Source organism: Shewanella sp. LC6 (assembly GCF_006385735.2).
In the GTDB taxonomy this organism is placed as follows: Bacteria; Pseudomonadota; Gammaproteobacteria; order Enterobacterales; family Shewanellaceae; genus Shewanella; species Shewanella xiamenensis.
This window is the reverse complement of the sequence record NZ_CP043902.1, coordinates 2,493,160-2,608,502: the sequence shown is the minus strand read 5'-3', so window position 1 is coordinate 2,608,502 and position 115,343 is coordinate 2,493,160. Positions and strand designations below refer to the sequence as shown.

General features: G+C 43.2%; 95 protein-coding genes, 5 tRNA genes and 6 pseudogenes (1 of these 106 running past the window's edge). 43 read left to right on the top strand and 63 right to left on the bottom strand.

The annotated features are described in order from the left end of the window. Window positions 1-141: 141 nt before the first annotated feature. Window positions 142-1,437: a site-specific integrase gene (locus FJD32_RS11890; protein WP_055647958.1), complete on the bottom strand. Its 1,296-nt coding sequence runs from the start codon at window positions 1,435-1,437 to the stop codon at window positions 142-144. Window positions 1,438-1,498: 61 nt separating this feature from the next. Beyond that, the gene (locus tag FJD32_RS25075) at window positions 1,499-1,717 is read right to left on the bottom strand and encodes a hypothetical protein (RefSeq protein ID WP_037430492.1); all 219 of its coding nucleotides are present in this window, start codon (window positions 1,715-1,717) and stop codon (window positions 1,499-1,501) included. Window positions 1,718-1,893: 176 nt separating this feature from the next. On the opposite strand from FJD32_RS25075, the gene FJD32_RS11885 reads away from it, so the two are divergent. Further along, the gene (locus tag FJD32_RS11885) at window positions 1,894-3,471 is read left to right on the top strand and encodes a DUF3369 domain-containing protein (protein WP_140907332.1); all 1,578 of its coding nucleotides are present in this window, start codon (window positions 1,894-1,896) and stop codon (window positions 3,469-3,471) included. Between the two features lie 109 nt (window positions 3,472-3,580). On the opposite strand, the gene FJD32_RS11880 is transcribed toward FJD32_RS11885, so the two are convergent. Then, window positions 3,581-4,066, bottom strand: a complete 486-nt coding sequence (locus FJD32_RS11880; RefSeq protein WP_086904581.1) for a hypothetical protein — start codon at window positions 4,064-4,066, stop codon at window positions 3,581-3,583. A gap of 223 nt (window positions 4,067-4,289) precedes the next feature. On the opposite strand from FJD32_RS11880, the gene ccoN reads away from it, so the two are divergent. The 11 genes from ccoN to ttcA all read left to right on the top strand — a co-directional run bounded on the left by ccoN (window position 4,290) and on the right by ttcA (window position 14,371). After that, complete coding sequence (ccoN, locus tag FJD32_RS11875) at window positions 4,290-5,726, top strand: cytochrome-c oxidase, cbb3-type subunit I (protein ID WP_011072351.1); 1,437 nt, start codon at window positions 4,290-4,292, stop codon at window positions 5,724-5,726. A 12-nt stretch (window positions 5,727-5,738) separates the two neighbouring features. Then, window positions 5,739-6,365, top strand: coding sequence for a cytochrome-c oxidase, cbb3-type subunit II (ccoO, locus tag FJD32_RS11870; RefSeq protein WP_037430478.1), 627 nt, complete (start codon window positions 5,739-5,741; stop codon window positions 6,363-6,365). A gap of 11 nt (window positions 6,366-6,376) precedes the next feature. Further along, a complete protein-coding gene (locus FJD32_RS11865; protein WP_011072349.1) occupies window positions 6,377-6,553 on the top strand; it encodes a CcoQ/FixQ family Cbb3-type cytochrome c oxidase assembly chaperone in 177 nt (58 codons plus the stop codon). After that, window positions 6,553-7,521: a cytochrome-c oxidase, cbb3-type subunit III gene (gene ccoP, locus FJD32_RS11860; RefSeq protein WP_037430481.1), complete on the top strand. Its 969-nt coding sequence runs from the start codon at window positions 6,553-6,555 to the stop codon at window positions 7,519-7,521. The genes FJD32_RS11865 and ccoP overlap by 1 nt, the downstream gene beginning before the upstream one ends. A 110-nt stretch (window positions 7,522-7,631) precedes the next feature. Beyond that, the gene (locus FJD32_RS11855) at window positions 7,632-8,111 is read left to right on the top strand and encodes a FixH family protein (protein ID WP_069454939.1); all 480 of its coding nucleotides are present in this window, start codon (window positions 7,632-7,634) and stop codon (window positions 8,109-8,111) included. Window positions 8,112-8,133: 22 nt separating this feature from the next. Then, window positions 8,134-10,533: a heavy metal translocating P-type ATPase metal-binding domain-containing protein gene (locus tag FJD32_RS11850; protein ID WP_140907333.1), complete on the top strand. Its 2,400-nt coding sequence runs from the start codon at window positions 8,134-8,136 to the stop codon at window positions 10,531-10,533. A 20-nt stretch (window positions 10,534-10,553) separates the two neighbouring features. Further along, the gene (gene ccoS / locus FJD32_RS11845) at window positions 10,554-10,757 is read left to right on the top strand and encodes a cbb3-type cytochrome oxidase assembly protein CcoS (RefSeq protein ID WP_037418545.1); all 204 of its coding nucleotides are present in this window, start codon (window positions 10,554-10,556) and stop codon (window positions 10,755-10,757) included. Window positions 10,758-10,765: 8 nt separating this feature from the next. Then, window positions 10,766-11,458: a sulfite exporter TauE/SafE family protein gene (locus tag FJD32_RS11840; protein ID WP_047540430.1), complete on the top strand. Its 693-nt coding sequence runs from the start codon at window positions 10,766-10,768 to the stop codon at window positions 11,456-11,458. Between the two features lie 55 nt (window positions 11,459-11,513). Further along, window positions 11,514-12,266 carry an electron transport transcriptional regulator EtrA gene (etrA, locus tag FJD32_RS11835; protein ID WP_037418542.1) on the top strand — a complete coding sequence of 251 codons (753 nt, stop codon included), beginning with the start codon at window positions 11,514-11,516 and terminating at the stop codon, window positions 12,264-12,266. Window positions 12,267-12,392: 126 nt separating this feature from the next. Further along, window positions 12,393-13,325, top strand: coding sequence for a universal stress protein UspE (gene uspE, locus FJD32_RS11830; RefSeq protein WP_037418539.1), 933 nt, complete (start codon window positions 12,393-12,395; stop codon window positions 13,323-13,325). Window positions 13,326-13,402: 77 nt separating this feature from the next. Continuing rightward, the gene (gene ttcA, locus FJD32_RS11825) at window positions 13,403-14,371 is read left to right on the top strand and encodes a tRNA 2-thiocytidine(32) synthetase TtcA (protein ID WP_047536988.1); all 969 of its coding nucleotides are present in this window, start codon (window positions 13,403-13,405) and stop codon (window positions 14,369-14,371) included. A 46-nt stretch (window positions 14,372-14,417) separates the two neighbouring features. On the opposite strand, the gene FJD32_RS11820 is transcribed toward ttcA, so the two are convergent. The 3 genes from FJD32_RS11820 to FJD32_RS11810 form a co-directional block, all read right to left on the bottom strand. Then, window positions 14,418-15,740 (bottom strand): IS4-like element ISSba6 family transposase, encoded by a 1,323-nt coding sequence (locus tag FJD32_RS11820; protein ID WP_088585763.1) that lies wholly within the window; start codon window positions 15,738-15,740, stop codon window positions 14,418-14,420. 117 nt (window positions 15,741-15,857) lie between these two features. Continuing rightward, window positions 15,858-16,481, bottom strand: coding sequence for a DUF2987 domain-containing protein (locus FJD32_RS11815; protein WP_140906893.1), 624 nt, complete (start codon window positions 16,479-16,481; stop codon window positions 15,858-15,860). Further along, window positions 16,474-17,286: a glucosaminidase domain-containing protein gene (locus FJD32_RS11810; protein ID WP_037418530.1), complete on the bottom strand. Its 813-nt coding sequence runs from the start codon at window positions 17,284-17,286 to the stop codon at window positions 16,474-16,476. Before FJD32_RS11810 ends, FJD32_RS11815 begins: the two co-directional genes overlap by 8 nt. Before the next feature lie 290 nt (window positions 17,287-17,576). Between FJD32_RS11810 and FJD32_RS11805 the strand changes: the two genes are divergently transcribed. Beyond that, window positions 17,577-18,497 (top strand): YvcK family protein, encoded by a 921-nt coding sequence (locus tag FJD32_RS11805; protein ID WP_037418527.1) that lies wholly within the window; start codon window positions 17,577-17,579, stop codon window positions 18,495-18,497. 98 nt (window positions 18,498-18,595) lie between these two features. On the opposite strand, the gene FJD32_RS11800 is transcribed toward FJD32_RS11805, so the two are convergent. The 5 genes from FJD32_RS11800 to FJD32_RS11780 all read right to left on the bottom strand — a co-directional run bounded on the left by FJD32_RS11800 (window position 18,596) and on the right by FJD32_RS11780 (window position 22,102). Then, a complete protein-coding gene (locus FJD32_RS11800; RefSeq protein ID WP_140906892.1) occupies window positions 18,596-19,789 on the bottom strand; it encodes an amino acid aminotransferase in 1,194 nt (397 codons plus the stop codon). A gap of 294 nt (window positions 19,790-20,083) precedes the next feature. Continuing rightward, a tRNA-Leu gene (locus FJD32_RS11795) sits at window positions 20,084-20,170 on the bottom strand. A 49-nt stretch (window positions 20,171-20,219) separates the two neighbouring features. Beyond that, window positions 20,220-20,293 (bottom strand) — tRNA-Cys (locus FJD32_RS11790). 23 nt (window positions 20,294-20,316) lie between these two features. After that, window positions 20,317-20,392: transfer RNA gene (locus FJD32_RS11785), tRNA-Gly, on the bottom strand. A gap of 276 nt (window positions 20,393-20,668) precedes the next feature. Further along, a complete protein-coding gene (locus FJD32_RS11780; protein ID WP_023267065.1) occupies window positions 20,669-22,102 on the bottom strand; it encodes a glyceraldehyde-3-phosphate dehydrogenase in 1,434 nt (477 codons plus the stop codon). A 206-nt stretch (window positions 22,103-22,308) separates the two neighbouring features. Between FJD32_RS11780 and FJD32_RS11775 the strand changes: the two genes are divergently transcribed. Continuing rightward, window positions 22,309-23,196, top strand: coding sequence for a DUF2989 domain-containing protein (locus FJD32_RS11775; RefSeq protein WP_140906891.1), 888 nt, complete (start codon window positions 22,309-22,311; stop codon window positions 23,194-23,196). Between the two features lie 214 nt (window positions 23,197-23,410). Continuing rightward, window positions 23,411-24,421 (top strand): type I glyceraldehyde-3-phosphate dehydrogenase, encoded by a 1,011-nt coding sequence (gene gap / locus FJD32_RS11770; RefSeq protein WP_037418518.1) that lies wholly within the window; start codon window positions 23,411-23,413, stop codon window positions 24,419-24,421. A gap of 135 nt (window positions 24,422-24,556) precedes the next feature. Here gap and nadA read toward each other — a convergent pair whose 3' ends face one another. From nadA to astE, 5 genes are all read right to left on the bottom strand, one after another. Further along, the gene (nadA, locus tag FJD32_RS11765) at window positions 24,557-25,630 is read right to left on the bottom strand and encodes a quinolinate synthase NadA (RefSeq protein WP_037418516.1); all 1,074 of its coding nucleotides are present in this window, start codon (window positions 25,628-25,630) and stop codon (window positions 24,557-24,559) included. 144 nt (window positions 25,631-25,774) lie between these two features. Further along, entirely contained in the window at window positions 25,775-27,376 is a 1,602-nt protein-coding gene (locus FJD32_RS11760) for a dihydrolipoyllysine-residue acetyltransferase (RefSeq protein ID WP_140906890.1), read from the bottom strand. Between the two features lie 9 nt (window positions 27,377-27,385). Beyond that, window positions 27,386-28,363 carry an alpha-ketoacid dehydrogenase subunit beta gene (locus tag FJD32_RS11755; protein WP_037418512.1) on the bottom strand — a complete coding sequence of 326 codons (978 nt, stop codon included), beginning with the start codon at window positions 28,361-28,363 and terminating at the stop codon, window positions 27,386-27,388. A gap of 3 nt (window positions 28,364-28,366) precedes the next feature. After that, complete coding sequence (locus tag FJD32_RS11750; protein ID WP_037418510.1) at window positions 28,367-29,545, bottom strand: thiamine pyrophosphate-dependent dehydrogenase E1 component subunit alpha; 1,179 nt, start codon at window positions 29,543-29,545, stop codon at window positions 28,367-28,369. A 162-nt stretch (window positions 29,546-29,707) separates the two neighbouring features. After that, a complete protein-coding gene (gene astE, locus FJD32_RS11745) occupies window positions 29,708-30,742 on the bottom strand; it encodes a succinylglutamate desuccinylase (RefSeq protein WP_037429768.1) in 1,035 nt (344 codons plus the stop codon). A 278-nt stretch (window positions 30,743-31,020) separates the two neighbouring features. On the opposite strand from astE, the gene msrA reads away from it, so the two are divergent. Then, window positions 31,021-31,500, top strand: coding sequence for a peptide-methionine (S)-S-oxide reductase MsrA (gene msrA, locus FJD32_RS11740; RefSeq protein WP_037418505.1), 480 nt, complete (start codon window positions 31,021-31,023; stop codon window positions 31,498-31,500). 121 nt (window positions 31,501-31,621) lie between these two features. Here msrA and pgm read toward each other — a convergent pair whose 3' ends face one another. Both pgm and seqA read right to left on the bottom strand, forming a co-directional pair. After that, window positions 31,622-33,274, bottom strand: a complete 1,653-nt coding sequence (pgm, locus tag FJD32_RS11735) for a phosphoglucomutase (alpha-D-glucose-1,6-bisphosphate-dependent) (protein WP_037429770.1) — start codon at window positions 33,272-33,274, stop codon at window positions 31,622-31,624. Window positions 33,275-33,343: 69 nt separating this feature from the next. Next, a complete protein-coding gene (gene seqA / locus FJD32_RS11730; RefSeq protein ID WP_037418499.1) occupies window positions 33,344-33,895 on the bottom strand; it encodes a replication initiation negative regulator SeqA in 552 nt (183 codons plus the stop codon). A gap of 294 nt (window positions 33,896-34,189) precedes the next feature. Here seqA and FJD32_RS11725 point away from each other — a divergent pair, with 294 nt between their 5' ends. From FJD32_RS11725 to efp, 6 genes are all read left to right on the top strand, one after another. Next, on the top strand, window positions 34,190-34,966 hold the full coding sequence (locus tag FJD32_RS11725; protein WP_037429771.1) for an alpha/beta fold hydrolase: 777 nt from the start codon (window positions 34,190-34,192) through the stop codon (window positions 34,964-34,966). A gap of 101 nt (window positions 34,967-35,067) precedes the next feature. After that, a complete protein-coding gene (locus FJD32_RS11720; RefSeq protein ID WP_007648263.1) occupies window positions 35,068-35,289 on the top strand; it encodes a DUF2788 domain-containing protein in 222 nt (73 codons plus the stop codon). 11 nt (window positions 35,290-35,300) lie between these two features. Then, the gene (gene ybfE, locus FJD32_RS11715) at window positions 35,301-35,573 is read left to right on the top strand and encodes a LexA regulated protein (RefSeq protein WP_011072323.1); all 273 of its coding nucleotides are present in this window, start codon (window positions 35,301-35,303) and stop codon (window positions 35,571-35,573) included. Between the two features lie 55 nt (window positions 35,574-35,628). Next, window positions 35,629-36,156: a flavodoxin FldA gene (gene fldA, locus FJD32_RS11710; RefSeq protein ID WP_023265275.1), complete on the top strand. Its 528-nt coding sequence runs from the start codon at window positions 35,629-35,631 to the stop codon at window positions 36,154-36,156. Window positions 36,157-36,248: 92 nt separating this feature from the next. After that, window positions 36,249-37,433, top strand: coding sequence for an elongation factor P maturation arginine rhamnosyltransferase EarP (earP, locus tag FJD32_RS11705; protein WP_055647945.1), 1,185 nt, complete (start codon window positions 36,249-36,251; stop codon window positions 37,431-37,433). Between the two features lie 44 nt (window positions 37,434-37,477). Further along, the gene (gene efp / locus FJD32_RS11700; protein ID WP_037418480.1) at window positions 37,478-38,038 is read left to right on the top strand and encodes an elongation factor P; all 561 of its coding nucleotides are present in this window, start codon (window positions 37,478-37,480) and stop codon (window positions 38,036-38,038) included. Between the two features lie 44 nt (window positions 38,039-38,082). On the opposite strand, the gene FJD32_RS11695 is transcribed toward efp, so the two are convergent. The 9 genes from FJD32_RS11695 to FJD32_RS25245 are packed head-to-tail and all read right to left on the bottom strand — an operon-like array spanning window position 38,083 to window position 47,196. After that, window positions 38,083-39,150, bottom strand: coding sequence for a chemotaxis response regulator protein-glutamate methylesterase (locus tag FJD32_RS11695; protein WP_140906889.1), 1,068 nt, complete (start codon window positions 39,148-39,150; stop codon window positions 38,083-38,085). A 19-nt stretch (window positions 39,151-39,169) separates the two neighbouring features. After that, on the bottom strand, window positions 39,170-39,778 hold the full coding sequence (locus FJD32_RS11690) for a chemotaxis protein CheD (RefSeq protein ID WP_055647943.1): 609 nt from the start codon (window positions 39,776-39,778) through the stop codon (window positions 39,170-39,172). A 1-nt stretch (window position 39,779) separates the two neighbouring features. After that, entirely contained in the window at window positions 39,780-40,607 is an 828-nt protein-coding gene (locus FJD32_RS11685; RefSeq protein ID WP_037429776.1) for a protein-glutamate O-methyltransferase CheR, read from the bottom strand. Beyond that, window positions 40,604-41,140 (bottom strand): chemotaxis protein CheW, encoded by a 537-nt coding sequence (locus FJD32_RS11680; RefSeq protein ID WP_037429777.1) that lies wholly within the window; start codon window positions 41,138-41,140, stop codon window positions 40,604-40,606. Before FJD32_RS11680 ends, FJD32_RS11685 begins: the two co-directional genes overlap by 4 nt. Window positions 41,141-41,152: 12 nt before the next feature. After that, window positions 41,153-43,093, bottom strand: coding sequence for a methyl-accepting chemotaxis protein (locus FJD32_RS11675; protein WP_140906888.1), 1,941 nt, complete (start codon window positions 43,091-43,093; stop codon window positions 41,153-41,155). Window positions 43,094-43,118: 25 nt separating this feature from the next. After that, entirely contained in the window at window positions 43,119-45,293 is a 2,175-nt protein-coding gene (locus FJD32_RS11670) for a chemotaxis protein CheA (RefSeq protein ID WP_037429779.1), read from the bottom strand. Then, the gene (locus FJD32_RS11665) at window positions 45,290-45,610 is read right to left on the bottom strand and encodes an STAS domain-containing protein (protein ID WP_140906887.1); all 321 of its coding nucleotides are present in this window, start codon (window positions 45,608-45,610) and stop codon (window positions 45,290-45,292) included. Before FJD32_RS11665 ends, FJD32_RS11670 begins: the two co-directional genes overlap by 4 nt. Before the next feature lie 12 nt (window positions 45,611-45,622). Further along, window positions 45,623-45,988 (bottom strand): response regulator, encoded by a 366-nt coding sequence (locus tag FJD32_RS11660; RefSeq protein ID WP_037429781.1) that lies wholly within the window; start codon window positions 45,986-45,988, stop codon window positions 45,623-45,625. Window positions 45,989-46,020: 32 nt separating this feature from the next. Further along, entirely contained in the window at window positions 46,021-47,196 is a 1,176-nt protein-coding gene (locus FJD32_RS25245; protein WP_140906886.1) for a methyl-accepting chemotaxis protein, read from the bottom strand. Window positions 47,197-47,717: 521 nt separating this feature from the next. On the opposite strand from FJD32_RS25245, the gene eco reads away from it, so the two are divergent. After that, on the top strand, window positions 47,718-48,269 hold the full coding sequence (gene eco, locus FJD32_RS11650; protein ID WP_140906885.1) for a serine protease inhibitor ecotin: 552 nt from the start codon (window positions 47,718-47,720) through the stop codon (window positions 48,267-48,269). A 218-nt stretch (window positions 48,270-48,487) separates the two neighbouring features. Here eco and serS read toward each other — a convergent pair whose 3' ends face one another. From serS to lrp, 6 genes are all read right to left on the bottom strand, one after another. Beyond that, window positions 48,488-49,774, bottom strand: a complete 1,287-nt coding sequence (serS, locus tag FJD32_RS11645; protein WP_037418445.1) for a serine--tRNA ligase — start codon at window positions 49,772-49,774, stop codon at window positions 48,488-48,490. A gap of 18 nt (window positions 49,775-49,792) precedes the next feature. Then, window positions 49,793-50,167 carry a fluoride efflux transporter CrcB gene (gene crcB / locus FJD32_RS11640; protein ID WP_037418443.1) on the bottom strand — a complete coding sequence of 125 codons (375 nt, stop codon included), beginning with the start codon at window positions 50,165-50,167 and terminating at the stop codon, window positions 49,793-49,795. After that, window positions 50,160-51,491: a replication-associated recombination protein A gene (locus FJD32_RS11635; RefSeq protein ID WP_140906884.1), complete on the bottom strand. Its 1,332-nt coding sequence runs from the start codon at window positions 51,489-51,491 to the stop codon at window positions 50,160-50,162. Before FJD32_RS11635 ends, crcB begins: the two co-directional genes overlap by 8 nt. 8 nt (window positions 51,492-51,499) lie before the next feature. Further along, window positions 51,500-52,120: an outer membrane lipoprotein chaperone LolA gene (gene lolA, locus FJD32_RS11630; RefSeq protein WP_055647644.1), complete on the bottom strand. Its 621-nt coding sequence runs from the start codon at window positions 52,118-52,120 to the stop codon at window positions 51,500-51,502. A gap of 69 nt (window positions 52,121-52,189) precedes the next feature. Continuing rightward, window positions 52,190-54,928, bottom strand: a complete 2,739-nt coding sequence (locus tag FJD32_RS11625; protein WP_037427635.1) for a DNA translocase FtsK 4TM domain-containing protein — start codon at window positions 54,926-54,928, stop codon at window positions 52,190-52,192. A 324-nt stretch (window positions 54,929-55,252) separates the two neighbouring features. Further along, entirely contained in the window at window positions 55,253-55,759 is a 507-nt protein-coding gene (gene lrp / locus FJD32_RS11620) for a leucine-responsive transcriptional regulator Lrp (protein WP_037418431.1), read from the bottom strand. Window positions 55,760-55,939: 180 nt separating this feature from the next. Here lrp and ald point away from each other — a divergent pair, with 180 nt between their 5' ends. Together ald and trxB are read left to right on the top strand one after the other, a co-directional pair. Further along, window positions 55,940-57,055 (top strand): alanine dehydrogenase, encoded by a 1,116-nt coding sequence (gene ald, locus FJD32_RS11615; protein WP_037418428.1) that lies wholly within the window; start codon window positions 55,940-55,942, stop codon window positions 57,053-57,055. Between the two features lie 251 nt (window positions 57,056-57,306). After that, the gene (gene trxB / locus FJD32_RS11610; protein ID WP_011622726.1) at window positions 57,307-58,260 is read left to right on the top strand and encodes a thioredoxin-disulfide reductase; all 954 of its coding nucleotides are present in this window, start codon (window positions 57,307-57,309) and stop codon (window positions 58,258-58,260) included. 148 nt (window positions 58,261-58,408) lie between these two features. On the opposite strand, the gene rplT is transcribed toward trxB, so the two are convergent. The 4 genes from rplT to thrS form a co-directional block, all read right to left on the bottom strand. Continuing rightward, entirely contained in the window at window positions 58,409-58,765 is a 357-nt protein-coding gene (gene rplT, locus FJD32_RS11605; protein ID WP_006081652.1) for a 50S ribosomal protein L20, read from the bottom strand. 16 nt (window positions 58,766-58,781) lie between these two features. Further along, window positions 58,782-58,976, bottom strand: coding sequence for a 50S ribosomal protein L35 (rpmI, locus tag FJD32_RS11600; RefSeq protein ID WP_011072303.1), 195 nt, complete (start codon window positions 58,974-58,976; stop codon window positions 58,782-58,784). An 85-nt stretch (window positions 58,977-59,061) separates the two neighbouring features. Then, the gene (gene infC, locus FJD32_RS11595; protein WP_011072302.1) at window positions 59,062-59,604 is read right to left on the bottom strand and encodes a translation initiation factor IF-3; all 543 of its coding nucleotides are present in this window, start codon (window positions 59,602-59,604) and stop codon (window positions 59,062-59,064) included. Window positions 59,605-59,607: 3 nt separating this feature from the next. Further along, on the bottom strand, window positions 59,608-61,536 hold the full coding sequence (thrS, locus tag FJD32_RS11590) for a threonine--tRNA ligase (protein WP_037418422.1): 1,929 nt from the start codon (window positions 61,534-61,536) through the stop codon (window positions 59,608-59,610). Window positions 61,537-61,912: 376 nt separating this feature from the next. Here thrS and FJD32_RS11585 point away from each other — a divergent pair, with 376 nt between their 5' ends. Next, window positions 61,913-62,173: a hypothetical protein gene (locus FJD32_RS11585; protein ID WP_240199950.1), complete on the top strand. Its 261-nt coding sequence runs from the start codon at window positions 61,913-61,915 to the stop codon at window positions 62,171-62,173. Window positions 62,174-62,387: 214 nt separating this feature from the next. Further along, the gene (locus FJD32_RS11580; protein ID WP_011622722.1) at window positions 62,388-62,588 is read left to right on the top strand and encodes a CPXCG motif-containing cysteine-rich protein; all 201 of its coding nucleotides are present in this window, start codon (window positions 62,388-62,390) and stop codon (window positions 62,586-62,588) included. A 9-nt stretch (window positions 62,589-62,597) separates the two neighbouring features. Here FJD32_RS11580 and FJD32_RS11575 read toward each other — a convergent pair whose 3' ends face one another. Then, window positions 62,598-63,218 (bottom strand): riboflavin synthase subunit alpha, encoded by a 621-nt coding sequence (locus tag FJD32_RS11575; protein ID WP_140906883.1) that lies wholly within the window; start codon window positions 63,216-63,218, stop codon window positions 62,598-62,600. A 33-nt stretch (window positions 63,219-63,251) separates the two neighbouring features. Here FJD32_RS11575 and FJD32_RS11570 point away from each other — a divergent pair, with 33 nt between their 5' ends. The 4 genes from FJD32_RS11570 to FJD32_RS11555 all read left to right on the top strand — a co-directional run bounded on the left by FJD32_RS11570 (window position 63,252) and on the right by FJD32_RS11555 (window position 67,023). Continuing rightward, window positions 63,252-64,631, top strand: coding sequence for an MATE family efflux transporter (locus tag FJD32_RS11570; protein WP_037427637.1), 1,380 nt, complete (start codon window positions 63,252-63,254; stop codon window positions 64,629-64,631). A 255-nt stretch (window positions 64,632-64,886) separates the two neighbouring features. After that, window positions 64,887-64,963: transfer RNA gene (locus FJD32_RS11565), tRNA-Val, on the top strand. 37 nt (window positions 64,964-65,000) lie between these two features. Next, a tRNA-Val gene (locus FJD32_RS11560) sits at window positions 65,001-65,077 on the top strand. A 390-nt stretch (window positions 65,078-65,467) separates the two neighbouring features. Next, a protein-coding gene (locus FJD32_RS11555) for an IS3-like element ISSpu6 family transposase (protein ID WP_086022278.1) occupies window positions 65,468-67,023 on the top strand; the annotation gives its coding sequence in 2 pieces (ribosomal slippage) (window positions 65,468-65,930 and window positions 65,930-67,023; 1,557 coding nt in all). A gap of 216 nt (window positions 67,024-67,239) precedes the next feature. On the opposite strand, the gene FJD32_RS11550 is transcribed toward FJD32_RS11555, so the two are convergent. From FJD32_RS11550 to FJD32_RS11475, 16 genes are all read right to left on the bottom strand, one after another. Further along, window positions 67,240-73,602 (bottom strand): DEAD/DEAH box helicase, encoded by a 6,363-nt coding sequence (locus FJD32_RS11550; protein ID WP_140907621.1) that lies wholly within the window; start codon window positions 73,600-73,602, stop codon window positions 67,240-67,242. A 21-nt stretch (window positions 73,603-73,623) separates the two neighbouring features. Beyond that, complete coding sequence (locus tag FJD32_RS11545) at window positions 73,624-77,166, bottom strand: STY4851/ECs_5259 family protein (RefSeq protein WP_140907620.1); 3,543 nt, start codon at window positions 77,164-77,166, stop codon at window positions 73,624-73,626. Window positions 77,167-77,179: 13 nt separating this feature from the next. Further along, entirely contained in the window at window positions 77,180-77,596 is a 417-nt protein-coding gene (locus tag FJD32_RS11540) for a hypothetical protein (RefSeq protein ID WP_140907619.1), read from the bottom strand. A gap of 17 nt (window positions 77,597-77,613) precedes the next feature. Then, window positions 77,614-78,261: a hypothetical protein gene (locus FJD32_RS11535; protein WP_140907618.1), complete on the bottom strand. Its 648-nt coding sequence runs from the start codon at window positions 78,259-78,261 to the stop codon at window positions 77,614-77,616. A gap of 2 nt (window positions 78,262-78,263) precedes the next feature. Continuing rightward, the gene (locus FJD32_RS11530) at window positions 78,264-79,355 is read right to left on the bottom strand and encodes an MBL fold metallo-hydrolase (protein ID WP_140907617.1); all 1,092 of its coding nucleotides are present in this window, start codon (window positions 79,353-79,355) and stop codon (window positions 78,264-78,266) included. A gap of 451 nt (window positions 79,356-79,806) precedes the next feature. Continuing rightward, complete coding sequence (locus tag FJD32_RS11525; RefSeq protein ID WP_140907616.1) at window positions 79,807-80,127, bottom strand: hypothetical protein; 321 nt, start codon at window positions 80,125-80,127, stop codon at window positions 79,807-79,809. Window positions 80,128-80,143: 16 nt separating this feature from the next. After that, a complete protein-coding gene (locus tag FJD32_RS11520; protein WP_140907615.1) occupies window positions 80,144-80,338 on the bottom strand; it encodes a hypothetical protein in 195 nt (64 codons plus the stop codon). Between the two features lie 86 nt (window positions 80,339-80,424). Further along, the gene (locus FJD32_RS11515) at window positions 80,425-81,495 is read right to left on the bottom strand and encodes a patatin-like phospholipase family protein (RefSeq protein WP_181159878.1); all 1,071 of its coding nucleotides are present in this window, start codon (window positions 81,493-81,495) and stop codon (window positions 80,425-80,427) included. Then, entirely contained in the window at window positions 81,492-82,382 is an 891-nt protein-coding gene (locus FJD32_RS11510) for a diguanylate cyclase regulator RdcB family protein (RefSeq protein ID WP_140907613.1), read from the bottom strand. The genes FJD32_RS11515 and FJD32_RS11510 overlap by 4 nt, the downstream gene beginning before the upstream one ends. After that, on the bottom strand, window positions 82,372-84,780 hold the full coding sequence (locus FJD32_RS11505) for a dynamin family protein (RefSeq protein ID WP_140907612.1): 2,409 nt from the start codon (window positions 84,778-84,780) through the stop codon (window positions 82,372-82,374). Before FJD32_RS11505 ends, FJD32_RS11510 begins: the two co-directional genes overlap by 11 nt. A gap of 169 nt (window positions 84,781-84,949) precedes the next feature. Next, on the bottom strand, window positions 84,950-85,195 hold the full coding sequence (locus FJD32_RS11500) for a hypothetical protein (protein WP_140907611.1): 246 nt from the start codon (window positions 85,193-85,195) through the stop codon (window positions 84,950-84,952). Between the two features lie 21 nt (window positions 85,196-85,216). Continuing rightward, on the bottom strand, window positions 85,217-86,404 hold the full coding sequence (locus tag FJD32_RS11495) for a restriction endonuclease subunit S (protein ID WP_205403049.1): 1,188 nt from the start codon (window positions 86,402-86,404) through the stop codon (window positions 85,217-85,219). Next, complete coding sequence (locus FJD32_RS11490) at window positions 86,401-87,942, bottom strand: class I SAM-dependent DNA methyltransferase (RefSeq protein ID WP_140907610.1); 1,542 nt, start codon at window positions 87,940-87,942, stop codon at window positions 86,401-86,403. Before FJD32_RS11490 ends, FJD32_RS11495 begins: the two co-directional genes overlap by 4 nt. Before the next feature lie 21 nt (window positions 87,943-87,963). Then, a complete protein-coding gene (locus tag FJD32_RS11485) occupies window positions 87,964-91,380 on the bottom strand; it encodes a DEAD/DEAH box helicase family protein (RefSeq protein ID WP_140907609.1) in 3,417 nt (1,138 codons plus the stop codon). A 58-nt stretch (window positions 91,381-91,438) separates the two neighbouring features. Further along, window positions 91,439-92,941, bottom strand: a complete 1,503-nt coding sequence (locus tag FJD32_RS11480) for a sigma-54 dependent transcriptional regulator (RefSeq protein WP_140907608.1) — start codon at window positions 92,939-92,941, stop codon at window positions 91,439-91,441. A 449-nt stretch (window positions 92,942-93,390) separates the two neighbouring features. Further along, on the bottom strand, window positions 93,391-93,615 hold the full coding sequence (locus FJD32_RS11475; RefSeq protein ID WP_140907607.1) for a helix-turn-helix transcriptional regulator: 225 nt from the start codon (window positions 93,613-93,615) through the stop codon (window positions 93,391-93,393). Between the two features lie 121 nt (window positions 93,616-93,736). Here FJD32_RS11475 and FJD32_RS11470 point away from each other — a divergent pair, with 121 nt between their 5' ends. The 3 genes from FJD32_RS11470 to FJD32_RS11460 are packed head-to-tail and all read left to right on the top strand — an operon-like array spanning window position 93,737 to window position 96,045. Then, window positions 93,737-93,973 carry a hypothetical protein gene (locus tag FJD32_RS11470; RefSeq protein WP_011717013.1) on the top strand — a complete coding sequence of 79 codons (237 nt, stop codon included), beginning with the start codon at window positions 93,737-93,739 and terminating at the stop codon, window positions 93,971-93,973. Next, window positions 93,966-95,189, top strand: a complete 1,224-nt coding sequence (locus FJD32_RS11465; protein ID WP_011717012.1) for a DUF3596 domain-containing protein — start codon at window positions 93,966-93,968, stop codon at window positions 95,187-95,189. The genes FJD32_RS11470 and FJD32_RS11465 overlap by 8 nt, the downstream gene beginning before the upstream one ends. Next, window positions 95,182-96,045 carry an HD domain-containing protein gene (locus FJD32_RS11460; protein ID WP_181159877.1) on the top strand — a complete coding sequence of 288 codons (864 nt, stop codon included), beginning with the start codon at window positions 95,182-95,184 and terminating at the stop codon, window positions 96,043-96,045. The genes FJD32_RS11465 and FJD32_RS11460 overlap by 8 nt, the downstream gene beginning before the upstream one ends. Window positions 96,046-96,176: 131 nt before the next feature. Here the strand turns inward: FJD32_RS11460 and FJD32_RS11455 are convergent, their stop codons facing one another. The 7 genes and pseudogenes from FJD32_RS11455 to FJD32_RS11425 form a co-directional block, all read right to left on the bottom strand. Further along, window positions 96,177-98,438: a tyrosine-type recombinase/integrase gene (locus tag FJD32_RS11455; protein WP_240200009.1), complete on the bottom strand. Its 2,262-nt coding sequence runs from the start codon at window positions 98,436-98,438 to the stop codon at window positions 96,177-96,179. Then, a complete protein-coding gene (locus tag FJD32_RS11450; RefSeq protein WP_001206290.1) occupies window positions 98,435-99,643 on the bottom strand; it encodes an IS4-like element IS10A family transposase in 1,209 nt (402 codons plus the stop codon). Before FJD32_RS11450 ends, FJD32_RS11455 begins: the two co-directional genes overlap by 4 nt. 102 nt (window positions 99,644-99,745) lie before the next feature. After that, entirely contained in the window at window positions 99,746-100,627 is an 882-nt protein-coding gene (locus FJD32_RS11445; protein ID WP_240200008.1) for a hypothetical protein, read from the bottom strand. Beyond that, entirely contained in the window at window positions 100,597-103,137 is a 2,541-nt protein-coding gene (locus FJD32_RS11440) for a hypothetical protein (protein ID WP_140907648.1), read from the bottom strand. The genes FJD32_RS11445 and FJD32_RS11440 overlap by 31 nt, the downstream gene beginning before the upstream one ends. Next, a complete protein-coding gene (locus FJD32_RS11435) occupies window positions 103,134-103,712 on the bottom strand; it encodes a hypothetical protein (RefSeq protein WP_069454884.1) in 579 nt (192 codons plus the stop codon). The genes FJD32_RS11440 and FJD32_RS11435 overlap by 4 nt, the downstream gene beginning before the upstream one ends. A 512-nt stretch (window positions 103,713-104,224) precedes the next feature. Further along, window positions 104,225-104,512, bottom strand: a pseudogene (locus tag FJD32_RS11430) (phosphohydrolase); the annotation flags it as partial. A gap of 453 nt (window positions 104,513-104,965) precedes the next feature. After that, window positions 104,966-106,149 (bottom strand): IS3 family transposase gene (locus tag FJD32_RS11425; RefSeq protein ID WP_107947817.1). Its coding sequence is split into 2 segments (ribosomal slippage): window positions 104,966-105,894 and window positions 105,894-106,149, totalling 1,185 coding nucleotides; the frame shifts between segments, so codons are not numbered across the junction. A 1,172-nt stretch (window positions 106,150-107,321) separates the two neighbouring features. Between FJD32_RS11425 and FJD32_RS25065 the strand changes: the two are divergent. The 4 genes and pseudogenes from FJD32_RS25065 to FJD32_RS11410 form a co-directional block, all read left to right on the top strand. Continuing rightward, a pseudogene (locus tag FJD32_RS25065) lies at window positions 107,322-107,793 on the top strand (ISAs1 family transposase); the annotation flags it as partial. 661 nt (window positions 107,794-108,454) lie between these two features. After that, the gene (locus FJD32_RS11420) at window positions 108,455-108,889 is read left to right on the top strand and encodes a DUF2057 family protein (RefSeq protein WP_140907650.1); all 435 of its coding nucleotides are present in this window, start codon (window positions 108,455-108,457) and stop codon (window positions 108,887-108,889) included. Window positions 108,890-109,009: 120 nt separating this feature from the next. After that, window positions 109,010-109,480 carry a MerR family transcriptional regulator gene (locus FJD32_RS11415; RefSeq protein ID WP_011918420.1) on the top strand — a complete coding sequence of 157 codons (471 nt, stop codon included), beginning with the start codon at window positions 109,010-109,012 and terminating at the stop codon, window positions 109,478-109,480. Continuing rightward, window positions 109,480-110,001 (top strand): annotated as a pseudogene (locus FJD32_RS11410) (cation transporter); the annotation flags it as partial. The gene FJD32_RS11415 and the pseudogene FJD32_RS11410, both read left to right, overlap by 1 nt. Window positions 110,002-110,052: 51 nt before the next feature. On the opposite strand, the gene FJD32_RS11405 reads toward FJD32_RS11410, so the two are convergent. Beyond that, the gene (locus FJD32_RS11405; RefSeq protein ID WP_069455281.1) at window positions 110,053-110,976 is read right to left on the bottom strand and encodes an IS5-like element ISSpu11 family transposase; all 924 of its coding nucleotides are present in this window, start codon (window positions 110,974-110,976) and stop codon (window positions 110,053-110,055) included. 81 nt (window positions 110,977-111,057) lie between these two features. Between FJD32_RS11405 and FJD32_RS11400 the strand changes: the two are divergent. The 3 genes and pseudogenes from FJD32_RS11400 to FJD32_RS11390 all read left to right on the top strand — a co-directional run. Continuing rightward, window positions 111,058-112,794: pseudogene (locus FJD32_RS11400) on the top strand (copper-translocating P-type ATPase); the annotation flags it as partial. Between the two features lie 10 nt (window positions 112,795-112,804). After that, window positions 112,805-113,155, top strand: coding sequence for a cupredoxin domain-containing protein (locus FJD32_RS11395; RefSeq protein ID WP_011918418.1), 351 nt, complete (start codon window positions 112,805-112,807; stop codon window positions 113,153-113,155). A gap of 372 nt (window positions 113,156-113,527) precedes the next feature. Next, a pseudogene (locus FJD32_RS11390) lies at window positions 113,528-113,635 on the top strand (IS5/IS1182 family transposase); the annotation flags it as partial. Between the two features lie 92 nt (window positions 113,636-113,727). On the opposite strand, the pseudogene FJD32_RS25060 reads toward FJD32_RS11390, so the two are convergent. Next, window positions 113,728-113,808: pseudogene (locus FJD32_RS25060) on the bottom strand (twin-arginine translocation signal domain-containing protein); the annotation flags it as partial. A 234-nt stretch (window positions 113,809-114,042) separates the two neighbouring features. On the opposite strand from FJD32_RS25060, the gene FJD32_RS11385 reads away from it, so the two are divergent. Both FJD32_RS11385 and FJD32_RS11380 read left to right on the top strand, forming a co-directional pair. After that, on the top strand, window positions 114,043-114,492 hold the full coding sequence (locus FJD32_RS11385; protein ID WP_011918417.1) for a hypothetical protein: 450 nt from the start codon (window positions 114,043-114,045) through the stop codon (window positions 114,490-114,492). Between the two features lie 288 nt (window positions 114,493-114,780). Continuing rightward, a protein-coding gene (locus FJD32_RS11380; protein ID WP_011918416.1) for a peptidoglycan DD-metalloendopeptidase family protein crosses the window boundary here: on the top strand, window positions 114,781-115,343 show its 5' portion. The gene runs 175 nt beyond the window's last position; the window shows 563 of its 738 coding nt (coding positions 1-563); the start codon lies at window positions 114,781-114,783; its stop codon lies off the right edge, out of view.

Here is a 115,343-nt window from a genome sequence, read left to right as displayed (position 1 = left end):
CTCAATCAAGCAGAACCAGCAGAAGTGAAAGTACTTTAACGTAAATCCATAGAGAACTGTTTCTTTCCCCAAAACACAATTTAACATAATATACATTGTGCGCAGTTTTGTGTGCGAGGGATTTGGGGTGCCGATAACATCCTAGTTAATACCTTGCAAATGGTCTAACGGCTTATTAAAGGCACTTTCATGTCTTTCTATTTGTGTAGTGTGTAAATACTTCGATGTGGTGTCGATACTCTCGTGGCCTGCATCGGCTTGGACATGTGACAACGGTCTACGGTTAATATTAATGTCATGGGTAATCCCGGTATGTCTGATATTGTGTGCTGTGAGTTTTCTCATTTGTGCCGCGTCTTGGTGAAAGCCATCAGCTTGAGCATTATCCGCAGCAAGATTAATAATCGCTTGAATTTCTTCACGGATTTGACGGATCCCAAGATTGGCATTCACTACACCCGCATCTCGGCCGCGACCAGCTGCTCTATGTCGAACAAATAACGGATGTGGTTCACTTTGATTTGGATAGTCAGTAAGACCTAAAAACTGTCGATATTTAACTAAGCCGTCCAGTAACGCCTTTGACATCGCCACGCTACGCTTTTTACCACCTTTACTGAGTGGAATATGAAAACTCCAAATGCCTGTCTGTGAATTTTGCCTAAATTGGCCCATTACTGGTGAATAGCCAACCCGTGCAGATACATCAGAGATGCGTAAATAGCAGGAATAAATCAATGAAATCAAGAATAAACTACGTTGATGCAATTCGGGTGATGTTTCAGCCAATCGAGTAACTGTGCTCATCACATAGGACCACTGTAGTTCTGTGAAAGCCAAGTTGTTTTCATCTTCCTCGCTTTGTCTTTGATACTGCTTGTTTTGGCCAAAGCGGCTGTGATTCAACCAAATTTGTGCGGGGTTGCGCTCACAAAACTCCTCACTCATTAAGTAGCTATAAAACGAGGATAAAATAGCAATCTTGGTTTTTAATGCATTGTCGCTAAGCACATAAGGTTGAACTTGCCCTAACAGTTTCTTGCCGACAAATGGCCGCCAAAGACTATTAGGAACCCGCTCATCACGCAGTTTATCGAGTTTAAACTGTGGCACGTTAAAGTAACCAATCAGCGCTAAGGGTGGCGCCAAACAATAATCCACATACCGACTCATATCCTTACGTAGCACCTGTGTGGGTGACATTTTGGCGACATCAAAACACCAATGCAGGAATGTAGTGAGTTCACTCCGATAGGCTTTATAGTTGTTTTCACTGTGTTTTTGTTCAAACAACCAATCTGTTGCATGTTCCATTACTAAACCTGCATCAGGCACATCCGTTAGACTGACTTGGGTAATGTATTGATTCACCACACCGTTCCCATCTTGTATGAATTCAATTGAATCAAATAAAGGTAATACTGGAGGAAGCTGCATAATAACTTTTAAATTTAAGTGTTTAATGCATGATAATACTTAAATGCAAATGCCGATAACGTTATTTATCGGCATTAATGAGTCTTTCAATTTGCGGACAACTTGTTTGTGAACATTGCTGGCAGCCTATGCGTTTTTGGCAACAGATAAGGCAAAGTTGCCAGACTTTCCGTTTTGATTGATTATCTAGACATGAAAAATCCGCTGCACATAGACTTCCTTCACGAATGAGTTGCGCAAGTTTCTCCTCTGATATAGATAAATTGATCCTTTCTGCCATATATGCCATATAAATTCCTGCTGAGTTATCTATTTTGATAATACACAAATGATAATAGTTATCAATAACGAGCTATTAAATTTGCGACCTTCCCCGCTGCAGAATTATTTTTACTGATTTGACAAGCTTCTACTACACTCTAACTGTGCGACATAAATTAAGTGATGAGGTCTCGGATGGTGATTGATCTTACAAAGAAAAAGCCGCTCTTTTCAGGGAAAAAAACCATAGAAACTTCTGCATTTTCTGCGCCCTGGAAAATTCTTGTTGTTGATGATGAGCCTGATGTACACACGGTCACTAAACTTGCACTTTCTCGTTTTAAACTCGATGGTCGTGCCCTCTCCTTTATTAACGCTTATAGTGCTGAGCAAGCTAAAGAATTTCTTTTAAATGAACAAGATCTGGCAATTGCCTTTATTGATGTTGTTATGGAAACCGATCATGCTGGCTTGGAGTTAGTAAAGTGGATCCGTGAGGAACATAAAAACAAAACAATCCGCCTAATTTTGCGCACAGGACAACCAGGCCAAGCTCCTGAAGAAGATGTTATCGTCAACTACGATATCAATGACTATAAGGCAAAATCTGAACTCGATTCACGCAAGTTAATGACAAGTGTCTACTCGGCACTGCGTTCTTACCGCGACATTATGGAAATCGAACAAGCAAGGCGTGCACAGCTGAATCATCGAAAAGGATTAGAGCGAGTGCTCGAGGCAACCTCAGGATTATTTGAACTCAGAACGCTCTATCGATTCGCTGATGGCTTGCTGACCCAAGTTGCAACCCTATTGAATCTCGATTCCGAAACACTGCTGCTAACCTGCAATGCCATGGATGCGATAAGCGGCCATATGGAATCTGCTGAGATTAAGATTTTGGCGGGGACGGGACAATTTGCCGAGAGTCCTGCGAACAAAGTGTTACCAATGCATATTGATAAGTTATTACGCACAGCTCTCGCACAAAAGCGTTGTTTATATGAAGATAACTGTTTCGTTGGCTATTTCCCTACGAAGAGCGGGTTTATCAACCTGCTTTATATGGATGGGATTGATAAAATCGACGATTTAGATAAAAAACTTATTGATATTTTTGCAATAAATGTGGGTATCGCCTTTGAGAACCTACTTCTAAACCAAGAGGTCGAAGATACCCAGTCTGAACTTATTCTACGTTTAGGGGATGTCGTTGAAAGCCGCTCAAAAGAGGCGGCAAACCACGTAAAACGCATGGCCGAATATTGTGCCAAACTGGCGCTACTTGCTGGATTATCAGAGACCGAAGCTGAACTTTTACGCAGAGCATCGCCTATGCATGATATTGGTAAGATAGCGATCCCCGATGCTGTGTTGCTTAAGCCTGGCAAGTTAGACGATAAAGAATGGTTGGTTATGCGTCAGCACCCTACTATTGGCTACCAGATCCTCGCGAATTCCGAGCGGCCTATCCTTAAAGCCGCTGCGATTATAGCCTTGCAACATCATGAAAAGTATGATGGTTCAGGCTATCCAGCCAATTTAAGACAAGAACAAATTCACATTTTTGCCCGTATTGTTGCAATTGCAGATGTGTTCGATGCTCTTTCCCATGCACGTTGCTATAAAGCAGCTTGGCCACTGGAAGAGGTTATCGATGAAATGCGTAAAGGTGCAGGTAAACATTTTGATCCTGATTTACTCGAACTGTTTATCAATAACATCGATATTTTTGTACAGGTTAAAGAAAACTGGAAGGATCATGATGAATAGCCAAAATAGCATTCATAATCAATCATCCGCCTATGATAATCGGTCATTATGAATAAGGAGTGGGAGTTAATATTGTTACCAAGCTCTTTATCCGGCGAACGCCATAAACTTAATATGGATTATCGGCAAGAAAGTCAAAAATAACGGCTTGCTCGATACCATTTCGACTAAAACTGATAAAACCACGCCACACCATATATCCACTGCTACAGGAACCGTAAATCAACTGCCCCTCATAGGTTGTTTTATCGAGTTGACGAATATTGACAGGGATAATGCCCATAAACATATCTCTACCTTCTAAACGGACCTGTAAATTATCAAGTACATCAGAAGATAATAGCTTCAATGTTAATGGTTTTTCACTTGGCGCACGATCTGGCGAAAGGCTGATGCTCAGCACTATATCCCCGACCTTTTTAATGCAATCTCCCTGAGTAAACACACAAAGAGTGGGATCTGTAGGCGGTATTTTTACCTGTTGCTCGGTTTTTTTATCACAAGCGCTAAGATTCAACGCAATTAACATGATGTAAAGCGGGAGACGTTTGCGATTAAGCACAAAAATTAACCTTGTGATGCAAGATGTTAACATTCTATGGCGTAGGTTGATCTAGATCAACTTTCCGTCCCCCTTCTTTGGTATCTTTTTTGACATGGCTCAAGTATCATTGCGAAACCTCATATTTGAGCACAAATGTGTAGGGTAACGCATTGACATGGCTTCATAACCCTTATAGGGGCATGAGCTTTGTGTCATATATAACAGGTAAAGCTAGTCTTTACTAAAAGTAAAAGTAATAAGCAGTGGAAGCATTATGATGAACCATTCCCAGCCAACAGGCGCTGATTACAATTACACCATTGTCCGCCAATTCGCCTTAACCACAGTTTTGTGGGGTATTGTTGGTATGTCAGTCGGTGTTTTAATTGCGGCTCAGTTAATCTGGCCACATCTGAACTTCGATACGCCTTGGTTTACGTATAGTCGCTTGCGACCATTACACACCAATGCGGTAATTTTCGCGTTCGGAACATCAGCCCTCTTTGCAACATCCTATTATGTCGTACAACGCACCTGTCAAACCCGACTATTTGCACCTAAATTAGCTGCATTTACGTTTTGGGGATGGCAAGCCATCATTCTGTCAGCAGCCATCACTCTGCCAATGGGTTATACCAGCGGTAAAGAATATGCTGAATTAGAATGGCCAATCGATATCGCTATTACGATCGTTTGGGTATCCTATGCAATAGTGTTCTTCGGCACTATTATCAAACGAACAACATCGCATATTTACGTAGCGAACTGGTTCTTTGGTGCATTTATCATTACGGTTGCCGTGCTTCACATCGTGAACTCAATGGCCGTTCCTGTTAGCTTGTTTAAGTCATACTCTATGTACAGTGGCGCGGTCGATGCCATGGTGCAATGGTGGTATGGTCACAACGCGGTAGGCTTCCTGTTAACCGCTGGCTTCTTAGGTATGATGTACTACTTCGTTCCTAAGCAAGCGGGTCGTCCTGTTTACTCATATCGTCTGTCGATTGTGCACTTTTGGGCACTGATCGCACTGTACATTTGGGCAGGTCCTCACCACTTACACTACACTGCCCTGCCTGACTGGACTCAGTCTTTAGGTATGGTGATGTCACTGATCCTGTTCGCACCATCTTGGGGCGGTATGATCAACGGTATCATGACCTTATCTGGCGCATGGCACAAACTGCGTACTGACCCAGTATTGCGTTTCTTAGTGGTTTCTCTGTCTTTCTATGGTATGTCGACCTTCGAAGGTCCGATGATGGCCATCAAGACAGTTAACGCTTTATCTCACTACACAGACTGGACAGTAGGTCACGTTCACTCCGGCGCGCTAGGCTGGGTTGCAATGGTATCTATCGGTTCTCTGTATCACTTGATCCCAGTACTGTTCGGCCATGGCCGTATGTACAGCATCAAGTTAGTTAACGTGCATTTCTGGTTAGCGACAATCGGTACTGTTCTTTACATCGTGTCTATGTGGATTTCGGGTGTAATGCAGGGTCTGATGTGGCGTGCAGTTAACGCTGACGGTACTTTGACTTATAGCTTTGTTGAAAGTCTGGAAGCTTCTTATCCTTTCTACTTCGTACGTTTCCTCGGCGGTTGTTTCTTCTTAACCGGTATGCTGATCATGGCATACAACGTGATCCGTACTGTGAAAGCCTCTAAAGATTCATTGCCAGCACTGGCTGAAGCAAAAGCGGCTTAAGGAGCAAACTCGATGAAATTTAATCATGAGATAGTTGAAAAAAACATCGGTTTGTTAGCGATATTCACTGTTATCGCTATCAGCTTCGGTAGCTTGGTTGAAATCACGCCGCTGATTTTCCAAAAAGATACCACTGAGCCTGTTGAAGGTTTGAAACCCTACACTGCCCTGCAACTTGAAGGTCGTGACATTTATGTACGTGAAGGTTGCTACAACTGTCACAGTCAGATGATCCGTCCTTTACGTGCAGAGACTGAACGTTACGGTCACTACTCTGTTGCCGGTGAGTCTGTTTGGGATCACCCATTCCAATGGGGTTCTAAGCGTACTGGTCCAGACTTGGCCCGTGTTGGCGGTCGCTACAGCGATAAATGGCATGAAGTTCACTTAATCGATCCTCGTGCTGTGGTCCCTCAATCGAATATGCCAGCCTTCCCATGGCTTGCCGAAAACAAGTTAGACGGCAAGTTAACCGGCGACAAGATGACTATTCTGCGTAACATGCACAAAGGCGGTTACAAAGGTAATGATCTTTACACCGATGAAGAAATTGCAGGCGCGCAGAAAGCTGTTGAAGGTAAGACAGAGCTGGAAGCCTTGATTGCATATCTTCAGTCTTTGGGTCACGCACTCAAATAAGGAGGCAGTATATGGATTACGGCACATTACAAGGTATTTTAACCATCATTGTGATGCTGACCTTCGTCGGTATATTTGCTTGGGCATATAGCTCGCGTCGTCAAAAATCCTTTGATGAAGCAGCGAATCTTGTGTTTTCCGATGAGGAAATCAGCAAGGAATCGAAGGACTCAGGAGAGAATAAGTGATGAGTAGCTTCTGGAGTATTTGGATTAGCGTACTCTCGTTAATTGTGATCGCAGGATGTTTTCTGTTGCTACGTGTGTGTTCAAAGAACACCACCGATGTCAAAGAAGGCGAATCCATGGGTCACAGTTTCGATGGTATCGAAGAACTCAATAACCCACTGCCAAAATGGTGGAGTTATATGTTCTATATCACTATCGTGTTTGGCCTAGTGTACTTAGCCCTGTTCCCAGGTTTAGGTAACTACAAAGGTCTACTGAACTGGACCAGCTCTAACCAAAGCATTGGTACAGAGAAAGGTATTAAAGCCGATTCTGTAGCCGCGATTGAGCTGGCGGCAAAAGAAGGCATGTACGTTCAGTACGACCAAGAAGTTAAACACGCTAACGAAAAATATGGCCCAATCTTCGCGGCTTACTTGGCAACACCACTCGAAGAGTTAGTGAAAAACCAAGAAGCGTTGAAAGTGGGAGGCCGTTTGTTCCTACAAAACTGCGCGCAGTGCCACGGCTCTGACGCACGTGGTAGCAAAGGCTTCCCTAACCTGACCGACAGTGATTGGTTATACGGTGGCGATTTAGCCACGATTAAAACCACCATCATGAGCGGTCGTCATGGCATGATGCCACCAAAAGGTGGTTTGCCAATCGACGATAGCGAAATTGCAGGTCTAGCCGAGTATGTGGTTAAGTTATCTGGTCGTGAACACGACGAGAAACTCGCAGCTCTTGGTCAAGGTTCATTCATGAAAGGTTGTTTTGCGTGTCACGGTATGGACGCAAAAGGCAACAAGCTCATGGGCGCACCTAACTTAACTGACGATGTTTGGTTATATGGCGGTAGCCGTGGTGTGATCGAAGAAACGATCAAACACGGCCGTGCAGGCGTGATGCCAGCATGGAAAGACGTTCTCGGTGAAGAGAAAGTCCACGTGATCGCAGCTTATGTTTATAGCTTGTCAAACAAGTAATTAGATATGAGTAACACTAAGGCCTCGATAACGTCGAGGCCTTTTTTTTAAAGTGCTAAAGCCACCTTTTAACGGTAAAATGGCGCAAATTTTTATTATGGGTATTTAACATGAGCGAACAACAACCCTGGTATAAGCAGTTTTGGCCTTGGTTTTTAATTATTCTTCCTTTGTGTGCCGTCGTCGCAAGTTTTACCACGCTAAAAATTGCCCTCTCAAACTCTGACTCTCTGGTTGCCGAGGATTATTACAAAGAAGGCAAAGCCATCAACATGGACTTGAGTAAAGTCAAATATGCCAAGCAGCTTGGCATGCAATGGCAACTTGAACAGAATAACCATGAACTCCTATTCACTCAGCACGGCGGCCCAGCCTATCAAGCTGCGTTGAAAGTCGAATTTTACCACCCAACGATTGCCGAAAGAGATATTAAGACCACTGTCACCGCCGATGCCAATCATGTGTATCGCATTACTCTGCCCGATGTGTTAACGGGTGCTTGGGAAGTCCGCCTCGAAGGTTTTGATGCTAAATGGCGTATTCATCAACGTGTCGAATTAAAAGACAACGTCCAATTGTGGTTGAACTAATTGTGGTTGAATGAATATTGCTATGACACATCCAAGTTGTTTTCACTGTAATGAACCTGTACTCACCGGCACGCAGTTTGTCACTCGCATTAATGATCGCGATGAACTCATGTGTTGCCCAGGCTGCCAAGCGGTATCCCAAGCCATTGTTGATGCAGGCTTATTAAGCTATTACAAGTTTAGAACTGAGCCAGGTAATAAACAGACGGCCCTTGTACCTGATGAATTAAATCAGTTTAGTGCCTATGACTTGCCCGAGGTACAGCAGGACTTTGTCCACTCAGTGGAGAATAGCGACTCAGTGTCGCTGTCCATTGATGGCATTACCTGCGCGGCCTGCGCTTGGTTAATTGAACATAAAGTGAAGCAACTGCCTGGCGTAAGCCAAGTGATGGTCAACTCCACCACCCAAAGGGCGCTGATCAGCTGGGATAAACAACAAGTTAAACTCAGTGATATTTTGGGGCAAATTAGCCGTATCGGTTATCAAGCTGCGCCCTATCAAGTGGATGAGCAAGAACTGACCGCCAAGCAAAATAGCCGTAAATTCTTACTGCGTTTAGGTTTGGCGGGCTTTGCCACCATGCAAGTGATGATGTTCGCCCTCGCCCTCTATACTGGTTACTTTACCGATTTGGATGTGCAATATCGGGATTATTTCCGCTGGGTGAGCATGATTTTCGCCACGCCCGTGGTGCTCTATTCGGCGCAGCCCTTCTATTTTAGCGCGATTCGCACTCTGCTCAGTGGCAAACTCAATATGGACGTATCGGTCTCTATCGCCATTGGCGGCGCCTATATCGCCAGTTGCTTTGCGACCGTTAACGGCACGGGTGAAGTCTATTTTGAATCCGTTTCCATGTTTACCTTCTTCCTGCTGCTGGGACGTTATTTCGAGCAGAAGGCAAGACAAAAAGCTTCCGTTAGCTCCAGTAATCTCCACAAGTTAGTGCCGTTAACGGCACATCTGGTCACGGCGCAGGGGCAAGAAGAAATCCCCGCTAAAAAATTATGTCTTGGGGATATTATCCTCATTAAACCCGGTGAAATGGTCGCCGCCGATGGAATCGTGGTTGACGGCCACACCAGCATCAATGAAGCCATGCTCACCGGTGAGCAAATGCCGATTGAAAAGCCCGTCGATAGCCAAGTATTTGCAGGCACCATAAACCTAGAGCAACCCATTAAGGTAAAAGTCACCGCTCTTGGGCAAGAGCAATTAGTTGCTGAAATTATTCGCTTGCAGGAATTAGCCTCAAACACTAAACCTGCCGTCGCTATGCTTGCCGATAAACTGTCGCGTTATTTCTCAGGCACTATCTTAACCATAGCGACAATCACCTATCTGGTGTGGCTACAAATCTCCCCCGAAGACGCCTTTTGGGTGACCTTGTCAGTATTAGTGGCCACCTGTCCTTGCGCCCTTGCGCTGGCGACGCCTACCGCAGTGACCTGCGCGACCGCGATTTTTACCCGTCTTGGGATCATTACCCGTAAGGCGGGTGTATTTGAAAAACTGCCTCAAATCAAGCATGTAGTATTTGATAAAACCGGCACCCTCACCTGCGGCACGCTATCGATAGCCAAGGTGCAATGTCATGGTGATGTGGCTAAAGAACAAGTGTTGGCAATTGCTGCTGCGCTAGAGTCAGGTTCTCGCCACCCCATCGCCGCGGCCTTTGCCAGCTTTGCCCAAGTCGATGTTGTTGCCGAGCAAGTTCACCATGAAGTGGGCTTTGGGGTGAAAGGTCTCATAAATGGCATAGAATATCGCATTGGGAATGCTCACTTTACTGGCGCAATAGTCAATCCTGAGTTTATCAATCAACAGATTTGGCTTGCTCGTGCCAGTGATGACCAACTAAAGGTTATCGCCACTATTGAGATCAAAGACAATATTCGTATCGATAGCAAAGAAACTGTCGACATACTGAAGCAACAGGGTTGCAAGGTCAGTATCGCCAGCGGGGATAGCTCTGGGCATGTGCATCAATTGGCAAAAGAGCTCGGCATTACGGATGTACACAGTGGACTCACACCGGCCGATAAACTCTCGCTAGTGAATAAGTTACAGCAATCCAATCCTGTGGTGATGTTCGGTGATGGCATAAATGACGCACCAGTACTCGCTGGCGCCGATTTATCCGTGGCCATGGGCAGCGGTAGTGCAATTGCCAAAAACAGTGCCGATCTTATTTTGCTTGGCGATCACCTCTCCCGCTTCACCCAAGCGGTGAGGGTTGCTAAACTGACCACACTAATTATTCGCCAAAATCTCGCTTGGGCATTAGGTTACAACGCGCTCATTTTACCTTTAGCGGTAACCGGCCATGTTGCACCTTATATTGCCGCTATCGGCATGTCGACAAGCTCACTGATTGTTGTGGGTAACAGTTTGAGATTATTACGAATTAAAATATAACAATAAAATAGGCTTAGCTAATGAGCATCATTTATGTACTTATCCCTATTGCGATGATCTTTGTGTTGATCGCTGTAGCCGTGTTCTTTTGGGCGGTAAAATCCGAACAATTCGATGATTTAGACCGCCAAAGTGTCTCAATTCTATTCGATGAAGATGCCGACAAACCTAATCCTGCGAGCATCAAGCAACAGGAATCTCAAGACAAAGGCATGCCTCAGTGACTGGCACTGTGATTGAATACAATGTAATGGGTGCGTTTCTCGTTGGTCTAATGGGAGCCGCTCACTGCTTTGGCATGTGTGGTGGCCTTGTTGGCGCCTTTTCCTCTCAGCTTGCTAATCCTAAGCAAGGAAACCACTTAGCCCATCAACTCACTTACTTATTAAGTTATAACCTTGGCCGGATTGTCAGTTATACCTTCGCGGGCGCTTTAGTCGGCGGTTCATCTGCCATGCTTGGGCACTTATTTGAGCTAGATAGCTACCTATTAATTCTCCGGATCATCGCCGGCGTCATGATGATTGCAACCGGGCTTTACATTGCAAAAATTTGGATCGGAATAGTACAAATTGAACGCCTTGGTCAGATATTGTGGCGTTATTTGAAACCCATAGCACAACGTCTGGTGCCAATCACTACGCCAATGCAAGCCATCACCGCGGGATTGATATGGGGATGGCTGCCCTGCGGACTGGTATATAGCACCTTAACTTGGTCTGTAGCGGCAGGTTCTGCCAGTCAAGGCGCCTTGATTATGCTGGCATTTGGTTTGGGTACACTCCCTGCACTACTCAGTGCAGGATTGGCGGCCAAACGCTTAGCCAATTGGGTGCAGCAAAAAACCGTTAGATTATTGAGTGGCTTACTTTTAATTGCCTTTGGTGCACAAACTTTATATATCGCCCTGTCGCAGCTAAACTAGCCCAAGCGAATGAATTGGTTTAACATGGCTGCAGTGGATTAACTTGAGAACCGACATGACAATAGAGCAGAATAAAAACCGTCGTCCCGCCGCCAGTGGGTGCGCAATTCATTGTCACGATTGCAGTATGGGAACCCTTTGTATCCCATTCACCCTCAATGCAAATGAACTCGATCAACTCGATGACATTATTGAGCGTAAGAAACCTATTCAAAAAGGCGAACAGATTTTTAAATCAGGTGATCCTTTAAAATCACTCTTTGCGATCCGCTCAGGCACCATAAAAAGTTACACTATCACCGAACAAGGCGATGAACAGATCACTGGCTTTCATTTAGCGGGAGATGTCATTGGTTTTGATGGTATTCATGCACAATCTCATCAAAGTTTTGCACAAGCCTTAGAAACTTCCATGGTGTGTGAAATACCCTTCAATATTCTCGATGAACTTTCAGGCACAATGCCTAAATTACGCCAACAAATCATGCGCTTAATGAGTAATGAAATCATGAGCGATCAAGAAATGATTTTGCTGCTCAGTAAGAAAAATGCAGAAGAACGCCTCGCTGCATTTATCAGTAATCTCGCTAACCGCTTTGGTAATCGAGGTTTTTCTGCCAAAGAATTTCGCTTGACCATGACACGTGGGGATATTGGTAATTACTTAGGCCTTACCGTTGAAACCATCAGTCGCTTGTTAGGCCGCTTCCAAAAATCTGGGTTAATCGAAGTAAAAGGTAAGTACATCATTATCGTTGATTATAATGAACTTAATCTTCTAGCGGGTAATGCCAGAATTGCCAGATAAGCTTCATCATTAATCATGCGTTTTTGGCGCTAGGCACTGGTTTTCAAAAGAGTTTTGATCTAGAACAATACAGATAATTGCCAAAGGCTCATGATGAATATGAGCCTATGACTAAAGGAACAAGTTATGAAGGATTATCAAAAAATACTGGTCGTTGTCGATCCTACGACAGAACATCAAGTGGCACTCGCTCGAGCGGTTACCTTAGCCAGTAAAAGTAACGCCCATGTGACCGTGTTTCTTTCGATTTTTGACTTCTCCTATGAAATGACATCGATTCTATCGAGCCAAGAGCGCGAAGCCATGCGCCAAGGCGTGATTGATCAACGTTTAGCTTGGATACAAGATCTGCTGTCAGCCTATAACCACCTACAACTTAATATTGATACGCAAGTTATTTGGCACAACCGCCCCTTTGAAAGCATTATTAACCATGCTATTGCAGGGCAATATGATCTGATTGTTAAAGGCACCCATGCTCATGATAAATTAAAAGCGGTGATCTTTACTCCGACGGATTGGCATTTAATGCGCAAAGCCCCAGTTCCTGTATTAATGGTCAAAGATCATGATTGGCCTGAAACCGGTAAAATCCTCTGCGCGGTAAACGTGGCAACTGAAGATACCGATCATCAAATGCTTAACGGCAAAATTATTGAACATGCGAAGGATTTAGCCGCAAAATTTGCTGCCGAAGTTCATTTAGTCAATGGCTATCCTGGTACACCGGTAAATCTTGCCATTGAACTCCCCGATTTTGATGCACAAACCTACAACGACACCATTCGCCTACAACACGAACAAAGAGTGCAATACCTGGCTAATGCCTATGGTATCGATACACTCCATTGCCATGTGAGGGAAGGATTGCCAGAGGATGTGATCCCTGAGCTTGCTGAGCAGCTCGATGCTGAATTAGTTATTTTAGGTACAGTCGGTCGTACGGGCTTTTCAGCAGCACTCATTGGCAACACAGCAGAACATGTTATTGATAGCATCAATTGTGATTTATTAGCGATCAAACCTGATGGTTATAAATCGCCGCTTGAAGAGGCGTAACGCACGCTGCTCTTTACCCCGCCGTCGATAGCTGGAATAATACGCGCCCTGAAACTGAGTTACTGGGCGCTTTTTTTATGTTGGAAGCTATGTCTGAAGTTACGGCGAGTCAAATGCCTGAAGAATTATCAAAAAAACAAATTACCCGTCTGAATAAATTACAGAAGCGTCTGCGTCGTGAAGTGGGTAGCGCTATCGCCGACTACAACATGATTGAAGATGGTGACCGAGTCATGTGCTGCCTAAGTGGCGGTAAAGACAGCTATGCTATGCTGGATATTCTGCTCAATCTACAACAGCGCGCGCCTGTACAGTTCGAAATTATTGCCGTTAATTTAGATCAAAAGCAGCCAGGTTTCCCTGAAGATATACTGCCTGCCTATCTAGATAGCCTTAATATTCCCTATCACATTCTTGAAAAAGACACTTACTCGATTGTGAAGGAGAAAATTCCTGAAGGCAAAACCACTTGCTCACTGTGCTCTCGCCTGCGTCGTGGCACTCTCTATGGTTTTGCGCAACGAATTGGCGCAACCAAGATAGCTCTCGGTCATCACAGAGACGATATTATTGAAACGCTATTCCTCAATATGTTTTATGGCGGTAAGATGAAAGCCATGCCACCTAAGTTGCTCTCGGACGATGGCGCAAACGTGGTTATTCGCCCACTTGCGTACTGTCGTGAAAAGGATTTGGAAGAATACGCACAGCTTAAAAAATTCCCCATTATTCCTTGTAATCTCTGTGGCTCTCAGGAAAACCTCAAGCGTCAAGCGGTGAAAGACATGCTCAATCAGTGGGATAGACTATATCCTGGCCGTATTGAAACCATTTTCACTGCTATGCAAAATACTGCACCTTCACAGGGTGTTGACCGTGACCAATTTGACTTTGTATCGTTGAAACGCGATCCCAATGCGCCAATGAAGGGTGATGTGGCCGAAGCCGAACTGCCCGCCTTTGATTTTCTCGATATTGCTAACAACGGCCATATCGATTTAGATGCGGCAAAACGCATCAATATCGTCAACGTGTACGAAGCGTAAATGCGACAAGCATAAAAAAGCCCACTTACGTGGTAATGCCGTTCACTTAAGAGTGAACGGCATTTTTCTTTGGTCTAACCGGAAACTTGTTTTTGCTCATTTTAAGGACTCGTGGATATGCCCTTTCCCGTTTACCATCCAGCTTAAATTGCCGTGCATTTCGTTCTATATCCAATACGTCTCTCGGGACATTCCCCGGTGTTTGTGATGACAGTTGTGTCAACTTGAAGATGATATAACTCGCCGCATCCCGAAAACTCAGTTGATTGGGATGGACCGATGGCAAGCTTTTAGCCATCAGCAACATCTTATATCTAATGAGATTGTAGGCCAGTAGCACGCCCCATAACTCTTGAGTCACCAGCTCCGGTAGTTGACTGCGGAGCGTAAAACGGCTCTCCAGTAGATGTTGTTTCATCTCTCTATAGCCCAGTTCGATTTCCCATCGATGGGCATATAAGTCGACGATGTCTTCGCTGGGGTAACGCATCGGGTCTGTCAACGAGGTCAAAATGGCGACTGACTTACCTTTCACTGTCTTAGTCAATAAACGCGCTTCAAGGGTATCTGGGAGCTGCGGCCATTTCTTTCTGGCTTGAGGTGTCGTGGTGAGTTTCACCCACTGGTCATGTTTCCCCAGCGTTCGCACTACTTCATATTGAGTGCCTTTCTTCAATGGCAACAACCAGTGGCTATCAGGTTGCGCTTGCTGCCAAGCGTGCAGCAGGCCGAGCGAGTAAAATCCTCGGTCAAATAGGGTTAGGCTGTGATTGGGAATGCTAGGAATGAGCTGGGACGCTAAGTTCATTTCATTTTCGGCAACCGAATCAAAGGCGCTGTTGACCAATAAATGGCTGCTTAACTCCATCAAGCAAACCATGCGAATTTGCGGATAAGCCGCTTCGCCTAAAGCGTTGGCGGTTCGTCCAAAGGCGGCTTGATTTTGAACACTATCGGGTGTCCGCCACACGACACCGTCAACACCATACAAGTTAAGACCGCACCAATGAGGATGTTCAGCTCTCGCGTGCCAGGTATTGGCGCTGCGGCTAAATACTTCTCTAATAACCTCACTGCCCAATCGTTTACGCGCCTGAGTCACGGCGCTGCGTGCAACATAATCAATCTCTTGCGGCAAAACAATGTCGAGTTTGTTGATGAGTGACCGAACAGACTCCCCTCGGAACAAAGCCATTCCGATAACGGCCCAAATCATCGCGTCCATCGGCAATTTACGCCGTCTTAACGTCGCAACGCCCTGGGAGTCTAGGCAAGATTGAATTAACTCAGGTTCTAACACATCAGCTAAGCAGGTGAATTCGGTTAGGCGGGTAATATGGGTACGGGCGAGTGCTTCCGAGAGTTGCATAAAAAATCCGATGACATGAGGTCATCGGATTTTGATCTTTTCAGCGAGATCGTCAAGCGATCTGTCTTAACTGATCGGCATTACACTTACGTGGGCTTTTTTATAGCTAATCTATTGTTACTTAACCCAAGGACTTAATACGGTCGGCACATGGCTAAATTGCAATGATGTCAGACTGTTGATCTGCTCGACGCTCAACTTAAAGCTGGTATTCACCTGTTGTTCACGCCCATCGAGCGTCACGGTAACAGTTTGATCTTGAGCAAATTCAAAATTTAATCCTGCAATAGGATCCTTAAAGTAACGCATCGGGAAGCCCTGCATAACCCCTAGTAAGTCATCCATTTCATTAGCAATTTGCTGTAAGCGTTCTTGATCATATTGAACTTGTGTTTGCTTCGAGCGCACTTGCATCGCAATTCCACAGCCTTCAGTCTTACCCTCAAACTCTAGATTTACTAATGCGCGTTGGTCTTTCAGTGCATCATCAAAGGGAATAAACAAACGTTGCGCAGATGTATAAGTGAGTGGCGTTGAATTTAATTCACTCGAAATGGTACCACTCTGAATATGGCAGTTAGGCAGCATTGGTACACTAAAGGCCACTTCAACTAACTGATAACCACCCTTATTGACTTGCTTTAATCTGTCATAAAACCCTTTATATTCAAGGGAAATTGTTTCTGCCTGCACATTTGATGCACACAAGCAAACTCCCACTAACAACCATTTTTTATACATCCGCCTTCACCAAATATTTTTCATTATGACGTAACATATCGAGTAGTTCATCGATATAAGCTTCTTGCCTTTCAGAATAATTCACTAATCCATAGATAAGTTGGTCGGCACTCAATTCAGCCTCCTGAGCACGTAAATCGGCTCGAATTGAGCGAAACAAGGCATATGCTGTGTTCGAGTTTAAATTACGCATATAGGAGGAAACTGAAGCGTCTACCGATGGAAATATTTCTACTTCGTGTATTTTACCTGAGCCTCGCGAAGAAGGCACAATGCCGCAGCCATTACTAAAACACCATTCACCAAAGAAATTAAAACCTTCACGAGCAAAACGAGAACTGCCCCACCCAGATTCATTAGCCGCTTGGATCAGCACCATCGATTCTGGAATAATATCAACCCGTTTGAGTAGGCTGTTAAGGGATTTAGTATCGACACTGCGGGCAGCATATTGATATTTATCAAATAATTGATTGAGCTGCGCTAACTGTGATTCGGACAACGTATTGCCATTATCTATTACTGCCAACATATCAATGATAAATTCACGTTCAGTGGCAATAATGGCGTTTTGTTGTTGAACAATCGGCCTCAAAAAGTTAAAAAAGGCACGTTTTTTTTCTGCTACATCACTGATAGCAGAAAAGTCAGGAACTTGCGTAACAGGCTCAACGGCGTTTTCCAATTGGTTAACAATAGATTCAGGCTCATTCGTTGTAGGAATGAGCCACAATCTCAACGAAAAAATCGCCGAGATCACTAGGGCTAACGCGAGTGTAAACGAACCAATTCTACCAGTTTTCAATAAGTCACCTTCGATGTTGAGTTACTAGTGGCAAAATAAGCGCCAGATTATATGTCATATCTTGAAATTCACGAAATTTGGATGCAAAAACAACAATTCTTCCCAATCCTGCATTCACACATATCTAAAATGCGATCCGGCGCTTAAGTATTAGAATGCGTGAGAATTTTTAGTGCATGCTTTTGACTGAGCTTTTATACTAAGGTTCCGTTAGCCTCGGCAGTAACAAACTGAGTTTATCCGAGTTGATAACAGGATAGGATTTTACGGGTATTCAGGAAGGAAGCCTCATGCAGCAAATCTTAAACCAATTCAATCATGTAGTGGCAATCGGTGGCGGTCACGGTCTTGGACGTGTACTTTCATCACTCGATTTTCTAGGCAATCGTCTCACAGGTATTGTTGCTACGACGGATAATGGTGGTTCTACAGGTCGATTAAGAGCCGAGCAGGACTGCATTGCTTGGGGTGATTTGCGCAATTGTTTGTCCCAACTTGCTCATCGTCCTTCTGTCGGCTCACAATTATTTGAGTATCGCTTTCAAGGCGAAACTGAACTCAGTGGTCATAATCTAGGTAATTTGATGTTGCTCGCCTTAGATAAGTTGTGCGTTAGGCCCCTCGAAGCCGTCAATCTTATTCGGCATATGCTTAAAATTGAGACCAATATCATTCCGATGTCGGAGCAACCAACCCATTTGGTGGCATTACGAGCGTCCGGATCAAAAGTGTTTGGTGAAGTGAATGTCGACAAGATGAATGAAGCTCCCATTGCACTATGCCTTGAGCCACAAGTTGATGCGACAGCCGAAGCCTGTGAAGCCATTTGCCGCGCGGATCTGATTATCTTGGGACCTGGCAGTTTTCTTACGAGTGTGATGCCACCTCTCTTATTACCCTGCTTTGCTAAAGCATTAGCAATGACAACCGCGCCCGTAGTCTTTATCGATAATCTTAATGAAGAAACTTCGCCAGCAGGCCAGTTTAGTATTGAGCAGCGCATAGCCTGGTGCCATCAAGTAATTGGTAAACCCGTGATCACTAAAGTGCTGCGACATTCGGAACAAGTGCGTTTAGGCACCCTAGTTAATTATTTTCCCTTAAAAAATCGTCATAATCCGCAATTGCATGATCAGGCTAGTCTGCGTGATGCGCTTAACGCCATACTGCGGATAAAGTCAGAATTACCTTTAGAAACATTAGCTTCGTAATTGTTCTCTATACTGATAAACCATAATACTTAAGTTTATCGACCGCATAAAAGTAAAAGGACAGCCTAAGCTGTCCTTTTTCGTGAGCCTCTTTTAAGTTAGAGGATTTGAGCAATCGCCTTACAGATCACAGGCATATTAGTTTTGGTCATACCCGCCACACTAATGCGACCCGAGCCGACGATATAAATGCCGAACTCGTCTTTCAAACGGGCAACCTGTGCTTTATTTAAGCCGGAGAAGCTAAACATACCGTTTTGGCGGGAAATAAAGCTAAAGTCCTGGGTCACACCTTCATCTTTTAAGCTTTGTACAAATAGCGTACGCATCTCGGCAATACGTTCACGCATTTCAGTCAGCTCTTGTACCCAAAGGGCTTTCAATGATGCATCACTCAGAATCGTACTCACAATTAACGCGCCATGGGCTGGTGGATTTGAGTAATTTGCACGAATAGTACGTTTCACTTGGCTAAATGCACGCACCACTTCATCGGCATTTTGTGCAACCACAGTCACGGCGCCGATACGTTCATTATACAAACCAAAGTTTTTAGAGAATGAATTTGCGACCAATAGTTCTGGTACTTTTGACGCAACTAAGCGTAAACCAGCAGCATCTTCTTCAATACCAGCACCAAAACCTTGGTATGCAAAGTCGAATAATGGAACTAATTGCTTGTCCGCACAGAGATTAGCGACTAATTCCCATTGGGTTAACGTTAAATCAATACCCGTTGGGTTATGACAGCAACCGTGCAGTAGAATAATGTCACCCGCCTGTGCATTGGCGAGATCTGTCATCATGCCATCAAAATCAATATCGTGGGCACTGGCGTTGTAGTAACCGTATTCTTTAACCGTCAAACCCGCAGTTTCAAAAATATTTTGATGGTTTGCCCAAGTTGGATTACTTACCCACACAGTGCGCGATGGCGTATTACGCAATAAGAACTCGGCAGCAATACGCAGTGCACCTGTACCACCAGGCGCTTGAGCCGTTGCTGCTCGGCCAGAAGTCACGAGATCACTACCTTCACCAAATAGCAGCTCTTGTACTACGCGATTATAGGTTTGAACCCCTTCTATCCCTAAATAGTTTTTAGTTTTCTCTTGCTCAAGCAATAGGGCTTCAGCTTTCTTCACTGATTGCAATACTGGAGTCTGCCCTGCTTCATCCTTATAAATGCCAACACCAAGGTTGACTTTATCTTGGCGCGGATCGGCCTTAAATGTATCGGTTAAACCAAGGATGGGATCGGCGGGTGCGAGTACTACCTGAGAGAAAATCATGACTACTTATCCTAAATGTTCACGTGTAGGGGGAAAATTCAGCTTATTTATACCACTGTCTTAAGAGAGGGAATAGCGCCTATTACCGCTTCTTAAGGAAATAGTTTGGCTATTATGGATTGATTAAAATAAATAACAACTAAATGAGAGATCATTTATGTGAAAGCTGAATTTTTTGAAAAATATGATTTTTTAGAGGCAGATCACTATCGCTTCAAGAGTGGCTTTAAAGTTATAAACTTGAAATTATTGCCAATAAAAAAGGCCTAACAAATGTTAGGCCTTTTTATGTTATGGTACCCGAGGCCAGACTTGAACTGGCACGCTGTTACCAGCGAGGGATTTTAAATCCCTTGTGTCTACCGATTCCACCACTCGGGCAAACTCTTTATAGTAACGACAGTAATCTTATCATTAATACTTTAATCTATGGAGGCGCGACCCGGAGTCGAACCGAGATCGACGGATTTGCAATCCGCAGCATAGCCATTCTGCCATCGCGCCAAATTTCCAAACTCGTAAAGAGTTGGAGCGACATATCGGGTTCGAACCGATGACCTATACCTTGGCAAGGTATCGCTCTACCAACTGAGCTAATGTCGCATCGATGTCATAGAGTAACGTTACTACGCTTTCCCCTGACTGCGGATTGGCATTCTACCGATTTAACCTTCAGAGTCAATCAACAAATTTGAAATATTGCGCTTAACCACACTGTTTGCCCAATATTCAGCCATAGCGATATAAACTTGCCGATAGAATCAACAATTCACGGATTTGCTCAATAACAATGTCCAGATAAATTGTTATTCAACATAATTGAAGTATAAAAAAAGCGCCCTCTCAGGCGCTTTCTCGTTGTACTTCTGTCTGTCGCAATTAAGCAGGCAGAGACAGCGTTGTTAAGCCTAACATCGTTTGCATCACACCGACTACTTGGCAGCTGTAACCAAATTCGTTGTCATACCATACGTACAGAATGGCGCGTTTACCTTCGGCGATGGTCGCTTGAGAATCAACCACGCCCGCATAGCGAGAACCCACTAAGTCGCTTGATACGATTTCAGTTGAGTCTGTGTAGTCAATTTGGTTCTGCAAGGGTGATTGCAGCGCCGTGTCTTTTAGGTATTCGTTCAATTCGTCTTTGTTGGTCTCAGCATTTAAGTTCATGCTGATGATCGCCATAGATACGTTTGGTGTTGGCACGCGAATCGCGTTGCCTGTCAGTTTGCCCGCTAATACTGGCAGAGCTTTAGCGACGGCTTTCGCTGCGCCCGTTTCAGTGATCACCATGTTTAATGGTGCACTGCGACCGCGACGGTCAGCACTGTGGTAGTTGTCGATCAGGTTTTGATCGTTTGTATATGAGTGAATCGTCTCAACGTGACCATTCTCGATACCGTACTTATCATTTACCGCTTTCAGTACTGGTGTAATGGCGTTAGTGGTGCAGCTCGCTGCAGACACAATGATGTCTTCTGGCGTAATATCGCCTTCGTTCACACCGTAAACGATGTTCTTGATGGCGCCTTTTGCAGGTGCTGTCAGTAACACTTTGCTTGCACCAGGGCTCTTCAAGTGTAAGCCTAGGCCTGCTTCGTCTTTCCAAATACCCGTGTTGTCTACCACTAAGGCATCTGTAATACCGTATTTAGTGTAATCCACTTCATCTGGTGAGTTTGCGTAAATCACTTGGATATAAGTACCGTTAGCGATGATGGCGTTGTTCTCTTCATCCACTTCAACAGAACCGTTAAATGGACCATGAACAGAGTCACGACGCAGTAAGCTTGCGCGTTTTTCTAAATCGCCCTTCTTACCACCACGTAATACGATAGCACGCAGTCTTAACTTGTTGCTGCGGCCAGTACGTTCGATCAGTAAGCGCGCTAATAAGCGACCAATACGACCAAAACCATACAACACCACATCACGCGGAGCGATATCATCAGCATGATCAATCGCAGCCGCTAATTCGCGTGCCATATAGCTTTCAATTTCGTTGGTATCGGTATGTTCAGCCCAGTATTTGACAGCAAGCTTACCAATATCCACTTTACATTGTTTAACAGCGAGTCTGCTTAAGGCTTGAACAAACGGGAAACTCTCGCGTAAACGTAATTTCTCGCCGACATGACGACGAACTAAACGGTGCGCTTTAATAATCTCAATAGTAGAAGCATTGAGTAATGGCTTACCATAAACCACAACTTCGACGCCTTGGTTACGGTATAACTTGCCCAGCAAAGGTTGCATTGCCTCTGCCATTTCAAAACGTTCTTGCCAACTTTGTAGGTGTTTATCAGCGCTCATTTACAGATCCTTTATCTCACTTTTCAATAAAATATATTGAAAGGTTTGAGTAACATGACGAAAAGACCAATAATCTTATGTAGGTTTTAGGGAAAACCCTCTGTTTTGGTCGGCGCCATTGTAATGAAAACTGACCCAGCTTGCTAGTAAGATATTTTCTGTAAATCTGTAATTTTATTAGAGAAAATTGCATTTTGGAGCGTATTTTGAGACAAAATCTAGTAATAATTACATCATTTACCCTCGCGATAAGCCTTTTCGGTTGTGATAATGGCCGAAAAATCGAAACGATTTGTAAAAATAATCCTGAAATTTGTGCCGATTTGCATAAGGATGGCTGGTGTTTAGCCGAAAAAACAAAGTTGATCCAAAGTCGATACGACCTAAAGGACAATAAAAATCCAACAGGCAAGCAACTCTATCAACAGTTAACTTACCTCGAGGACTATAGTCGATGTATTGAATTGGCCTCGGGTGTTCAGCACATTATCCACACAAGCCGCACAGCTGATAGAGCCAGAGCCTTTCGACTAAGTACACAAAATTTGAGTCGGTTGCAGGATGAAACCCGCGAGCGCCAAGACCCGTTTATGTCTTATTATCAATGGACACGTTTTGGTGACACGGATGCATTAAACCGACTCTTGGCACAAGAAAATGCTGGCGAAGTCACTGAGCCATTTCTTTTAGCGCAAATAGCCACCTACTACAGCAACCGTAATGCCATCAAAGCGCAACAACTCTACCTTACTGTGTTTGCAGAGATCCAATACGCTGACTTTGATCCAAATTGGTTGCTTGGGCTCGCTGCAGCCTATCGCCAAACCCAAGCGCTAGAAAAAACTTACATGCTGACAAAAGCCAATTTACTACTTACGCAGCAGAAGTATTCTGAAGATAAGATGCTAGCCTTAATTGGTGGCAACAAAACGCTGGCGACAAGATTAGATGAATACGCCCAGAATTTGATCAATGCGTTAGAAGATGGCCTCTATTCGACTAGTCCGGTTGCGCTCTGGCTTGCTCCACCTCAGACAGAGGTAACACCGCCAGCGGCAACTCCCGTCGAACCAGAGAAGCCAAACTCGCCTTAAGGCTTGGGCCTTGAGTAACGTCGGCAAAATGTTTGCCATCTTGTAATTTTTTATCCAAATGCAGTGCTAAAAAAGGTGTTTTCGCGAGCAATGTAAAAAAAACACCTAATTTGTTAACCGAATCCCGGCAAAATAGCCGAATTAACTTGACGATAGCTGTCAGTTTGGTAATTTTACTACCAGTTGAATTTTATAATCACCAGAGGGATATGAGATGACTATCCGTGTTGCAATAAATGGTTACGGCCGTATCGGTAGAAACGTATTACGCGCCCTGTACGAAAGCGAAAAAGCTTACCCAATCAAAATTGTTGCCATCAACGATTTAGGCGACGCTTCAATCAACGCTCACCTGACAAAATACGATTCTGTACATGGTCGTTTCAATGCCAAAGTTGAGCATGATGCTGAAGCAATTTATGTTAACGGTGACAAGATCCTCACTTTCCAAGAGCGCGATCCAGGCAAATTACCTTGGGGCGACCTACAAGTAGACGTGGTATTTGAATGTACCGGTATCTTCACTTCTAAAGATTCTGTTCAACCGCATTTAGCCGCTGGCGCAAAGAAAGTGATTATCTCTGCACCAGGCAAAAACGTTGATGCAACCGTCGTTTACGGTGTGAACAACAATGTGTTGACCGCGGATATGACCGTTATCTCTAACGCGTCATGTACCACTAACTGCTTAGCGCCTTTCGCTAAGCCGTTAAATGACGAAATTGGTATCGAATCAGGTCTGATGACCACCATCCACGCGTATACCAACGACCAACGTTTATCTGACGTATACCACACAGATTTACGCCGTGCCCGCGCTGCGGCACTGTCGATGATCCCTACTAAAACGGGCGCTGCGGCTGCTGTAGGTTTAGTTGTGCCTGAATTACAAGGTAAATTCGATGGTTTAGCGGTACGTGTACCGACTGTTAACGTGTCTTTAGTGGATTTATCTTTCATTGCATCACGTGACACAACCGTTGAAGAAGTTAACGCCATCATCGAGCGTGCAGCAAGCGTAGCACCACTGAGCGAAGTGTTGGCCGTCAACAAAGAGCCATTGGTATCTATCGACTTTAACCACAATGCGTTTTCATCTAACTTCGATGCGACGCAAACCCGTGTTAACGGCCGTTTAGTCAAAGTAATGGCTTGGTACGATAACGAATGGGGCTTCAGTAACCGTATGTTAGACAACGCGGTTGCGTTAATGAACGCTAAATAATCTCGATTAGCGATTTAGCTAAAGCCCTGCAAATGCAGGGCTTTTTGTTATTTGCCGTGTGGCAACTGTAATTAAAAAAATATCCCCGCAAAGCGGGGATATTAATGTTGAAACTCGATGTGCGACTAAAAGCGCTTAGGCATTACCTTTCACTTTCATATTGAGCGTTTTAGCGAAATCGAGCATACGGGTCAGCGGGATTAACGCTTTCACTCGCAAGTCTTCATCGACAAAGATCTCATGGGTGGTTTTGTCGCTATCACTTAATGACGCTTCAATGGCTTTTAAGCCATTCATTGCCATCCAAGGACAGTGGGCGCAGCTCTTACAGGTGGCACCGTTACCACCAGTAGGCGCTTCTATCAATGTTTTACCCGGCGCCGCTTGTTGCATTTTGTAAAAAATACCGCGATCGGTCGCGACAATAAAACGCTCGTTAGGCATGGTTTGCGCAGCTTTGATCAACTGACTGGTGGAGCCGACAGCATCCGCCATCGCCACCACACTCGCGGGTGATTCTGGGTGTACCAAAATTGCTGCGTCGGGATAAACGCTTTTCAGATCACGCAGGGCATTCGCTTTAAACTCATCGTGAACGATACAGTCGCCCTGCCACATCAGCATCTCGGCGCCCGTTTGTTTGGCAATATAGCTGCCTAAGTGACGGTCTGGGCCCCAAATAATTTTTTTGCCTTCGCTGTCTAAATGCTCAACAATTTCAAGGGCAATACTCGAGGTCACCACCCAATCGGCACGGGCTTTTACCGCCGCAGACGTGTTGGCGTAAACCACCACGGTATGGTCTGGGTGCGCATCACAGAAGGCGCTGAATTTATCGATGGGGCAACCTAAGTCTAATGAACAGGTCGCCTCCAAGGTTGGCATCAGAATGGTTTTTTCTGGGCTTAAGATTTTGGCAGTTTCCCCCATAAACTTCACCCCAGCGACGATTAACGTCTTTGCGGGATGATCGCGGCCAAAGCGCGCCATTTCAAGTGAGTCAGAAACACACCCACCAGTTTCTTCAGCCAACGCTTGAATTTCAGGGTCGGTATAATAATGGGCAACCAATACCGCATCCTTTTCAATCAGCAGCTGCTTGATACGTGCCTTGTAGTCCGCCTTTTCGGCATCGGACAGAGGAATTGGCTTAGGCGGAAACGGATAATCAATAGTTTCGATTGTTGGGGCAAATGGGCTGGGGCTCATAACAAATCCATCAGGATAACAACGTTCGCGAATTATACGTAATTGGGATCAAAAGATTAACCCATTTATGGCCTGCGAATAAAAAAGGACGCTAAATTGCGTCCTTTTTTGCTGGATTGGCTGTAAGTATTGGCTGACAGCCGACTAACGCATGGCTAATAGCATATCCTGCGGTTGCTCAAGGTATTGTTTCCAAAGGTTACAGAAACGAGCAATGGTGCCGCCATCGATAACGCGGTGATCGCCAGACCAACTCACTTGCATGATCTGGCGCGCTTCGACTTCACCTTTCGCATTAAAGCGCGGCAAGGTTTGCAACTTACCAAGCGCAACAATCGCCACCTCTGGCTTATTGATAATTGGTGTTGCGACTGTGCCACCCAATGCACCAATATTCGAAATCGAAATCGTGCCTTCTTTAAGATCCGCTGGTGCCACACGGCCGTTACGCGCAGCAGTGGTTAAGCGGGTGATCTCGGCAGCCACCTCAAGAATACTCTTATCTTGCACATCCTTCACATTTGGCACTAACAATCCCACTTTCGAATCTACTGCCATACCAATGTTATGACGCGCCTTGTAGGTGATTTCCGTACAATCAGCATTCACTTGGCTGTTAAGCACAGGGAACTGCGTTAAGGCTAATGACATGGCCTTCATAAAGAATGGCATCATGGTCAACTTAACTTCGTCGGAGGAATACTTGGCCTTCATGCTTTCACGCAGAGCGACTAAGTCTGTCAGATCAAACTCTTCGCAATAGGTGAAGTGTGGAATGGTTGATACCGATTCGACCATCATTTTCGCCATCACGGCTTTCACGCCACGGATAGGCTCAACAATGTCACCCCGTGCAGAATTTGCCACGACGTTAGAGACGGTTGATTGAGTCACACCTGATTGAGTCGGTGCTACAGCCACTGGCGCAACGGCAGACACAGCGCCGCCCTGCGCTTGGAAGCGAGTAATGTCTTCCTTATATACTCGGCCATGTTTGCCACTACCAGGTACGCGACTTAAATCGATATCTAAGGCACGTGCCATACGGCGAACGGCTGGGCTGGCTAAGGCTTTACCTTGGCGTGCAGGCTCCGAGGACACCGCCGCGCAAGCGGCTGGTGCAGCGGTATTCACAGCGGCGCTTGCTTCCTGAGCATGGCTGATCGGCGCACTAACGCTACCTTCGACCTCAATCGCAAATAGTGGCGCATGTACTTTAGCTAACTGGCCCTTACGGTAGTGTAATTTGACAATTTTGCCCGCTTTGATGGCGGGGATTTGCACTAAGGCTTTATCAGTCATCACATCGGCGATGGGTTGGTCTTCAACCACTGTATCGCCTTCTTGGACTAGCCATTCGACCAGTTCACACTCAACAATGCCTTCGCCAATATCGGGCAGCAGGAACTCTTCGACGCTGGTACCCGCCACGCAGGCTTGGCTTACGGATGTTTGAGTCGCTGTGTGTGCTTCAGGTTGAGACGCAGCAACAGGCGCAGCTTCGTCAGACTCAACCTGCACGGCATACAGCGGTGCATGCACCTTAGCAATATCGCCTTTGGCGTAATACAACTTAGTCACGACTCCTGCAAAAGGCGCCGGAATTTGCACTAAGGCTTTGTCGGTCATCACATCGGCGATGGGTTGATCTTCCACAATCGTGTCGCCCTCTTGCACCAACCACTCGACGAGTTCGCATTCGACAACGCCTTCACCAATGTCCGGCAAAATAAAATCTTTAATCATACCGGACTCCTAGAAGTTCACTGATGCCTTAATGGCTTCAAAGGTTTTGAGCGCATCGGGCATATATTCTTTTTCGTGGACCAGTGGATATGGGGTATCTAGACCACATACACGGCTGATAGGTGATTCTAAATACAAGAAACACTCCTGCTGAATCGTGGCGGCGATTTCCCCCGCAAAACCACCCGTTAATGGTGCTTCATGGTTGATCAGTAAGCGGCCTGTCTTCTTCACAGAATCGGCAACGGTATCAACATCCCAAGGCGCGAGTGTACGCAGGTCGATAATTTCGCAGGAAATCCCCTCTTTTGCCGCCATGTCGGCCGCTTTTTCGATGATTTCCATCTGTGCGCCCCAGGCCACTAACGTGATGTCTTTCCCTTCACGCACCACTTCGGCTTTACCCAGCTCGATTTCATAATCGCCCGCTGGGACTTCCCCCACAGAAGCACGGTATAAACGCTTAGGCTCGAAGAACACCACAGGGTTTTTATCGCGAATAGAGGCTAATAATAAACCTTTGGCTTGAGCAGGATTACGCGGCACAACCACTTTTAAGCCTGGAGTTTGGGTAAAATAGGCTTCTGGCGATTGTGAGTGATAGTGACCACCTGCAATACCACCACCATAGGGTGTACGGAACACCAGGCTTCCCACATTAAACTCATTACCGCTGCGGTAACGGAATTTAGCCGACTCGTTCACAATCTGGTCAAACGCCGGAAAGATGTAATCAGCAAACTGGATTTCCGCTACGGCGGTCATGCCATTAGAGGCTAACCCGTTAGCAAAACCCGCAATACCTTGCTCAGTCAGTGGCGTGTTAAAGCAGCGGCTGCGACCAAACTTTTCCTGCAAACCAGAAGTTGCGCGAAACACGCCGCCAAAGTGGCCAACGTCTTCACCAAACACTACCATGCGCTCATCAGCTTGCATGGCGATTGACAAGGCCTCATTGACGGCCTGTAACATATTCATTTCTGCCACGGCTTATAGCCTCCCTGCACTTTTGGGATAGGATTGCGGATATTTTTTGATGTGTTCTTTAAGATCGCTCAGTTGCTTTTTAAGCGCTGGCGTTGGCTTGTCGTACACGTCTTCAATAATCTCATCCAGCATAGGGATAGGTAATTTTTCCGCGACTTTAACGGCGGCTAACACTTCTTCACGGTACTTTTCGTAACGCTGGGCATCATCGGCCTCGGCCAACCAGCCTTTATTAATCAGCCACAACTTAAAGCGTTTGACCGGATCGTGTTGTTGCCATTTCGCCTCTTCTTCTTTTGAGCGATAACCAGATGGATCGTCTGAAGATGAGTGGGCGCCAAGACGATAAGTCATAGCTTCAATCAACACGGGGGCATTGTGTTCAATCGCATAGGCGCGTGCTTGTTGAGTTGCAGCTAACACTGCAAGCATATCGTTACCGTCGACACGAATAGTGTGCATGCCGTAACCCACGCCACGACTGGCAATACCGTTACCGGCAAATTGCTCTTCGGTTGGGGTAGAAATGGCATAACCATTGTTACGGCAGAAGAAAATCACGGGGCATTTTAACACCGCCGCCATATTCAATCCGGCATGGAAATCGCCTTCCGATGCAGCGCCTTCACCGAAATAACAGACAGCAACATTACGTTTGCCCTGCATTTTCAGGCTATAACCGACACCTGTCGCTTGCGGAATTTGAGTGGCCAATGGCGATGAAATGGTTTGGTAGTTTAACGCCGCGCAGCCGTAGTGGATTGGCATTTGGCGACCTTTACCTAAGTCCTTCTCATTGCTGAACATTTGGTTCATAAACTGTTCAGTGGTAAAGCCGCGATAACGTAGCGCTGCATGTTCACGGTATTGCGCGAGGATCACATCTTCTTGATCAAGTGCGGCCACGCTACCGACGATCGCGGCTTCTTCACCGGTGCAGGTCATATAGAAGCTGATCCGTCCCTGACGCTGTGCGCCAAGCATACGTTCATCGAGTACTCGCGTGAACACGCAAGTATCATAAATTTTGGTGGCTAAGGCTTCATCTATTACAGGCAAAACCGCGGTTTCATAGGTAGTGCCGTCTGCTTGTAGAATTCGAAGGATAGGAATGTGAAGCGATGCCTTATCCAAGAAGCCGACACGGTGCACTGTATCAGTGTTGAGTGTTGCTTTGCTCATATTGTGCTCTTGTTATCTCGTTACGCAGCAGAAGAACCACTGCGCCTAATTTATACGAATATGCCGGATGAACATTACGTTAACGTAAACTACCTATCAACCGTTGGCACAGTTCAAACGACAACTAATCCCCTGTGGGCATGTATATAATGCTTTACAAAACTAGCGAACATCTGGCGCGACTGAAGGGATCAGGCAAATCACAGTGCGATTGCCGATGGGCACCTTGGCATTGGGGAAGACAATCGCTTCAAATTCCTGTTCGACTTTAATTTCCTGTCCACCCTCTCGGGCCAATACAAAGCCTTTAGGGAAAGCTCGGAAGTTTTCGACATCGGTCGCGAAGGTAAATTCAAAATCATCAAAATGTTTGTTAATCACCCGACACACTTGATACAGATTCACCTTATCCGCTGAGAATGGCTCAAGCGCTAAGGGTTTGTCTGTGATAAGGCGCATAAACATCTCTTGGGCGGCAATAAAACGCGTCATATCGTTTTGGCCCATGGGATACACCTTACCTAATTCAATGGTAAAGGCATCGGCGCCATACTGCTCGGAGGAAAAATAGCTAAAGGTGGTTGTCGGCTCATGGTGAAATAACACAGTATCGACGCCACTGGCCGCTAAAAACATGATTTGCTCGGCGCTGTAAGCACGGCCGGGACGATAGGGATAAATCGCAAACTTTTCGTGTTTTGACGCCCGCATCGCCGTGTGTAAATCGTAGTGAATTCGCTGGCGCCCTGAGGCTGCGCCCTTAAAGAAGCGGTCAACATAGGCTTCTAATTTTTTCGCCCGCACCCGCTCAGGATTCACTAATCCCGGTGGATTTGAATGCTCGCCACTAAACAGACGATTCATGTTCTCGTCGATAATGCGAGTGCCGTTATTAATCGCTAAAGGGTTACCAATAAGAAAGAGCGTGCGTTGTTTGGCGATGATTTTTTGTTGGAGAAGCTGTTTGATTAAGGTATTGCAGAGTTCGATGGGGGCGGTTTCATTGCCGTGGACACCGCAGGAGAGAATGACATCCTTACCTTGGGCTTGTGCAGGCTCAAAAACGATGACGCCCGTGTCCCACACCTCGACTCGAGTATGTTCCCCTAAGGCGAAACTAAACTCCTCTCCGAGGGTTTCAGGATTAGCGAGGGTCAGCGCGAGAAAATCCTTCGAATCTAACAGAGCTTGTAACACAGAATTCTCCTTATAATAGCGTGTTAAAGACGGGAGTGATGGCAATAACTGCCTGTTTCATGGCACTTATCGCTACCCGCCTTAAAAAGCGCATCCATACTAACACAAGTTTTTGGGCCGTTACTCCGTCATTCTGGTCAAACAAGCGCATTTCGCGGCAAAACAACAGCATCTTAGCCGCATTTGGTCGACATAGGATTAATTTTGTCGACACACTTGCTTTTAGGCATGAGTTTTATCACAATCCTTAGCCATCTAGACTTCTATCAGGATTTATCATGGCGTTAGCAACTTTCGGTGCCGGCTGTTTTTGGGGCGTGGAGTATTTCTTTAGACAAGTCAACGGCGTGACCAACGCGACCTGCGGCTATATGGGTGGCAATAACGAAGCGACCACCTATGAGGAAGTCAAAAAAGGTAAGACAGGCCATGCTGAAGTCGTGCAAGTAGAATTTGACCCTGCGATTGTCAGCTACGACGAGTTACTGGATGTGTTTTGGAAAAACCACAACCCGACCACGCTCAATATGCAGGGCGGCGATATTGGTACTCAATACCGCAGTACCATTTTCTTCCATGATCGTGAGCAAAAAGCGGCGGCAGAAGCCTCAAAACTGGCCTTTGCCCGTTCAGGTCGTTGGGGATTGCGTCATATCGTCACTGAGATTGTGCCGTTACAGCAATTCCATGTGGCAGAGGAATATCATCAAAACTATATCGATAAGAATAACTTACCGAGTTGCCATATCGAGTACTAGGCTTAGCGATTCAGCTCAAACCTGAATAATTTGATCTTACAATCGCTGCAAATAAAAACGCACTCATAGGATTTCAATGAGTGCGTTTTTTTATCGGTAAAAAGAATGCGTAAACGCTAAATCAGGCGCTGAGGGCCTTATCGATCAGGGCTTGTGCGTCCTTAATGATATCGGCAAGATGTTGCTCACTGATAAAGCTCTCACCGTAAATCTTGAATAACGCCTCAGTGCCCGATGGCCGCGCAGCAAACCAACCATTGGCCGTGGTCACTTTAATGCCACCAATTGAAGCATTATTGCCAGGTGCATGGGTCAATACAGCCTCAATGTTCTCACCCGCCAGCGTAGTGGCGTTTAAGGTCTCGGCATTAAGCTTGGCAAATTTGGCTTTGTTCTCAAGGCTAATTGGGCTGTCGATACGCTTGTAGAAGCTTTGACCAAATTGCGCCACTAATTCTTGATGGCGTTGCCCCGGCGTTTTACCTGTGACCGCAAGCATTTCGGCTGCGAGCAGCACTAAAATAAAACCGTCCTTGTCAGTACACCAAGTCGTGCCATCACGGCGCAGGAACGCGGCGCCCGCACTCTCCTCACCGCCAAAGGCAATGGTTGCCTCAGCTAATCCATCGACAAACCACTTAAAGCCAACGGGGACTTCGAGTAATTTTTTGCCATGGAAGGCACAGATTTTATCGATAAGCGCGCTCGATACCAATGTCTTACCAATGGCTAAGCTATCGCTCCACTCTGGTCTGTGGGTTAGCAGATAATCAATCGCTACTGCTAAATAGTGGTTGGGGTCCATCAGCCCGGTGCCCGGACACACGATGCCGTGTCTATCGTAGTCAGGATCGTTACCCACACATAAATCGAAGGATTCTTTATGGGCCAGTAAACCTGCCATCGCATAGGGAGAAGAGCAATCCATGCGGATCTTGCCGTCCTTATCCAATGACATAAAGCTGAAGCTTGGATCGACCTTATCGTTAACTAAAGTGATATCAATGCCATAGTGCTTGGCAATCGGTGCCCAATAATGAATACCGGAGCCGCCTAATGGATCGACACCCAGCTTAAGTTTAGCCTTAGCGATAGCATGCATATCGACCACATTGACTAAATCCGCGACATATGGGGAGATCAAATCGATGGCATGCACATAACCCGAAGCCAATGCATCTGCATAAGCGAGCTTATTAACGCCCTTGAGCGCTGCGCGCAGGTAATCATTTGCGCGGGACTCAATCCACGCAGTGATATTACCTTCAGCAGGGCCACCATGGGGTGGATTGTATTTAATCCCACCATCCTGCGGTGGATTGTGGGATGGCGTAATAATCAAACCATCGCTTAACGCGGCACCACTTAGTGCCGCCTCGCGATTTGCACAAATAATCGCATGTGACACCACAGGCGTTGGCGTAAAACCATCATGTTGCTGGATATGCACAGTCACCTTATTGGCCGCTAACACTTCAATCGCCGACACGTAAGCCGCATAAGATAAAGCGTGGGTATCGATACCTAAAAACAGCGGGCCTTCGATATTCACCGATTGGCGATAATCGACAACGGCTTGGGTAATCGCCCAAATATGGTCTTGGTTAAAGCTCCCTTGAAATGCAGTTCCGCGATGGCCTGAGGTCCCGAATGTCACACGCTGCTCGGCAGCATCCACATTGGGTTTGATGCTGTAATAATGGCTCATCAGCTTTGGAATATTCACCAGATCCGTCTGACTCGCGGTTTGTCCTGCCCGTTGATGTATTGCCACCTGATCCTCTCCTACTGGAAAATCGGTTATTAAATGGAAACGCCGCATCATTGCGGCGTCGATAAGTCGTTATACGCGTTCGGCAATGCCGTTGGCGATTTGGGCATCACAGCCCAATTGCACCAAGGCCTCGGCTAAAATTGTCCGTTTTTTTGCAGTATTGTTGTTGGTCGTTACCCAAAATCCGGTATTACCGATTTCCTTCGGATTTGCGGTGGCGCTAGCCTTGAGTAACTCCTCACGAGAGCGCGCAAAGTAGAGACGATCGCGCCCTTGGATCTGTAAAATTTGCGAAAACTGGGCTTTGTTAAGTTGATACAAGCTCTCGAGCAAAAATAAGAAGCGGCCCACCGCGCCTTTTTGTTGTTCTAACTTATGTTCATCAACCAATTGATTAAAATCGATGACAGACTCGAAGCTTTCTACTTGCGGAACGCTCTGTGGCTCAGGCGTTACCACCTCTAAACTCGGTTGGCTGATAGACTGTGGCTGTGACTGTTCAACCGCATCGACGGACAGGCCGAGTAATCGACGGAGAATATCAGAGGCACTCTCACCAATACGTTCCGTTTTGCTGGCAATATGACGATAGAGCTCTTCATCCACTTCGATGTATTTCATAACCTTATTATCCTTTGTTATTTGATAGGCTTACCGAAAAAGTGCACCACAGGCGATCCTAGCAAAGGATCTGTGCGATCGTTGCCTCAGTGTATCTATCTCTATCAATCTGATAAAGCATCATTAATCTAAAAATGCGTGAAATCGCACATCAAATTAGCACAACGATGTTAATCGCTGAAAAAGCCAGCAAGTTGAAGGTTCTTAATTTCAAAACCGCCACAAGACTTGTCAAACTTAACGCATTGAAGGCACAATTCGCGCAACGTTAGGTACCATAGCACAGGCTATTCCATGAATTTTGTATCTTCTGGTCAAGGAGAAGCTGTCCTCCTTATCCATGGTCTCTTTGGCAATTTAGATAATCTTAAAGGCTTAGGTCAAGTTATCGAAACCCATCATCAAGTCATCCGCGTTGATGTACCTAATCACGGCTTAAGTGAACATTGGCAACAGATGGATTACCCAAGCTTAGCGAAAGCGATGGTGGATTTACTCGATGATCTCAAGCTTGAGCGCGTGCATATTATGGGACATTCCATGGGTGGGAAAATTGCCATGGCAACGGCCCTAGCCTATCCAGAACGCATCATCAGCATGGTTGCCGCTGATATTGCCCCAGTTGCTTATCAGCCACGCCATGATGCGGTATTTGCCGCACTCGAAAGTTTGCCACTTGAAGGCCACACCGATCGCCGTTTTGCCTTGGCCCATTTAACCCATAGCGGCATTGATGAAGCGACAGCCCAATTTCTTCTCAAAAATTTGCAACGGACTGAGACAGGCTTTCGTTGGAAAATGAATTTAAGCGGCTTAAAAGCGTGTTATCCCAATATTATTGGTTGGCATAATCTTGTAGAAGAAAAGCGCCAAACTTACCACGGCCCCAGCCTCTTTATCCGCGGAGGAGACTCAAACTATGTCACTGGTGAACATAGAAATGCCATCATGACACAATTCCCATTGGCACAAGCAAAAACCCTTGAAGGGTGTGGCCATTGGTTACATGCGCAAAAACCTACCATTTTTAACCGGATTGTGTCTGAATTTATTGACAAACACACGGTGTAAATGACAACGATTCTCGACCTAAATCATATAGCCGACACCTTGTTGATGTGATATATTCGCGCCTCTTTTAGCCTTAGAACACTCTAGAGGACTAAGAAAGTATGTTATCTCAGTACATGGAACAAATTGAGACCATCGGCTTGAACCTGTTTTTTGCCGCGATATTTTTCTTTATCGGCATGGCCATCCACGATGTGCTAAAACAAGGTAACGTACCGAAATTCGGTCGATTTATTGTTTGGTTAGTGTTATTTCTCGGCTGCGCCGGGTTTATTGCAAAAGGTATTATCCAGATGTCTTGGGAAGGTTCAGGCATCGGTTAAACAATAAGAACATGGCAAAAGAAGCAACAGATAGAACGACCATTGACCTTTTTGCCAATGAAAAGCGACGGGGACGCCCACGTAGCAATCCTTTGTCCCGTAGCCAGCAACTTAAGGTCAATAAGCGCAACCAGATCCAGCGGGATAAAGCCAAAGGATTAAAGCGAATAGAGTTAAAGGTGTCACAAGATTTATATGACGCCTTGAATGAGCGGGCATTGGCCAGTAACATCAGCCGAAGCCAGTTAATCGAATTAATTCTTCAGCAAAAAATAGAATGCTGAGCAATCGATAGCAGCAAGATTAACGTATAAGTGAACTAGACATAAAGGATAGACAATGGCAACTGTAGGTCTTTTTTTCGGTAGCGACACAGGCAACACCGAAGCTGTCGCCAAGATGATCCAGAAGAAACTGGGTAAGAAAATGGTTGAGGTGAAAGATATCGCCAAAAGTACCAAAGAACAGATCGCAGAATACGACCTGCTGCTGTTCGGTATCCCAACCTGGTATTATGGTGAAGCACAGTGTGACTGGGATGACTTTTTTCCTGAGTTAGAACAGATTGATTTTACAGACAAACTGGTTGCTATTTTCGGTTGTGGTGATCAAGAAGACTACGCGGAATATTTCCTCGATGCCATGGGCATGATTGGCGATATCGTTCAAGCCCGTGGTGGTATTATCATTGGACATTGGCCTACTGCAGGTTACAACTTCGAAGCTTCTAAAGGCTTAGTGGATGACGATCACTTCATCGGTTTAGGGATTGACGAAGACCGTCAACCAGAGCTGACCGAAGAGCGTGTTGATGCTTGGGTCAAACAAATCTACGAAGAAATGTGTTTAGCAGAACTCGAAGACTAAGCCTAGTTTCATCGAGTGAGCTGTGTAAAAAAAGTGGCCCAATGCCGCTTTTTTTACATTTGTTCTCCACGTAAATTAAAGCGATATTTCCAATGGTAGCTCCCCAACATCCCCACTGGGATATCTTCTGTACTGTCGTCGATAACTACGGTGATATTGGCGTTACTTGGCGTTTAGCCAAACAGTTAGTCAATGAATATCAGATCCCTATTAAGCTTTGGGTCGATGACTTAAACAGTTTTTCGCATATTTTACCGGCCCTTGACTCTAACCTCACTTGCCAGATTTTTCATGGCGTGACTATCCTTCATTGGACTACGCCCTTACCTTTGGTATATGAGCCAGGCGAAGTGTTAATTGAAGCCTTCGCCTGCGAATTACCCGATGTAGTGAAGCAACAACTTGCTGAACTGCATATTAAAACACCAAAATCTGTGCCTTTATGGCTTAATTTAGAGTATTTAAGCGCTGAAGATTGGGTCGATGGCTGCCATGGTTTACCCTCGATGCAGGCAAGCGGCATTAGAAAGTATTTCTTTTTCCCGGGCTTTACACCTAAGACGGGTGGACTGATTTGTGAGCGGGAGCTATTTGCCGAGCGCGATTCATGGCAACAGGATAGCGCCAATAAGCTGCAATTATTTGAGCGTCTTGGTCTTAAGGATATTGAAGCGCAAGATACTGTCTATAGCGTCTTTAGTTATGAAACCGAGTCGCTCCCTGCCATATGTGAACTCTGGCAAGCCACGGCCAAACGCGATGGAAAAATTCACGCCCTTATCCCCAAAGGCCGCAGCTTAAACAGTTTGCAGCACATATTGCCCTGCCCTATAGAGGAATTAATACCTGGGCAGCAAATTAAACTGGGGAATTTAACCCTGCATATCTTGCCGATGACCGATCAACAGGGATTTGACCGCCTGCTATGGAGCTGCGACGTTAATATTGTCCGCGGTGAAGATAGCTTCTTACGGGCCCAATGGGCGGCAAAACCTTTTATTTGGCATATTTATCCGCAAGAAGATGATTATCATCTAATAAAATTAGAAGCTTTTATTCGACTTTACTGCGATAATCTGCCCCCTGATATTGCTGACACTTGGTCTAAATTGAACGTTGCATTTAACCAAGGAGAGCAATCCGCCGTGAAAACTCACTGGCAAAACCTAAATCCAGTCTGTTTGCCACTCTTACAACATGCTAAAGAATGGCCAATTGACGCAATAAATGCTGCAGATCTTGCAACTCGGCTAGTCCAATTTGTGAAAAAAAGCTAAGATGCTGCGCTGATATAGAAAATCGACATATAGGAAATTGTGTAATGAAAACTGCTCATGAAATCCGTCCTGGTAACGTGATCATGTTTGAAGGCAGCCCATGGGTTGTACAGAAAACAGAAACAACTCGTTCTGGCCGTAACGCTGCCATCGTTAAGTTAAAGCTGAAAAACTTACTGCTTAACTCTGGTACTGAAACCACTTTTAAAGGTGAAGATAAGTTAGACGATATTATCCTAGATCGTCTGGATTGTACTTATTCTTACTTTGCTGATCCTATGTATGTATTCATGGATGCAGAATACAACCAATACGACGTAGAAGCTGAAAACTTAGGTGATGCAGCAGCTTACATCGTTGACGGTATGGAAGAAACTTGCCAAGTGACTTTCTACGAAGGCAAAGCAATTTCTGTAGAAATGCCAACCACTATCGTACGTGAAGTGATCTACACTGAGCCATCAGCTCGTGGCGATACTTCAGGTAAAGTAATGAAGCCAGCAACTATCACTGGTGGCGGCACTATCAGCGTGGCTGACTTTGTGAAAGTTGGCGACAAGATTGAAATCGATACCCGTACTGGCGAATTTAAAAAGCGCGTATAACCGCCTTTTTTCGTCAGAGAAAGCCAGTGTCCGCACTGGCTTTTTTATTCTTTGGTAAATGCAATAATTTCCTCAGCAATATTGCTTAAAGCAACCTGCCGACTGACTGCGCCGAGCTTCACAGCCTCTTTTGGCATACCATAAACCACACAACTGGCTTCATCCTGTGCCAATGTTGTGGCTCCAGCATGATGCATATCTAGCAAACCCCGAGCACCATCGTCCCCCATACCAGTCATAATTATGCCTAGGGCATTTTTACCCGCAGCATTAGAGACTGAACGAAACAACACATCAACCGAGGGGCGATGCCGACTGACCAACGGTCCGTCCTTAAGCTGAACACGATATTGAGCACCACTACGTTGTAGCAGCATGTGCTTGCCGCCGTTAGCAATGAGCACAAGACCCGGCATCACTCTATCGTTATCTTCGGCTTCTTTCACTTCCATTTCACATAAACTATTTAACCTACTAGCAAAGGCCGCCGTAAAATGCTCTGGCATATGTTGGACAACAACAATACCGGCACTTGTACGTGGCAATGCCGTTAACACGCACTCAAGTGCATGGGTTCCACCCGTTGAAGTTCCGAGTGCAACAACCCGATCCGTGGTTTGGTGTAGCGCATGGTTTGTTGATGTTAACACTACATCGGCGTTATGTTTCGCGGCGACAGGCATTTTTGTGGGGGTATTAACACGCAATTTTGATACTGATGCTTTAGCTGCAGCACGCACGGACTGGAGTAAACGGGCTTGTGATTCCTCCAAAAATCCCTTCAATCCTAATTTAGGTTTAGTAATGATATCAACCGCTCCCGCGGCAAGTGCAGCAATAGTCACTGAAGCACCTTGCTCAGTGAGTGTTGAGCAAATCACGACAGGGGTTGGCCTTTCAGCCATCACTTTTTTTAAGAAAGTAATGCCATCCATTCTTGGCATTTCAATATCAAGAATAATGACATCGGGCCATTGCTGTTCAAATAATTTAAGCGCAAACAACGGATCCCGAGCACAGCCTAATAAGGTAATATCAGGCTGGTTAGCTAACATGCTGCTGATCACTTGTCTGACAACTGCTGAGTCATCGACTATGGCGACATTAATCACAAAGCCCCCTTAAGTCTTGTTAATCCGACCAAATCACCACCGAGTTATTAGAGGTACGCATATCTTCACTCGCTTTATTAAAATATCGGTATTCTTCATCCTGAAGTGACGCAATTTCTTCATATTTATTCTCGATTAAACTGCGATACACCGAATAATCCGACGGATCGAAATAAATTATTCGACCAGAATGGCCTCCAAGATCTTCACTAATAACAGGGATTCGTTCACGTTGTAGAAACTGTCTAACAAAATCAATATTCATCCCGCCAATATCATAGTGATTAAGGATATTGTCAGCACACAAAGATAAAACATTCGCGCCTCCAAATATTTTACTCTGCAAATATTGCCGCTGTGCTCCTAACTTTAGCATGGCATTGATTAAGATCTCCATGGCATGAACACCATAGTAACCTGCGCGAGAATCAAGAAAATGTGTAAGCTTGCGCCGATCAGCAGCCAATAAAAAGTGATTCATTCCAATGACCTGAGCCTTGGGATCAAATAAACATACTGCCACACATGAGCCCAATAATGTCTTTATGACTTCGTTTTTCGCCGTCACATAATGCTCACCAGGGCCAATCATGATTACTGTTCTTTGATTTAAGGCTATCTTTTCCACATCAAATCCTTTGATAGATAGAAGGTTTAATCTGCTTTAACCCATGTTTTACGTGCATCAAGGATTCGGTATGTGAAATAAACAAATAACCACCGACTTTCAACTGCTTTATTACATGGTTTATGACCCTTTGCTTAGACTCAGCATCAAAATAAATCATTACATTACGAATAAAGATTAAGTCGCACATCCCGACACTTTCACAGGATTGAGTCAGATTCATCGCAAAAAAGCTAACTTTACTCTTTAAGCTTTGGTCAATTAAAAATGTACCGTTTTGCTTACCCACCCCCTTTAAGCAATACTTCTGTAATCTCTCAAAGCCGATGGCGTCATTACGTTCAAGGGGATAATGTGCCATTTCAGCCTTCGCTAGCACCCGCTGGCTAATATCAGACCCCTGCACTTGCCAGTGACCATCAATCCCTAAATGATCCGCCAACAGCATGGCTAAGCTGTAAGCCTCCTCTCCAGATGAACAAGCTGCTGACCATACCTGCCAGCTTTTTTTTTGTGGATGTGTTTTTATTAGGTGTTTAACAAATTCAAAATGCTCTATTTCACGAAAAAAGAACGTTTCATTGGTCGTCAAAGCATCTATAAAATGATGATATTCAATATGTTCAGAGTGTTTTTTGACGAACTCAAAGTAATCTCCATAGTTTTCATAACCGGTTTCTTTTAGGCGTCGACATAATCGACTAGCCACCAATGATTTTTTAATGTCGCTCAAGAATATACCGGCCTCCTCATACAAAAATTGCCGGATATGTTCAAATTCCCTTTGCGTTAAGGCGGTATGTTCAAGCTGCAACGGTGAGGACTTCATAGTGCTTCATCAGTGGCATCAGCTGCATGAAAATTGAGTTGGCTAATTGCACTAATGTCGGCCACCGACAGCACATAATTGATATCAAGTAATATCATAAAATGTTCGCCAACTCGCCCCATTGCGCGAATAAAGTCAACTCTGAGATCGGCACCAAAATCCGGTGGCGGCTGTGTATGTTCATCATCAATTTCAAGAATTTCATTCACTTCATCCACTAACATCCCAATGGTTTGCTGCTCATCCTCGTGACTGACTTCAACCAACACAATACAACTTTTTTTTGAGATGACCGTTGTTAGACGCCCTAGCCTTTTGGACAAATCAATAACAGGGACGACCTTACCTCGTAAATTAATAATACCGCACAAAAATTCTGGCATCATAGGCACCCGCGTAATGCCTTCAATTTCAATGATCTCTTTTACATCCAAAATACCAATTGCAAAGGTATCATTCCCTGACTGAAAGGTAAGATATTGGGTAATATCTCCCACTGAATTGGCCTTCATCTCATTCACTAATTGATTCATGATAGGCCCCTATCAGAATCGTTCGAAATCGGTACGTTCAACATGTTGCTTAGCTTTGGCTGTTTTACGCCCAGAAGCCGCCATTACTGTTGATTTACCTTGATGAGATCTTTCACTACTGATGGCAAGTTTAAAAAACTCTACTGCGTCAAGTAGTTGATTAGCCTGACCGTTTAACTCCTCTGATGTCGCGGCTAACTCTTCTGACGCAGATGCATTCTGCTGTGTGGCTTTATCAAGCTGTAACATAGAGTCATTAATCTGGCTGATCCCAATGGCTTGTTCCTCAGAGGAGGAACTAATTTCCTGAACCAAATCAGATGTTTTTTGGATATTAGGCACAATATTAGCGATCAAACGGCCAGCATTTTCAGCAATACCAACACTTTCGCTGGCTAGTTTATTAATTTCTTGTGCCGTTAAGCTGCTGTTTTCAGCTAATTTTCTAACCTCGGAGGCGACAACGGTAAAGCCTTTACCATGTTCACCAGCACGGGCCGCCTCAATGGCCGCATTGAGACTTAATAGATTAGTTTTATATGCAATGTCTTCTATTAGGCTAATTTTCGCCGCAATCTGTTTCATTGCGGCAACGGTTTGTTCTACCGCTATTCCACCTTGTCGTGCTTCTTCAGCGGCTACCGTTGCCATATTATTGGTAACCCTTGCATTTTCGGAGTTCTGCTGGACAGACGCATTTAACTCTTCAACGGCACTGGTCGTCTCTTCGACACTAGCAGCCTGCTCTGTTGCTCCTTGGCTTAGACTTTGAGCGGTACTACTGACCTGTGAAGAAGCACTAGACAAATTATCTGCACCACTTCGAACCTGAGCAATCACAGAAGTAAGGCTATCAATCATATCAATCATCGCCTTATAAACCCCCGTCGCATTTTCACGCTGTTTTAGCTCTACAGTTAAGTCTCCGTTAGCGATTGCGCGCGCAATCGTTTCCATATCACGAGGTTCTCCACCCAACGGTTTTTTAATTAACTTCACTAAAAACCATGCCAAGAAAATACCGATCAAAATGGCGGCAATAGATACACTAATAACAGTGGTAAGGGTCTGCTCATTCTGGGCTTTAACATTAGGACCAAGGGCATCTTGCCTTTTTTGGATGGTTAATTTGATATCTTCAGTTTGGCGCGCAACATCAGCACCGATACGGTCGAGTTGATTTTGCACAATATCGTTTCTTTCGCTAATAGTGCTATAAACTGACTTTAACGAAGACGCATAATTGTCAATGCTGCTGGTAAATTGTAATAATTTTGATTGTGCATCTAGATCTGTTGCCACAGTTTTTAAGGCAGAAAGACGCTCTCCCTTAGCTAAATCAATAGCCATCAGCGCCTGCTGTAAATCCGCATCTAAATTTGTTTCAAGGAATTTAGATGCCGCTAAACGAGCAGTCAATACCGATTCGAGCACAGAACCTGCTCGATAAGCAACATCAATCTGACCTTTATTATAGGATTGATGCATAGTGTCAGAAATCAGTTTTACAACTTCAGTTCCTTTTGGAACCAACACGTTGGTAACTTCATCATTGCGAGATTTAATCAATTTGACTACAGATTCAAAGTAACTATTGTAATCAACAATATCTTTGCGAATATCTGAAAGTTGTTGACTCAATTCAGGCTCGTTAATCTCCGTCATCGCTTTTTGAATGATGTCATTAAGAATAACATTACGTTCATTGAATACTTTATAAGCCGATTCATTCTTCTGAAAGATATAATCATAGGCCTGTATTTGAATTGTAAGCATATTAGCTTGGATGCGACCAGCCATATTAGAGTCGCGCGCCAACGAGCGGTAATCATTAAAACCGTTAATGGCTTTCGTTAGTCCAAAATAGGCGGCTAATGAAATCACAATCAATAGTAATAACACCAATGCATAACCACCAGAAATCTGCATGCTGAGCGTCAGTTTTTTAAACATAGTCAATATTCCTTTTCAACATAGGCTATTCATCAATCAGTGCTACATGATGATATTTTTTGGCGCTAATACTTGCTTCAGTAATTAAACCCTGTACGTCAAGGATCAAGGCAATATCTCCCGTTCCTAAAATAGTGGCACCGCTTAATCCCTTGAGATGTTGAAACATTTTCCCTAAGGGCTTAATCACTGTTTGCTGTTCACCAAATAATTTATCGACAACTATCCCTGCTTTAGTTCGACCAAAACGAACAACAACAAGGCTTTCACGGGTATGGTTTTGATTTAAATTCGGTATATTAAAAAAACTTTTAAGTCGTATAAAAGGCATCAGTTCCCCACGCAAACTGATGTAATTCTTCTGTTGCTCATGCCATTCGCCCCGATTGAGCTCGACACATTCTTCTACCATATTCAGCGGTATCACATAGTTTTCGTTGGCAGCACCAACCATAAAACCATCAATAATGGCAAGAGTTAATGGTAATGTGATCGTCACTTTTGTACCTTTACCCAGCTCGCTATCGAGTTCAACTGAGCCGCGTAACGCTTCAATATTGCGTTTAACAACGTCCATACCAACACCTCTTCCTGACAGATTACTTGCTTTATCTTTAGTACTGAGGCCTGGTTCAAAGGCTAATTTCAAAATTTCAGAATGGCTAAGCATCTGGTTTACATCAATTAACCCCAATGCTTCAGCCTTTCTTCGAATGCGCTCAGGGTCAAGTCCAGCACCATCGTCAGTGACTTCAATAACGATATGTCCAGAATCATGGTAGGCATTTAACATCAGATGTCCCTCAGCGGATTTACCGGCCTTGAGACGAGCCTCTGGAAGTTCAATACCGTGATCTAGGGCATTGCGAACAAGGTGGGTTAAAGGGTCATTAATCTTTTCAACAACGATTTTATCGAGTTCAGACTCTCCCCCTTGGATGGTCAACTCAATTTGTTTACCTAGTTCATTGCTGACATCGCGTACCACTCGCCGGAAACGTGAAAAGGTTTCACCTATCTGCACCATACGTAGTTGTAAGGCATTTTCTCTAATTTCTTGGACCAGATGTTCTACCGATCCTACTAGGTCATTAGCATCGAGAAATTGGTAACGGTCGACCATCACCTTCATCGCAGCACTTGCCGTCACCAGCTCACCAACCAAATTAATTAACTGGCCAAGACGATTAGAATCGACGCGAATAGTTTGCGCCTGCTCTCGAGCTTGAATTTGTTTTTTAAGGGCTTGCTCAACCACAGGTTTATCGACAAGTAAGTTTGCAATTAGCACTTCGCCCAGTTTTTTAGTCGTGCAGTCTTCACTCTTACCAGACTGTAAATCGAGTGATTTAGAGAGTTCTCTTTCAGTGATGGCGCCGATCGATAGCAGAATTTCACCTAGTCGCTGATTTTCAGACGGATTCAGCTGTTCAATCAGAGCTTGAAATGATTCGGAGATTTTTTGTGAAGGTAGAATCTGTATATCGCAATCATCTTGGGCAAATTCAAATACCGATTCAATTTGTTCTTTCGTACAATCTCCAGCAAAAATAATACGATAGCGTAAAAAGCAACTTTCGAAGTCACATTCTTCGAATGGCGGCAACTTGTGGCTTAAACAAATAACTTCAAGCACTTGACCTAATTGATGCAAATAACGAATAAAGCTTAATGGATCTAATCCATTACGTAGTGCATCGGCTTTAAAATCCAGTGATATAAGCCAATGGCCCGTATCAAGATAATGTCCTTCTATCCGTTCAGGGGTAATCGCCTCTGCGGCGAGAGTCTGAGGGTAACAAGGTTCAAGGTTTTCATGTTGCGCTAATTCGGCCAAAATTGACTGACTTTGAATGCAGAGTGTATTCAACTCTGCCTCATCCTCCTCTACCGCAGCATTGACCAACGCCCATGTATGATCTTTACACTTAAGGAGTAGTGCTATAAGCGCACTATCTATTTTCAATTCATTTTTGCGCAGCCTATCAATTGACGTTTCAATGGGATGAGTAAAATCAACGATGGCACGATAATTAAAAATACCCGCTGCACCTTTTATCGTGTGCATTGCTCTAAAAAGTTGATTTATTAATTCTGTACTTTCTGCGTCGACCTCTAATGACAATAATGCATCTTCCATTTCTGTCAGTAGTTCTTCCGCTTCGGTCATAAATAACTTTTGAACGTCATTAGCGGTCATAGGCGAGTCTCCGAGGATATCACTATGGTATCGTCAAATGTGCCAGACAAACCCGAAAGTGCGAGGGCATCTATTACCGCTTTGCTGTGGTGACAAAATTCTACTCGATGTGCCTCATTCAATACTTTAAGCGCCAGAAGCCACTGAAGCCCTGCGGTATCGATCTCCGTCACTTGAGAAAGATCAACACTGATGTCTACACCCGGTTGCAAATGACTGACTAGTGCATCACGAAATTCCATAACACTATAGATAGTTAACTCTTCGGTTAAGTTAACCTTTATAGATTGATCTTTTAGCGCGATATTGATTGGCATACACAAATCCTTTTACGGTAAACAAAGTTTAGCTACCGCATCAAGCATTTGGGGTGGTTGAAAAGGCTTGACTACCCATGCCTTAGCTCCCGCCATGCGACCTTCTTCCATTTTATCCCGACCCGCCTCGGTGGTGAGCATAATGACTGGAGTGAATTTATAACGCGGATGTTTTTTAACTTCTTTTAAAAAGCTAATGCCATCCATATTTGGCATATTAACGTCACTGATAATAAGATTAATTTTATCGCCATTGAGTTTACTCAGTGCATCTTTACCATCACAGGCATCAATGACCTCATAACCTGCGCCCCTAAGCGCAATACTGACGACATGTCGGATAGAGGCAGAGTCATCAACTACGAGTATTCTTTTCATCTCAGTGGCCATCCTTGTTTTATAAACGTGAACTAAAAGAAGTTAATAGAACTTTTCTCTGCATGTTGATAATGGCTATCTTTTTTTGAACTATGGTGAATATGCTGTTCGGTCGCCACATACCTTTGCTTCATCATGGCAAGCAAGGAATCCACATCACCTTCAGGAATAGGTAAACCGGCTTCCCTCGCTTGCTGTTGAACACGGATTAGCTCTGTAAGTTCATCAATACTGGCAACAAGCTGTCTTAACATTTGGTCGCAGCGATCTTGAAATTGAAAATCCACTAATATTTGCTCAATTTCTCTTTTAACTTGCCGACCAAGCTCTAATGCTTGAATACCCTCATCTTTCATTTGCAAAGTACGATTTTCGAGGTGGTCAATTACACGGATGAGAATGGACTCGCCACCTTCTAGCGCTTGGCTTTCCTGTAAAGTAGCTGCATCGGTCAGCTGGTATAGCTCGGCCATACGTTGATTTAATTCAGTAATTTGCTGAGTAATCCGTTCACCTGTCTGCCCTGATTGAGCTGACAAGGTTCTGACTTCATCAGCCACTACAGCAAAGCCGCGCCCCGATTCTCCGGCTCTAGCGGCTTCAATTGCCGCATTTAAGGCTAATAAATTGGTTTGTTGGGCAATTTTTCTAACTTCAGCTGCGAGTCCATCAAGTGCTTTGGTATCGTTAACTAATGCGGTTAACTGTTCTAAATGGTGCAGTTTGGCACTATTCATCAGGTTTAAGTCATTAAATAATGCTTTTAGCAGAGCTTTGTCGTCTTCTATACCTGGGGAGTGGAGTTGATCTGCGATCCCAGTTGAATTACTAGTGACTTTTTCGATTTCGCTGATAATTGAACTAAATCGCTCCGTCATATTGGCTACGCTTTGGTTCATTTGTTGGTCGACAGAGACGATATGTCCCTGCCAAACGGGTACTAAGCGGGAAATAATCGCCTCAAGTTTGGCGACTTGTTGGTCAACATGATGTCGTTTCTCTTTTTCATAGGCGAGTTGGCGAGATTGATAAAGATGAGTCGATTTGTGAATTTGTGCCCGAAGCACCCAAGCAAATCCCAAGTATGAGAGTAAACATAAGCCTGCAAGCCACCAATGGGAGAGCCAAACGAGCCCGCAGAAGACTATAGCTCCAACAATAAAGGTCAAGGTGGTGGTAGAAAAAAGATTGCGCTCCATGCTTGTCATTTTTACTGTCTCTTTTATTTATATTTCTATTATGTTGTTACGGAAGAAACTTTTCCCTACAAATAAACGTAGTCGCTTTTTTCGTATTACGCCAAAACTCTGAGTACTTCTTGAACAAGATCACACAAAAGGCTGATTTAATTAAATAAGCCTCTAATTATCTCAATAAATTTAACATTGGGGATAAAATGACGTTCGGATTAAGAACATCGTAAGTAGTTGATGGCTATCGGTCTGCTAAGTGGTATTATTTTTTAAACAGTTTTTAAGCTCAAACAAACCACAGCATCGAGACTATAAAATTTTCTATGAATGCGCCATTTTTCAAAAACACAGTTCAACTCTCTAAAATTCATTGATTTTATAGCCGAATGCTAGATAAAGATCTTAAGGAAAATGAGTCATGGGCGTAAATTTTTCTGCATAAATAACCCTTTCTTGCAAGTAAGCCGTTTATAGGTACCGTAGAATGGTTGTTCCATTATCCTAGCAACCTATTTTTGAGTCTTAAGGAGAAATGTATGAAATTAACTCAATTGCGTCATCTTGCGGTAGTACCACTGGCCTTTACGTTACTTTCTTTTAATGCCAGTGCTGTCAGTCCGCCTCATCCAACAGGACTTAATGCCCCAATGATTAATGTTTCTCGTATGAACACCAATAATTATGCTCCAGGGGAAGCCGTTAAAATGTTCCCAGCCCCCAAGAAAGGCATGGTTCAACATATTTTGACATTACCTAAGCTTGAGAATGAAGCAGACTACATGGTCGAGATTCAAATAGGCCAAACTCAACTTGTTGATTGCAATAAACATGGACTCAATGGTCAGCTTAAAGAGCTCACCGTTGAAGGTTGGGGTTATAACTACTATCAGGTCGATGAAATATCAGAAGGCCCAAGCACTATGATGGCCTGTTTTGAATTAGTCAAAAAAGAAGCATTTCTGAGGATCCCAAGTGAATTAACACTGCGTTATGACAGTCGTTTACCAAAGGTGTTTTATCTACCCGAGGGTGCAGAACTGCGCTTTAGAACGTGGAAGGCTGATTCAGCGTATCAATATTCAAAGTAATTATGTAATAAAATCAAAAAGAAGGGATATCTATTACAGATATCCCTTTTCATTTTGAGTCTTAACATTGAGTCGTGCTAATTGACGTTTTCTAACACAACCCAAACAGCTTTACCTAAGGTTGCGAGCATCACAGCGCAAAATATGGCGATGACCGCAGTATAGGAAAGCCAACGAAGATAGCGTTGACCTTTATCCATGGTATTGTGTTATGTCAATTAACCGATCTGTGTGAGTCCGCCCATGTATGGACGCAGCGCCTCAGGGATAGTCACGCTACCATCAGCATTTTGATAGTTTTCCAAAATCGCAACTAAGGTACGACCTACCGCAAGACCAGAGCCATTTAAGGTATGTAATAATGCGGGTTTGTTATCAGCCTTAACACGGTAACGGGCTTGCATACGGCGCGCTTGGAAATCCTTCATATTTGAGCATGAAGAGATCTCACGGTAAGTGTTTTGCCCAGGTAACCACACTTCAATATCGTAGGTCTTGCTTGAGCCAAAGCCCATATCACCGGTACAAAGCACCACTGTACGATATGGTAAGCCTAAACGTTGTAAAACCGTTTCCGCATGGCCAGTCAACACTTCGAGTGCAGCCATTGAATCTTCTGGCTTAACTAGCTGTACTAATTCCACTTTATCAAACTGATGTTGACGAATTAAGCCACGGGTATCTTTACCGTAAGACCCTGCTTCACTACGGAAACACGCGGTATGTGCGGTTAATTTAATGGGTAACTCATCTTCATCAACGATGGTATCACGCACTAAGTTGGTTAATGGCACTTCTGCGGTTGGAATAAGGCTTAAGCCTTGGCCTTCTTCGGTCGCAGGTTTTGTGTGGAATAAATCCTCACCAAACTTGGGTAATTGGCCTGTACCCAATAAGCTTGCTTCGTTAACCAGTAATGGCACGTAGGCTTCGGTATAACCATGCTCAGTGGTGTGTAGATCTAGCATGAACTGCCCTAATGCACGATTTAAACGGGCAATTTGGCCTTTCATCACGATAAAGCGTGAGCCAGTGATTTTCACTGCGCTCTTAAAATCTAAACCGTTTAGGCCTTCACCTAAATCGATATGATCTTTAACAGGGAAATCGAAGCTACGTGGCGTGCCCCAACGACGGATTTCGACGTTTTCAGTCTCGTCAGCACCGATAGGCGCAGACTCATCTGGCAGGTTTGGCATCGACATAGCAATCGCGTTCACTTCTTCAAGTACCGCGGCCAGCTCGACTTTCTTCGCATCTAATTGCGCACCTAAATCGCCTACCTGCGCCATGATGGCATCGACATCTTCGCCGCGGGATTTAGCTTGTCCGATGGACTTGGAAATAGCATTACGCGAGGCTTGCAGCTCTTCCGTTGCCACTTGCAGTGACTTACGTTTTTCTTCTAATTGGGTGAGATGAGCGACATCTAAAATAAAACCACGGGTAGCTAATCGCTCAGCGGTCACTGCTAATTCGTTGCGCAAAAATTTAGGATCTAACATGTGATATATTCTTAATAGTTAAATGCGAGAAAAAACCAGTTGTTGACCTAAGTAAACCATAAACAAACATAGACTTAGGTTCAACACCACATTCAAAGCCGCCTTCAACCAATCTCCTTCTTGCATCAGCAATAAAGTTTCGTTTGAGAAGGTTGAAAACGTTGTCAAAGCACCTAACAGGCCAACACCAATGAGTGCTTTGAGTTCTGGGCTGATATGACTCAATTGTCCCAGTGCGTAAATGACGCCCATTAAAAATGAACCAAGGACATTGACCAACAGTGTACCAAAAGGAAAACTGCTGCCAAATACTTGGATCATGAATATTGAAATAAGATAGCGAAAAACCGCACCAATGGAACCACCTAAGGCCACAAGTATGAGATTATTCATACCTTTTTCTCCCACTGGCTTGATCTAATTGCGCTAATTGCGCCAATTTGTCCTTAATCCGCTTCTCAAATCCGCGTTCAGTCGGGAAATAAAATTGCGATGCTTGTAAGGATTCGGGGAAATAATTCTCGCCGCTGGCATAGGCATTGGGTTCATCGTGGGCATAACGATACTCGGCGCCAAAACCCATTTCCGCCATGAGTTTTGTGGGTGCATTACGTAAATGATAAGGCACGGCCTCTTGGCCCGTTTCGCGCGCCAGCGCCCTCGCCGCTTTAAAGGCTGTATACACGGCATTACTTTTAGGCGCACTGGCTAAATACACAATCGCTTGGGCAATCGCCCGCTCACCTTCGGCAGGACCTACGCGGTGAAAACAATCCCAGGCATTGAGCGCAATGGTCATCGCAGCGGGATCCGCGTTGCCCACATCTTCTGAGGCTATAGCTAATAAACGTCTGGCGACATACAGCGGATCGCCGCCGCCTTCTAAAATGCGGCAAAACCAGTACAGCGCCGCATCGGGCGCCGAGCCACGAATCGATTTATGTACCGCTGAAATCAAATCGTAAAACTGATCGCCATTTTTATCGAACCCCGCCACTTGATGACCGGCGACTTGTACCAGCATTTCAGTGGTAAAACTGCCACCATCGGCCACCATATCGCTCATCAACTCAAGCAGGTTCAGCGCCTTACGCGCATCGCCATCACATAACTGCGCCAGCTTACTGAGCACATCAATTGGCATAATTAACTGTCGTTGCCCCAAGCCGCGTTCGGTGTCCGTTAAGGCTTGGGTGATAATATGCACTATCTCGTCATGGCTTAAGCGCTTGATAAGATAGACTCGCGCCCGCGACAGTAAGGCATTATTGATTTCAAATGAAGGGTTTTCCGTGGTCGCCCCAATAAAAATCACAGTGCCATCTTCAATAAAGGGCAAAAAGGCGTCCTGTTGACTCTTATTAAAGCGATGCACTTCATCAACAAATAACAAGGTACGTTGGCCACGGGAATGAGCAATCGCTTGCGCTTGCTCAATGGCGGCGCGAATATCTTTTACACCCGACGTGACCGCCGAAATACGTTCGACATGGGCATTGGAGTAATGGGCGATAAGTTCGGCAAGGGTCGTTTTACCAGTACCAGGCGGTCCCCATAACATCATCGAATGGGCGCGGCCCGCTTCTAATGCTTGGCGCAGTGGTTGGCCCTCACCTAACAAATGGGCTTGACCTATATACTCGGCAATCGTCCTTGGCCGCATACGCGCGGCCAAAGGACGAAAATCAGGCGCAAAATTAAACGATAAACTGCTCACGCGTAAACCTATCGGGTTCTAATACGTTGGTCATCAACATCAACGTTATCAGGCAACACAAACTTAAACAGCGCTTTATCCGCAGAACTAATCGTGTGTTGGTTGCTTAAGTCAAACTGGCTCAGATTGCCTTTATCATCGAGTACATTAAATTTATTCAGTGTGCCTTTGTTAAAACACACATTAACCGCAGAAATACCAGCGTCCATCGACTTAGGTTTGATTTCATAACAGTCTTGCTTCTTGGTCACGCTATATTGCGACCAAGTGGCATCATCGCGGTGAACTAATAAAGCGATAGGCGATGCATTAATAGCTTCAGCAAAATCCATAATCACAACTTCCTCGGCAAAGGGGTTGTAGATCCATAAGTCTTTACCGTCAGCGACAATTTTAGACTCATCGGGCGCAGTTAAATGCCAATAAAACTGATTAGGGTGAGCAAGTGCAAATACGCCAGCCCCGCTTTGGATAACTTTTTTATTCACATCAGTAACGGTTTGCTTAAAATCCGCCTTAAGGGACTCCGTGCCGTTTAAGGTTTCGCGTAATTGCTTAGCATCATCGGCCAACACTGCATTGCTGTATAACAATGGTGATAACAACACAGCACACAACAGTTTTTTCATAGGTATCCTTTGGACTAAAAGTTGAACTCGCCGCATTATGGCGAGTTCAAACTGACATCTAGCTTAACATTAATAGTGTTTTGGGGCCGGAGGCGCTAACACTTCGCGGTTACCGTTATGGCCCTGCGCCGACACCACGCCCTGCATTTCCATTTGTTCGATAATACGCGCAGCACGGTTATAACCAATCTTAAATTTACGCTGCACGCTCGAAATCGAACCTCGGCGAGTTTCGGTCACGAAGGCAACGGCTTCATCATAAAGCGGATCGTATTCTTCATCGGATTCGGCGGTTTCACCCGGCAATAGCACTTGTTCACCCTCACTGACGCCATTGAGGATCTCATCAATGTATTGTGGCTTACCACGGGCGCACCAATCGGCTACCACACGGTGAACTTCATGGTCATCGATAAAGGCACCATGGACACGATTTGGCACTGCAGTTCCGGGCGGTAAGTACAACATGTCACCCATACCGAGTAAGGTTTCGGCACCTTGCTGATCTAAAATGGTACGGGAGTCGATACGGGAAGACACTTGGAACGCCATCCGCGTCGGAATGTTAGCCTTGATTAAGCCGGTGATCACATCCACCGACGGACGCTGGGTCGCGAGGATTAAATGGATACCCGCAGCACGGGCTTTTTGGGCGATACGGGCGATCAGTTCTTCCACTTTCTTACCGACAATCATCATCATGTCGGCAAATTCATCGACAACCACCACAATCGAAGGCAGTTTATCTAAGGCTGGTGCCTCTGGCTCCATGCTGTCAGACGATTTCCACATAGGATCATAAATCACTTCACCATTGGCTTTAGCTTCAGCGATTTTCGCGTTATAGCCCTTGATGTTACGAACGCCCATCATAGACATTAGCTTGTAGCGGCGCTCCATCTCACCCACACACCAACGCAGCGCATTGGCCGCTTCTTTCATGTCGGTAACGACTTCACAGAGTAAATGCGGGATACCTTCATAAACCGAGAGCTCAAGCATTTTCGGGTCAATCATGATAAAGCGAACATCTTCAGGACCAGACTTATACAGCAAGCTGGTGATCATCACGTTCACCCCGACTGATTTACCCGAGCCTGTCGTACCAGCAACCAATAAGTGCGGCATTTTACCTAAGTCAACCACCACAGGCTCACCGGAGATATCTTGGCCAAGCACCATAGTTAAATTCGATTTGCTCTGAGTAAAGGCTTCACAGTCGAGTACATCACGCATATACACTGTTTCGCGAAACTTGTTTGGCAGTTCGAGGCCAACGTAAGATTTCCCTGGGATCACTTCAACGACTCGCACACGCTCTGCCAGCAGTGAACGGGCTAAGTCATTTGCAAGGTTTGAAATCTTAGAGGCTTTAATACCTGGCGCAAGTTCAAGCTCAAAACGAGTGATCACCGGACCTGGATAGACCCCCACAACAGTGGCAACAATATTAAAGTCGGCAAGCTTAGCTTCAACCAAACGTGCCACATGTTCTAACTCTTCGGGACTAATCGGGTTCTTTTTGCGATCAGGCACATCGAGCAAACTGATGCTTGGCAACGGATCCATAGGCTTAGTCGGCACAGGTTTATCTTCTTGGCCGGGTAATACGACAATGCCATCGACAATCTTAGCCTTAGGAGCTTGCTTTTGGCGCTGCGCTTGAGTCACTGCCCCCGTAGATGCTTTGGTATCAAAATCGATCACATCGTCATCATTGAACGTTAAGATGTCATCATCTTCATCAATGATAGCTTCGCGATGCAATACTGGTTCATCCTCATCGTCGTCGAAAACCTGAGCGTTGAAACCGTTATCGGTTTCATCTTCTTCCAAATCAGCATCTTGCGCTTTAGCTACCCAAGGTGGCGCTTCAAAATGACCATATTCAGCCACCGCGCTAACAGGATCAAGTTGCGGCTCAACGCGTTGCTGGCCTTTAGGTTCAGCTTTTGCTTTATTGTTGTTTAAACTTAAAATTTTAACCAAAGAAGATAACTTACCTTTACCACTACTGGCTTCAGTGATGAATTCTTCACGGGGCTCTTCTGGTAAAGCCCGTGTATGGATCACGCGACTTTGTGTTGTATCTGGTTGACGTATTTTAGCTTTATCAAGCACATGCTGCGAATCACGACGCTCGCGGAATTTATCCACAACAGACATAAAACCGCGAGTATCTTCCGTTTCTCGCTCACGCTTTAACGACTGAGGTAAACGTTTGAGTTGTTTGTAGCACCAGATTGAGACAAAGCCGACCTTTTCAACCACAGTCAGCCAACTGATCCCTGTTAATAGCGTAAAACCCGAGCCTAAACAGCACAATAGCAATAAGGTTGTGCCTAACTTATTAAAATATGGCAGCATCGCTTGGCCAATGACATCACCAGCTACACCGCCTGCGGAAAACTCATAGATATTATTGGCGTTCATGCTGGCTAATGCCGAAAAACCAAGAATAAGTAGCAGAAAACCAATGATCCGCAATGCAACCGAAAAGTAGTCGATTTCCAACAAATCATGGGCCCGCTTAAAAAGCAGCCAACCAGTAGAGGCGACAATAATTGGCATGATATAGGCTGTCACGCCAAAAAAATACAGCAGAATATCGGCGATCCAAGCACCAACAGCCCCTGTCCAGTTATTGATATCACCTTGAAAATGAGACTGACTCCAACCCGGATCTGAGGGACTGAAACTGGCTAAAGCGAGCAAAATATAAGTGGCTACAACACAGCAAATGATGAGTCCGCCTTCGAGCAGACGCTGCAAGCCTGAGAGCGTGCGTACACTATTTCCTTGAGACAAACGACTTAATCCATAAAATTGAAACAGGTGGGCTAACGATACCAGAATCCCATTAAATGTGGAGCATCTTAGGCGGTTTTTCTCCTAAGAATTACTGCTATAAGCTAAAAAAACGCTCTTGGCTCATAAAAGCTAGGACTTTGACCATTAACTGATTATTCCGCAATCAATTTAGGCTACATTGTTGAAGACAAATGCCAGATAAAAATATGCCCCTAAGCTGGCTAACTTAAGGGCAAAAGCAAGGTTATAAGTGTGGTTTTAAAAGGCTTACACTGGAATAAATAAGGGGCCTAGGCCCCTTATTGTAACCGTTTCAGGGTATTAAATATCGCAGAGCAGTTGGTTTATCGCAACACGACTAGTATGTTTAACTTCTTCCATCACCACGTAGGTACGGGTATCAGAAACAGAAGGTAATTTCAGTAAAGTTTCGCCCAATAGGCGGCGATAAGCCGACATATCAGAAACACGTGTTTTTAATAAGTAGTCAAAGTCACCAGAAACGAGATGACATTCTTGAATATCATCCAACAGTTGCACAGCGCGATTAAACTTATCAAATACTTCGGGAGTATCACGGCTTAATGTGATTTCCACGAATACCAGTAGGGATGCACCCAAGAAATGAGGATTCACCAAAGCAGTATAGCCATTGATATATCCTTGCTTTTCGAGTCGTTTCACTCTTTCTAAACACGGAGTAGGACTTAATCCCACTCTTTTAGATAGTTCCACATTTGAAATGCGTCCATCAATTTGTAATTCATTAAGAATGTTGCGATCGATGCGATCCAAGTCTTTTACAGGACTCTTTTTATTATATGCCATTTATTTAACCTTGCTTTATCACTAAAACAACATTTTATTCTACGTATGTCTAAAGTTCAGCAGCATAAACTGCGTCGCCGATACTATACTAGATATCCCTGAATTAATCACGTTCAGGTCACGATAAAATAACAATTATGCCCATTAAAAGTGGGTTTTTCAGGCAATTGAGGCTCAAAAATGATTATTGGTGTACCAAAGGAAATTAAAAACCACGAGTATCGTGTCGGTATGGTTCCTTCAAGCGTTCGCGAATTGACAATCAAAGGTCATGAAGTGTTTGTAGAAACGAATGCCGGCACGGGAATTGGTTTTACTGATCAGGATTATATTGATGCAGGCGCAAAAATATTAGCAACTGCTGCTGAAGTCTTTGCTAAAGCAGAGATGATTGTAAAGGTAAAAGAGCCTCAGGCAGTTGAACGCGCCATGCTGCGTCATGACCAGATTTTATTCACTTATCTGCATTTAGCACCGGATTTACCACAAACTGAAGATTTAATTAAAAGTGGTGCCGTATGTATCGCTTACGAAACTGTGACCGATGACCGTGGTGGCTTACCGCTGTTAGCCCCGATGTCAGAAGTGGCTGGCCGCATGTCTATCCAAGCGGGTGCGATGGCGCTGGAAAAATCTTCTGGTGGTCGTGGTATGTTATTAGGTGGTGTACCCGGTGTTGAGCCAGCTAAAGTTGTGATCATTGGCGGTGGCATGGTCGGTACTAATGCAGCGCAAATGGCTGTCGGTATGGGCGCAGATGTAGTTGTGCTTGATCGTAGCATCGATGCACTACGTCGCTTAAACATGCAATTTGGTTCTGCAGTTAAAGCGGTTTACTCGACTGCCGATGCGATTGAGCGCCATGTATTAGAAGCTGACTTAGTCATTGGTGGCGTATTAATTCCTGGTGCTGCGGCACCTAAACTGGTGACACGTAGCATGATTTCTCGTATGAAACCAGGCAGTGCTATCGTAGACGTTGCTATCGACCAAGGCGGTTGCGTGGAAACCTCCCATGCAACGACTCACCAAGATCCAACTTATATCGTTGATGATGTTGTGCACTACTGTGTAGCGAACATGCCAGGCGCAGTAGCCCGTACATCAACCTTCGCTCTCAATAACGCAACTCTGCCTTATATCCTTAAGTTAGCTAACTTAGGTTATAAAGCCGCCCTGTTACAAGACAAGCACTTACTAAACGGTTTGAACGTAATGCACGGCAAACTGGTTTGTAAAGAAGTGGCTCAAGCATTAAATCTTGAGTACACAGCGCCAGCAAGTTTATTAGCCTAATCATATGAGAGCCTAGGTTCACACGGACCTACTCTGCTTTGTTCGGCCTCACTCTGTTGAGGCCGATTTTTTATGCAGATCACAATTATCTTCACTCACGCCGGTTTTAAGCCATAGCCTTAGTAAACTCAGGCTGACAATTTGCCTTAGGATTCGATTAGCATAATCTAAAAGAATCACCAAACATCGCTTTACCCCTACAGGTAAATTCCCTACAATCCATGCAATTTGCTAAAAGCACGGAGAGAAAAATGAGCCAAGTCAGACATAGTAACCTATTGATTTTAGGTTCAGGTCCCGCAGGATACACGGCCGCAGTTTATGCTGCGCGCGCAAACTTAAAGCCTGTGATGATCACAGGTATGCAGCAAGGTGGTCAGTTAACGACCACGACTGAAGTTGAAAACTGGCCAGGTGATGCAGAAGACTTAACGGGTCCAGCATTAATGGAACGTATGCAAAAGCATGCGGAAAAATTTGATACTGAAATTCTGTTCGATCATATTAATGAAGTGACGCTAACTGAACGTCCTTTCCGTTTAAAAGGCGATAACGGCGAATATACCTGTGATGCGCTAATCATCGCCACTGGTGCCTCTGCCCGTTACTTAGGACTTGAGTCTGAAGAGGCGTTCAAAGGACGCGGCGTATCGGCCTGTGCAACCTGTGATGGTTTCTTCTATCGTAATCAAAAAGTTGCAGTGATTGGTGGTGGTAACACAGCCGTTGAAGAAGCACTATACCTAAGCAATATCGCCGCCGAAGTGCACTTAATTCACCGTCGCGACACCTTCCGCTCAGAAAAAATTCTTATCGACCGTTTAATGGATAAAGTCGCCAATGGCAACATTATCCTGCATCTCGACCAAACCATGGAAGAAGTGGTTGGTGATGCAATGGGTGTAACAGGTCTAAAAATGAAGAGCACCAAAGACGGTTCTATCACTGATCTAGCCGTTGCCGGTGTGTTCGTGGCCATTGGTCACAGCCCAAACACAGGCATTTTCGAAGGCCAATTAGAGATGAACAACGGCTATTTGAAGGTGCAAAGTGGTCTTCAAGGTAACGCCACGCAAACCAGTATAGAAGGTGTGTTTGCCGCAGGAGATGTGATGGATCAACATTACCGTCAAGCGATTACCTCTGCGGGTACAGGTTGTATGGCAGCATTAGATGCCGAGCGTTACTTAGACGCGAAGAAATAATCTACTGTAGGTCTTATCTAGACTCAAATAATAGCAGGCATAGGTTAACTACCTTAGCCTGCTATTTTTTATCTGCATGTTGTGGCTAAAAAACAGCAACAAAAAAAGGGACCAAATGGTCCCCTCTTAAGTGCGACAAACTAATTGCTTAGTTTAACGCTTCTTTTGCTTTTTCAACTAAAGTTGCGAATACAACTTTGTCAAATACAGCGATGTCAGCCAAAATCTTACGATCGATTTCGATAGACGCCTTTTTCAGACCGTTGATGAAACGGCTGTAAGACAGACCATTTTGACGAGCTGCAGCATTAATACGTGCAATCCACAGTTGGCGGAATTGACGTTTTTTCTGACGACGGTCACGGTAAGCATATTGACCAGCTTTAGTTACTGCTTGAACAGCAACGCGGTAAGTACGGCTACGAGCGCCATAATAACCTTTAGCTAATTTTAAAACTTTCTTGTGACGAGCACGTGCGGTTACACCACGCTTAACTCTTGGCATTTTCTAATCTCCTAAATTAAGCGTATGGTAATTGACGCGCGATTGCTGGAACGTCAACTTTGGCAACTAAACACTTGTTACGTAAGTGACGCTTACGCTTAGTGCTCTTTTTGGTCAGAATGTGACGTAAATGGGCTTGCTTGCGCTTGAAACCATTAGCGGTTTTCTTAAAACGCTTCGCTACACCTCTGTCGGTTTTCATTTTAGGCATTACTAAAACTCCGCATTGGGATGTTAAATAAAAAGCAAGGCGAGCGAAGGCATATAGCCTTCGCTACTTTTATAGGTTGCCCTACTTATTTCTTTTTAGGCGCTAGCACCATGATGGCTTGTCGGCCTTCCATTTTCGGGAAGGATTCAACAACCGCATACTCATCCAAATCAGTCTTAATACGGTTCAACAGATCCATACCAAGATTTTGGTGGGCCATTTCGCGACCTCGGAAACGCAGCGTAATTTTCGCTTTGTCCCCGTCTTCCAGAAAACGTATCAGGTTGCGTAGTTTTACCTGATAGTCGTTTTCGTCAGTTCCAGGACGGAATTTAATTTCCTTAACCTGAACCTGCTTTTGCTTCTTCTTTTGTTCCTTGGCTGACTTAGCCTTATCAAACAGGAACTTACCGTAGTCCATAATGCGACATACTGGAGGTTCAGCATTTGGACTAATTTCAACTAGGTCTACACCTGCTTCATCTGCCAAATTCTGAGCATCTCTGATGCTCACCACACCAATAGCTTCACCATCAATGCCGGTTAAGCGTACTTCTGGTACACCTGTGATTTCTTCATTGATTCTATTAGGGGCCAGCTGACGCCCTGCTGTTTTCTTGATCTTTATGACCTATTCCTCCAACAATTTGAGACTACGGAGCGAAATCTGTTGATGGATTTTAGCGGCGAAATCTTCAATTCGCATCTTACCTAAATCAACGCCATCACGAGTACGCACCGCGACTTCCTTATTTTCCATCTCTTGATCGCCAACGACCAATAAATAAGGGACACGCCTTAAGGTGTGTTCGCGTATTTTAAAGCCTATTTTCTCATTCCTCAAGTCAAATGAGGCACGAATACCTTGTTCTTTGAAGAATTTGACCACTTCTTCAACATAATCAGCCTGTTTGTCGGTGATATTCATCACGACAACTTGCATTGGCGCTAACCATGTTGGGAACCGACCAGCATATTCTTCAATTAGAATACCTAAGAAACGCTCCAACGAACCTAAAATTGCACGATGGATCATCACAGGCGTTTGACGGCTATTATCTTCCGCCACATAAGTTGCACCTAAACGGCTTGGTAATGCGTAGTCAAGTTGCACTGTTCCGCACTGCCATGCACGGTCTAAACAGTCGTGCAGTGTGAACTCAATCTTAGGACCGTAGAAGGCACCTTCACCCGGTAAAATAGTGAATTCAATATTATTAGCACGTAAGGCTTGTTTCAACGCTTCTTCAGCTCTATCCCACATCGCATCGTCACCGATACGTTTTTCTGGGCGAGTTGATAGTTTTACCACGATGTTTTCAAAACCGAAGGTAGAGTAAGTATCGTATACCATTTGGATACAAGAGCTGACTTCCGCTTGAACTTGCTCTTCAGTACAGAAAATATGGGCGTCGTCTTGAGTAAAACCACGTACGCGCATCAGGCCGTGTAGTGAACCAGAAGGCTCATTACGGTGACAGCAACCAAATTCTGCCATACGCAATGGCAAGTCACGGTAAGATTTCAAACCTTGGTTGAAAATCTGTACGTGGCCAGGGCAGTTCATTGGCTTAACCGCATATTCACGGTTTTCACTGCTGGTGGTGAACATGGCTTCTGAGTACTTATCCCAATGACCAGAACGCTCCCACAGTACGCGGTCCATCATGAGTGGACCTTTCACTTCTTGGTAAGTGTATTGATTTAACTTGCGACGAATGAATCTTTCTAACTCGAGGAAGATACTCCAACCGTCGTTATGCCAGAACACCATGCCGGGTGCTTCTTCTTGCATATGGTAAAGATCGAGCTGCTTACCAATCTTGCGGTGGTCACGTTTAGCCGCTTCTTCGAGACGAGTTAAATAGGTACTCAGGGCTTTTTTGTCAGCCCATGCAGTACCGTAAATACGTTGCAGCATCTTGTTTTCAGAGTTACCGCGCCAGTAGGCGCCGGCAATGCTCATCAATTTAAAATGCTGGCAAAAACGCATGTTTGGCACGTGAGGACCACGGCACATGTCGGTGTATTCTTCGTGATGATACAGAGCAGGTGTCGCATCTTTGCTAATGTTTTCATCCAGAATCGCAATCTTATATTCTTCACCGCGGGCGGCGAAGGTATCACGGGCTTCTTGCCAGCTTACAACGCGTTTCACTACGTCATAGTTGGTTTTTGCCAGTTCAAGCATACGTTTTTCGAGGGCTTCGATATCTTCTTGAGTCAGCTTATGCTCAAGATCGATGTCGTAGTAGAAGCCGTTATCGATCACAGGACCGATCGCCATCTTGGTTTGTGGCCATAATTGCTTGATTGCATGGCCTAATAAATGCGCACAAGAATGGCGAAGGATTTCAATACCTTCTTCGTCTTTAGCGGTAATAATAGAAAGTTCAGCATCGATTTCGATAAGATCGCAAGCGTCTTTGAGTTCGCCATTCACGCGACCAGCGATACAGGCTTTCGCAAGACCAGGGCCAATATCAGCGGCAACATCGAGAGTCGATACGGGATGTGCAAACTCGCGTTTGCTACCATCAGGAAGTGTAATTACAGGCATGAAATATCCTTGTCCAGTGGTGACCCACACGTAGGGCCACATGGTGATTAAGTAAAAAGAGTAATGCTCGCGAGGTTAAGACAGTACAGGAGTCTTAGCCGCCTTGCGTAGCAGGCAGTTATTCTACGGGATCGTCTTTAATACACGCAAGTTAAATGGCCCGATTGCGGGGCTTAACGCCCAAATCGATGCATTTATTAAAACCAATCCGCGAAGTTTTCCGTTAATTCATCATATTGCAGTCAATCGTTCATGTGGCAGTCATTTAACGCCCCTACGCTATGCGCGTTAAATGACCGCGGGATTCTTTGTTATTTGCCATAACAAATGCCGTTGCCGTCACATCGCTGTAAATAATGAAGCAAAAGGAGTTGGTATGTTCACGAGTATCCTATTGACGGTTGCACTTAACCAAGTCGCCCAAAACCCAATCTCTGTTAACCCCATACCAAAAACACAACCTGAGCCGATAGTGGTTCAAAGCCAAATTATACAATTCGATACTATTGGCTTACAGGCCGATATCCATGCCGAGCTTTTGCAACAGATAGAACGACTATCGCAGGCCATTAGTGACAATATAGAGGAAGGCATATTACCGACGGCGCCTGTCGAACTGATGACTGTAAAGGATTGAGTTAACTTAACTGGTGCAGATGCTTGACGGTTCTTACGCTAGAAAATTTTAGTGAAAAAAGTACCAAGCGCTGAGCTGAATGGAAAAATCTAGTTAATGAGATTTTGATACCGACTTTATCTAAGCTGCCACGGCACATTCTTGTATACTCAAACAAAGCCAGTATGAAGGCTTAGCGACAAATGTCATCCCTTCGTTAGCGAGGAGTTGCGCCATGAGGATCATGAATAAAGTCATTGCCTGCCCCCACTGCGGACACCATCAACATATTAGTATTGATGCCAGCAGCGGCGATCAGGATTATTACGATGACTGCCGAATTTGTTGTAACCCCATCCACCTGCGTTTACATGTGGATGATGCCCGCCGAACTATAGAGTTATATATTGACTCGGACGACGAGCAAATTTATTAGGCATGTTGATTAATATTGGTCGCTAAAACGTTTAGCCAGCACACGCTCGACTGTGTCGACGATGGCTTGGGTTTGGCTGTCAATTTCGATATTTAACTCATCACCAACCTGACATTGGCCTAAATTGGTCAACTTAAGAGTTTCTGGGATCAAGTGCAGCATAAAAGTACTCTCGGTCACCTCGCCAACGGTAAGGCTGCAACCATTTACCCCAACAAAGCCTTTATAGAGAATATAATTCATCCATTTAGGCTCGACGCTTAAGGTCAGATCATAATGCTGCTCGGTGTGACTAATGTGACTGACTTTTGCCTTGGTATGAATGTGTCCAGATAGGATATGGCCGCCAATTTCGCTACCAAAAGTCAGAGAGCGTTCAATATTAACGCGCTGCCCAACGGATAAATTTGCCAAGTTAGTCAATCTTAAGGTCTCTTCCACTACATCGAAAAATACCCTATCATCAACGACCTGAGTCACCGTCAGACATACCCCGTTATTTGCCACACTTGCGCCAATTGCAAGTCCCTCATGCAAATCAGGTTTAAACGCTACCTCAAGGGTATTGAGGCCATCTTTCTTATGTATTGCAACCACCTCACAGGTGGCTTGAACTATACCAGTAAACATTTTTTGCTCGCTTATTCGTTAAAGGCTGTATTTATGAATCATTCAGGCTTTCAGGCCAAACGCTTAATTCAACTCGCACTTCCAGTGTTGATCGCCCAAGTGACACAAACCATGATGGGGTTTATCGACACTGTAATGGCGGGTCGCGTCAGTGCGGTCGATATGGCCGCAGTTGCCGTGGGAACCAGTCTTTGGTTGCCCGCAATTCTATTTGTACAGGGGCTACTGATGGCGTTTACGCCATTATTTGCCCATCATAATGGCGCAAATAATCAGAAAGCCATTCAACCGTTGGCGTTTCAAGGCGCCTACTTAGCCTTAATTGGTGGCCTTGGCGTAATGGCGTTTCTCGCATCCGCGCCACTCGTACTCAGCCATATGAATTTAGAACCCCAATTGTACAACTTAACCATAGGATATATCGACGGTATTTTATGGGGTGCCCCCGCATTTGTGCTCTATCAAGTATTGCGCGGTTGCAGTGAGGGGATTTCATATACCTTACCTACTATGATCATCGGTTTTGTGGGACTCGCAGTGAATATTCCAGCAAACTATATCTTTATTTATGGTCACTTCGGCGTGCCTGCCATGGGCGGCGCTGGCTGCGGTGTCGCAACTGCATTGGTATTTTGGGCCATGTTGATCGCCATGACGATTTATATGCAGTTTCATAAGAAATTTGCCGCATTGGCGCCCTTTAGCCAATTCCATCGCCCCGATTTTACCACCATGAAGAAGATGACCAAGCTCGGCATGCCAATCGCGATGGCGTTATTTTTTGAAGTAAGTTTGTTTGCGATTATCGCCCTGCTGCTGGCGCCATTAGGCGCAACTGTGGTGGCAAGTCATCAGATAGCGTTGAACTTCTCCGCTATTGTATTTATGTTGCCACTGTCGATTGGTATTGCCGTCTCGATTCGTATTGGCTACTACCTTGGCCGCGATCGTGCAGATATTTCTGCCGTGGTGGCTAAAGTCGGATTGTGGTTGGCACTATCGTTGGCCTTATCGACGGCAATCTTAACGGTGATATTCCGCTTTCAAATCGCCGAGTTATATAACAGCGATCCTGAAGTGGTGGTACTTGCGGGCAGTTTGATGTTGATGGCCGCGCTATATCAACTATCTGACTCAGTCCAAGTGGTTGCCGCTGGTGCACTACGTGGATATAAGGATACCCGCAGTGCGTTTTATATTACGCTGTTTTCCTATTGGGGAATCGGCATGACCTTAGGTTATACCTTGGCGTATACCGACTTTATCGTACCCGCCATGGGCGCCCATGGCTTTTGGGCAGGATTGATTGCAGGTCTCACCTCGGCGGCGCTGCTGTTTTTCATCCGTCTACGTTATATTCAAAAGCATGGCGTACATTTAAGTCTGATTGAAGGCGACAGCGTGCACCATTGACATAGGACATAATTCACTGAATCAACGGCGAGCATTAGCTCGCCGTTTTGTTTAATTTCTTTTAATTTTGCAATCTTTGAAGCCTAACATGCCGTTTTATCAGTAACTTTGCTGAAACACTGGGCAAGTTGCACAGCAATTCACCATTTGACAATAAAATTCGTTTTTTTGCTTGCCAGCCTTTCGCTATCCCCCTAATATAGCGCTCGTTCGAAAGCGAGATGCGTTTAGCGGTTTCGATATAGCTAATACAATGCACCCGTAGCTCAGTTGGTTAGAGCACTACCTTGACATGGTAGGGGTCGGTGGTTCGAGTCCACTCGGGTGTACCACTCTCTTCAAAGAGTCTAAATTTGAAATTCAAACAGTGCACCCGTAGCTCAGTTGGTTAGAGCACTACCTTGACATGGTAGGGGTCGGTGGTTCGAGTCCACTCGGGTGTACCATTTCTTGCTTTAACTCGCTGTAAAACCTTAATTTAATATAATCATCCATCAAGATGCTTAATTTTTATTTGTGCCTAAGATAAAATCTTCAAGCCTGTTCTAGGTTTTTCCAAAAACATTCAAACATGCCCCACCCTTCGGCTCTGCCTGATTTTACCTCTATTGCTTGCTCCAAATTTACCGCTGTCCCCCAAAATTCGACGTTTTTCTAAATTTGTGCCCATTTCGTGCCAAACCTGTTGGCACAAAATGCTTTTGACGATTTTTTTGTTGACCCCAACCATAGTTGGCACAACGATATCAACTTCAGGCTTGCCCCCTGTGTCAGGATTGTTGTCACCCCTAAATAATCATTATGTTTAAAGACAGGGTGCGGCAAAAGAGAACGATATGGCTCGGTATTCACCAGAACGTAAAGAGGCGATCCTTAAAAAATTATTACCTCCTCACAACTTAACGGTCGCAGAGGTCGCTCGGGAAGAAGGCATCGCGGTGCAAACCTTGTATCATTGGCGAGATATTGCCAGAAAAGAAGGTCGCCCCGTGCCAGGTAAAACATTAACAGCCGATGATTGGTCGGCTGAAGCAAAACTTGCCGTGATTATTGAAACAGCGCCGCTGTCGGAAGCGGAGATAAACCAGTATTGCCGTGAAAAGGGCTTGTTCCGCGAGCAAGTACAGCAGTGGAAACAGGATTGTTTAGCTGGTTTTCAAACCTCAGAAGTACAAACTAAAACCATTAAACAGCAGGCTAAGGCTGACAAAGCCGAAATCAAATCGCTGCAACGGGAATTGCGCTATAAGGAGAAAGCGCTGGCTGAAGCTGCTGCGTTACTGGTGCTCAGAAAAAAGCTCAATGCGCTCTGGGGGGACGACAGCGAGGAGAGCTAACCCCTTTGCCTGAGCGCATAGCATTGATTGCCTTAATCCAAGAGGCCTATACCAATGGTGCTCGCCTTTATAAGGCTTGTGCAGAAACGGGCCTCAGTAAGCGTACCTATCGACGTTGGTATCGAGAAGGTCAAGTACAAGCTGATTTAAGGCCGACAGCAGCTCGACCAGAGCCGGCCAATAAACTCGAAGAACATGAGCGACAACAGATATTAAGCGTGTGTAATCAAACGGAGTACGCCAGCTTACCCCCGTCGCAAATTGTGCCAACATTATTAGATAACGGGATTTATATCGCCTCGGAATCCAGCTTCTACAGAGTGTTAAATGCTCATGGTCAACTTAACCATCGTGGCCGCACTCAGGCTGCGGTCAATCGAAGCAAACCGTTGAGTTATCGGGCAGATGGGCCGAATCAAGTGTGGTCATGGGACATCACTTATTTAGCCTCAATCGTCAAAGGCCAGTTCTACTATTTGTACCTGTTTGAAGATATTTACAGTAGAAAAATAGTGGGTTACGAAGTTCATGAGCAAGAAAGTGGGGAATATGCCGCTGCGCTAATCCAACGCTGTCTGTTACGCGAGCAATGCTTTAACACGCCATTAGTGCTGCATTCTGATAATGGGGCGCCGATGAAGTCACTGACCATGAAAGCCAAGCTGGAAGAGCTTGGTATTACGGCATCATTAAGTCGGCCGAGGGTGAGTAATGACAACCCCTTTTCAGAGTCGTTATTTAAAACGTTGAAATACCGCCCACAGTGGCCGGCATCAGGTTTTAGCTGCTTAGCAACAGCAAGAGAATGGGTGGAAAAGTTTGTAACCTGGTACAACGATGAGCATAAACACAGCCAGCTAAATTTTGTCTCACCAGGGCAACGTCATGCACTGCAAGATGGCGCTATTTTAGCGAAGCGCAAGAAAGTGCTTGAGGCGGCGAAGGAAAGAAAACCGATGCGTTGGTCTACAGAGATCAGAAATTGTGAAGCGGTTGGCGCTGTAACACTCAACCCAGATAAGGCACCAGAAGAAGGCGTAATAAATGCAGCTTAATATTTAAACAAAGAGTGACAACTATCTTGAAAAACACCGCTTGCCTGACACAATCAAAAGTTATACTGACAGGATGAATTCAGCCCTAATATTCAGAATAACGCTAGTTTGATTAGATTTGAGCTAATTTCTTTTTAGCCTAAATCGTTTCACCATCAATTAACGTATCCAATAATAGTTGGTCGCAGAGTGCCAAACCTATACATTTAAAAATGTTTAACAGCTCCGCCCTTTATGTACAACAATGTAGCTATTGCCACCACTTGACTCAACTTTAAAACACCAAGAATTAATATCAAACGCCCCCACACTTTCGAAATCAAATTTGATCCGACTGTATGGACGGCGAGTTGCCCAATACCCCATTCCTTGGTCAAATAAAAATCGAACCACCTCTCCATTCTTGAGTGTAAACGTCAAGCACCTTCCATGATCGATGTCATTTTTGGAAGCAAACTCTGGATATACGTTAATTCCGTATGTACTACAAACCGAGTCGATGAAATCATTAACTTCATCAATATTGCTGAAGTTATCCGCAATGCAGTATGGTTTCCTATCACCAGCAGCGCTCGGATGGCATGTAATGATCTCAAAATCCCTTATCCCCATAATTGCTTTAACATGAGCAAAAATAGAGATGATCAAGCCTAAACTTATTGGGCTTATCAGGTATCTGTCTGTATAAGTTACATTCTCGATGCCTTGATCAAACACATTCTTGAAGCGCGGTATTATCTCCTCGAAAAGCGCAAATATCGAACTGCCAAATCGATTGAATGGGACATTCAGCTTTGTCGTAATGTCGTCGATCAGCGCGATGTTACTTGTTAGCTCAGACTTCAATGCCAAGTCTTCCAAGTTGAAAGGGCTGGTTTTTAGATCAACAGCCATTGGTTTTGCCGCGACTAAAGATGCTCCTTCCGACGAGCCCCATTGAGCGTTACAAGAGATTTTTCTCTGATCATCGGTTGCATACCAATAATCACCATCGGTAAATTTCATTCGTAATAACGGGAACGAGCCGGCCGAAATCTCCTTGGGTAATTCATAAGATGAGATCTCCACTTGAGATGGAATTTTAGACCTAAGCTGCCAAGCTAAATTTGGTGTCAGTGTTTGAATCGCCGCATTACCTAACAGCAAACGAATTGGTATCCCTTTCAAATCATGAAGTTTAGATAAAACTGAAACTTCAGCTAGATCCCAATCAGAAGCAGACACAAACAAATCTATTCCTAATGACGACCTACCCTTGATTGATAGTAGCTGGTCAATACTGCTGAGCTCAGGAATTGAGCGTTCTCCAAAGCATGCTCGAGAAGGTTCAACCTCAAATAACAAATGAAACTTTGTTTCTTCAAAAAACTGAACTAACCATTTTCGGTCCAAATACTCGACATGATGCTGTGTGTCATAATCCAAAAGGCATGCGTGACAATATGCATCACAAGCAGATGGACATTCTGACGCGTACTCATAGACATCTTTAAAAAGCTCTGCCAATACCTCAGGGATTGACGATGCATACCCTGCACCTTGTTCTGCAGTATCGAAAATAAAAAGGCTACAAACTGATTCACTCTCGGAAGATGCTGTTTTCCTTTGATGGACTGAAATGCCAAGCTCAGACGTGGAAATCCCCTTCCTTGCACAATAAACTTGTCTTAAGGCAGCACCGAAACTAAACAAGAGCTTACGATCAAATATCCACTCGTGAGTTTTTGGATCCCTAATTTGTAGCTCGAACATACTTGTTACACTGCTGAACCCGAGAACAAAAGGAATTTGTAATAATCCATCTTGTAAACTTGAAGAACTGACTTTAATGCTCCAATCACTCTTAATACAGTCAGCATTTCCATCTATTGACGTACCAGACAACCTAGGATGCTTTTCTCGAGTAAGTAATCTCACCTGACTTTTCAGATCTAAAAAAGTACGACCTTCACTACTATTGACTGCCAATGGCTCCATCCGGCCACAACTCCAACAGAGAGCATACCCACCACCATTGCCATTGTTGTAGTAAAAAAGCTCTGCCGCGTCGGAGACCTTAAAGCGTCCTAATTCGTGCCGACATAGCGCCTGCCAGGTTGTGTCTGTTATGGAAATTAACGGTTCTGTATATGGCGCATAAAGTGGTTGAGTGTAATCGTTATGAAGTGGCGTCTTATAATCGACTTTAAATCCATCGGGTACGATATACTCCATCGTCTTGAGCCTATTGGAACCGCAGTCTGGACAACTTTTTAGCTCTTGATTGCTTATAATGTCCAATTGACAAAAGCCGCATTCTTGGCAGCTCACAGCATTCCGCAATTTCTGAACCTTAGATAGGTCATACTGGCTTTGTGGCACTTTCCAAGACAATTGAAGGCCCATCGAACGATATACGGCACCGTTTAAAACGATATCACTCCCTGGAGAGAACTCCCTTATCGCTGTGGCCAGTCCCCTTGATGGGTAGCTGTGAGCCTCCTTTGCTTTTTCCATTTTATTGTTAGTAACCAGTTCAACAACGTTTACCGGGAAACCATAGCCTGGAAGAAATCCTCTTGAGGTTAGTTCACTCAATAGCGAATCTTTCTCCATAGATTCTTTCTGTTTAATCAAACGCCTTTTGGCTCCGGTGTCGTCTTCGCTTACTTTCTGAATTTCTGCACAAAGTGAGTCCCAACGCCTCCGCCAATGGCTTGACGCTTCTTCGATGGCTTGCAATGTTTTATGCACAAGAGATGCTTCCGCTTGTCCCGCCAATCCACTCCCTACAATCATCATGCGCAAGCACTGGCTAATGTATTTATCATCAACAGCTTCACTGGATAACCAGCTCATAAAACGCTCATAAATTGCAGTACCTGTATCCGAAGTGAAGAATTTTCCAGACTTCAAAGTTGGCAGATTCTCTTTGCTAAACTTGGTATTTAGATAGCGAGATAGGAGGAATGCGTTAATGTGCCTATGAACAATAGTCACACTTTCAAGTGCAACCTTCGGAACTGGAATGGGCGTTTCAAATGGCCACTTCGGGTTTGCAAAAATTCTTTCACCATGCGGCGTAGATTTACAGAACGTGAATACGATAGAGGTACTCTCACCTCGTCGGCCAGCGCGTCCAGCGCGTTGCAGGTAATTTGCCGTCGATGGCGGAGCATTGTTCATCGCTACCATGACTAGCGAACCAATATCTACACCCATTTCCATCGTTGTTGAACAATTAAGGACATTCAAAAAATCTTTTTTAAATGCCTTTTCAAAAAGCTTCAAATTGTCAGTGTATTGTTGAGCTGAGTGTTCTGCAGAACGAAGCATGACTGGGGGTAAAAGTGCCGCATCAGTGATATCTCTCCAGATCCCCTGCTTTTTCATGTTAAGAATAAACTCATTGTGGCGTATCCAGTTGCGAAGCGATTGCGAGCTATTGCTTTGCAACAAATCAGGGGCTGGATGAGGAATCTTGCAGTTCGTATTCTTAACCAAGCAATCTTCTATTTCAGTCTTACTGGTTAAATATGGCGATATTCCCCGAAATGACGTATCTAACCATCGGTTAGTAATTGGACACACGGATGCATTTGTTATCAATTCAAAGGATGCTGAGTTACTCAGCTTTAGGTGGTAGCCTTCACGCCACTCTTTATTTCCATCCTTGTAATGCTGCAGTATTTCTTTATTAATTAGAGTACGCCACGCAAATCTGAGGATTCCGTTGAAAAGCTCTGGGTTGTCTTTAGCTGACCTTTTGCTAAATAACTCGAGCATACGAACCAGCTTATGTTGGTTCCCCTTGTTCACCGATGGAAAAGCCCAAATAGCTTTTTTCTCTTCCTCGGATTTGCCTTCAAACTCAGGCCCCTGCAGAAGGCGTGCAAATAATTTACCGCCCATCCAATTCACTTGATAAGAGTGAATGTCAATTAGCGTGTTTTCTCTGACATAAAAATCAAGAATGATCTTTAGGTAGCTCTTCCAATCATCGAGATTGAGACCTAGAGTGCCCCATTCCCGACAGCCAACTCGCAGATCTTCCTCAGTTATGGAATCTAGGGCAGGGTAAACTATCTTCACCAAGCCTAATGTTTCTAAGTTGTTGGCATTTTTAGGCCGCCGCGCAAACTCTCGGAGTAAAAACAATTCTGCAAGGTGTTTAGTATTTTCTAAGCGTTGGTCTCGATTACTATATTCGCCTGGGAGCATGTAGTCTTCGACATCTAGGTCCCCTGCCATCAACCTTATTTCGTCAGTGTTTGCCAAGAGTTCAACCGCAGCTACCCAATTCAATTTGAATGAGACTTTCTTTAACTCTTCAAGCCTTATTTTTATCTGCGATAAAATAAAATCCTTAGTAGCGGCTTCAGGATTACTATCAAGAATCTTGTTGAATGTTGCAATTTGGGGGTCGTTATACAGTTCGGAATCAGAGCTTCGCATTGCAATTTCGCGATAGATTTTTGAACGACACCACTTACGCTCAGAATCTAGTTGCAACTTTGCAGAAAATCTTGCCGTTCCTTGTCGGCTATCCGTAAAAGTTATTAAACGAGCACCGAACAACGAATCATCATTTTTCCTTGGGATATGCCGCAATAACTCGGGGACAAGATTTCCCATTAAAAAAGGCGCACCAAGAAGAGCTCTCTTAAAAGTCGAACTTGCTACTGCTTCCGTAGCGTCACAGCATGCGCAACGGAGATATGAGTCACGATCCGCTGTTGTGTACCTAACCGCAAGGGTGTTTTCAGAACGAGTTTTGACTCTTCTGGTACTCAGATCCAGATAAGCTTCGACTGAGCTTCCGAAGGATTTATATCGTTCCAAATCGCTCGATTGGGAGCTAAATATTTGCACATTGTTGCGAGTCTTATGCTCAAGAATTACATCGATTTCTTGATTATCTTCAATCTCATCCGAATACTCATCTAAATCATCATGCTCTCGTGATAGCAAAACTCGATTTCCATGTGAGTCAATGACCAATGAGGCCGCAAGAGAAGGTTCTTTACAGACTGCACAATGCGTTAATTCGTACACTGGTGAACTGCAGCCATCCAAGCACTTTTGTCGCTCTGAAACAAACACTCTTCCGAATGGCCATCCCTGCTCTAGCTCACTCCCCGTCTTATGACAACAATTGGGGTTAACACACGCCCATAAGCCTCTTTGGGCTCGATGAAATATGTGAGCTCTAACAGGAAAAAAAGGCTCAAGACTTGGATTGCCGTCAGGGTATGCATTTGTTGCAATATCAATTAACTTCATAGCATTTTGTGCGTGCAGGGCCTCTAATTGCTCCCGTTCTGTATATACCGTTTTTGCAATCTCGCTAACTGTCATAGGAGATTGAATTAGTCTTTGGCGTAAAATGCGCATTAGAGGGATTTGGCAGAGCTTTTGGTATGCATCTGCACTATTTAATTTTTCTAAATCCGGAATTGAAATTTTGCCTTCAATATCAGTGTCGTCGGGAATTTTAGGAATGTATCGAGTACCACGCACCACAGATACTTGTTCAGGGCTCACTCCGGCAAGCCCAGAGAGGAATTCTTTGAGTAACTTCTCTGTTCTAATCCAATCTTTTGAGTCACCGATGGTTGCTGAAGTTGCAATAAATCTTACGTGCTCAGGTTTTACATTAAAAGCTATCATCGTCCGACGTAACAACAGCGATATTTCTGCTGCCTGCGTCCCAACCAAGGTATGAGCCTCATCTAAGATAATCCAGCGCAGCTTCCCTTGAGACTTTGTTAAGATTTCACGATCAACTGGGCGAACAAGCATGTACTCAAGTATTGTTGAGTTAGTTACCAATATTGGGGGAGGTGCATTTCTTATATCATCCCTATACTCGACTTTTTCAGGCTTGTGTGTTTTAAAAACTCTGGTCGCTTTGGGTGGTGCAGTATGTTTAGTTTCGCCAGTGTAAAGTGCATACCTTATCTTTCCCTCAAATCCCCTAGTCCATGCACTTAAACGCTCTTGCTGAGAATTAATTAATGCATTCAGGGGATACAACATTATTGCTTGAACCCCAACTAGTACTTCATCGTGAGATTCAACTTGTTTGGCTAAATCATTAAGTAATGGAACCAAAAAGCATTCAGTCTTTCCTGAACCGGTCCCTGAAGTAACAACTGTAGAACGCGGAGTGTCCTGTGAGAGGAGATTCCACGCCTCTAACTGATGAGTATAAGGAGCTCTATTTTCGGGCCAGGTATAGTCTTCATCTATATCTGTCGCGTATCCAAGACGGGATTTTCCCATTTTTGAATCTTCAGACTTTTGTTTTTCCGTATCTGGCGCAAAAGCACCATCCATACACTTTACCAACCGTGCTGATAACTCTCCCTGCTTAGTCAAATCGTTCAAGGATCGCTCAGATGAATGCCAACCAAATGTTGCTTCAATTACTGGCTCTGCTAAAAATCCATCATTGTGGCGCATTTGACTAGAGAGGACTGAGCGTAGATAAGCTCGCAAACTGTCATGCCTGAAATTTAATTGGTTGAGAACCGCATCGACAGACACTGATGAAATTGCTGTATACAAATTGGTTAGGGAAATGCTTTTTTTAGACATTAAATGAACCTATCTCCGAGCTTAACCGACCACTGTGAATTCTGAGTTACAAAAAGCTGAATATGCCGCCCCTGTGGCTAATGACATAGCCTCCTGCAACCATTCTCTGTCGAACTGTTGCAGTTGACTCAAAGAGAAACTCAGCGCGTGGAATTCCCTTGGAGGAAGAGGTTGCAGGAATACGTCCAAGTTATAAAAAGCCACCTTTACGGGTAATTCAATCGTAAGCTTGTAAGCTCGCTTTACCACTTCACTTTGTTCAATGGCCCCCATTGCCCTGAAAAAGCCACGAAGATCGCTTGGCAACGAAGAAACAGGCCAACACCTATCCAAACATTCGATTAACTCAAGATCTCTTTTCTTTGACTGTGAAATACTCATCAACTTGTGTTGATGACGCTCAAACAATTTGCTCTTGGCAATCAGGAATTTATTTCCAATAGAAGAACTGCCCCTCGGGTCTTTTGTATCCGCCCAGATTTTTTTACTTGGAGTAAAATTGACTAAAGCGATATCGACCAATGTATTAAAATATAGGCCTTTTGCAGTGAGATCTCTAAATAGACCACGCTCAACTTCGGCATAAATATTAGGAGCTGTTTTTTTTATCAATTCCAGTGATGAAGCATTTTTCCGTTTAACTTTATCAATAGCTTTGATCCACGCTGATATTGGTATGAGAATCCACTGAAACGGCAAATAATCAGCCAACTCCCACACCTTGTGGAATCTGGAGGTGTCTCTAAGAAGCATTAAGGTTAAGCAAGAAGGGCGCGATAACAGTCGCTTGAGTGCATGAAAATTTGCAGGCTCGATATCTTCCACGAGGTCTATCAGATCATTTAAATATGACCAACCTTCATGATCTATATCGTTTTCCATTTTTTCTAGAATACGATCGAGTAATGAGAAATTAATAGTACGCTTGTTACCCTCTTGCTTTAGATACTTAACCGCATACTGTATCGAGTCTTGTTTTAGAGGTTCATTAAAATCAGTGATGCCTTGAGAACACTGAAGTGCTGACTTTAGAGCCTGTCCGAACGCACCTAAGTTATCTATTTTCTTGCGTACAACCGGAACGTCAAACTCAATCAATGTCGGTTTAAAGTTTGTTTGTCCGGGCCCCCACAGTAACCATCCGCCATATTCATCAATCTCTGGTAGCTTTGCTTTTACAAAATCTCCATCCTCAACCAGAAATTCTAAATCTGGAGTGTCCCGGTTAAGATCCCAAATTGGTGTCAACTTTAACTTCAATTGGTCAAGATGCTTTATCAATAGAAGAGTTTTAGGTAAGTAAACGAATTGGCCGCGAATTTTGGGTATATATTTAAATCTATACACTAGAGGTATGCGGTTCTCCAGAATTTCGTTTTTAGCAAAGAACGATAACCTGACAACATGTTCCGGAGTTGAACCATTACGGAAAAGTCGACGCACTAAGTTAGCAACAGCTCTCGCAGGAAGAGTTTTACTTGTACCAGACGCGGAAAGATTCATTTCTTGAGAAACTGACATGACAACTTTGTCATCGGCGAGGAGATCAACTTTAACCCGAGTTTCAAATGTGTCTGGTTGAAACTTGAAAGTACAGTCCATGAGATCGTCAGCTGTCAGACATCCTAGGTCACATTCTCTATAAACATCCCCCGTCTTTGTCAGCAAAGATACCGCATTAAGTGCAATGGGCAATCTGAGTCTTATTGTATTATCAGGGGTATCTGACCAGGAGATACTGAATTCAACACTGTCAACTAGAAGATCAGTTAATCTGATATCACAAAACTTAAAGCCCGCTATGAGTTCGGGCTCAGCGGTCAAAATTGCACTTTGACCAGGAACTAAACCAACATGGGCATTTTCCAAACCCCGGAATTTTACTTCAAATTCCCCTTTTCCATTGTGAATTAGTTCTGCCAAAAACTCATCGTGAAGATAGACGCATTCATGCACCCAAACAATTTCGCCTTCAAGGACCCTAACAACAGCACCTGTTCCCGAAGTAACCGTATTACTAAAATAGGGAATTCTCGTACCATTGGTGCTCACCCAAAAATATTCTTCTTTATTTAAGGATGCACCAGGCTTTGATTCATCAATTACTAGATTTGGTTTACCGATGTATACCGGTTTATCGGATATAACATCTACCAACTTTTTCCCTTTGACATTTACGCAGTCTAGATTCAGTTGGCTAGCATCGGTTCGAATATGAAAATGGCCAAAGGTTGATGGTATTTTTACATGGCCGGTTATTTTGTAGACGTTACGTTCACAGAAGCTGACTTTACCCAATAGTCTAACTTGAGAGGATGGACTGCATTTCGCTGGTTCGCAGTCACTCACAACAAGCACTGATGCTAATCTGTCACGAAAACTACCCTGGCCTAAATAATTAAATTTTTGTTCGTCAGCGTCAAAAATCCAAGGAGCACGATCGTCAAACGACTCGCCGTGGCGATAAGTATTGCTCCCAATCAGTTCTCCGTCAGAATATAGCTGATACTTGAGCTCGCCTGCAGCCAACAGACCAACTATGGGACGCACGATCTCTGAAACTATCCATCTTGGCGCAGCACCAGTTTTATAACTAAAACTGGCCGCTCTGGATCTGTGGCCGTCTCCGGTAATAGTGATTAATTCAAAAAAGTTTGGAAGTGAATTTACTCCAAGAACCTTATTTAGGTCTTCGGGATGAATTGTATGGTTTACATGCACCTCACTAAACAAATTGAATTCGTCGGCGTTTTGTCGGAGATAACGCTTTAGTCTGACTGGGTTCTGTGAACGTCTAACTACTTTGCTAGTTTTCTTTAGCAGTGTGTTTATCAACCTGCTAGCTTCTTCATCAATAACTAAAAAAGGTAAGTTATTTCGCCAATTTGGATTCTTCATGTCCAAAAATGCGAGAGGATCAGACGTCTCATAAAGATGAAAACTATCTCTAAGTTCGAAAAGGTAACTAATTAGCGATGAAGCTAGTTTAGAAAAAGACTTCTGCTGTAAGGTTTCAGGTAAGCTGGACAATTTGCCCTCAGCGATTTCATCAACTGTGAGCGAGTGGAGGAACGTTGCATAATTATTAAGTACATCTTCAAAATACCCCATTAGGTGTGAATGAGAGATGCCAAGTAAATCCGCTCGAGGAAAACCTCCATGGCAATACAAAGTATCAAGGTATCTATAATTCTGAGTGTGGTGTATTTTTATGCCGAATTCTTTTAGACCTGCTCTAATACAGTCGAGTATAAGGGCGCGGCTACTGGTGTTGTAATCTAAGCAGATGCTATCCGTAACAGGTTCCCAAGTAGGACGGGATTTAGTTTTCCGCTGAAGCCAAGTTGCGATATAAAGAACAAGTGGCCGTGATAAGACGCTCAGATGCTTATTGAAAAGTAAGTTAGTATTGGTCGTTGAAAACAAACGTTGTAAAACTGTTTGGAGATCTTCAAGCTCACTGTCTGTGATTTTGTAAGCCCACAAAGGGCTACCAAAAGGCACGTGTTGCCTACTCTGAAGAACCGATGCTGTCCACAGTTTAAGTTGTTCTACCACAGCCATTTTTTAAATCCTTTTAAGCACTTAACTTTAATGTAATATCTTGGCTATAAAAAAACCTCACCTCACACTCAAGTTGTAATTCCTGCCACTTCCTCCGCCACGAGTAATTCGCTGACATTTTTGGCGGCATTTCATAATGCATAGCCATGTTAGTTATGTTGTTGATTAAAACATAATTTATGTCAGTTGTCACTAATTTGAACACAGTCATAAAGTCCTTATATAACCAAAATCGCTGAATGCTGCCGGTATACTTCTGCATAAAACTAAAGACCTCTTCATCACGCAATGCATGCGCAAAACCATTGCGAATGTGGTAAATGCACCAAAAATCGAACTTGTCTTTAGAAAATACCAACTTTGTTCCGTCGAGTAGTGTTGCAATCTCCGACGATTGTTCAGCAAAACGTTGCGTGACGATAAATGCCATAACTCGTTCTGCCTCTATTACTGCTGACACGCACTAGGCTTTAGCAGCCACAAAACAACAGCATTTGTGACCATTCGTTTGCCGCTATGGTGCGCTGCACATCCGGTCGCCAGCACAAAGAACACCGACACTAAAAACGACAATGGACTGAACACAGCTGCTACTGCCGGCAAGGTTTGCACTCCAATCGCTAGCAGCAATGCGGTAAATAGTGATACCACCAGACTATCGCGCCACAACAAGAACGCTTTATGGGCGTCCTTTACCAAGGGAGTATTTTGGTGGGGGTGGTAAATGTGTTGATACCACACCCGGTTTTGCTGTTCTTCAGTTGCATTTAATTGCATCAAAGGTAATACCTTCAGATGCAAAGTGAATAAATCGATGCGCTGGTCGTGTTCAGCGAGTTGCAGGAATCGGTGGCCGGGTAATGCGTTATTTAGTCGCAAAAAGACCAACTGATGCTTCACTGACGCAGGCAGCAGGCTGCTAAATAACGCAGCCGCCAACATGATCAAGGTCACCACTACCGTTTCTGGTGAAAACACCTCAACGGAGGACCAGTTGAAGCCAGAGTTTGACAAAGCGTAAGCAACCGATAACTGCGAAATAATGATCAAAGCTAATGACGGTAAATTCTGTGCTTTTAATGAAATCCAAGCCATGATTACACTTCCTCTTCATAAGAGAAGTGATATGGCTCAGCATTTAATGAAGACCATCCTGAACGCTCTGGTGAATTATGATAATGCAGTATCCCTTGCCCACGAGTAACCAATACTCTGGCACCGCGATGGGTGAATGCATTTAACACAGCCTTCCTTGGATGCTTCGGCTCCCCCGCTTTAGCGGTTGATGCAATCGCCGTTATATCGCGTGCAGAGCTGTGCACCACAGGACTACCAATCAAACGGTTTAATACTGTTGGCCCGATATTACGTTTACTTCCATGGTGTGGGATTTGTATAAACTTCAACTCAGCGCCAGAGTAACATGACTCAATTTGTTCGGCGGCATGCTCTAATGCCTGAATCCCCGCATCCGCAGTAAAGACTAGACGCCTTCCATCTACGATAAACTGGGTAATTACGCTCGAATTATTTTTTGCTGAAGTTTGGCCATCATCTGAAATATGATCCTCTCCCCAGTTTGCAAGAAATGTTTTTACATTACGTACAGCTTTATCAAACCAGCTCTCGTTGGCGACAGTACTTGCTTCAGCACGTTTTGGCATTCCATCAAAATCGGGGATTAATGATTCGTAATAAGACTGGCTGGGTCCCAAAACTTTGACCGAACCTGATTTATCGGTAAGCCCAGTGAATGGCTCTTTTATCAAAATACCTTTGCGGTTCGCCAATTTTGCCAGTAACCAGGCCCGCTCTAAGTTTTGCTTTAAACGCTCCCCTAGGCTTGAATCCGTTAAACGGCCATCAGCAAATTCATCGGCTAAGTTTTGGTTGTGCAGCCATGGCTGATGCAACCAAAGCTCTTTTACATCAAGCTCGTCGAGTAGCACTTCCAGACCATTAATGTGGTCTTGATCTGGATGAGAACTAATAACCAGGTCAACAGTATCAGTACCAAAGTGTTTACGAATGTGTTCTACCAATTCAGTACCGGTATCACTAAATCCGCCATCAATCACCACCACTGTTTGTTCGTCCCGGCGGCTATGCAAATTGCCAAAACGGATGGCAATAGCATCGCCACTTTTAGACTCGCTGCCTACACCTAAAAAATCTACTTCGTAACCCATTTTGAATCTCCTATGAAATGTTTTTCACCGTAGATAATTCACGAGGCATGCCACCACAATTAACCCATTAAAATTCAAAAAGATAGACTAAATTAATCAAGTTAAACAACAAAGAAGCCAAAATATTAATTACACAAAAGTAAATAAATTTACATTGGTCACTTACTTTTACAGGTGCATAAATAAATGAGATTTTATGATGGAATTGGCTCTTTGAATTGGCGCAAGGACAAGGGGGGAATAGAACGTGTCATTAGTACTGACATAACCAACAAGTAAGTATGTTCTTTACTGACTGTATATTCTGCAAGGCTGTGACCAGTTCAGCAGTCAATTGAATAGAGATATAATCCAATTGAGGACTCATATCTCCATCTTCTTGATGCTAATCGGAATCTCCTTTTCTTATCGTCAGTCTATGAAGCAATCAAACTAAACCAGCAATCTTACTTTAGCCATTAAAGCTATTTTTCAACACAAAGAACAACGAGATAAGAACTGCGCCAGAAACTGTAAAACCAAGTAATAAAACAAGGGCAATTTTGGTTACATCGGTGACTAGCTTCTGCCGTTGCAATTCGATTTCTTTGAGCATCTCTTTCGCAAGAAAGTCTGCCTGTAAGGCAGATTTTTGCATCAACTCATCAGCATATTTGTTGATGAAGACCACTTTCTGGTAAATCATCGGCGACACATCATCGTCGATAATTTTCTTTGCAACCTCATGAACTTGATTCAGTTCTTTAGTCCAATCTGTATCAAATAGGGCCATCTCTGTTACCGGCTAATTAGAGTTTCTTAAAGATATTTACGAGTATTTTTTCTGCAAAATTAGGCTGCAGTCGTTTTAGATGTTCATTACCACAAGTTGGACACTTTTCAGGCACCTGACCAGGAAAGCGTACATCACCCATCGGCGGGAAAACCTTAGTCCAACCGCAAGATGGACAAATTAGTTTAAAAGCAGGTGTTGGGATTGGCATGTCAAATTCCTTTATTGCTCTCATTGTTGTTCTGGAGACGGGTACATTAAATTAATGCACCCGTATTGGATGAGATTTGCTAACAATTACTTGTTCTTGAACGCAAGTAACTTGGACATCGATGACTCCAACCGTTGATCAACAGCACGGCTCTCAGGCTCTCTGGAAAGTAGCTGCTGCTCTGCGATTTGCATTTCATGCCAAGATTTACTCAAGGTCAACACGCTTTCCATACATATCATGGTGTCAACGTAACCCTGCTCTATCCATGACGTGATCTTCTCACTATTGAAACCAAGAATATCTTTTACTGCACCGAGCATTCCTTTCTCTCTGCCAAGTGACGTTTGAGGTCTGATTTCTAGAATAGTCGTATCAGGAAAATCATGACGGCTCCACAATGAACCATCATTCAGATGCGTGACGATGACCATGTTACAACCAGCATCGATCAAAGGCTTTATCGGCGTATTACCATGCTGTTTACTCCAACCACCTTGACCACCATCCGTATAGATTTCATGGTCGATACGTTGATCGCTAAAAATAAGTGGAATGGCAGCAGAAGCCATCAACATTTGTTCTTGCTGACTTTTGGGTAGCGACTGAAGGTGAAAATACTCGGAATCAGGGTTATTGGAAATCCCGAATTCTGCTTTTAAAATTCCAGTAAAATCCATAAATAAACCACGACTTTTAAAAACGGAAACGTAGAATGGTAAGCCTTCAGATAACTTATCAAGACAAAGATATTTATCCAACAAATTACTCAGAGGACGATTACTCAGAACGGCAGCATCTAAGTTTTCCAGATTTGGGAAAAAACGTCTTGCAATAGCAGGCCAAACAAAGTTTATAAACCTCAATTGAGGATTTATCTGCATCCCCATTGAAAGTAACAAGAGTGGATACACTGATTTGTTAAATTCCAGCGGTGAATTATTAGCAAGCTCGAACCAGATTTCCTCCAAGCGCGCAGCACCTTCGTTTAAGGAAGATGCTGAAGCTAAAATCGCACCGTTTAAAGAGCCAATACTAGCGCCGGAAACGGCATGAATTTCAGTGCCTAACTCAGCTAGTGCTTTTAAAACACCAACCTGATAAGCACCTTTTGCACCACCACCCGATAGAACAAGTCCAACCTTCATTTTACTCATGCGCATTCTCCCAGCACTTCTTCAACCAAAGCTTCAGAAAGCCGTTCTGCAGAACATATGCGAGGTACTGCAAGAGGTAATACTTGGCTACGACGAGCAACACTACAGCTGAACGGAAAGTTCTGCTCATCGTAATCACTCGCCAAATATTCTATTGCCGACAGATATTCCTCGGTTTTCGCGCTGACAGGATTCAACCAGACTTGATAGTTAACTCGCGTCTGATGCCTTAATCCTGTGTCTTCACGCATCTGAATGACCAGTAGATTGCTCAAATCTTCAAGTATCTTATTAACTTGCCGCTTTTCAGATGTTCGAACCAAATCACCATAAGCTCCCCAGTTGAGCTCCTCTAATGCAGCATAAGCCCGAGCTCCTACTGGTAAATAAACAAAACGCCCAGCTGCCCATTTATTAAAAACATGGTCCAACTGCTTAAAGGCGTTTGTTTCCAATTCGACTCTGGCTAAACGATGTTCGAGCTGTCGAAGCTGGCCACATACTTGGTTGGCTAACGATTCAAGTATTTCGCGTGTCTCAACAGAGAAGTCCGCTAACGCAGAAACATTTTGAGTAAGATGGTTTAATCGACCACTTACACAATCAATAGCTTTTAATCCGAAGGACATTTTATTATTCAGGTCATTGAGCATCTTTAGTTGCGATTCTGCAATGGTAATCAGACTTGAATTTACTTCATACTGCCGCTGCCATTCCTGCCCAGTAAATCCATTATAAAGGCGAATGAAAAAACTTTTCTCAGACCGTTGCATTCGTTCATGGTCTTGGAGCACTGTGATGTTGTTAGCAAAATCAACAATAAATTTTTCTGGCACTGCAGACAATGTCTGACATAGTTGACCATTTAACTGGATCTTATCGGTCATGGTTGCCACCTTGCTGATCAAACACACCCGTTTTCTTTAAACTTTTTAATTCTTCTTCTAAACCAATGCTATCTATTTTTATTTCATGCATGCGCTTTGTATATTTGTTTAGATAACTTAACAGCTCATCCTGTGCAGACTCCGATTTTTGATGGTCACGTACACTCTGAAGAAGATCCGCCCGAATCCTTTCAATAGTCTCACTTAGTTCACAAAATAACTTATCAACTTCATCTTTAAGAGGTGACACTAAACGATGTTTTACGTCAACGGATGTTTTATGAAGTTCGATGTTTAATTTCTGACTGATTCTCTCTTTTATCGCAGTAATATCAACATCATAATACGTTTTTTCATATTGGTAGCTTTCCCATCCCCAGTCGTCGGTAGAGAGCCAGCCGCAAACCGTCCCCCAAACTCCTGATTGGCGACGGTGCCCATGCTCTGTTTTGGTATGTGCTTTTGTCTCGTTAAGCTCAACATCCGCTAAGAGGTTTATAGAATCTAAAAAATTAAAATCTGGCACTCTGATGCTTATTTTAAAATTACCTTTATCTAATTTAGTCTCCACATCATTCAATTTGCGTTCACATCGTTTTTTTAAGTCAGAGTTGAGATAATCGCAGAATGCGCCAATAATTTTTGGTAATTCACGGTTTAAACTTGAAACTGAATCACTAATGATAGTGTCAAGACTCCGTTTTATGTTACCTTGAAGCTCGTCTGCATCACTTCTTGCTTCGAAGCGTATAACCGGATTTTTGACATCAAAAGTTGTAATTTCTGGGTTGTTTGAACCCAAAATATTAGCCAAAAGCTTTCGAGATTTTTTGCGTGTCTTTACTTGTGAATCATCTCGCTGAGATTTCTCTTTTTGTTTTCCCTCTTTAAAGTAATATTCAATATCACTCATTACTTTACGTTCAATATCGTTAAACACCATAGTGCATGATTTATCTAAATCGGTTGCCGACCTTTTCAGTGTATTATTTGCCTCATCCTCCAGAGCAGCTAAATCAGCAATATCTTTTTTAAGATAACTAATTTGCTTTTGTAACTCTTCAACACTAGTTTTTAAGCCCGTGTGACGAACTGTGAGGAAATTCTCTACGTCCTGTGCGGTATGATTTATCTTTGTAACTGCCGACTCTAGTGAGAAAATGCCGGCATTTTCATGAGATCTTTTCACAACATCTTTCAATGGTGCTGTAAATCCGGCTTTTTCCCAGACTGATTTTGCTTTTTGGAGCACACGCTTATGCTCATGGATATCATCAACCCAATCCTCACCAAAGGCTACTTTGGCAAAATCCGCCACCCAAGGTTGATTAACATCCAGACGATGATATGTCTCAAGTTCAGCCAAAGCTTTGCATGCTAGGTATGCCCGGTTTGCAGATACCGGGTAAACGTTGGTTACCTTAACAGCCCCCGCCATGAGGTTTTCGGCAACGTATTTGGTTAGACTTTCTGAAGAGTCCGCATTTCGGTCGCGTTGGTCAAATTTGTTCACTAATACAAATAAACGGTCGCCACATTCAGCAATGATTTGCTGCAATTCCTCCCTTACAACACCATCCGCTTCTGACTTTAATTGTGTGTAATCCAATACTGTTAATACAGCAGATGCTTTTTTAAGTTGATCACGCAGCATTGGCTTAAGATGTTCTTGCCCTGCTTCATTAGGGCCAGGTGTATCTAACAGGGTTAAACCACCAATCTGACCGCTATAGTCACTTAAATGGGCAAACTCTACTTCAATGACCGGCAAATTATCGACATTGCTGTAATTGGTAAATGGAAACTGCGTTTTGGTAATAACACTGAATCTCACCAGGTCGTTTAACATCTTCAGAAATTCATATATTTTCTGCGAGCCGGCGTACTGCTCCTGAAGATAATCCGGTTGCTTAATTTTTACAGCCAGATCGAGCATATCATCACGATTTTCGGCACCAACGAGTTTCTTATCGACATTTTGGCTTTCAAGCACTGTGTTGAGTTGCGCGATGAAGTGTGTAAGCGGTGCTTTGTTATGAAGAAACAGCACAGGCTCTTTTTGGCCTGCTTTATGCCTAATCAGCGTTGGCAATGCAGTCATAGGTCTGTTTCTGTTAGGGAGAATTTCACTGCCAACAATTGCATTGATTGTAGTTGATTTTCCTGCCTTCATCGTGCCAACAACAGCAAGCACCAACTCCTGCTTTTCTAGTTTAATTTTCTCGCCTGTTAACACTTCAATCTGCTTTTTAACATAATCCTGATTAAATTGTTTGTCATTGTTTTCAGCAGCCATCACCAAACCGTCGGTTTGTGCGAGCTCATTGAGGAAATTAGATTCAACTGAAATAAGTCTGACAGCTTCCTCTTGCAATAACTCAAAATTCTTTTCGTGCATATGTAGTCCTTACATAATTTTTATTAATGGTCCAAACGGAAGAAATTTTTCGAAACGGGTAGCATGCAAAAAAATAATCAAAGTATTAGCGTGTTTCCTCCTTTAAACTCTTTGCGGTACATATGTTTAGCATCAGTATTTGTGCTGTAAAACAGTAGTCGTTAGTTTTTTATATACGAATCACCTTACCAGCCGTGAATAGCTTATGTAGATAGCGGAGCTTCGACTTAGCGCTAATATTTTTGCAAACAAATTGGAACTGATGCATAGACCAGATAGATCTAAAAAAGGAGTAAAGCTCAGGTTGTTCGCGGCACCAGGCCTGCAGTTTATGTGGGTCGTCAAACCAACGGCTGCCTGATTCGGTTTTAATGGTGATGTGTTTTAGTTTGATTGCTTCGGGTTGTTCACTCATTTAAACGTCCTTGTTTAGATTTTATAGCTGGCCGGAAAAGGCTTTTTGGCTTAGCGAGTTGAAAAGTGCAACTTGCTGTTCCTTCGAAAATTCGAGAACCTTGGTTTTGTCTCTCACAGAAAGGACAATTTCTTTATATTTGTCCTGGAGTTCTATTGGCGGCAGCATAATTGAAATATCCTGCATTTCTTGCGCGTTGATATTTGCCATTCCGACAATGCTCTTACACATCCCTTGTAAAGTGGCTTTTCCATGTTGCGAGTTTAGATAGCCTGAAATGTAATGGGTGTTACCCAATTTATTTGCTCTGACACGTACCAGATAGCCTGCAATTGCCACAGGTTCACCACGATCATAAACTGCTGTTTTTCCTACAAGTTCTTTACTATTCGTTCGATTAAATAAAAGATCGCCTTTCGATGCTAAATATTTGGGCTGCTCTTTCTCGCTTAAATCAATGAACTTCAGATCTGAAAGGTCAATTTCGCCATAAAAGGTGATATTCCCCATTCGGAGTATCGGAAAGGCTCCTTCGGTTACCGAAGCTTTTGCAGACGTTCCATAACTTGCCGATTCGACTAGATCTCGAATAGTCCCAACTGGAAAACCTTTTGGGTTGGTGACTGGGTCGCCGAACATTTCTAGGAAGACGGCGCGGAGGAAGTCGTCGGCGAGTTGGATGGCTTGTTGGCGTTTGCGGCGAATAGCGTCGGCTTTGTCCAATATCGCAGCAATCCGTTTTTGCTCGGCTAGTGGTGGGAGTGGGATTTCACTATCCATAATAATTTTGTCAGAAACAGCTGGATAATTTGCCCCCGTTGCCTTTTTAACCATATCCGAGATGAAAGACTGCGTTTGAACCCAATAAAATAAAAATCTACTGTCTAGTTTCTGGACATTAGCACGAAGCACGCAATACCCTGTTGATGCAGTTGCACCACAGAAACTCTCACTTACTAACGCCACACCATTCAGATTAGGTCTGACAGTTGAGACGAGAACATCGTTAGCTTTTACAAGTTGCCTTGCACGACTTGGGGCGTCGCTAGGCAAAATTGAAACTACTGAGCTCAGATCAATTTCTTTTTTGTCCTTATCAACAGAGCTCAAGTCAATATATAAGAACGAGTCTGTATCAGCAGATTTGAGTGGGTTCCATGACTTAATTTTTTCAATACAGGACCCGATTTTTACCATCGGCCAACTCACAGCATTTCCTCCAGCGCTTTTAAGTCCGCCAGAATGTCGTTTTCCAGCGCAACTAATTTACCGAGGATGACTTTCGGTGCTTCGTATTGCTGCTCGGCATACACTACTTTTTTGTAGCGGTTAATCGACAAATCGTATTTATTGCCAACGATATCGGCTTTACTGACCCAAAAGGCTTTTTGGCTGCGGTCGTTCTGCTCGGTTTCGGCAATGGCTTTATCCCGGGCTTTAAACTTGGCGACTAAGTCCGGTAAGTCGTTGTCTTTAATTGGCGTGCGTTTGTCATCCAGGCTCATACCATCGGCCTGCACGTCATAAAACCAAACGTGGTCGGTGCGTGAGCCTTTGGTGATAAACAATATTGCTGTCGACACACCGGCGTAGGGTTTAAATACGCCCGATGGTAAAGACACTACCGCTTGCAGCTCGTTGTTTTCAATAATGTGCTGGCGCAGTTGCTGGTGGGCGTTGGATGAGCCAAACAACACGCCGTCCGGCACGATAATGGCGGTTTTGCCGCCGTTTTTCAGCAAGCGCAGAATTTGCGCAACAAACAATAGCTCGGTCTTTTTGGTTTTCACCATGCGCAAAATGGCTGGGTCGACGTCTTCTTCATCGAGTGAGCCTTTAAACGGCGGGTTGGCGATGCACATGGTATATGCGTCTTTACTTTGATTAGGGAAGCGCTCGGTAAAGCTGCCGCTCAACGTATCCTGATAGTGCACGTCAGGTTCAGTCACGCCATGCATCACCAAGTTCATGGCGGCAATGCGCAGCATAGTGGCGTCAAAGTCAAAGCCGTGGAACATGTCGGAGTTAACGTAATCACGGTGCTCTACAAGCAGATCACCACTGTAGATTTTTACCTGCTGCGATTCGCCATTGTCGCCCACCACAGTTTCGGTATGCACACCTTCAGGTGAGGTGTATTTTTCCAGCAGGTATTCGTAGGCCACTGTTAAAAAGCCGGCGGTGCCGCAACTTGGGTCTACGATGCGGTCTTCGACTGTGGGGTCGAGCATTTCCACCATGGCGCGAATAATATGGCGCGGGGTGCGGAACTGGCCGTTAATCCCTGCGGTAGTGAGTTTGCTCAGCAGGTACTCGTATAAATCGCCTTTAGTATCGCTGTCTTCAAGCGGTAACTTGTTGATCATCTCCACCGCTGACTCCATCAGCGTTGGCTTTTGGATCATGCACTGGGCGTCTTTCATAAATTCGCCAAATAATGAACCTTCACCGGAGGCATTTTTAAAATGCGGGAACACTTCGTCGCGCACCAGCTTGAGCATGGTGTCTTTGTCTTGATGGATAAAGCGATGCCAGCGGATATGCTGCTGGTCGTCGTTAAAGCGACGTTTAAACTCGATACCACGCAGTTTGGCACGTTTTTCGTCACGCTGCTCGTGCAAGTCCAACAATCGGGCGTACACCAAAAAGGTGATTTGCTCAATCACAGTTAAGGGGTTGGCGATACCGCCCGTCCAGAACTCTTCCCATAGCTTGTTGATATCGCTTTTTAATTTACCAGTGATCATGCAATTCTCGGTTATTATGACTTAATTCTTTGCCGTCATTTCGGCTTTGGTCAATGGTATTGGCAGCTCTAATGACCTTAACAACGAAAAGACGTCGTCTTCTGAGCTACCCAAGATACCTTCATATATTTTGTTGTATGGCGCTTGGTCTAAATCGGCCATTTTTATGCCGCCGCTACGGGCAATGTGCCCAATCAGCATATCAATCACCCGCATGGCTTGGGGTGGCATGCGATGTTTTTGCAACAGTGCAGTAAAGCTTTGCTCTATGTACTGTGCATCCATCCCCACAATACTGCGCAAAAGCTTGTCGAGCGGTTCTGTAGTGTCTGGATAAAAGGTTTTTAGGGTTTCAATGTCCAAATTGGCATATTTGGCGTGGATGATACCGTTTAATTGGGCGATTTCACTAACAGTTACGGCTTGGCCTTTACGAATTTTTTGAATAACGGGATTGCTATCAAAAATGGGTTGCAATGCCTCCTGTACTTTTTGTTGATAGATTTGATAATCGACAGTATGAATATTCGCCGCTCTGGCTTTGTATTCGATATGTGAATTGTCTTCTTTGACATCGATATATTTGGGGCCCGGGTTAGGTGGCAGAATGTCGCCTTCTAGTAAATACATTATTTCGCGCAGCGCCAACCGATGCTGTTCCAACTGGTAAAAAGTGATATTTTGCCAATTGTTGCTATCCATCAAAAACCTAATTTCGGTAGCCTTAGCCTGCACCTGCGCGGTGTTTTTGGGTAAGCGCTCTAACACCCCCTGCACCTCAAGCTTTAATTCACCTATGGCTTCTCGGTTTAGCAATAACTCACATTGAGTTTGGGCGATGAGGCAATCCCAGCGAAAGGCTTTACTTTGCCCTTTAATCACCAGCCAATTCATCAGAGGGGCAATTTGCGATTCAAGTAAAGCTACTGTGGGTTTTGCAAACTGCTCAAGCACTTTTAGATCAGATAATTGTGTCACAATTGCCCAATGGTCCCGCACATTGATATTGCGGGTATTCAGTGCGTTGATGTCTTGTTGCAACAGTTTGATCGTTTGGCTGAACGCATTTAGTTCCAGTTTTTTTAATGCCGCGGATGCGAGTTGCAACCGCAACTCGAACCTTTTCTGTGCGAGTGATTTAGCGTTGGATGGTTCGACTTCTTCGTAGTTGAATTCAAAGTAATCAAAGTTATTCCAGTGATCAAAAATCAAGAAGCGGGATTTATGCTTACCCTTGCCGAACAAATCTTCGCATAAACGCGTGCCGCGACCAATCATTTGCCAAAACTTAACCTTTGATTTAACCGGTTTGGCAAACACCAAATTGACCACACTCGGCACATCAATCCCTGTATCTAGCATATCAACAGAGATAGCTAAGGTTATGGGGTCATGCAGTGATGAGTCTTTGGCTTTTTCCTCTTCGGTAATTTTGAATTGATCAATCAGTGCTTCAGCACGCGGTTCCTCAGAGTGAATGACTTCGCAAAAGCCCTGACTGAGCTCCGGGTACATCTCGTCGAACAGCTCTTTTAATAATCGAGCGTGGTTAATTTTTCTGGCAAAGATTATCGACTTACCAATCAACTGGTTGTCTTTATCTTTAATGCCATTTTCCATGAGATTTCGGAGAATTTTACGATTGGTGTCTTTGTTCAAGACCGCGCTATCTATCTCTGCGGACTCAAATTCGAACTCATTTGGATCTTCACCCTGCTCTTCTAACTCAGCAATTTGCTCATCGCTTAAAGAGCGCTGATTCATACCCTCACGCATGAATTTAGTGGTCATGGTCACAATTTCAAAGGGCACTAAATGCCCTTCCCCAATGGCTTTTTCTAACGGATAGTTAGCGGTTGGTTCTTTGTAATCACAATCAAATAAATTACAGGTGGAGCGAGAGACCATCTCAACTGGCGTGGCGGTTAAGCCGACTTGCAAACAGTCGAAATACTTAAACAAGTTACCAAACACATTGTAAATTGAGCGGTGCGATTCATCGGCAATGATGAGGTCGAAATAACCAACATCGAAATCTTCGTAAATGCCCATCATGCCCGGATAAGTAGCAATAAACACTCGTGCTGTATCTTTATATTTTTTATCACTTTTTCCAACGACATAGGGTTTTACGCCCAAGAACTGAACAAAGGCTTTATCAGCTTGTTTACGTAATTCTTTGCGGTCACACAAAAACAAAATGCGTTTAACCCATTTCGCATCCATTAACGATTTTGCCAAGGCAATAGACACACGCGTTTTGCCAGTGCCTGTCGCTTGCACTACTAAGGCTTTGCGACGTTTTAGTTCAAAGGTTTCGTGCACACGGGATATGGTTTCCAACTGATAGCGACGTCCAGCAACCTCGGTATCAATCGCCACATCAGTAAGCTTTTTCTTTTCAATACGCTGAAACTTTACCAAGTGCTGAAGAGAGCTTTTGGAATAAAAACCATAGATTTTACGAGGCGGATAACCCTGAGCATCATCCCAAATATAGATGTCATGACCATTGGTATAGAATATTATCGGACGCTGGCCATAATGTTTTTCTAAGGCATCGGCATAGTCCTTAGCTTGTTTTTTCCCGAGGCGTGCATCTTTAGAGGTTTTCTTTGCTTCCACCACAGCCAAAGGTAAGCCATCATCGTCCCACAGCACATAATCGACATAACCAATACCAGTATTGGTTGGCTGATGTTTGACTTCAACTTCCTGGCCAACTTGGTCGGTTGATTTATTGTCTTTACTTACATCCCAACCAATGTCACGCAGCTCCATATCGATAAGATACTTACGCGTTTCTGCTTCATTAAAATTCAAGCTGCTAGATAACAATTGGCTGTTGGTGGCGAATGCTTCAAATACCAGTGTATCTTTCACTGCGGTAGCTTGTTTCGCGGCAGCCAACATCTGTTCGTTAACCAGCCGTTGTCGCTCTAACTCTGCCATTGCCTGCTGATATAGGGCGTCGCTTTGCTCAAGTTTTTTCTTTAGTTTGCTTGTAGTTAAGAATTCTTCACTAAGCTCGATAAATGCAGGAACTGTACAGGCTTGCACATTATGGTAACTACAATAAAACCAAGTACCTAATTGATGGGATTGCTTAACGGCAAACAAAGCGTCGTTACTTGCGCCTTTGTTTTCATGCGCGGCTTTATTACCTAAGGTTTTAATTAGATGAAACTTGTCTAATACTGCTGAGGATGCGAGTTGTACAAAGTCCTCACCTACCAGCTTTTCATGGAAGGAAGCTTTGGGGAGGCAAGGCAAGTTGAGCTTTTGATAGATGAAGTTAACGATATATTCACTGTAAGAACGTAATTTGATCAATGCACTTTGAGGGTCACTAAATGCATATTCTTCTGCATAAGCACCAAAATCAGCTAACTCAGGCCAATTTTTTCGTAAAAACTCAAAATTCATAGATTGCTTCATTCCGCAGTATTCCTTCTTCCCTAATGGGCAACTTTGGTGCCAATACTTTTTTTAGCGATTATTTATCTGCTGCTATTCCTAAACGTTTCATCCAATTGGTGAGCGTCTGGTGATCTTTTAAACCGAGCATTTGAGTAGCATGTTTTTTAACGTTTCCACTGGCTTTAAGAGCGGCTTCAACATATTTTTTTTGAAAATTATCAGTCAGTTGTACTATATCAACTTTATCATTAAATGTTAAGGAAATTGGTACATCTTCTACTACTTGTGATCTTGTTAACATCGCTTGGGATAATTCATATTCATCCATTATTGAAGTATCTGACCATAAAAAAGCACGATTAAGCGTGCTCCATAGCTCTCGAATATTGCCTGGCCAGCACTGACTGGTTAGAAATTTAATTCCTTTTTCGGAAATTTTCTTACTTATATATTGTGGGTGTTTAGATGCAGAACGATTGATTTGCTCTACAAGCTGACCAACAATGAGGGGGATATCTTCCTGACGCTCCCTTAACGAAGGGATTCGAATCACGCCAACGGCCAAGCGATAAAACAGGTCTTCCCTGAATTTTCCATTAGCAACTAGCTTACTTAAATCTTGGTGAGTCGCAGCAATGACACGCACATCCACATTGATGGTTTTAGTATCACCCAATCGTGTCACCTCTCCCTGTTGCAATGCTCGAAGCAGTTTAACTTGAACATCCAGAGGTAATTCACCCACTTCATCTAGAAATAGAGTTCCATTATTGGCTTGCTCAAACAAACCTGGGTAATCCTTATCTGCGCCAGTGAAGGCTCCCTTTTTATGGCCAAATAATATAGAGTCGACAAGGTTTGGCGCTAATGCCCCGCAATTGACTATTTTTAGCGGTTGGCCTGCTCGTAAACTTGCACGATGAATGGCTTGAGCCATTACTTCTTTACCCGTTCCTGTTTCACCTAAAATTAAAACAGGCACTTCAGATGCAGCTACGCGTTTAGCTTTACTTACTGTATCTTGCATAACGAGAGACATAGCTGTTATGACAGAAAACGCAGACTCTAGTTTGGGTTGAGAGGTAGCTAAATAGGCAATATTTTTTGATGCTGAGCGAAGATACTCACTGCCAAAATCAATGGGGATCTCAACATGAAGTAAATCGTTGGTTGGTGTGGCCTGAAGAAACTTTGTGTTAGCCTTACCTTTGCCAATCAAAACTGATAACGCCGTCATGGCTGGCGTACCAGATGTAAGATTTATTGATAGTGTGTCGGCTTCTTCACTGAGTTTTGTAATCCATTTTTCAGTTTCTTTAGCTATCGTGTGGTAGTCAATGGGGCTTTCAATATGTGCTTTGACTATTTTAATGTCATTATAAGGCCTACCATTTACCGCCATGCTTTTTTTCAAAAATGCTTCAAACCTAGACCACGTCTCTTCTTTATCATTGGATAGAATAACAATTTTATCAAAGTGTGGTTGTGCTTTAAGAGCAATGGCTGTAATTGCAGCAATTTTATCTTGCTGCATATTTTCTAAATCACGATTGCCAAGCCAAGTTAGTAGTGTATGCATTGGATTTGTTCATTTAGACCATTAGTGTAAATAATAATACCTAAAATAAGAAAATTTACATCAAATGAATATTGACACAAATGGCTGTGACGGGGTTTTTAATCGATAAATGTCCAGATACCTAGGTATCAACATCACGGTAACCCTGGTGCGTGTATTGTTATCAGGAATATCGTAGTGGAACTCACTAAAAGAGCTATTCCAGTGGATCGTTGGAGCTAGATTGAAGGTTTTTTACCATCATAACACCAATGTAAAATGTGACCCCATAACTGAGTAGACCGTTACTAGAAAAGCTTCGCTACACAAAATGAAAAAGTAATATCGATATTAACAAACAACGCGCCCTACCCCACGAGCTAGTTGAATAAGTGCAGGTGCACACTGAAATTTTTCAGAAATGAATATTAATTAAGATAAACGGTTCAGCCTACCTACCATTAAGATTTTCAATCACTTACATGGGTCATTACATCTTCTACTTTACAACCAAAATAATGACACAAAGAGTCGATCGCCTTTGTGGTGGTCGAATATTCGTAACTGGGGTTCATCATCTTTGATAATGCAGTACGGTTAACCCCTGTCGAATCAGCAACCTCTTGAAGCGTAATTTTTCGTCTTTCTTTAAATTCTTTTTCAGCTATTAACTCTTTGATTTTAAAACGAATCACTTTATTTAACCTCTAAATGAGTTAAAACAACCCAAAATGTTCCTTGCAAGAACAAAAAACACATGATTTAATGTTCCCATGTAGAACATTTAACGCATCCAAAGAACACTGTGAGGTTTATATGAAACAAACTTTACTCAATGCCAAAGAACTTTCTCAAAGGATAAAGTTTAGTGCGGCATATATCAATCATACATTGAAAGATAGTGTGTTCATTGAGGGTATTCACTACATCAAACCTTTTGGTGGTAGAAAAATTTTTTACATTTGGGAAGAAATAGAGATTGAGCTCTTTAGAAAAGCAGAACGGAGCAAAATCGTTGTACCAATGGCACGCCGAGGTGTTTGCCATGGGTAACATTAGAGCGCGCGATGGCAAACTATTTTTCGATTTCACTTACGAAGGGATCAGATGTCGAGAGCAAACGGTTTTGATTGATAATCGATTAAACCGATCAAAATTGACCAATATTTTGAATACTATCGAAGCTGAAATTCGACTGAATCGATTTGTGTTTAAGTCCTATTTTCCTTCGAGCTCAAGATGTAGCCAATTTTCAGAATATGACATCAGAGTGCAACAGCATTTGGCTGAAAATGTTGAACCTTTGACTGTAAATATTATGTCAAATATTCCTACATTCGAAGAGTTTGTCGGCGAATGGGTTGTAGAAAACAAGATTCAATGGAAAAAGAGTCATTGTAAGAACATACAGATGATCATTGAATGTTACTTATTACCTGCATTTGGTCATATTAGATTAAATGAAATCACAAGGCCAAGTTTGATTAAGTTTAGAGCTTCTATTGCTGACTCTAGACGTACAGGCACTACAGAAAAACTAAGTAACGACTGGATTAATCATGTAATGACGCCACTACGAGGGATCTTAAATGAAGCAGCATTACGATTTGACTTCCCTACCCCGTTTGTCAATATCAAGCCTTTAAGAATCGATAAGACGGTCATAGAACCCTTTTCTCTAGCGGAAGTTCAATATTTTTTAGAGCACATTCGAGATGATTTTAGAAATTATTATACCGTTAGATTTTTCACTGCCATGCGAACAGCAGAAATCGATGGATTAAAATGGCAATTTGTTAATTTAGATCGTTATGAAATCTTAATCCAAGAAACACTTGTTGACGGTTACGTTGAAACCCCTAAAACATCAGCCTCTTATCGTAGTATTCAATTATCACAACCTGTAGTTGATGCATTAAAAAGACAGCGAAAAGTAACTGGCAATAAGACTTATGTATTTTGTAATGCAAGTGGCAACCCATTAGAGCACCGAAATGTAACGAAACGAATTTGGTACCCAGCTTTAGACGAAATGTGCTTAAAAAGAAGACGCCCATACCAAACAAGGCACACTTGCGCAACGTTATGGCTTGCAGCAGGTGAAAACCCTGAATGGATAGCCAAACAAATGGGACACAGCACAACAAAAATGTTGTTTGAAGTTTATAGCCGTTATGTTCCAAACGCGACTAGGCAAGACGGTAGTGCATTCGATCGACTCATTCAGCATGTTAATTTTGACTTTAACCGGGAGAGTTCAGATGAGTAAGCCAATATTCGTGTGGATGAAAAGCATTAAGTTTAGTGCAAATCTCCCTACTGCAAATTGTGAGTTTATTGCATCTAATAACCTAGTTAGTGCAATAACATCAGCAGATATAGCAAGAAATTGTAAAGTAGCTTATGGCCTTGCACAAATAATTGCATCTCATGACTATCATGGCAATACTGTTGTTTGCACAATAAAAACCATACCAACCAGATGTTCTGAACAGCAATATAGTCAAATGATCGGTCTAGTTAACGAGCTCAAAGAAAGTTTAGTTGGCCGATTTCTTAGACTGCTTAGTTTTGTGACGATTGATGAACTTCAACCCTTTACCGATTTTATTCTGAATAAAGAGGATATCCTTAAATTATTCATGAGCTCAGAAGCCAGCTTTAAGCATCATCATTGTTATAAGGGAGGCTTGTTTGAACACAGTATTGAAGTAGCAGAAATGACTTATCAGAATGCAAAACACTTAGGTCACTCAGATGTTGAATGTCAGATAGGGCTTATTGCTGCACTATTTCATGATATTGGTAAAATTTATCCGGCTTTAAACATGAAAAATAATAAATACTGTGCAGGGCCACATGAGAGTTATGCCTTTGCTCTTTTGGCTAAACCTTTAGGCGAGCTCGGTACGTTAAACAGCCGCGTCTTTTCAATGTTAAGCGATCTTCTAGCAATAAAACCATATGGACATAAGGCTCGATATGCTATTGAACATGTATTAAAGCAAGCAGACCGTACATCAGCTGAATCTAATTTTGCTAAAACCCAATTCAAAACACTTCCGTCCCACTACTATTTTACTAAAGTAGATGGGAGCGTAATTTATAGGCTGAATAGCTTATGAACACATATTAAAATTATGGGGAATTAGATTTACAACATGTCAATCCAAATAAAGTTAAATCAATGGATATCATAATTTATGGTCATTTTTAAAACACTAAAATTTGCTTTATTAAACTCACATAAAATATATCATTTCTTTTCATTGTAGCTAAAAATTAATATTAAGTGTAAGAAACTAAACAGACTTTGATGTCGCTGTACACGTTTGTACGCATTGTTAACTAGCAATATCTCAAGAAATCCATTTCCATCATGCTTTCCTAAAAATCGACCTTCACTTTCACTCGCAATAGTAAAGTTTTTCTCACTAAACCCATAATCCACAATGGTTTTTATCCATCTATCTTCTATTCTATTTGAAGCTTCAAGAGTGAGATCTGCTCTATGATATTTAAACCTTAAATGGCGGTCTTTTAGTCCCAGTAACTGACAAAAACGGACAAACATCCTAGAAACGTTGGACTCAGGGCATCGCAAAGCATAACCCTTCCCCGGCACTGCATATTTCAAAATACTCATGCTTAACCTAACATTGGCCAGCGTCAAAGATTCCGCTTCGATACTTTTATCAAATTTATTACATAGATAAGCAAATACTTTACCTGATTTAGCTAAATAACTATTAGTGTTGTTCGAATCTGATGAATGAATAAGTCTTGGAAAGTTAGGAATTAACGGGAGAGGTTTTCCTATTCGAGGGTAGTTGTTATGTACTTGCTCGGCATTAGTAAGAATTTGCTGTAATTGTTCAACTGGGACATTGAAAGTATGAGATGAGTCAACTATCGAACAGAATTTTAAAGCAGCGAGTGCTTTAGCCCATGTCAAACTACTGACTTTTATAGTAGGGTGAATTTCCTTAACAAAGTTTGCTAAAGTCGGAATTTTTAATGATGAAATTAATAGCGCAGGTTTAATGCTCAACTTAGTTTCAGTATCTTTAGTATAATACTGTATTCTCTCTGCCAGACTTAATTCCTGCTCCTGCTCCATTAATGTAGATCGACCTATACACTCTGAACAAAAGTACTTAGTTAAAGTAAATCGAGGTTGCAATTCTAAGTAATGCAATACATCCTTGAGATGCAGGTAACTATTTAGCGTCGAATAAACATCTTTATGCCCTAACAAATGGGATAGAATAAACATTTTTTTCCGAGTATTGTTACTGTAGCATAATCGATTCTGTAAGCGGCTTAAATATTCTGCACTAAAGATCTCATGATTAAATAACTTAAGCTGAATTTTTCCTACCTCGATAATATGAGGATTCAAGCGACACCATGACCAATTGGCAAAACTATGTCGTAGATGGTGAACGCGTAAGCTATAGTCATGAGTATAATGACGCATTAAATCGGTTATTAAATCATAAGCTTGATTTGCAACTTTTTGATTATCAAATAATAGGGCGTTTTTACTTTGTTTCATTTTATGATGAATTTGATACTTTTTTCTAAGTTTTTCTATCGCGATTTTAGGCCAAAATGCATCTAATGGTATCTCTCTACGAGCAGAAGATGTTTTCAACGTTCTATGCTGGTTAGGTCTTACTGATAGCTTAACATAATCAAACTCATGCTTAGATGGAAATAAAATTGAAAATGAAAAATCCGACCACGTTAATTTTGCAGCTTCATTTCTGCGCAAACCGCTAAAAAAGCAGAAGCACAATAAAAAATACGCATAATGATAAACTAGTCCATCATTAAAATGTTGAGTTAAATAGTTCAATATTTCATCAATGTGGGTAGGAGATATCATGTTCGCATCAACTTGACTTGAACTACCTATTATATCGATATCAGAAAGGCATAGATCCCGAACTAACCTGTTGTCAATCAAAAATTGTGCAAAGTAATAGACATATTTTTTACGTTGTGCTGAAGAAAATAATTCAGCCGAATCATTCAATTTACTAACCCAATCTTCACCAGATAACAATCCAATATTACAGGTGCTAAAAACTGTTAGAAAAGGCTTACTAAGACTTTTAACGTAGTCGATAATAGTAGATAGTTTTAAACGACTTTTAGAAGTTCCTCCATGCTTTAACAAAGAGTATAACCATGAACATAAAAGCCAAAAGTAAGGTACGGCGGCGATTTCTGGTTTTTTTATAGTGTTTTTCAAAAATTTAATACATTTTTCTCGAACATTGTTCTCTAACCTAAATTTCAGTAGTCGCTCAAAAAGTTTGTCCAAATTTTTTAATATGATTTTGATATCGATGAAGGGGGTATCTCCAGCATTGATCATTTTCCAGGGTTTAGACAGGATTAAATTATCGCTACTAGGTTCTAAGATACGAGGTTCTAAATTACGACAGGCTTTGTCCGTTAGCAAACGACAAAACGCATGCTCAGGCAATGCTCTGAAGGATCCCCTCATAAATCAGCCATAGCATAGCCATATTTGAGCAACTGATTGGCGAATAATACCCAGGCCGCCAGCAATTCTTTCTCCGTGATTTGATAATCAGGCCGCCTGAGTACCTCCAATCCCAAGCGAATCGTTGAGAGTACCGTTCGATGCCCAATGGTATTGGCCTGAAAATGCTTATCCCAGCCCTGTTGCTGTGCGTGTAAACCAACTAGCCACAACAGGCATTGAACCATCAACGCTATCAGTAGGATGATGTCGAATCGCTCTGGACTGTTGGTACGACTTTGGCGTAAGCCAAAGCCGTATGCCGGGCTTTTGAGGTCACGAAAGGTTTCCTCTATTTGCATACGTTTGGCGTACAGGTTTACCAGCTGCTTTGGGCTCCGAGATTCTGGTGGTAAATTGCTGGCTAACACCCAAGGCTCTTTCGCCGATGTTGAGTACGTTTTTGCCGATGGATGGTGGCAATTAGTCCTCGTTGAACGCTGATTTGTACGCCCCTTAGGTTTGCTACGATAAAGCGTGAGATGGCAATTGATAGGGTTAGTTTTGGTCAAGGTCTTACAACCCAGGCTCTTCGCTTGACCGTTGGCCAAGTCATGTGTACTGCGAACTGCACGCCAATTTTCAGCGCCAATATCTGCAAATTGAACTGTACCGCGAATACGGCTTAGCCAAAACCAACCATGCGCCTCAACCTCTTTGTACCAAGGCACTTTGAACCCCGCGTCAGTCACGATGAGAGGGGTAACATGCAAAGGTAAAATCTTGGCTAAGTCCGCTAAAAAACCGTTGTGGGAGGCCTTAGAGCATTGTTCTGATAGGGGATAGGACTTCTCATACAGGGTAATAGAGCGGCCATTGAAGGCTATTGAGGCGCGCAGAGCCATGATGCGTTTATGCTCTCGGATGTCTGACCAATCGACGAGCACAATCGGCATAGGGTTACCAGAACAGATGAGGCTGGCATGCCATTGGTAGACAGCTAACCGTTCTTGATGCAGATGCGTGTTGCCGAGCAAACGATCAATGCGCTTGATGTTGTGCTTGGTTCGGGCCGTGGTTGGTAAATTTCGACCTAACTCAGTCAAGGTCAGTGTCTTACATTCAATCAGTGCCTTAGAGGCCAGCATCAAGCTGTTTAATCGTTTTAGGTGAAGTTCTGGGCAGTATTGGTGTAAAGAATGTTGTAGGATATTGGCTTCGCGCATCTTGTTGTCCAAGTGTAGTTTTTAGCGAAACCATTTGATCATGCAACAAGATGCGCTTCCACCCTAATTTGATGATTTATTTGTAAATCATCAGGGGATTCTTCAGGGCAATGCTTGACTGACCCTTGGTAGAATATACATCTGATACTGCACTGGACCGTAGCGCAAGACATTATCTATTTTCCGTAATGTTCTTAATTTTAGAATAGATAACGCTGACCAATCGAAATCAGATACAAAATTTAAATATTTTACTACTAAATCCATAACCTTAAAAGATTTATTTACATTTAAAACATTCCATTGTTGCAAGGCAACTACTGCAACATCACTTAATATGAACCTAGTCGAGTATGTATATCTCTTCTCTGACTGCCAATAACAAAGACCACCAACATAAAAAATATTTTGCGGGAATTCAAGAATCGAAATCAATTCTTCGGTTTTACTCAACCCTACGGTCCAATATACTAATAAAGCAGTTCGACCTAGTTTAGCATCCACAGTTAGCATCCTACTGGGTACGTTAAGTTCACTATCTATGATAGTATTAAGCTGTTCTACAATAGGAAGTTTAATAAGTTCAACTGGAGATAGTATTGGTTTATCACGTTTTAATGTCACTATGACAGGTATATTTGGAGAGTCAAAATTAAATTGTTTTTTTGCATAATTAAGCAGTGCTTGCAATATTAGCAGCTGGGTTTGTTTTCCAATAACATCTGGCTTTAAATGAGAAATTAAAGATTCTAACTCTTCTTGGATAAAATTAGTCTCTGATAACAGGAAATGATTTTTCAAATGTCCTAGCAAGTTTTTATATAGTGAATAAAATATTTTTTTAGTATCAACTCCTTTTGACTCATCACAAATGGTATGACAATTTTTAGCTAAATAGGCAACTAATGTCTCTTGATATAAAGGATGTCTTTCATCTTTAATAATTAAATCATTTATGAAAGAACTGATTTTAACTTCAACCATCCTACCTCCTTAAACAGTTCATCAAGTACAGGAACAATGTCATTAATGACTCCGATATGGCTTAATGCTGAATAGTGCCCTAGTGGTACTTCTCCCGCTTGCCAATGACCCATTTGAAAATTGATCAATTCTGACGCAATATTTTTTTCAAGTAACTGGGATTTAAGCCAATGTCGTCCTGCATTAGATGGCATCGTTATTTCATCAACAGTATGGTTGGCTAGTTCTGAGGGTGATAAATTCTTCGCTACTAAACTAGAACCTTGTTGATGCAACAAGAAAAATGGCCCCAGTTCCTTACGTGAATTCCTGACAGTTTTGTACCAATGGGTAGCTTGCATATGATTAAAATTTAATACATTTTGATCAACATCTACGATGTTATCAATCGTATTACAAAGCTCAGGCATTAATACTCTTAACAGTGCACGCAGACACCCTAAATGACGCTTATATTCAATAAGTTGCAACTTTAAAACATTAGGTACTGCAACAATACGGGAGTGACTGAAATCCGAATCGTCCTTATCACTGATCCCCATTAGGTTTAATGATGGGATGAATAGTGCAAATGTCGGTAATGGATTCCAAGCAGCACGATAACCCGTTCCAAATAACAACATCCACGCTGTATAAACAGCAAAAGCATTATGATAGTTGATAATGTCTTCTACTCGATAATGAACACCCGGTTTTGACTCATGTACTTTTAAGGATAGTGAACTAATTAGTTTAGTGATCGCCAAATGAGATGGCATGAATGAAGAGCCGATAAATTGGTCATTTTGACTAAAGTATCGCAATTCAAATAACGAAAGAGATAAAGGGTTACCGGTGAAACTTTCTACATTTTTCTCAACACTTTGCCATAATTTATTGAGCTGTTGACATCGATAGTGATTACCCACATTAGCATAGCTTCTCGCGACACGTGTAGTATACATATTAACTGCATAGCTATAGTCAACATAGATGGGATCAATTATATCTGTAGAATTTAGGTAGTAACTTACAAAGTTAACTAAACGCTTAACGCTCATACGGCTTGAACTATGGCGGTCTGATATTTTTTTCAATTTCCGTGTGATATTGTTGACGAGGAGTTGAGTATCTGATTGATTGATAATAGGTCCTGTAGCGCGGTCTCCAACATATGATTCAATCAATTTGAGCAAAAAATCTGGACACGGTGTAAAAACTTCTTCAGTAACGTCTCTTAAGTCAGCATTACCTATCCTTGATTTGGCTGAATGGACAACATAGAAAAACCACCAACCACGTCTTTCAGGATCAATATACAAACCTTGTTGTTTCTTTTTAAGATCTTTAAAAATAACTAAATTTTGTAAATCTACTATTGATTTACTTAATAACATCATAATCCAAATAGCAATGACGAACTCATGGTTTACTTTTTTTTTGCCTAGTCTTATCAATTCTTTAATTAGCAGATTGAGTTCATTTGGCATTAATAATTGAGTGTTTTGCAACCCCATATTGTGAGAGCGACGAACTTTAGCTGTTACATCGATGGCAGTTCTGGACTGGACTGACTTGTTAAATGGTATTTTAGCATCTAATAGCTCAGTTTTATCACGTTTAGAGTTTAGCTCACCATTACTTACAACAAATGTCTGTAACGCATACTGGTCATCTTCATCTAATCCGTCCAGGTTGGGTATAAGCGGCTTATCTGGTATCAAAACAGAAACATCATCGTGAGCACCAACAATTGGCACTGCTACTGGATCCGAAAATCTTATAGGAGATGGTCCATGAGGCGAATAACTTCGTGGAACGTATTTGGACGGCTTCCAGTCATTAGCAAAAAAATGCGCTAACACTCTAAGATAATTTTTATAGGGTAAATAGCTCCACAGTGTCTTTTTGTCGACAAATTCAGTAATTTGGTTGGCAATTGACAGGGGGGAGTCAAGCGGTGTTTGGGGTATTGTATCTCTGACAAAGTTACATTCTGGCGAATAAGAAGCACTCATAAAAAGCCTAAAGTTTGCACATGCCTCATCTTCTCTAGTTGTTGATTTGGTCGCAAGCTCTGTATCTCTCAACGTTTCCAGTACCGTATAGTAGTGTTTGGTAAATGCTGCGAGCAGCTCACAGGATTTGATAGTGAGTTTGTATTCAGAGGATTTTAATAATAAAACATAGAAGGGATATTCGCTACACCAACCTTTTTGATAACTGCTTCGATAGTATTCAGACTTTAAAAATCTGTCGTTAATTTCAATAGTGAATTCATGCAAGGCATCAAAAATGTAAGGTGGCCAGTGCAAAGCGCTTAAAATTGACTCGGCAGACTCGAATGAAAGATTCCTGACTCTAACAATCAATTGAACTAGTTGTTTAAAGCCTCCTAGTGATTCTGGGGCATTAACTCTGTCAAGAAGCTCCTCAAAATCCTCTAGCACCTCATCTTTTCCTATGCTCAGCTTCTTATGCTCGCAGTAATTGCAAATATGTTCATGAAGAAGCTGTTTGAGGCAAATCATTTTAGCCTCACCATTTTAGTGCTGATATGCAGCCACTCACATAATTGAGTTTTTGTTTTGATCATAGGGAACAGGGATTGCCATTGAGACGAATTAAATACAGACGGTTGCTCCTCAGATGTAAACCATACTGTTAGTGATTGTGTAACAGTGTCGCCAGTTACATCTACAAACTGCTTAAGTAGCGGCCTAATAATGTCATTTAACATCATTAAGCGAAGAGTTTCTTTATTTGGACGTCGCGGTAAAACAATGCATGGTACTAATGATTTATCATCAGCAGCATAGATTTTGCAAAGCTTGTGATATGTCAATATGCCTGAAATTAGTCGAAAGTTGCCAAGCTCAGTTTTGCTGACTAACAATGGTACTTGATATGAATCAAGTAGTATTGATGCTTGTGACTCGAAACCGTCATCGGAGCTTGGTTTCAATGTGTTTATTAAATTAAATGATTCACAAAAGTGTTTTAGCTCTCTTTCGAGTTGAATTAGGCGAAATGGGACTTGCTCGAACTTCACATCGACTAATAGTCTATCTAAATTTTTTTTGAAATGTTCTGCATGAATGTTCATCATCCACCTATGACCATGGCAAAGTAGTCATTTTTGACATTTATAGCTTGTGCCAATTTTGTGCCAAAATCAAGGCTGAAAAATCTGATAAATGCACTAAACATGAATAGATAATGTATAATAAGTCTTTTAAAAATTGGTAGTTATGGTATAATTAGAGAGTATAAGCTGATGCTAACATGTTCGAATAACGTCTTGACATGGTAGGGGTCGGTGGTTCGAGTCCACTCGGGTGTACCATTTATTGCTTTAGTTCAAGACCTTATCACTTTGTAAATTATTTTACTCTGTGCCCAAACCAAATTTACGAATTCCTATCTTAAATATATTCAAACAGACACAACATTTCAAGCACTCAATAAATTGATATGTTTATACGCCGGAAAAAATCAAAACTAACATCATTTGTGCCCAAACTTGTGCCCATGTGCCCAAAGTAGTTTTTAGAAGTGATTTGCAGTGACCCCTACTCTGGATAGTAAATATATAACCTTTTCACATACCCTAGCCTAGAAAGTAACTTCTAAACCCGCACAATTATGAAGATGCTCAGAAGCAGGCTGCAAATGTACATAGGTAGCCAAATGATCAATGCGGGCTGAATCAGCTGTTGAAAGTCACGCTTATGAAAGCCAAGTACCTACGCAGTTTAGCAATCAACTCATCTAGTGTGGATTGCAAATCCTCAGGTGACACAACTGACAACCCCTTCAGAAATGGGGGTTGCGTGGAATTTCTGTATCCAGTTGCGATGACAGTTCAGGTAGTGCTTTGGTTTGAAAAAATAGGTTTTTGAACATAGTGAACCTCCGACACAATAGTGTGTGTACGACCATAATAAAGTTTGATAAAAATTATGGGTGTCATGAACGGTAATACCGCTATTGTTTGATAATTTATCTGAGGACGAATTTCAGTTTCACATAATTAAGTTTGATCATTTTCAAACTCACTTTTGGACAGAAATCAGTTAGAGCAAAAGCTCTTAAGATGGCCACTGGCATTAGGATAAATATGGCAATCGAATATACCGTAACGCCATTTTAAGCGGGTAAAACTAGTGGGATAACAATTGTAATAAACGAATAAAACAATAACTTTTTTGTCAGGTTTGTTCAATACTATGGATAGGTCTCGGCTACGCGAGGCCTATCCTTATTTGTTAATTGTTCTTATTATGTAAAGCCATAACCATTGGAAAAACAACTCGACCATCTATCCTACTTAATAGTCCTTGCATATATTTGAAGTGGTCAACTAAATTTGGCCACGGCTTTAGAATCTTCCCAAAATCTTCGCTCTGATTCATTTGGGCTTAATCCTGCATTATAATGATGTGGCCTGACTTGGCTGTAATAGCCAATAATATAATCAGTCACATCTTGTTTAGCTTCAATAAAACTCTTATAGCCTTGCGTTGGCACCCATTCCGTTTTTAAACTCCTGAAAAATCGCTCCATTGGCGCATTATCCCAGCAGTTACCTCGACGGCTCATGCTCTGAGTTATTTGATATTTCCACAGCCTTTGACGGTATTTAAGGCTAGTGTAATGACTGCCTTGGTCAGAGTGAAATATCAGGTTTTTAGGCTTACCCCGTGATTCAAATGCCATTTCCAGTGCTTTCACTGTTAACTCAGTATCTGGTGAAAATGACATCGCCCAACCCACCGCTTTTCTGGAAAATAAGTCCAGTACAACCGCTAAATAGCACCAGCGATTACCCGCCCAAATGTAAGTGACATCGCCACACCAAACGGTGTTTGGTTCAACCACTGCAAATTGTCGTTCGAGTATATTGGGGATAGCGACGTGCTCCTGCCCAGCCTTCTTGTAGTGATGTTTCGGTTGTTGGCAACTGACTAATCCTAGCTTTTTCATTAGCCTAGTGGCTCGATAACGACTTAGTGTAAAACCCCGTTCAGAAGCGATAGTGGCAATGTTTCTCGCACCCGCGGACTGGTTACTTTGTGCATGTATCGCTTTGATTTCACATTCTAAACGTCGCTGCTCTGACGTCACAATATGCTCGTGACTCACCCAATAACGGTAACTACTACGGTTCACGTTAAATGCATGGCATAACACTGAAATAGGATATTTATTGCTCTGATTGAGTTTCTCGATTATCGAGAATTGTTCAGCGAGTCCGACATCAATAGAGCAGTAGCCTTTTTTAAGATTTCTTTCTCGAGATTTATGCGCTCAATTTCACGTTTAAGTGCCCTAATCTCAATCTGCTCAGGCGTCATGGGTGAGGCTTTAGGAGTAAGCCCTTTGCGTTCAACCTGAAGTTGCGTTACCCACTTACTGACCGTTGATTTACCTACGTTCATGGCTTTGGCAGCCGCTTCTTGTGTATAGCCTTGGTCAATGACTAATTGGGCAGTTTCGAGTTTAATCGCTGCGCTATATCGAGCACGTTTACTTTTATTCATTTTGTCACCTAAATTTGCTATGAATGAGATCATAACATTTCTTATTAGGTGGCCAAATTCAGTGTGCCACTACACAACGCCCCGCAGAAGGAAAGAAGCTTAATAGACACCACATAGAAGCACTCAGTCAGCGCTTTGGTGTGCCTGTATCATTATTTTTTTAGCTCAGTGAATCAGACTTGCCTAGTCTGGTTCACGTGATAACATCTCGCTACACGCTTAGCTCGTCAACCAAAGGTGGCTAGCAAGCTGCCTTTGCACCGATGTTGTTACACGCTGCATTTACCCATGTTCGGGCATAAATATCTCCCTAACTCACAGAGTATCACAGGGTGAGATTATGCTTTGTAAATTCTGTTAACATTTAGCTATTTTGTTCTTAAGTCGACTTAATGCGAGATTATTGATTGATATAAATCATCCATAATCGAATGAAATTCGTTCGACTGGATAGGTTTGTTAACCAATTTAACAATGTATAATCCGGCCCTGCAGAGTATCATTCGCTTTATGGAATTTTATTTTCAACATGGTATTTTGCTGCGCAAAATAGAACGCTCTGTTTATTTATTCTGATAAATAAAAGACTTTTCATCCTCACTGTTTAACAGGCTATGTGCACGGCTTAGGAGGAGTTATTTATGTACATATATGCTATGAGTATTGATTTTAAGGACTTCTACAATACATATGGTCCAATAACAACATGTATTATATTGGAGCGTTTATTAATAACATGAATTTTAATGTGTAATCAGTAGTCCTTCACTGCTAAAAGATTGCTTCGTGTTTAAGTTAACTTACGTGAATAAAGTAATAATAAAAATTTGTTCCAGTCACTGTAATATTCTTCAATAATGAGCTAGCTAATGATGATCGTTAGCTGCAATCCGGTATGATGTGATTAAGTTGGCTTACTCAAGCTCGATATACCAGAAATCTCTATAAGAGAAACTGTTGCACTTACTTCAGCTCAGATTAATGGACAGTATTTATTTTGATAAAGTAACAAAATCAAGTTTTTGAAACGGAATGATGATACGTTAAGATCTTGTATGTGAGTATTTTTTTTAAAAATGCTGCATCTACTTAAAACTTTGTACAGAGCCAGTACATATACCGTTCCAGCAAACAGTTTCAAGTAAACCAACAATACGGACAAATCCGCAATTGAGCACGGTCATGGGTGAACTGAATGTCGCCAGCGCTATGTTATTGATAGTAAAAACTTAGTCGGTGACTTTTCAAAGTGGAAAAGGTTAAAAAAACGTTATGGTTGAAAGTTGTCGCCTTGAGAAAGGAAAACCAATCGAGCTGGAGTATCGTTATTATATTAGTTCTGAGGCGTTAATTGCCGAACAAGCAGCGATAGTCGTTCGAGAACATTAGGGCATAGAATCGATGCGCTGGGTGCTTGATGTCAGTATGAGTGAGGATGTATGTCTGATATACAATGCTCACGGGGCGGAAAATCTATCATGCCTGCATCATATGAGCTTGAATATGTTAGGAGCAGAGCCGACGAAGATAAGCATTGTTAGAAAACAAAAGCGATGCATGATGAATCCATCGATGCTTAAAGTAGTATTAAAGACTGGATTTAGTAGCTCGGTTACAAATAAAATACTCATGCGGTGGCCCTGAGTCCTGTGCTCTCTGCAATATCCCTTGGGCATATCTACATAGTACAGAGCACATATCCCGCCCAGGTCTGCATCTCCCCAGTGTTATGTCAGGGTAAGGATTCATTGAATAGTTTAATAATTGTAAGTTGAATATCTTAATAGACCTAGGATTGTGACTTACGTCATGGAATTTGATTCTAAAATTTGCTAACGTAGTCCATATGATTAAATTGAGTATAATAGCATGATTAAGATTTTGCTAAATTTAGCAGTTATATTGACATTAATAACACAGTTATTAGTGCCAAGTAATGCTATGTCTAGCGATATATCTGAATCAAGTATGCAATCTAACTCTATGTCACATTCAGTTATGATGGACAATGATTGTGATGACGATAACTATAACTGTTGTGCCGAAGATTCAAGTCACTGTATTAGCCATTGCCATGTAGTCGCTAATGCATTTGTTTTGTTATCGGGCTCAAATTTAATTAACAATCCATTCACAAGTTCTAAAGTTGACTCGACTTTATGGATATCAACTCCGGTTTCGCTTGGAAGTCAAAATCCCCCTCCAATTGCTTAATTCTTTATTTTAATTAATCACTTACTATTAATTTATAAAGATTTTTGTTGCTCGTTTACTTATGAGCATCATAAAGCTTCTGGAGTTTCTTATGAAAAAATTTATCGCAATTACACTTTTATCTTTAGCTAGCACAGTTTCAATGGCTGCTACTATTACATTACCTGATTATCTTATTTTTACTTCCGTTGATGGCCAGTCTGTGGCTAATAAGGGACAGATTGACATTGAACCTGGTCAGCATTTGCTTGAACTTCAGTTTTATGATGATTACTCAAAGGGAGCAGATGACACTAATTTTGTAAAATCTGATGCATTATATTGGAGTTTGAATTTAACTAAGAACGAAGATATTCAGGTTAGAGCTAAGGATATTTTCACTACAAAATCTGCTCGCAAATTTATCGACTCCCCTCAGATCACAATAGACACGGCTAGCTTAAAAGGCGAATCAGTTAAGCTGGTTAACCATGCAGAGTTAATGTCTATCATTATGAAACAACACAGTAAAATGATGAATCATTAATTGGATTAATAGGGCGCTATCATAGCGCCCTATCAATACCTAATATACTTCTTGAGCTGTGTGTTACACACAGAGTTATAGTTGAACTATCGTAGTTATTTATGATGGTTTGGAGGTTGTATGAAAGTGGCTCAACTCGCTAATAAATTGGGTGTATCCGCTGATACTGTGCGTTTTTATACTCGAATTGGATTACTCAATCCAAGCAAATCTCCCAATAATGGTTATAAAACATTCAACCATAAAGATATGGTGAGGATGCAATTTATTTTGAGTGCTCGAAATTTAGGATTTTCTGTCGAAGATATTAAAGTTATTTTTTCTAAGACTGATCTTGGGGATAGTGCATGTCAACTTGTACGCGAATTAATTAAAGTAAAGCTGCTTGAAACTGAGCAACAGTTCAACGAAATGGTGAAATTAAGAAGTAAGCTTTCTAAGGAGGTACAAGATTGGTCTCAAATGCCTGACAACATACCCACAGGAAACATGATTTGCCATTTAATAGAGAATACAAATCAAGAGGATATAGTTTCAGAAGAATTAGGAGTTCCCCATTATGTTGATAAAGCTTCAATGGAGATTAAGTGATGACTAAAACAGGCTATACTACAATACAACTCAATATCCTCGGCGCAGGTTGCGCGAGTTGTGTTGGCAAAATTGAAAAAGCGATTAACTGCGTGCAAGGCGTTGATTCGGCCGAAATGAACTTTGCCGACAGAACAGTACTTGTTTCGGGTAACGCATCTGCCGAGTTGATTATAAAAGCAGTAGAAAGCGCTGGTTATAATGCCACTCAAATACAGGCTGAGTCGGCAGAAGATGCCATGAACGAGAAAGAACAGGCTGATTTACAACATTATAAAAGTTTATTACGCCATACCATTATCGCTTTGTCCGTCGGTATCCCGTTGATGATTTATGGACTGTTTATTGGCGAAATGACGGTATCAACCCTATTAGAGCAAACTGTGTGGGGACTGGTCGGTGTGGTGACTCTGGCAATTATGCTTATATCAGGTAGGCATTTTTATATCGGCGCTTGGAAATCATTTTTAAACCATAATGCCAATATGGACACCCTCATTGCCTTAGGTACCGGTACGGCTTTGTTTCCTAAATCGATTCAGCGAGCAAAGCTCCTCATAATCGTTTGAATATTAAACTACACGGTAAGTTTCAGGCATGCCTAGCCCAGTGAGTTTGTTCAACGCCTTTATCATCGCGTAAGTTTCTCCTACCTGACCGTTATAATTTCGCAGGCTCAATCTGCCACCAAGTAGTTGCTTCACTCTGTACATTGCTGTTTCTGAGATTGACCGCCGATGATAACCATACCGTTTTTTCCACTGTTTATTTGAACCATGAAGCTGTTGCCAACTGACCGCTAAGTTACGCGGATGACCTTGTTCCCAGAGCGCGGCACCTTCCCTCGGTGGAATGAGTACTAAAGCCCGTTTTCTACGAACGGCATCGTGACAGGCTCTTGTGTCGTAAGCACCATCACCTGAGATATTGCGGATTTTGCGATGGGTTTGCTTGAGCAAATTCGGCATAACTTCAGCGTCAGTGACACCGGATAAACTCAGTTCCGCTGCAATAATTTCATGGCTATGGGTATCGACAGCGATATGCAGCTTACGCCACACGCGGCGCTTGCCATCTGTGCCATGTTTCTTCACTTTCCACTCACCTTCGCCATAAACCTTCAAGCCTGTCGAGTCGATAGCCAAGTGCTCAATGGTGCCACGCGTCTTGGTTTTAAAAGCAATCTTGACGGTTTTAGCGCGTTTGCTGATGCAAGTGTAATGTGGGCACGAAAGCGGAATATCAGCCAGTTTAAACACCGAGTTGATAAAGCCTTGTAACGCTCGTAGTGGCATCGAGAAAACACGTTTAACCATCAGCGCGGTGGTAATGGCTAAGTCGCTAAATACGCGTGGTCGACCTTTCCTTGGTTGCTCGGCCTTAGCTTTCCACTGGGCGATAGCGTCCTCATCAATCCAGAAGGTAAGTGAGCCACGATTGATCAGGGCTTGATTGTATTGCTTCCAGTTGATTGTTTTATATTGAGGTTTTGACACGATTGATGGGCGAGTTGATGGGCTATGTCGATCAGATCACCAGCTATGGTTTTAGTTCAACTGATTTAGGAAACAAAGCCTACCGGTACTGCTTGGGTTTACTCGATGTTGATTGTTTCATTTCCACAATTGTTCCCCGAGATGGCAAGACATGTTTACTTTGAAGCGACCGCGATGATTATTGGTTTAATTAATCTTGGTTTAGCACTAGAAGTTAAAGCGCGCGGTAAAACCTCTGAAGCGATTAAGCGTCTCATTGGTTTGCAAGCTAAAACTGCTCGGGTTATCCGTGATGGGAAAGACCTCGACATCGATATTGCTCATGTATTACTTAATGATCATGTAAAAGTTCGCCCTGGCGAAAAAATTCCAGTCGATGGGGTGGTTTTTGAGGGTAACAGCACCATTGATGAATCAATGTTGACCGGTGAGCCAATGCCTGTTGAAAAAGTGATAGGTGACGATGTGTTCACTGGCACCTTGAATAAATCAGGCTCAATCATATTTAAAGCCACTCGTGTAGGTAAGGATACCGCACTGGCTCGCATTATTAGTATGGTCAAACGGGCGCAAAACTCTAAGCCGCCGATTGGGCGTTTAGCAGATGTCATAGCCGCTTACTTTGTGCCCGCTATTATGATCATCGCTATAGTCAGTGCCATGGTGTGGTTTAATTTTGGCCCTGAGCCGTCAAGTGTATTTGCCATCGTGTCTGCAACAACAATATTAATTATTGCTTGTCCTTGTGCGCTAGGTCTCGCAACGCCAATGTCAGTGATGGTTGGCGTTGGTAAGGCAGCTGAATCGGGGGTGCTTATTCGTAACGGTGAAGCATTGCAAACCGCGTCTAAAATAACCGCCATGATAATAGATAAAACCGGCACCATTACTGAAGGTAAACCGCAAGTTACCGATATTATTTTGGTTAATGCCGACAGTGAAGAGCAGGTACTTGCCTTGTCTGCTGGAATCGAAAGTCACTCCGAACATCCACTCGCGCAAGCTATTGTAGAAAGTGCGAATGATAGAGGTATAGAAGCCATTGACACTGAGCACTTCAATGCCATTTCAGGTAAAGGTGTAGAAGCTGAAGTGGATGGCCAGACATTACTATTTGGTAATTTGAAACTGATGTTAGACAAACACATTGATATTGGCCTTCACGAAGCTAAGGCTCAAGTGTTAGCTGAAAATGCTAAAACACCAATGTATTTAGCGCTTGCAGGGCAATTACTGGCTATTATTGCGGTATCAGATCCGATAAAGCCTGATTCAATTGAAGCGATTGCGAGACTGAAACTCAATGGCATCAAAGTGATTATGTTAACCGGGGACAATAAAGCGACCGCCGCAGCAGTGGCTAAAAAAGTTGGTATTGATGATTTTTTCGCAGAAGTCATGCCAGAAGATAAAGCCAATAAAGTAGCTGAACTTCAGCAACAAAATGAAGTGGTTGGCATGACTGGCGATGGGATTAATGACGCCCCCGCATTAGCGTTAGCCGATGTTGGCTTTGCTATTGGAACAGGCACTGATGTGGCGATAGAAAGCGCTGATGTGACCTTAATGCGCGGATCACTTCATGGCTTAGCCGATGCGATAGCCATTAGTAAAGCAACGCTGCGCAACATTAAACAAAACTTGTTTGGCGCGTTTATATACAACGTCGCGGGTATTCCCTTAGCAGCAGGTGTGCTTTTTCCTGTTTTTGGTATTTTGCTAAATCCAGTGATTGCTGGCGCTGCGATGGCCTTTTCATCACTTACCGTAGTGAGTAACGCTAACCGTTTACGTTTGTTTAAAGCCAAGGAACACTAGGAGGCATAATATGTTAATTAATTTACTGTGTATCGCATTAATCGGTTTTATCATTTGGTGGTTTTGGCTATATAAACCGGCAAACGATTCTAGTGTTGACGCTAGTACATTGATACTGGTTAAAGACGGTGTGTATACGCCAGCACGGATTAAAATTTCGGCTAATAGACCAACAGAGATAACCTTTTTACGCCAAGATAAATCCGGATGTTCAGCCACTGTCTTGCTACCCTACTTGGAGATTAGCCAAGATTTAGCGCTGGATAAAACGACGACGATAGCCTTACCGGCACTGGAAAAAGGTGAGTATCCATTTCATTGCCAGATGCAAATGTATAAGGGTGTATTGATTGTTGAGTAAACACTAGATATCTATGCGTACTTTTCAATATTTTGGTATCAGTGATGAATATAATAGCAGTATTAAAATGAGCATTTTTAACTTTGCCATCAATATCTTGATTCTAACCTAAGCTGTTTACGGTCTAGGTTAGAAAATTGACCGTTTTTTATTAATTACTTTTTACCTAAATCATCAGAAAAATGATGAGTTAATGATTAAGAGAGATATTATGTGTGATTTTGAACATAGACCGGGCGTTAAAGAAGCGACTTTAGTTGTCAGAAACCTAAGATTAACTGGAGTAGATAATGGCGTTGTTGCCTAAATGAATGAACCTTCCGTCTCAGATGCGATCAGATCCTGTGAATACCACGCAGGAACCGCTATCAGATGGGCAAATCTAAATCTCGCATTACCAATTGGCCGGAATATAACAAGGCGTTGACCAACCGAGGCTCACTGACTTTTTGGATAGACGAGCAGGCGCTCAACCTCTGGATATTGACGGCCGTTTCACCAATGGTCAGGTCAAACTGAGTACCCTGCAGGGATGCGGCAACTGGCAGGCTCAGACTGGAACGCGCATTGAAACTCCATACGCCAAGACTTCCGGCTACGCCAGAGAGGGTTAACCCCTTCAGGAAAGTTCGTCGAGACGTTTTCAACAGCATGCGCATTCCCTTATTTAAAGTATGGTTACTGACAGAATTCGAGAACCGATTTAAATTAAATTACTGGTTCATCCACTTACAATGAAATGAAGCTAGCACACCTTAAGAAACAAATTCATTACAATCGTGTAATGTACATAGCTGTATTACATTTACGTCATCTTCCCCACAGGTTGATTATTTTTATATATGATCATAAGGACATCTTTTATGTACCTCAGAAGGTAATTACACATGAATATATTAATCACGACCACTGCGTTTACAGCTTTATTTTGTGGGGCAGCTTTTGCTCAGTCCAGTGATATTGCCCATGAAGCACATCGATTTGTTAATAATGCCTCAGCCGTCAGTCATGTGAATTCCTCGACGCATGAAAATTTGCCGGACAGGATTAATAAAAACAGCACGCCCTCATTCTCTGAAATGAATGAACATGAAAGGGCCATTGTTGCTCATTCATTTATGAACAACAGCCCGTCCTATGCACATCAGAAAATGATTGAGGAACATAAAAAAATGCTGTCCGAGAGTGGTGAAAATTCAAAGACCTTCTCTTCTTCTTTTAACGAACTGAATGCCGGAGAGAAAGCCGCCCTCGTGCATGAGCAGGTCAATAATGCCGGTGCGGAAGCTCATCAGACGCAGGCAAGAAAGCTTCGCGGCCTGTATTCGTCCAGGTAACTGCAGGCGGGTTAGTGCTTAGCGTCAGGTGCGCAGCAGGGCTTTACTGACGGGTTACGTAGCAGGACATGAGCCCCATATTGCTCTGCCGTAACCTGTATCAGTCCCGTTAATCATCACCGTCGGGCTGGTCATACAGTTCCCAGAGCTTCAGGAGCAAACGGGAAACAAGATATGTTACAAAAATGACGACCATCAACGGTGCTCCCGATTAACTGACAGATGACACGCCTCCTGAAAACCCCTAGCATACGCCGCAGTGTTCATGCTAACGGCGAATTCCAGTAAATGTATTCTACCGATGTCGTAAAAGAAAATGCCTGCCTTTCAGCCACCCGCTCGGGGCTGGAATCGAACGAGATCGCTACTCTTCAGCGCTCCTTGCCTTCCCGGTTTAATCTGCGGCATTTGAAAAAAAATGAATCATTAAAACTCGTACTGCAAAAGAAAGCGGGAAAATCACGTGTCGTGGCCTATAAATTTACGTCCGGTTCATTTAATTACACGGCGTATCGTATATCAGATAAAAAGTTCTATAACCTTTCCGATACTTCCGGGAAAGGCAGTCTCGATTATCCGTTACCGGCCACAGCAAGACTCAGTTCGCCTTTCAATCCTGCAAGACTTAACCCGGTATCCGGAAAAGTGAGTCCCCATAATGGCATTGATTATTCCATGCCCATGAACACGAAAATAGTCAGCGTCATCGACGGAAAAATCACCCGGGCCGAATACAACAGTACCATGGGATATTTTGTTGAAGTAACGGGAAAAGCCGGTGTTAAAACTCGCTATCTCCACCTCAATAAAATACTCGTTACTAAAGGGGCCAGGGTTACACGGGGAGGTGC

Coding starts and splice junctions, on each gene's coding strand:
- FJD32_RS11760 (WP_140906890.1), bottom strand. CDS start 27,376: ATGATTAAAGATTTTATTTTGCCGGACATTGGTGAAGGCGTTGTCGAA.
- FJD32_RS11540 (WP_140907619.1), bottom strand. CDS start 77,596: ATGGCATTTATCGTCACGCAACGTTTTGCTGAACAATCGTCGGAGATT.
- etrA (WP_037418542.1), top strand. CDS start 11,514: ATGACAATAGAGCAGAATAAAAACCGTCGTCCCGCCGCCAGTGGGTGC.
- FJD32_RS11455 (WP_240200009.1), bottom strand. CDS start 98,438: ATGAGGGGATCCTTCAGAGCATTGCCTGAGCATGCGTTTTGTCGTTTG.
- FJD32_RS11670 (WP_037429779.1), bottom strand. CDS start 45,293: ATGACCGCTAATGACGTTCAAAAGTTATTTATGACCGAAGCGGAAGAA.
- ald (WP_037418428.1), top strand. CDS start 55,940: ATGATTATTGGTGTACCAAAGGAAATTAAAAACCACGAGTATCGTGTC.
- FJD32_RS11780 (WP_023267065.1), bottom strand. CDS start 22,102: ATGAGCGCTGATAAACACCTACAAAGTTGGCAAGAACGTTTTGAAATG.
- FJD32_RS11460 (WP_181159877.1), top strand. CDS start 95,182: ATGAGTAAGCCAATATTCGTGTGGATGAAAAGCATTAAGTTTAGTGCA.
- ccoS (WP_037418545.1), top strand. CDS start 10,554: ATGAGCATCATTTATGTACTTATCCCTATTGCGATGATCTTTGTGTTG.
- rpmI (WP_011072303.1), bottom strand. CDS start 58,976: ATGCCTAAAATGAAAACCGACAGAGGTGTAGCGAAGCGTTTTAAGAAA.
- FJD32_RS11720 (WP_007648263.1), top strand. CDS start 35,068: ATGTTATCTCAGTACATGGAACAAATTGAGACCATCGGCTTGAACCTG.
- fldA (WP_023265275.1), top strand. CDS start 35,629: ATGGCAACTGTAGGTCTTTTTTTCGGTAGCGACACAGGCAACACCGAA.
- FJD32_RS25245 (WP_140906886.1), bottom strand. CDS start 47,196: ATGACAAGCATGGAGCGCAATCTTTTTTCTACCACCACCTTGACCTTT.
- FJD32_RS11725 (WP_037429771.1), top strand. CDS start 34,190: ATGAATTTTGTATCTTCTGGTCAAGGAGAAGCTGTCCTCCTTATCCAT.
- FJD32_RS11805 (WP_037418527.1), top strand. CDS start 17,577: ATGCAGCAAATCTTAAACCAATTCAATCATGTAGTGGCAATCGGTGGC.
- FJD32_RS11800 (WP_140906892.1), bottom strand. CDS start 19,789: ATGATTTTCTCTCAGGTAGTACTCGCACCCGCCGATCCCATCCTTGGT.
- crcB (WP_037418443.1), bottom strand. CDS start 50,167: ATGAATAATCTCATACTTGTGGCCTTAGGTGGTTCCATTGGTGCGGTT.
- ccoN (WP_011072351.1), top strand. CDS start 4,290: ATGATGAACCATTCCCAGCCAACAGGCGCTGATTACAATTACACCATT.
- FJD32_RS11450 (WP_001206290.1), bottom strand. CDS start 99,643: ATGCGCGAAGCCAATATCCTACAACATTCTTTACACCAATACTGCCCA.
- FJD32_RS11575 (WP_140906883.1), bottom strand. CDS start 63,218: ATGTTTACTGGTATAGTTCAAGCCACCTGTGAGGTGGTTGCAATACAT.
- seqA (WP_037418499.1), bottom strand. CDS start 33,895: ATGAAATACATCGAAGTGGATGAAGAGCTCTATCGTCATATTGCCAGC.
- FJD32_RS11490 (WP_140907610.1), bottom strand. CDS start 87,942: ATGATCACTGGTAAATTAAAAAGCGATATCAACAAGCTATGGGAAGAG.
- FJD32_RS11665 (WP_140906887.1), bottom strand. CDS start 45,610: ATGCCAATCAATATCGCGCTAAAAGATCAATCTATAAAGGTTAACTTA.
- FJD32_RS11465 (WP_011717012.1), top strand. CDS start 93,966: ATGGGTAACATTAGAGCGCGCGATGGCAAACTATTTTTCGATTTCACT.
- serS (WP_037418445.1), bottom strand. CDS start 49,774: ATGTTAGATCCTAAATTTTTGCGCAACGAATTAGCAGTGACCGCTGAG.
- FJD32_RS11525 (WP_140907616.1), bottom strand. CDS start 80,127: ATGGCCCTATTTGATACAGATTGGACTAAAGAACTGAATCAAGTTCAT.
- ttcA (WP_047536988.1), top strand. CDS start 13,403: ATGTTGGAAGCTATGTCTGAAGTTACGGCGAGTCAAATGCCTGAAGAA.
- FJD32_RS11550 (WP_140907621.1), bottom strand. CDS start 73,602: ATGTCTAAAAAAAGCATTTCCCTAACCAATTTGTATACAGCAATTTCA.
- FJD32_RS11750 (WP_037418510.1), bottom strand. CDS start 29,545: ATGAGCAAAGCAACACTCAACACTGATACAGTGCACCGTGTCGGCTTC.
- ybfE (WP_011072323.1), top strand. CDS start 35,301: ATGGCAAAAGAAGCAACAGATAGAACGACCATTGACCTTTTTGCCAAT.
- FJD32_RS11510 (WP_140907613.1), bottom strand. CDS start 82,382: ATGACCGATAAGATCCAGTTAAATGGTCAACTATGTCAGACATTGTCT.
- trxB (WP_011622726.1), top strand. CDS start 57,307: ATGAGCCAAGTCAGACATAGTAACCTATTGATTTTAGGTTCAGGTCCC.
- FJD32_RS11480 (WP_140907608.1), bottom strand. CDS start 92,941: ATGCATACACTACTAACTTGGCTTGGCAATCGTGATTTAGAAAATATG.
- FJD32_RS11415 (WP_011918420.1), top strand. CDS start 109,010: ATGAAAGTGGCTCAACTCGCTAATAAATTGGGTGTATCCGCTGATACT.
- ccoO (WP_037430478.1), top strand. CDS start 5,739: ATGAAATTTAATCATGAGATAGTTGAAAAAAACATCGGTTTGTTAGCG.
- lolA (WP_055647644.1), bottom strand. CDS start 52,120: ATGAAAAAACTGTTGTGTGCTGTGTTGTTATCACCATTGTTATACAGC.
- FJD32_RS11855 (WP_069454939.1), top strand. CDS start 7,632: ATGAGCGAACAACAACCCTGGTATAAGCAGTTTTGGCCTTGGTTTTTA.
- FJD32_RS11385 (WP_011918417.1), top strand. CDS start 114,043: ATGAATATATTAATCACGACCACTGCGTTTACAGCTTTATTTTGTGGG.
- FJD32_RS11545 (WP_140907620.1), bottom strand. CDS start 77,166: ATGGCTGTGGTAGAACAACTTAAACTGTGGACAGCATCGGTTCTTCAG.
- nadA (WP_037418516.1), bottom strand. CDS start 25,630: ATGAGCCCCAGCCCATTTGCCCCAACAATCGAAACTATTGATTATCCG.
- FJD32_RS11470 (WP_011717013.1), top strand. CDS start 93,737: ATGAAACAAACTTTACTCAATGCCAAAGAACTTTCTCAAAGGATAAAG.
- FJD32_RS11680 (WP_037429777.1), bottom strand. CDS start 41,140: ATGAATCAATTAGTGAATGAGATGAAGGCCAATTCAGTGGGAGATATT.
- earP (WP_055647945.1), top strand. CDS start 36,249: ATGGTAGCTCCCCAACATCCCCACTGGGATATCTTCTGTACTGTCGTC.
- FJD32_RS11585 (WP_240199950.1), top strand. CDS start 61,913: ATGTTCACGAGTATCCTATTGACGGTTGCACTTAACCAAGTCGCCCAA.
- FJD32_RS11485 (WP_140907609.1), bottom strand. CDS start 91,380: ATGAAGCAATCTATGAATTTTGAGTTTTTACGAAAAAATTGGCCTGAG.
- lrp (WP_037418431.1), bottom strand. CDS start 55,759: ATGGCATATAATAAAAAGAGTCCTGTAAAAGACTTGGATCGCATCGAT.
- FJD32_RS11820 (WP_088585763.1), bottom strand. CDS start 15,740: ATGCAACTCTCGGAAGCACTCGCCCGTACCCATATTACCCGCCTAACC.
- FJD32_RS11435 (WP_069454884.1), bottom strand. CDS start 103,712: ATGAACATTCATGCAGAACATTTCAAAAAAAATTTAGATAGACTATTA.
- thrS (WP_037418422.1), bottom strand. CDS start 61,536: ATGCCTGTAATTACACTTCCTGATGGTAGCAAACGCGAGTTTGCACAT.
- FJD32_RS11420 (WP_140907650.1), top strand. CDS start 108,455: ATGAAAAAATTTATCGCAATTACACTTTTATCTTTAGCTAGCACAGTT.
- eco (WP_140906885.1), top strand. CDS start 47,718: ATGAAATTAACTCAATTGCGTCATCTTGCGGTAGTACCACTGGCCTTT.
- FJD32_RS11570 (WP_037427637.1), top strand. CDS start 63,252: ATGAATCATTCAGGCTTTCAGGCCAAACGCTTAATTCAACTCGCACTT.
- FJD32_RS11865 (WP_011072349.1), top strand. CDS start 6,377: ATGGATTACGGCACATTACAAGGTATTTTAACCATCATTGTGATGCTG.
- FJD32_RS11880 (WP_086904581.1), bottom strand. CDS start 4,066: ATGTTAACATCTTGCATCACAAGGTTAATTTTTGTGCTTAATCGCAAA.
- FJD32_RS11440 (WP_140907648.1), bottom strand. CDS start 103,137: ATGATTTGCCTCAAACAGCTTCTTCATGAACATATTTGCAATTACTGC.
- FJD32_RS11815 (WP_140906893.1), bottom strand. CDS start 16,481: ATGTATAAAAAATGGTTGTTAGTGGGAGTTTGCTTGTGTGCATCAAAT.
- FJD32_RS11890 (WP_055647958.1), bottom strand. CDS start 1,437: ATGCAGCTTCCTCCAGTATTACCTTTATTTGATTCAATTGAATTCATA.
- FJD32_RS11535 (WP_140907618.1), bottom strand. CDS start 78,261: ATGGCTTGGATTTCATTAAAAGCACAGAATTTACCGTCATTAGCTTTG.
- FJD32_RS11395 (WP_011918418.1), top strand. CDS start 112,805: ATGTTAATTAATTTACTGTGTATCGCATTAATCGGTTTTATCATTTGG.
- gap (WP_037418518.1), top strand. CDS start 23,411: ATGACTATCCGTGTTGCAATAAATGGTTACGGCCGTATCGGTAGAAAC.
- FJD32_RS11675 (WP_140906888.1), bottom strand. CDS start 43,093: ATGTTTAAAAAACTGACGCTCAGCATGCAGATTTCTGGTGGTTATGCA.
- msrA (WP_037418505.1), top strand. CDS start 31,021: ATGGCGTTAGCAACTTTCGGTGCCGGCTGTTTTTGGGGCGTGGAGTAT.
- FJD32_RS11885 (WP_140907332.1), top strand. CDS start 1,894: ATGGTGATTGATCTTACAAAGAAAAAGCCGCTCTTTTCAGGGAAAAAA.
- FJD32_RS11515 (WP_181159878.1), bottom strand. CDS start 81,495: ATGAGTAAAATGAAGGTTGGACTTGTTCTATCGGGTGGTGGTGCAAAA.
- FJD32_RS11505 (WP_140907612.1), bottom strand. CDS start 84,780: ATGCACGAAAAGAATTTTGAGTTATTGCAAGAGGAAGCTGTCAGACTT.
- efp (WP_037418480.1), top strand. CDS start 37,478: ATGAAAACTGCTCATGAAATCCGTCCTGGTAACGTGATCATGTTTGAA.
- FJD32_RS11850 (WP_140907333.1), top strand. CDS start 8,134: ATGACACATCCAAGTTGTTTTCACTGTAATGAACCTGTACTCACCGGC.
- FJD32_RS25075 (WP_037430492.1), bottom strand. CDS start 1,717: ATGGCAGAAAGGATCAATTTATCTATATCAGAGGAGAAACTTGCGCAA.
- ccoP (WP_037430481.1), top strand. CDS start 6,553: ATGAGTAGCTTCTGGAGTATTTGGATTAGCGTACTCTCGTTAATTGTG.
- rplT (WP_006081652.1), bottom strand. CDS start 58,765: ATGCCAAGAGTTAAGCGTGGTGTAACCGCACGTGCTCGTCACAAGAAA.
- FJD32_RS11500 (WP_140907611.1), bottom strand. CDS start 85,195: ATGAGTGAACAACCCGAAGCAATCAAACTAAAACACATCACCATTAAA.
- FJD32_RS11580 (WP_011622722.1), top strand. CDS start 62,388: ATGAGGATCATGAATAAAGTCATTGCCTGCCCCCACTGCGGACACCAT.
- FJD32_RS11530 (WP_140907617.1), bottom strand. CDS start 79,355: ATGGGTTACGAAGTAGATTTTTTAGGTGTAGGCAGCGAGTCTAAAAGT.
- FJD32_RS11685 (WP_037429776.1), bottom strand. CDS start 40,607: ATGAAGTCCTCACCGTTGCAGCTTGAACATACCGCCTTAACGCAAAGG.
- FJD32_RS11445 (WP_240200008.1), bottom strand. CDS start 100,627: ATGGTTGAAGTTAAAATCAGTTCTTTCATAAATGATTTAATTATTAAA.
- uspE (WP_037418539.1), top strand. CDS start 12,393: ATGAAGGATTATCAAAAAATACTGGTCGTTGTCGATCCTACGACAGAA.
- FJD32_RS11660 (WP_037429781.1), bottom strand. CDS start 45,988: ATGAAAAGAATACTCGTAGTTGATGACTCTGCCTCTATCCGACATGTC.
- FJD32_RS11520 (WP_140907615.1), bottom strand. CDS start 80,338: ATGCCAATCCCAACACCTGCTTTTAAACTAATTTGTCCATCTTGCGGT.